The 112,906-nt window shown below is 68.9% G+C and carries 116 protein-coding genes and 4 tRNA genes (2 of these 120 only partly in view); 43 read left to right on the forward strand and 77 right to left on the reverse strand.

Annotation, left to right across the window (positions count from 1 at the left end; translation table 11 throughout):
* Positions 1-20, forward strand: the final stretch of a protein-coding gene (locus PV646_RS08285) for a M64 family metallopeptidase (protein ID WP_500340847.1). 967 nt of this gene lie to the left of the window's left edge; 20 of the gene's 987 nt are visible here — the last part of the coding sequence; its start codon lies off the left edge, out of view; its stop codon occupies positions 18-20.
* A gap of 327 nt (positions 21-347) precedes the next feature.
* On the opposite strand, the gene PV646_RS08290 is transcribed toward PV646_RS08285, so the two are convergent.
* From PV646_RS08290 to PV646_RS08370, 17 genes are all read right to left on the reverse strand, one after another.
* Positions 348-905: a TlpA family protein disulfide reductase gene (locus PV646_RS08290; RefSeq protein WP_500340848.1), complete on the reverse strand. Its 558-nt coding sequence runs from the start codon at positions 903-905 to the stop codon at positions 348-350.
* A complete protein-coding gene (locus PV646_RS08295; RefSeq protein WP_500340849.1) occupies positions 902-1,531 on the reverse strand; it encodes a histidine phosphatase family protein in 630 nt (209 codons plus the stop codon). The genes PV646_RS08290 and PV646_RS08295 overlap by 4 nt, the downstream gene beginning before the upstream one ends.
* Positions 1,528-2,823, reverse strand: coding sequence for a glutamate-1-semialdehyde 2,1-aminomutase (hemL, locus tag PV646_RS08300; protein ID WP_500340850.1), 1,296 nt, complete (start codon positions 2,821-2,823; stop codon positions 1,528-1,530). Before hemL ends, PV646_RS08295 begins: the two co-directional genes overlap by 4 nt.
* 11 nt (positions 2,824-2,834) lie before the next feature.
* Entirely contained in the window at positions 2,835-3,191 is a 357-nt protein-coding gene (locus PV646_RS08305; RefSeq protein ID WP_500340851.1) for a hypothetical protein, read from the reverse strand.
* A gap of 5 nt (positions 3,192-3,196) precedes the next feature.
* Positions 3,197-3,616 (reverse strand): transport-regulating membrane protein Mce1N, encoded by a 420-nt coding sequence (gene mce1N, locus PV646_RS08310; RefSeq protein WP_500340852.1) that lies wholly within the window; start codon positions 3,614-3,616, stop codon positions 3,197-3,199.
* Positions 3,616-4,332, reverse strand: a complete 717-nt coding sequence (locus PV646_RS08315; protein WP_500340853.1) for a hypothetical protein — start codon at positions 4,330-4,332, stop codon at positions 3,616-3,618. Before PV646_RS08315 ends, mce1N begins: the two co-directional genes overlap by 1 nt.
* Positions 4,329-4,733, reverse strand: a complete 405-nt coding sequence (locus PV646_RS08320) for a hypothetical protein (RefSeq protein WP_500340854.1) — start codon at positions 4,731-4,733, stop codon at positions 4,329-4,331. Before PV646_RS08320 ends, PV646_RS08315 begins: the two co-directional genes overlap by 4 nt.
* A complete protein-coding gene (locus PV646_RS08325; RefSeq protein WP_500340855.1) occupies positions 4,730-5,173 on the reverse strand; it encodes a hypothetical protein in 444 nt (147 codons plus the stop codon). Before PV646_RS08325 ends, PV646_RS08320 begins: the two co-directional genes overlap by 4 nt.
* A 10-nt stretch (positions 5,174-5,183) precedes the next feature.
* A complete protein-coding gene (locus tag PV646_RS08330) occupies positions 5,184-5,690 on the reverse strand; it encodes a hypothetical protein (RefSeq protein ID WP_500340856.1) in 507 nt (168 codons plus the stop codon).
* A complete protein-coding gene (gene hemB / locus PV646_RS08335; RefSeq protein WP_500342330.1) occupies positions 5,675-6,604 on the reverse strand; it encodes a porphobilinogen synthase in 930 nt (309 codons plus the stop codon). The genes PV646_RS08330 and hemB overlap by 16 nt, the downstream gene beginning before the upstream one ends.
* A 118-nt stretch (positions 6,605-6,722) precedes the next feature.
* Positions 6,723-8,255, reverse strand: a complete 1,533-nt coding sequence (locus PV646_RS08340; protein WP_500340857.1) for a bifunctional uroporphyrinogen-III C-methyltransferase/uroporphyrinogen-III synthase — start codon at positions 8,253-8,255, stop codon at positions 6,723-6,725.
* Between the two features lie 18 nt (positions 8,256-8,273).
* Positions 8,274-9,209 (reverse strand): hydroxymethylbilane synthase, encoded by a 936-nt coding sequence (gene hemC / locus PV646_RS08345; protein WP_500340858.1) that lies wholly within the window; start codon positions 9,207-9,209, stop codon positions 8,274-8,276.
* Positions 9,206-10,519, reverse strand: a complete 1,314-nt coding sequence (locus tag PV646_RS08350; RefSeq protein ID WP_500340859.1) for a glutamyl-tRNA reductase — start codon at positions 10,517-10,519, stop codon at positions 9,206-9,208. The genes hemC and PV646_RS08350 overlap by 4 nt, the downstream gene beginning before the upstream one ends.
* A gap of 37 nt (positions 10,520-10,556) precedes the next feature.
* Positions 10,557-11,252: a redox-sensing transcriptional repressor Rex gene (locus PV646_RS08355; RefSeq protein WP_500342332.1), complete on the reverse strand. Its 696-nt coding sequence runs from the start codon at positions 11,250-11,252 to the stop codon at positions 10,557-10,559.
* Positions 11,253-11,494: 242 nt separating this feature from the next.
* A complete protein-coding gene (locus PV646_RS08360; protein ID WP_500340860.1) occupies positions 11,495-12,964 on the reverse strand; it encodes a molybdopterin-dependent oxidoreductase in 1,470 nt (489 codons plus the stop codon).
* A 61-nt stretch (positions 12,965-13,025) separates the two neighbouring features.
* Positions 13,026-13,265 carry a glutaredoxin family protein gene (locus tag PV646_RS08365; protein ID WP_500340861.1) on the reverse strand — a complete coding sequence of 80 codons (240 nt, stop codon included), beginning with the start codon at positions 13,263-13,265 and terminating at the stop codon, positions 13,026-13,028.
* A gap of 4 nt (positions 13,266-13,269) precedes the next feature.
* On the reverse strand, positions 13,270-14,745 hold the full coding sequence (locus PV646_RS08370; RefSeq protein ID WP_500340862.1) for an AMP-binding protein: 1,476 nt from the start codon (positions 14,743-14,745) through the stop codon (positions 13,270-13,272).
* 210 nt (positions 14,746-14,955) lie between these two features.
* Here PV646_RS08370 and PV646_RS08375 point away from each other — a divergent pair, with 210 nt between their 5' ends.
* Together PV646_RS08375 and PV646_RS08380 are read left to right on the forward strand one after the other, a co-directional pair.
* Positions 14,956-15,531, forward strand: a complete 576-nt coding sequence (locus tag PV646_RS08375; RefSeq protein WP_500340863.1) for a sigma-70 family RNA polymerase sigma factor — start codon at positions 14,956-14,958, stop codon at positions 15,529-15,531.
* 312 nt (positions 15,532-15,843) lie between these two features.
* A complete protein-coding gene (locus PV646_RS08380; protein WP_500340864.1) occupies positions 15,844-16,662 on the forward strand; it encodes a DUF5667 domain-containing protein in 819 nt (272 codons plus the stop codon).
* Here the strand turns inward: PV646_RS08380 and PV646_RS08385 are convergent.
* Positions 16,649-17,221 (reverse strand): GNAT family N-acetyltransferase, encoded by a 573-nt coding sequence (locus PV646_RS08385; protein ID WP_500340865.1) that lies wholly within the window; start codon positions 17,219-17,221, stop codon positions 16,649-16,651. The genes PV646_RS08380 and PV646_RS08385 overlap by 14 nt on opposite strands.
* Entirely contained in the window at positions 17,218-18,303 is a 1,086-nt protein-coding gene (locus PV646_RS08390; protein ID WP_500342335.1) for a ThiF family adenylyltransferase, read from the reverse strand. Before PV646_RS08390 ends, PV646_RS08385 begins: the two co-directional genes overlap by 4 nt.
* A 161-nt stretch (positions 18,304-18,464) precedes the next feature.
* Between PV646_RS08390 and PV646_RS08395 the strand changes: the two genes are divergently transcribed.
* Complete coding sequence (locus PV646_RS08395) at positions 18,465-19,361, forward strand: HAD family hydrolase (RefSeq protein WP_500340866.1); 897 nt, start codon at positions 18,465-18,467, stop codon at positions 19,359-19,361.
* Positions 19,362-19,725: 364 nt separating this feature from the next.
* Here the strand turns inward: PV646_RS08395 and PV646_RS08400 are convergent, their stop codons facing one another.
* Positions 19,726-20,382, reverse strand: coding sequence for an ArsR/SmtB family transcription factor (locus PV646_RS08400; protein WP_500340867.1), 657 nt, complete (start codon positions 20,380-20,382; stop codon positions 19,726-19,728).
* Between the two features lie 65 nt (positions 20,383-20,447).
* Here PV646_RS08400 and PV646_RS08405 point away from each other — a divergent pair, with 65 nt between their 5' ends.
* Complete coding sequence (locus tag PV646_RS08405) at positions 20,448-21,722, forward strand: isocitrate lyase/PEP mutase family protein (RefSeq protein ID WP_500340868.1); 1,275 nt, start codon at positions 20,448-20,450, stop codon at positions 21,720-21,722.
* Here PV646_RS08405 and PV646_RS08410 read toward each other — a convergent pair.
* From PV646_RS08410 to PV646_RS08475, 14 genes are all read right to left on the reverse strand, one after another.
* Positions 21,691-22,641, reverse strand: a complete 951-nt coding sequence (locus PV646_RS08410) for a lysophospholipid acyltransferase family protein (protein ID WP_500342337.1) — start codon at positions 22,639-22,641, stop codon at positions 21,691-21,693. The two genes, PV646_RS08405 and PV646_RS08410, sit on opposite strands and share 32 nt — an antisense overlap.
* A 25-nt stretch (positions 22,642-22,666) precedes the next feature.
* Positions 22,667-23,704, reverse strand: a complete 1,038-nt coding sequence (locus PV646_RS08415) for an NAD-dependent epimerase/dehydratase family protein (protein ID WP_500340869.1) — start codon at positions 23,702-23,704, stop codon at positions 22,667-22,669.
* 275 nt (positions 23,705-23,979) lie between these two features.
* Complete coding sequence (locus PV646_RS08420; protein WP_015105422.1) at positions 23,980-24,081, reverse strand: 30S ribosomal protein bS22; 102 nt, start codon at positions 24,079-24,081, stop codon at positions 23,980-23,982.
* A 120-nt stretch (positions 24,082-24,201) separates the two neighbouring features.
* Positions 24,202-24,414 (reverse strand): helix-turn-helix domain-containing protein, encoded by a 213-nt coding sequence (locus PV646_RS08425; protein ID WP_030477960.1) that lies wholly within the window; start codon positions 24,412-24,414, stop codon positions 24,202-24,204.
* Positions 24,415-24,551: 137 nt separating this feature from the next.
* Complete coding sequence (gene proC / locus PV646_RS08430) at positions 24,552-25,361, reverse strand: pyrroline-5-carboxylate reductase (RefSeq protein ID WP_500340870.1); 810 nt, start codon at positions 25,359-25,361, stop codon at positions 24,552-24,554.
* 10 nt (positions 25,362-25,371) lie between these two features.
* Positions 25,372-26,154, reverse strand: a complete 783-nt coding sequence (locus tag PV646_RS08435) for a thioesterase family protein (RefSeq protein ID WP_500340871.1) — start codon at positions 26,152-26,154, stop codon at positions 25,372-25,374.
* Positions 26,151-27,023, reverse strand: coding sequence for a proline dehydrogenase family protein (locus PV646_RS08440; RefSeq protein ID WP_500342338.1), 873 nt, complete (start codon positions 27,021-27,023; stop codon positions 26,151-26,153). Before PV646_RS08440 ends, PV646_RS08435 begins: the two co-directional genes overlap by 4 nt.
* Positions 27,024-27,100: 77 nt before the next feature.
* A complete protein-coding gene (locus PV646_RS08445; protein ID WP_500340872.1) occupies positions 27,101-27,946 on the reverse strand; it encodes a sugar phosphate isomerase/epimerase family protein in 846 nt (281 codons plus the stop codon).
* Complete coding sequence (locus PV646_RS08450; protein ID WP_500340873.1) at positions 27,943-29,235, reverse strand: Rv0497 family membrane protein; 1,293 nt, start codon at positions 29,233-29,235, stop codon at positions 27,943-27,945. Before PV646_RS08450 ends, PV646_RS08445 begins: the two co-directional genes overlap by 4 nt.
* Positions 29,235-30,215 carry a Ppx/GppA family phosphatase gene (locus PV646_RS08455; protein WP_500340874.1) on the reverse strand — a complete coding sequence of 327 codons (981 nt, stop codon included), beginning with the start codon at positions 30,213-30,215 and terminating at the stop codon, positions 29,235-29,237. Before PV646_RS08455 ends, PV646_RS08450 begins: the two co-directional genes overlap by 1 nt.
* 27 nt (positions 30,216-30,242) lie before the next feature.
* The gene (locus tag PV646_RS08460) at positions 30,243-30,923 is read right to left on the reverse strand and encodes a response regulator (protein ID WP_030477953.1); all 681 of its coding nucleotides are present in this window, start codon (positions 30,921-30,923) and stop codon (positions 30,243-30,245) included.
* Positions 30,920-32,092: a sensor histidine kinase gene (locus PV646_RS08465; protein WP_500340875.1), complete on the reverse strand. Its 1,173-nt coding sequence runs from the start codon at positions 32,090-32,092 to the stop codon at positions 30,920-30,922. Before PV646_RS08465 ends, PV646_RS08460 begins: the two co-directional genes overlap by 4 nt.
* 178 nt (positions 32,093-32,270) lie before the next feature.
* Positions 32,271-33,017, reverse strand: coding sequence for a phosphoglyceromutase (locus tag PV646_RS08470; protein WP_500340876.1), 747 nt, complete (start codon positions 33,015-33,017; stop codon positions 32,271-32,273).
* A 5-nt stretch (positions 33,018-33,022) separates the two neighbouring features.
* Positions 33,023-33,466 (reverse strand): VOC family protein, encoded by a 444-nt coding sequence (locus PV646_RS08475; protein ID WP_500340877.1) that lies wholly within the window; start codon positions 33,464-33,466, stop codon positions 33,023-33,025.
* 58 nt (positions 33,467-33,524) lie between these two features.
* Here PV646_RS08475 and PV646_RS08480 point away from each other — a divergent pair, with 58 nt between their 5' ends.
* The gene (locus PV646_RS08480) at positions 33,525-34,157 is read left to right on the forward strand and encodes a TetR/AcrR family transcriptional regulator (RefSeq protein WP_500340878.1); all 633 of its coding nucleotides are present in this window, start codon (positions 33,525-33,527) and stop codon (positions 34,155-34,157) included.
* A gap of 183 nt (positions 34,158-34,340) precedes the next feature.
* On the opposite strand, the gene PV646_RS08485 is transcribed toward PV646_RS08480, so the two are convergent.
* From PV646_RS08485 to PV646_RS08510, 6 genes are all read right to left on the reverse strand, one after another.
* Entirely contained in the window at positions 34,341-35,906 is a 1,566-nt protein-coding gene (locus PV646_RS08485) for an AMP-binding protein (RefSeq protein ID WP_500340879.1), read from the reverse strand.
* A 410-nt stretch (positions 35,907-36,316) separates the two neighbouring features.
* Positions 36,317-37,141 (reverse strand): DUF4349 domain-containing protein, encoded by an 825-nt coding sequence (locus tag PV646_RS08490; RefSeq protein WP_500340880.1) that lies wholly within the window; start codon positions 37,139-37,141, stop codon positions 36,317-36,319.
* Positions 37,142-37,234: 93 nt separating this feature from the next.
* The gene (locus PV646_RS08495; protein WP_500340881.1) at positions 37,235-37,714 is read right to left on the reverse strand and encodes a type III secretion system chaperone family protein; all 480 of its coding nucleotides are present in this window, start codon (positions 37,712-37,714) and stop codon (positions 37,235-37,237) included.
* A 5-nt stretch (positions 37,715-37,719) separates the two neighbouring features.
* Positions 37,720-38,967, reverse strand: coding sequence for a D-inositol-3-phosphate glycosyltransferase (gene mshA / locus PV646_RS08500; protein ID WP_500340882.1), 1,248 nt, complete (start codon positions 38,965-38,967; stop codon positions 37,720-37,722).
* Positions 38,964-39,728: an alpha/beta fold hydrolase gene (locus PV646_RS08505; RefSeq protein WP_500340883.1), complete on the reverse strand. Its 765-nt coding sequence runs from the start codon at positions 39,726-39,728 to the stop codon at positions 38,964-38,966. Before PV646_RS08505 ends, mshA begins: the two co-directional genes overlap by 4 nt.
* 43 nt (positions 39,729-39,771) lie before the next feature.
* Positions 39,772-40,911, reverse strand: a complete 1,140-nt coding sequence (locus PV646_RS08510) for a L,D-transpeptidase (RefSeq protein ID WP_500340884.1) — start codon at positions 40,909-40,911, stop codon at positions 39,772-39,774.
* A gap of 93 nt (positions 40,912-41,004) precedes the next feature.
* On the opposite strand from PV646_RS08510, the gene PV646_RS08515 reads away from it, so the two are divergent.
* Entirely contained in the window at positions 41,005-41,736 is a 732-nt protein-coding gene (locus tag PV646_RS08515) for an SDR family NAD(P)-dependent oxidoreductase (protein ID WP_500340885.1), read from the forward strand.
* Here the strand turns inward: PV646_RS08515 and PV646_RS08520 are convergent.
* The gene (locus PV646_RS08520) at positions 41,690-42,703 is read right to left on the reverse strand and encodes a chymotrypsin family serine protease (protein ID WP_500340886.1); all 1,014 of its coding nucleotides are present in this window, start codon (positions 42,701-42,703) and stop codon (positions 41,690-41,692) included. The two genes, PV646_RS08515 and PV646_RS08520, sit on opposite strands and share 47 nt — an antisense overlap.
* Positions 42,704-42,783: 80 nt before the next feature.
* Positions 42,784-43,857, reverse strand: a complete 1,074-nt coding sequence (locus PV646_RS08525; protein WP_500340887.1) for a UDP-N-acetylmuramate dehydrogenase — start codon at positions 43,855-43,857, stop codon at positions 42,784-42,786.
* A gap of 25 nt (positions 43,858-43,882) precedes the next feature.
* Here PV646_RS08525 and PV646_RS08530 point away from each other — a divergent pair, with 25 nt between their 5' ends.
* The 4 genes from PV646_RS08530 to purU are packed head-to-tail and all read left to right on the forward strand — an operon-like array spanning position 43,883 to position 46,781.
* A complete protein-coding gene (locus PV646_RS08530) occupies positions 43,883-44,371 on the forward strand; it encodes a DUF2505 domain-containing protein (protein ID WP_500340888.1) in 489 nt (162 codons plus the stop codon).
* Entirely contained in the window at positions 44,350-45,156 is an 807-nt protein-coding gene (locus PV646_RS08535) for a class I SAM-dependent methyltransferase (protein WP_500340889.1), read from the forward strand. The genes PV646_RS08530 and PV646_RS08535 overlap by 22 nt, the downstream gene beginning before the upstream one ends.
* A 10-nt stretch (positions 45,157-45,166) precedes the next feature.
* On the forward strand, positions 45,167-45,892 hold the full coding sequence (locus tag PV646_RS08540; protein ID WP_500340890.1) for a maleylpyruvate isomerase N-terminal domain-containing protein: 726 nt from the start codon (positions 45,167-45,169) through the stop codon (positions 45,890-45,892).
* Positions 45,893-45,929: 37 nt separating this feature from the next.
* On the forward strand, positions 45,930-46,781 hold the full coding sequence (purU, locus tag PV646_RS08545; protein WP_500340891.1) for a formyltetrahydrofolate deformylase: 852 nt from the start codon (positions 45,930-45,932) through the stop codon (positions 46,779-46,781).
* Positions 46,782-46,832: 51 nt separating this feature from the next.
* Here purU and PV646_RS08550 read toward each other — a convergent pair whose 3' ends face one another.
* Positions 46,833-47,807 (reverse strand): aminotransferase class III-fold pyridoxal phosphate-dependent enzyme, encoded by a 975-nt coding sequence (locus PV646_RS08550; protein ID WP_500340892.1) that lies wholly within the window; start codon positions 47,805-47,807, stop codon positions 46,833-46,835.
* A 127-nt stretch (positions 47,808-47,934) separates the two neighbouring features.
* On the opposite strand from PV646_RS08550, the gene PV646_RS08555 reads away from it, so the two are divergent.
* Positions 47,935-49,002, forward strand: coding sequence for an LOG family protein (locus PV646_RS08555; RefSeq protein ID WP_500340893.1), 1,068 nt, complete (start codon positions 47,935-47,937; stop codon positions 49,000-49,002).
* On the opposite strand, the gene PV646_RS08560 is transcribed toward PV646_RS08555, so the two are convergent.
* A complete protein-coding gene (locus PV646_RS08560) occupies positions 49,003-49,467 on the reverse strand; it encodes a hypothetical protein (protein ID WP_500340894.1) in 465 nt (154 codons plus the stop codon).
* 59 nt (positions 49,468-49,526) lie between these two features.
* Entirely contained in the window at positions 49,527-50,801 is a 1,275-nt protein-coding gene (locus tag PV646_RS08565) for a hypothetical protein (protein WP_500340895.1), read from the reverse strand.
* Between the two features lie 113 nt (positions 50,802-50,914).
* Between PV646_RS08565 and PV646_RS08570 the strand changes: the two genes are divergently transcribed.
* Positions 50,915-54,325 (forward strand): nSTAND1 domain-containing NTPase, encoded by a 3,411-nt coding sequence (locus tag PV646_RS08570; RefSeq protein WP_500340896.1) that lies wholly within the window; start codon positions 50,915-50,917, stop codon positions 54,323-54,325.
* On the opposite strand, the gene PV646_RS08575 is transcribed toward PV646_RS08570, so the two are convergent.
* Positions 54,322-54,870, reverse strand: a complete 549-nt coding sequence (locus PV646_RS08575) for a YbaK/EbsC family protein (RefSeq protein ID WP_500340897.1) — start codon at positions 54,868-54,870, stop codon at positions 54,322-54,324. The genes PV646_RS08570 and PV646_RS08575 overlap by 4 nt on opposite strands.
* A 148-nt stretch (positions 54,871-55,018) precedes the next feature.
* Between PV646_RS08575 and PV646_RS08580 the strand changes: the two genes are divergently transcribed.
* Positions 55,019-55,777, forward strand: coding sequence for a MerR family transcriptional regulator (locus tag PV646_RS08580; RefSeq protein ID WP_500340898.1), 759 nt, complete (start codon positions 55,019-55,021; stop codon positions 55,775-55,777).
* 31 nt (positions 55,778-55,808) lie between these two features.
* On the opposite strand, the gene PV646_RS08585 is transcribed toward PV646_RS08580, so the two are convergent.
* The 5 genes from PV646_RS08585 to PV646_RS08605 all read right to left on the reverse strand — a co-directional run bounded on the left by PV646_RS08585 (position 55,809) and on the right by PV646_RS08605 (position 58,445).
* Positions 55,809-56,357 (reverse strand): type 1 glutamine amidotransferase domain-containing protein, encoded by a 549-nt coding sequence (locus tag PV646_RS08585; protein WP_500340899.1) that lies wholly within the window; start codon positions 56,355-56,357, stop codon positions 55,809-55,811.
* 9 nt (positions 56,358-56,366) lie between these two features.
* On the reverse strand, positions 56,367-57,023 hold the full coding sequence (locus tag PV646_RS08590) for an alpha/beta fold hydrolase (protein ID WP_500340900.1): 657 nt from the start codon (positions 57,021-57,023) through the stop codon (positions 56,367-56,369).
* Entirely contained in the window at positions 57,020-57,337 is a 318-nt protein-coding gene (locus tag PV646_RS08595) for a DUF2516 family protein (protein ID WP_500340901.1), read from the reverse strand. The genes PV646_RS08590 and PV646_RS08595 overlap by 4 nt, the downstream gene beginning before the upstream one ends.
* A 77-nt stretch (positions 57,338-57,414) precedes the next feature.
* Positions 57,415-58,074: a RelA/SpoT AH/RIS domain-containing protein gene (locus PV646_RS08600; RefSeq protein WP_500340902.1), complete on the reverse strand. Its 660-nt coding sequence runs from the start codon at positions 58,072-58,074 to the stop codon at positions 57,415-57,417.
* 5 nt (positions 58,075-58,079) lie between these two features.
* On the reverse strand, positions 58,080-58,445 hold the full coding sequence (locus PV646_RS08605) for a helix-turn-helix domain-containing protein (protein ID WP_500342340.1): 366 nt from the start codon (positions 58,443-58,445) through the stop codon (positions 58,080-58,082).
* Between the two features lie 129 nt (positions 58,446-58,574).
* On the opposite strand from PV646_RS08605, the gene PV646_RS08610 reads away from it, so the two are divergent.
* The gene (locus PV646_RS08610) at positions 58,575-59,642 is read left to right on the forward strand and encodes a methyltransferase domain-containing protein (RefSeq protein ID WP_500340903.1); all 1,068 of its coding nucleotides are present in this window, start codon (positions 58,575-58,577) and stop codon (positions 59,640-59,642) included.
* A gap of 72 nt (positions 59,643-59,714) precedes the next feature.
* Complete coding sequence (locus PV646_RS08615; protein ID WP_500340904.1) at positions 59,715-61,733, forward strand: NACHT domain-containing protein; 2,019 nt, start codon at positions 59,715-59,717, stop codon at positions 61,731-61,733.
* On the opposite strand, the gene PV646_RS08620 is transcribed toward PV646_RS08615, so the two are convergent.
* From PV646_RS08620 to PV646_RS08630, 3 genes are read right to left on the reverse strand one after another with little or no spacing between them, the layout of a single operon-like run.
* A complete protein-coding gene (locus tag PV646_RS08620; protein ID WP_500340905.1) occupies positions 61,669-63,903 on the reverse strand; it encodes an FtsX-like permease family protein in 2,235 nt (744 codons plus the stop codon). The two genes, PV646_RS08615 and PV646_RS08620, sit on opposite strands and share 65 nt — an antisense overlap.
* Entirely contained in the window at positions 63,900-64,574 is a 675-nt protein-coding gene (locus PV646_RS08625) for an ABC transporter ATP-binding protein (protein ID WP_500340906.1), read from the reverse strand. Before PV646_RS08625 ends, PV646_RS08620 begins: the two co-directional genes overlap by 4 nt.
* On the reverse strand, positions 64,571-65,095 hold the full coding sequence (locus PV646_RS08630) for a PadR family transcriptional regulator (RefSeq protein ID WP_500340907.1): 525 nt from the start codon (positions 65,093-65,095) through the stop codon (positions 64,571-64,573). Before PV646_RS08630 ends, PV646_RS08625 begins: the two co-directional genes overlap by 4 nt.
* Before the next feature lie 86 nt (positions 65,096-65,181).
* Here PV646_RS08630 and PV646_RS08635 point away from each other — a divergent pair, with 86 nt between their 5' ends.
* A complete protein-coding gene (locus tag PV646_RS08635; RefSeq protein ID WP_500340908.1) occupies positions 65,182-65,667 on the forward strand; it encodes a CGNR zinc finger domain-containing protein in 486 nt (161 codons plus the stop codon).
* Here PV646_RS08635 and PV646_RS08640 read toward each other — a convergent pair.
* Positions 65,640-66,887, reverse strand: a complete 1,248-nt coding sequence (locus tag PV646_RS08640; RefSeq protein ID WP_500340909.1) for a DUF445 domain-containing protein — start codon at positions 66,885-66,887, stop codon at positions 65,640-65,642. The two genes, PV646_RS08635 and PV646_RS08640, sit on opposite strands and share 28 nt — an antisense overlap.
* Positions 66,888-67,008: 121 nt before the next feature.
* Entirely contained in the window at positions 67,009-68,151 is a 1,143-nt protein-coding gene (locus tag PV646_RS08645; protein ID WP_500340910.1) for an RNA-guided endonuclease InsQ/TnpB family protein, read from the reverse strand.
* Positions 68,152-68,271: 120 nt separating this feature from the next.
* On the opposite strand from PV646_RS08645, the gene PV646_RS08650 reads away from it, so the two are divergent.
* The 4 genes from PV646_RS08650 to PV646_RS08665 all read left to right on the forward strand — a co-directional run bounded on the left by PV646_RS08650 (position 68,272) and on the right by PV646_RS08665 (position 72,406).
* Positions 68,272-69,435: a pyridoxal phosphate-dependent aminotransferase gene (locus PV646_RS08650; RefSeq protein ID WP_500340911.1), complete on the forward strand. Its 1,164-nt coding sequence runs from the start codon at positions 68,272-68,274 to the stop codon at positions 69,433-69,435.
* A 96-nt stretch (positions 69,436-69,531) separates the two neighbouring features.
* Positions 69,532-70,062 (forward strand): RNA polymerase sigma factor, encoded by a 531-nt coding sequence (locus PV646_RS08655; RefSeq protein ID WP_500340912.1) that lies wholly within the window; start codon positions 69,532-69,534, stop codon positions 70,060-70,062.
* Positions 70,059-70,418: a hypothetical protein gene (locus PV646_RS08660; protein ID WP_500340913.1), complete on the forward strand. Its 360-nt coding sequence runs from the start codon at positions 70,059-70,061 to the stop codon at positions 70,416-70,418. Before PV646_RS08655 ends, PV646_RS08660 begins: the two co-directional genes overlap by 4 nt.
* Complete coding sequence (locus tag PV646_RS08665; RefSeq protein WP_500340914.1) at positions 70,415-72,406, forward strand: CHAT domain-containing protein; 1,992 nt, start codon at positions 70,415-70,417, stop codon at positions 72,404-72,406. Before PV646_RS08660 ends, PV646_RS08665 begins: the two co-directional genes overlap by 4 nt.
* Here the strand turns inward: PV646_RS08665 and PV646_RS08670 are convergent.
* A complete protein-coding gene (locus PV646_RS08670; protein ID WP_500340915.1) occupies positions 72,376-73,242 on the reverse strand; it encodes a S8 family serine peptidase in 867 nt (288 codons plus the stop codon). The genes PV646_RS08665 and PV646_RS08670 overlap by 31 nt on opposite strands.
* Positions 73,243-73,468: 226 nt before the next feature.
* Between PV646_RS08670 and PV646_RS08675 the strand changes: the two genes are divergently transcribed.
* Positions 73,469-74,251 carry a hypothetical protein gene (locus PV646_RS08675; RefSeq protein ID WP_500340916.1) on the forward strand — a complete coding sequence of 261 codons (783 nt, stop codon included), beginning with the start codon at positions 73,469-73,471 and terminating at the stop codon, positions 74,249-74,251.
* A gap of 296 nt (positions 74,252-74,547) precedes the next feature.
* On the opposite strand, the gene yczR is transcribed toward PV646_RS08675, so the two are convergent.
* Entirely contained in the window at positions 74,548-75,963 is a 1,416-nt protein-coding gene (gene yczR, locus PV646_RS08680; protein ID WP_500340917.1) for a MocR-like transcription factor YczR, read from the reverse strand.
* An 82-nt stretch (positions 75,964-76,045) separates the two neighbouring features.
* On the opposite strand from yczR, the gene yczE reads away from it, so the two are divergent.
* Positions 76,046-76,699: a membrane protein YczE gene (gene yczE / locus PV646_RS08685; protein WP_500340918.1), complete on the forward strand. Its 654-nt coding sequence runs from the start codon at positions 76,046-76,048 to the stop codon at positions 76,697-76,699.
* On the opposite strand, the gene PV646_RS08690 is transcribed toward yczE, so the two are convergent.
* Positions 76,650-77,177 carry a Clp protease N-terminal domain-containing protein gene (locus tag PV646_RS08690; protein WP_500340919.1) on the reverse strand — a complete coding sequence of 176 codons (528 nt, stop codon included), beginning with the start codon at positions 77,175-77,177 and terminating at the stop codon, positions 76,650-76,652. The genes yczE and PV646_RS08690 overlap by 50 nt on opposite strands.
* Positions 77,174-77,383: a helix-turn-helix domain-containing protein gene (locus PV646_RS08695; protein WP_030473166.1), complete on the reverse strand. Its 210-nt coding sequence runs from the start codon at positions 77,381-77,383 to the stop codon at positions 77,174-77,176. Before PV646_RS08695 ends, PV646_RS08690 begins: the two co-directional genes overlap by 4 nt.
* Before the next feature lie 61 nt (positions 77,384-77,444).
* Here PV646_RS08695 and PV646_RS08700 point away from each other — a divergent pair, with 61 nt between their 5' ends.
* Positions 77,445-78,155, forward strand: a complete 711-nt coding sequence (locus tag PV646_RS08700; protein WP_500340920.1) for a hypothetical protein — start codon at positions 77,445-77,447, stop codon at positions 78,153-78,155.
* A 48-nt stretch (positions 78,156-78,203) separates the two neighbouring features.
* On the opposite strand, the gene PV646_RS08705 is transcribed toward PV646_RS08700, so the two are convergent.
* From PV646_RS08705 to PV646_RS08725, 5 genes are all read right to left on the reverse strand, one after another.
* Positions 78,204-78,277 (reverse strand) — tRNA-Phe (locus tag PV646_RS08705).
* A 13-nt stretch (positions 78,278-78,290) separates the two neighbouring features.
* Positions 78,291-78,364 (reverse strand) — tRNA-Asp (locus tag PV646_RS08710).
* Between the two features lie 52 nt (positions 78,365-78,416).
* Positions 78,417-78,489 (reverse strand) — tRNA-Glu (locus PV646_RS08715).
* 149 nt (positions 78,490-78,638) lie between these two features.
* On the reverse strand, positions 78,639-79,268 hold the full coding sequence (locus tag PV646_RS08720; RefSeq protein ID WP_500340921.1) for a ScbR family autoregulator-binding transcription factor: 630 nt from the start codon (positions 79,266-79,268) through the stop codon (positions 78,639-78,641).
* Positions 79,269-79,394: 126 nt separating this feature from the next.
* Positions 79,395-79,640 (reverse strand): hypothetical protein, encoded by a 246-nt coding sequence (locus PV646_RS08725; protein WP_500340922.1) that lies wholly within the window; start codon positions 79,638-79,640, stop codon positions 79,395-79,397.
* Positions 79,641-79,794: 154 nt separating this feature from the next.
* Here PV646_RS08725 and PV646_RS08730 point away from each other — a divergent pair, with 154 nt between their 5' ends.
* The 4 genes from PV646_RS08730 (at position 79,795) to PV646_RS08745 (ending at position 83,046) form a co-directional block, all read left to right on the forward strand.
* Positions 79,795-80,055, forward strand: coding sequence for a hypothetical protein (locus tag PV646_RS08730; RefSeq protein ID WP_500340923.1), 261 nt, complete (start codon positions 79,795-79,797; stop codon positions 80,053-80,055).
* Positions 80,056-80,110: 55 nt separating this feature from the next.
* On the forward strand, positions 80,111-80,317 hold the full coding sequence (locus PV646_RS08735; RefSeq protein WP_030477906.1) for a heavy-metal-associated domain-containing protein: 207 nt from the start codon (positions 80,111-80,113) through the stop codon (positions 80,315-80,317).
* Positions 80,314-82,497, forward strand: coding sequence for a heavy metal translocating P-type ATPase (locus tag PV646_RS08740; RefSeq protein WP_500340924.1), 2,184 nt, complete (start codon positions 80,314-80,316; stop codon positions 82,495-82,497). Before PV646_RS08735 ends, PV646_RS08740 begins: the two co-directional genes overlap by 4 nt.
* 243 nt (positions 82,498-82,740) lie before the next feature.
* Positions 82,741-83,046, forward strand: a complete 306-nt coding sequence (locus PV646_RS08745) for a hypothetical protein (protein ID WP_189159081.1) — start codon at positions 82,741-82,743, stop codon at positions 83,044-83,046.
* A gap of 86 nt (positions 83,047-83,132) precedes the next feature.
* Here the strand turns inward: PV646_RS08745 and PV646_RS08750 are convergent, their stop codons facing one another.
* Positions 83,133-83,336: a cold-shock protein gene (locus PV646_RS08750; RefSeq protein ID WP_030477903.1), complete on the reverse strand. Its 204-nt coding sequence runs from the start codon at positions 83,334-83,336 to the stop codon at positions 83,133-83,135.
* Between the two features lie 239 nt (positions 83,337-83,575).
* Here PV646_RS08750 and PV646_RS08755 point away from each other — a divergent pair, with 239 nt between their 5' ends.
* On the forward strand, positions 83,576-84,814 hold the full coding sequence (locus PV646_RS08755; RefSeq protein ID WP_500340925.1) for a L,D-transpeptidase: 1,239 nt from the start codon (positions 83,576-83,578) through the stop codon (positions 84,812-84,814).
* On the opposite strand, the gene PV646_RS08760 is transcribed toward PV646_RS08755, so the two are convergent.
* Together PV646_RS08760 and PV646_RS08765 are read right to left on the reverse strand one after the other, a co-directional pair.
* Positions 84,811-85,629 (reverse strand): glutamate ABC transporter substrate-binding protein, encoded by an 819-nt coding sequence (locus PV646_RS08760; protein WP_500340926.1) that lies wholly within the window; start codon positions 85,627-85,629, stop codon positions 84,811-84,813. The genes PV646_RS08755 and PV646_RS08760 overlap by 4 nt on opposite strands.
* Positions 85,630-85,708: 79 nt before the next feature.
* Positions 85,709-86,521, reverse strand: a complete 813-nt coding sequence (locus PV646_RS08765; protein ID WP_500340927.1) for an oxygenase MpaB family protein — start codon at positions 86,519-86,521, stop codon at positions 85,709-85,711.
* On the opposite strand from PV646_RS08765, the gene PV646_RS08770 reads away from it, so the two are divergent.
* Both PV646_RS08770 and PV646_RS08775 read left to right on the forward strand, forming a co-directional pair.
* Positions 86,520-86,966, forward strand: a complete 447-nt coding sequence (locus tag PV646_RS08770) for a PPOX class F420-dependent oxidoreductase (protein WP_500340928.1) — start codon at positions 86,520-86,522, stop codon at positions 86,964-86,966. The genes PV646_RS08765 and PV646_RS08770 overlap by 2 nt on opposite strands.
* Before the next feature lie 80 nt (positions 86,967-87,046).
* Complete coding sequence (locus PV646_RS08775) at positions 87,047-87,544, forward strand: hypothetical protein (RefSeq protein WP_500340929.1); 498 nt, start codon at positions 87,047-87,049, stop codon at positions 87,542-87,544.
* Here PV646_RS08775 and PV646_RS08780 read toward each other — a convergent pair.
* From PV646_RS08780 to PV646_RS08790, 3 genes are read right to left on the reverse strand one after another with little or no spacing between them, the layout of a single operon-like run.
* The gene (locus PV646_RS08780) at positions 87,541-91,974 is read right to left on the reverse strand and encodes a DNA repair ATPase (RefSeq protein WP_500340930.1); all 4,434 of its coding nucleotides are present in this window, start codon (positions 91,972-91,974) and stop codon (positions 87,541-87,543) included. The genes PV646_RS08775 and PV646_RS08780 overlap by 4 nt on opposite strands.
* Positions 91,971-93,896: a flotillin family protein gene (locus tag PV646_RS08785; protein WP_500340931.1), complete on the reverse strand. Its 1,926-nt coding sequence runs from the start codon at positions 93,894-93,896 to the stop codon at positions 91,971-91,973. Before PV646_RS08785 ends, PV646_RS08780 begins: the two co-directional genes overlap by 4 nt.
* A gap of 2 nt (positions 93,897-93,898) precedes the next feature.
* On the reverse strand, positions 93,899-94,426 hold the full coding sequence (locus tag PV646_RS08790; RefSeq protein WP_500340932.1) for a hypothetical protein: 528 nt from the start codon (positions 94,424-94,426) through the stop codon (positions 93,899-93,901).
* 77 nt (positions 94,427-94,503) lie between these two features.
* Here PV646_RS08790 and PV646_RS08795 point away from each other — a divergent pair, with 77 nt between their 5' ends.
* Together PV646_RS08795 and PV646_RS08800 are read left to right on the forward strand one after the other, a co-directional pair.
* A complete protein-coding gene (locus PV646_RS08795) occupies positions 94,504-95,316 on the forward strand; it encodes an LLM class F420-dependent oxidoreductase (RefSeq protein WP_500340933.1) in 813 nt (270 codons plus the stop codon).
* Positions 95,317-95,327: 11 nt separating this feature from the next.
* Complete coding sequence (locus tag PV646_RS08800) at positions 95,328-96,236, forward strand: CobW family GTP-binding protein (protein WP_500340934.1); 909 nt, start codon at positions 95,328-95,330, stop codon at positions 96,234-96,236.
* A gap of 13 nt (positions 96,237-96,249) precedes the next feature.
* Here the strand turns inward: PV646_RS08800 and PV646_RS08805 are convergent, their stop codons facing one another.
* The 3 genes from PV646_RS08805 to PV646_RS08815 all read right to left on the reverse strand — a co-directional run bounded on the left by PV646_RS08805 (position 96,250) and on the right by PV646_RS08815 (position 99,491).
* Positions 96,250-97,272 (reverse strand): serine hydrolase domain-containing protein, encoded by a 1,023-nt coding sequence (locus tag PV646_RS08805; RefSeq protein WP_500340935.1) that lies wholly within the window; start codon positions 97,270-97,272, stop codon positions 96,250-96,252.
* Positions 97,269-98,387 (reverse strand): serine hydrolase domain-containing protein, encoded by a 1,119-nt coding sequence (locus PV646_RS08810; protein ID WP_500340936.1) that lies wholly within the window; start codon positions 98,385-98,387, stop codon positions 97,269-97,271. The genes PV646_RS08805 and PV646_RS08810 overlap by 4 nt, the downstream gene beginning before the upstream one ends.
* A gap of 99 nt (positions 98,388-98,486) precedes the next feature.
* The gene (locus PV646_RS08815) at positions 98,487-99,491 is read right to left on the reverse strand and encodes an aldo/keto reductase (RefSeq protein WP_500340937.1); all 1,005 of its coding nucleotides are present in this window, start codon (positions 99,489-99,491) and stop codon (positions 98,487-98,489) included.
* Between the two features lie 277 nt (positions 99,492-99,768).
* Between PV646_RS08815 and PV646_RS08820 the strand changes: the two genes are divergently transcribed.
* Positions 99,769-99,844: transfer RNA gene (locus PV646_RS08820), tRNA-Lys, on the forward strand.
* 336 nt (positions 99,845-100,180) lie between these two features.
* Positions 100,181-101,395: a saccharopine dehydrogenase family protein gene (locus PV646_RS08825; protein ID WP_500340938.1), complete on the forward strand. Its 1,215-nt coding sequence runs from the start codon at positions 100,181-100,183 to the stop codon at positions 101,393-101,395.
* 82 nt (positions 101,396-101,477) lie between these two features.
* Here PV646_RS08825 and PV646_RS08830 read toward each other — a convergent pair whose 3' ends face one another.
* Positions 101,478-102,869 carry an MDR family MFS transporter gene (locus PV646_RS08830; protein ID WP_500340939.1) on the reverse strand — a complete coding sequence of 464 codons (1,392 nt, stop codon included), beginning with the start codon at positions 102,867-102,869 and terminating at the stop codon, positions 101,478-101,480.
* A gap of 245 nt (positions 102,870-103,114) precedes the next feature.
* On the opposite strand from PV646_RS08830, the gene PV646_RS08835 reads away from it, so the two are divergent.
* Both PV646_RS08835 and PV646_RS08840 read left to right on the forward strand, forming a co-directional pair.
* A complete protein-coding gene (locus tag PV646_RS08835; RefSeq protein ID WP_500340940.1) occupies positions 103,115-104,167 on the forward strand; it encodes a serine hydrolase domain-containing protein in 1,053 nt (350 codons plus the stop codon).
* A gap of 73 nt (positions 104,168-104,240) precedes the next feature.
* Complete coding sequence (locus PV646_RS08840) at positions 104,241-104,936, forward strand: hypothetical protein (RefSeq protein ID WP_500340941.1); 696 nt, start codon at positions 104,241-104,243, stop codon at positions 104,934-104,936.
* Here the strand turns inward: PV646_RS08840 and PV646_RS08845 are convergent.
* Positions 104,895-105,377: a DUF6328 family protein gene (locus PV646_RS08845; RefSeq protein ID WP_500340942.1), complete on the reverse strand. Its 483-nt coding sequence runs from the start codon at positions 105,375-105,377 to the stop codon at positions 104,895-104,897. The genes PV646_RS08840 and PV646_RS08845 overlap by 42 nt on opposite strands.
* A 60-nt stretch (positions 105,378-105,437) precedes the next feature.
* The gene (locus PV646_RS08850) at positions 105,438-106,118 is read right to left on the reverse strand and encodes a DUF4241 domain-containing protein (protein ID WP_500340943.1); all 681 of its coding nucleotides are present in this window, start codon (positions 106,116-106,118) and stop codon (positions 105,438-105,440) included.
* A 123-nt stretch (positions 106,119-106,241) separates the two neighbouring features.
* Here PV646_RS08850 and PV646_RS08855 point away from each other — a divergent pair, with 123 nt between their 5' ends.
* The 6 genes from PV646_RS08855 to phoU all read left to right on the forward strand — a co-directional run.
* Positions 106,242-106,733 (forward strand): macro domain-containing protein, encoded by a 492-nt coding sequence (locus tag PV646_RS08855; RefSeq protein WP_500340944.1) that lies wholly within the window; start codon positions 106,242-106,244, stop codon positions 106,731-106,733.
* 77 nt (positions 106,734-106,810) lie between these two features.
* Positions 106,811-107,935, forward strand: a complete 1,125-nt coding sequence (dusB, locus tag PV646_RS08860; RefSeq protein WP_500340945.1) for a tRNA dihydrouridine synthase DusB — start codon at positions 106,811-106,813, stop codon at positions 107,933-107,935.
* Entirely contained in the window at positions 107,928-108,380 is a 453-nt protein-coding gene (locus PV646_RS08865) for a hypothetical protein (protein ID WP_500340946.1), read from the forward strand. Before dusB ends, PV646_RS08865 begins: the two co-directional genes overlap by 8 nt.
* 141 nt (positions 108,381-108,521) lie before the next feature.
* A complete protein-coding gene (locus PV646_RS08870) occupies positions 108,522-109,370 on the forward strand; it encodes a GGDEF domain-containing protein (protein ID WP_500340947.1) in 849 nt (282 codons plus the stop codon).
* Positions 109,371-109,668: 298 nt separating this feature from the next.
* On the forward strand, positions 109,669-112,767 hold the full coding sequence (locus PV646_RS08875) for an LCP family protein (RefSeq protein WP_500340948.1): 3,099 nt from the start codon (positions 109,669-109,671) through the stop codon (positions 112,765-112,767).
* A gap of 72 nt (positions 112,768-112,839) precedes the next feature.
* Positions 112,840-112,906: the 5' end (the start) of a phosphate signaling complex protein PhoU gene (gene phoU, locus PV646_RS08880; protein ID WP_500340949.1), read on the forward strand. The gene runs 599 nt beyond the window's last position; only the first 67 of its 666 coding nucleotides appear in the window; the start codon lies at positions 112,840-112,842; the stop codon falls past the right edge of the window.

Raw genomic sequence — 112,906 nt, forward strand, 5'->3', positions numbered from 1 at the left:
TAGCCCCGCCAGCCGGATAGCCGCAACGCCGAAGGCGAGCCGTTCGTCTTTCGTCTTTAGCAAGCGGTCCAGGCGGTGGGGTCCCATCACGAGTCGCGCCATAGCTCTTGCTGCATGCCTGGAGGGGTGTCAAACCGCCACGCTTTTCGGCGGTTTGACACCCCTCCAGGCATGTGGCCCGCTCTTGGTGTGACTCGTGATGGGACCCCACCGCCAACGCAACCCTCAAAGCAACCGGCAGCCGCCCAACGCAACAGGCGTGCCATCTACCTACGGGTGGCGCGGGCCCCCTGATCAGATTGCCGGGGGTCTGGGGGCAGCGCCCCCAGGGGAAGCACGCAACGCAACTATTCCTTACTCAACTCATCCAAAACAGCCTGCAAATCCTCAGCCAACACCGGCACAAGAAACACCGCAGCAACCTTATGCTCCTTATCCACAACAAACGTGGAAGGAACAGTATTTGCAGGCAACCCCTTGAATACATTGATAAAACTACGAGAAGAAGCATCATAAATAGAAGGATAGGTAAGCGACCGATCCTTCATAAAATCCCGAGGATGATCCTTCGAAGTCTCTTTGACATCAACCCCAAGCACCTGAGTCCCAGAATCAAACACCTTCTGCATCTCAGGCGCCTCGGTACGGCAGGGCCCACACCAGGCCCCCCAAATGTTGACGACAACAGGCTTACCAGAATAATCGGACAGCCGAACAGTAGCGCCATCCTCGAGCAGAGACTCCCCCTCGAGCCCCTTCAACAACTTCCGCTCCCCAGGCGCATACCGAAGCTCAACCTGCCCCCCAGGAGCAACGAGATAAAAATCCCCAGCCCCAACAGAAGCAGCATCCTTCCCAGTAGTACACCCAGCCAACAACAACACCAACAAGAACAACCGCTTCATGCCCCAGTCACCCGAGGATCAGTAGCCCCAACAGGCTCGGAGTAGGCAATCCGAACAAGCTGCTCCCCCTCAAAAATCAACGAGGTGAGAGAGGCCAAAGAACACTCCCGACGCCGAGGGTCATGCCACATCCGCTTACCCTCGAGAAACCGCCGCACAGTCCAAATAGGCAACTGATGCGAAACGCACACAGCCTCATGCCCCTCAGCAGCAGCCCGAGCCTTCTGCACCGCACCGAACATCCGGTGAGCGATCTCGAGGTAGGGCTCCCCCCAAGACGGCCGAAAAGGGTTCACGAGCTTCGGCCAGTGTTGAGGAGACCGCAGAGCCCCGTCCCCGACCGCAACCTTCAACCCCTCGAACTGGTTGCCGGCCTCGATCAACCGCTCGTCGGTGTCCAACTCCAGCCGATGCGAGTCGGCGATGGGCGAAGCAGTCTGCTGAGCCCGATCCAACGGAGAAGCGACAACATGCACGATGTCGTGGTCGGCGAGGTGCTCGGCCACGGTCAGCGCCTGCTTCTGCCCCCGCTCCGACAGCTTGAAACCGGGCAGACGCCCGTACAGGATCCCGGTCGGGTTGTGCACCTCACCGTGACGGAGCAGATGAACGACGGTGCGGCTCACTTGCGGGCCTCCTTGGCAGCACGAGCCGCATGCGGCAACGCGTCGGCGATCACGGCGAACTCCTCTTCACCCATGGCGGCGTTCACGAACCAGGCTTCGAACGCCGAAGGCGGCGCGTACACGCCCCTCTCCAGCAGCGCGTGGAAGAACGGCGGGAAGCGCCAGGTCTCACAGGCCTGCGCACCCGCGTAGTCCTTCACCTCAGAAGAACCGAAGAACACGCTCACCAGGTTCCCAGCGAACTGCACGCGGTGCTCGACACCGGCCTCGGTCAGCGCGGCCGTGAACAGCGCCCCGAGACGAGTCGCGTTGCGGTCCAGCGCCCGGTAGACGTCCTCGTCCGCGGCACGCAATGACGCCAGGCCGGCGGCCACCGCGACGGGGTTACCCGACAGCGTCCCGGCCTGGTAGACGGGACCGGACGGCGCAAGACGGGCCATCACGTCCGCACGGCCACCGAACGCGGCCGCCGGCAGGCCACCGGACATGACCTTGCCGAACGTGTAGAGGTCGCCGCGCACGCGCTCCAGGCCGAACCAGCCGCCGCGCGAGACGCGGAAGCCCGTCATGACCTCGTCCATGATCAGCAACGCGCCGTCGGCGTCGCAGATCTCACGCAGCGCCTCGTTGAAGCCGGCCGACGGCGCGATGGCGCCCATGTTGCCCGCCGCGGCCTCGGTGATGATGCAGGCGATCGTGCCGGGGTTCTCCGCGAACGCCGCGCGCACCGCCTCGACGTCGTTGTACGGCAGGACGATCGTGTCCTCGGCCTGCGCGCCGGTGACACCGGGCGACGAGGGCAGCCCCAGGGTCGCGACGCCGGAGCCCGCCTGGGCGAGCAACGCGTCGACGTGACCGTGGTAGCAGCCGGCGAACTTGATGACCTTGCGACGCTCGGTGAAGCCGCGGGCGAGACGGATCGCGCTCATCGTGGCCTCGGTGCCCGAGTTGACCAGGCGGACCTGGCGAACCGGCTCGACGCGGTCGATGATCTCGGCCGCGAGGTCGATCTCCCCCTCGGTCGGCGTCCCGAACGACAGACCGTTGACGGCCGCCTTCTGCACCGCCTCGACCACGGCGGGGTGGGCGTGCCCGAGGATCATCGGGCCCCACGACGCCACCAGGTCGACGTACCGGTTGCCGTCCGCGTCCCACAGGTGCGGACCCTCGCCACGCACCATGAAACGCGGGGTGCCGCCGACGGAGTGGAACGCCCGCACCGGAGAGTTGACCCCGCCGGGGGTCAGCGTCGACGCGCGCTCGAACAGGGCCTGGGATCGACTCGCAGTCACGTACCCCAGTCTCACATGTCGGAGTCGGCGGCTTCCTGCGGCCGGGCGCGCACGGCCAGCATGATCTGCCTCACCGCGTCGAGAGCGAGGACCACGGCGAGCGTGGCGGCGCCGGCGGCGGTGCCCAGCCAGTTGCCGTGCAGACGGGTGGAGATCAGCGGCTCGCGGCCCTCGAACGGGTACTCGAGGCGCACGACGCCGCGGTTCCAGCACCACACGGCGGCGATCACCAGCAGGACGATCGCGACGACCTCACCCGCGGCGATGAGCCACCGCTTGGGCTGGTGCAGGCCCGGACCGGCCGGTGGGGCCTGCTCAGGCTCCTCCACCACGGTGTCCGACTCCGGCTCAGTCACGGCCTCTGTCACGCCGCTCACCTTCTCACGACCCGTCGCAACGCCGCGAGGAAGGCTTCCGGATCGCGTGCCCACGCCAGCACCACCGTGCCGTCGACGAGCCGCAGTGGCACCGCCGTCGTCCCCTTGGGCACCGACCAGCCGCCACCGAGCACCTTCGCCCCGGTCGGGGCGCCGACGTCCTGACAGGCCTCGATCATCGCGACCGGCATCTTCTCGCGCCCGAACTGGGCTTCCTCGGCCGTGAGCTCGATGCTGCCGGTCTTGATCCGCAGGTTCACCCACACGACCGCGCAGAGCGTCAGCAGGAGTCCCACGATCGCCCACAGCGCCACGGAGGCGGGCCCGGTGACGAGTTCGACCAGGTACCCGGCCACCGCGAACGCCGGGCCCCACAGCAACGGCCACCAGCTGCTGCCGGACTCGCGGTAGAGCACTAGCGAACGAACCTGTTCGAGGCGGGCAGGAACTGCAGCACGACGGCCGCGACGGTCAGCCCGATCACGACGATGCCGATGGCCACGCTCGGCTGCCAGACCTGCGCGCCGATCGAGATGAAGATGATCGCGAGCATGGTCAGCAACCCGAGCACGGCGAGGATCGTGAGCAGGATGCGCGCCCAGTTCTGGCCGTTGCGCAGCACGACCGCGAACGCGACGTACGGCGCGGCGGCGACCAGCATCACGAACCCGAAGATCACCGCCATGGCCCGCACGCCGAGATCGGCGGCCTGCCGGTCCTCCTCGGTGACGATGCTGTCCTGGGTGACGAAGAAGTCCGCGTTGGCGAGCAACATCACCGGCAGCACGGCGACCGACAGCACGGCGGCCGCGATCCAGATCCACATCGCGGCGGTGATCGTGGCCGGCCGCGGCGGTGCCAGCTCGTGCGGCAGCACCGGCGACAGCGGCGTCATGTAACCGGCGTTCGCGACCTGGTTGACCTGGTACTGCCCACCGGGCGCCGGATAGGGGGCCGCCGGGTTCTGCCACTGCGCGTGGTCCAGCGGCGGTGCCATCTCCGGCGCGGGCGGCATCGGCAGCCCCATGTTGTTCACGGCGGTCACCTCGTACGTCCCGGCCGTCGAGCCGTACTGGTCCTGCCGTCCGTCCTGGTTCGGCTGCCAGGGGTTCGGGTCCTGCGGGTTGCTCACTGCTCACGCACCTCCGCCAGCCACTGTGCCGTACGCGCCTGCCACGTGAAGACGATTGCGAGGCAGATGAGCAGCAACGTGACCAAACTCGACGCGCTGACGCCCACGAACAGGATCCAGATCATGTGCACGACCGCGATGAACGACAACGCGATCCGCGCCCAGTTCCGGCGCTTCAGAAACAGCCGCGTCAGCCACGCGTAGGCCACCACGAAGATCACCGCGACCGCCGACAGCGTGCCCAGGAAGCTCGTGACCTGCCCGGACGTCCACCCGGTCAGCCGCTGGACCTCACCGCGCTGGAACCACAGCCCGGCGGTGGTGAAGAGGACGAAGACCGCGATCGCGAGCCACAGGCCTACCGCGATGCGCACGGTCCGGGGAGTGTCGTCGGTCTTCACGCTGGCTGCTCGCTCTCGGTCAGGTACTCGGTCGACTGCCGGAGGTAGAAGAACGCGAGACCGACCGTCGCCACCAGTGCGCCGGCGACACCCAGCGGGCTGAACGTGAGCTGGTAGAACAGCCCGAGCAACACGGTGATCATGAGCGAGGTGCGGCTCTTCTTCGCCCCGGCCCGCGCCTTGCGGGCGAACCAGACGGCGAGGCCGCCGATCAGCAGCGAACCGGCCAGCGCCGAGATCCACGTGAGGTCGACGTCCCTGGTGATCGTGTCCACCGTCCTCGCCGGATCGGTGTTCGCCTGGACGTTGGCGTCGATCACGGCCTGCCTGATCACGAGCACGAACAGCGCGGCCAGGACGGTGAGCACCGAGCCGGCGACGACGAGCCAGTAGCCCGCGGTGATCTTGCCGGGAGGGCCCGATTCCTTCGGAGACGTCACGATCGCGAACTTAGGACGGCAGGGTCGCGGTGTCCACCGCGCCCCTCTTCCTGAAGTGCGCGGACACCCGGTACATCAACACGATCGCGGACGCGTCCAGCACGGTGGTGACCGCGGTGACGGCCAGGTCGACCGGACGCATTTCGACTCCGAGCTGTGCCGCGATCCCACTGGCCCAGGCGACCAACCGGAACAGTCCGAACGCGACAGAGGCGCCGCCCAGCACGGTCAGCACGATCCGGGCCCAGTTGCGGCCACGCGCCATCGCGTTCGCGAACCGGGTGTACGCGACGACCAGCAGCAGGGCGATCAGCAGTCCGAAGAGGACACCGCCGTCAACAGACGCGTCGATCTGGTCCTGCCCCATCGAAGGGTTCTGCCGCCGCACCTCGGTGACGAGCATCTCGCGGTCGAGGAGCTGTTCGAGGAACCGCAGCATGCCGACGCACGCACTGGTGATCCACAACCAGCGCGCGACGTCGATCAGCTTCGGGACGGGAGTTACCGGTCCAGCCACCGGGCGGCTTCCACTGCCCAGTACGTGAGCACGATGTCCGCGCCGGCACGACGGATGGACGTGAGCGACTCGAGGATCGAGCGCTCGCGGTCGATCCAGCCGTTGCGGGCGGCGGCCTCGATCATCGCGTACTCGCCGGAGATCTGGTACGCCGCAACGGGAACGTCCGAGATCTCGGCGACCGCGCGCAGCACGTCCAGGTACAGCAGGGCGGGCTTGACCATGACCATGTCCGCGCCCTCGGCGAGGTCCAGCTGCACCTCGTGCAACGCCTCGCGGGCGTTCGCCGGGTCCTGCTGGTAGGTCTTGCGGTCGCCCGCGAGCTGCGACTCGACGGCGTCGCGGAACGGGCCGTAGAACGCCGAGGCGTACTTGGCCGCGTACGCGAGGATGCCGGTGTCCTGCAGGCCCGCGGTGTCCAGGGCGTTGCGGATGAAGGCGATCTGGCCGTCCATCATGCCGCTCGGGCCGACGACGTGGGCACCGGCGCGCGCCTGCGCGACGGCCATCTCGCCGTAGACCTCGAGGGTCGCGTCGTTGTCCACGCTGCCGTCTGCGGCGAGCACACCGCAGTGGCCGTGGTCGGTGAACTCGTCGAGGCAGCAGTCCGACATGAGGACGGTGCTGTCACCCAACTCGGCGCGCAGGTCGCCCAGCGCGGCGTTGAGGATGCCGTCCGGGTCGGTGCCGCCGGAGCCGACGGCGTCGCGCACGGACGGGACGCCGAACAGCATGATGCCGCCGACCCCCGCCTGCACGGCCTCGACCGCGGCCTTGCGCAGCGAGTCACGGGTGTGCTGGAAGACACCCGGCATGCTGCTGATCTCGGCGGCCTCGGAGGCGCCTTCCTTGACGAACATCGGCAGCACGAGCTGACGGGGGCGCACCTCGGTCTCGGACACGAGGCGGCGCATGGCGGGCGTCGTGCGCAGACGCCTCGGCCGGTGAAGTGGGTACACGGCGGACTCCCTGGCTGAAGAGAGTCGAAGGGGCCACTCAAAGGATCTTGAGTGGCCCCGACGGCTTCCTGACTTAGCTGCGGCGCAGACGCTTGGTCTTGCGCGGAGGAGGCAGCGCTCCCTCGGCGCGCAACCGGGCGGCGTGGGCGGCCAGCGCGTCGACCAGCGCGGGCACGTTCGCCTCCTCGGGCTGCACGTCGACCCGGAGGCCGAACTCCCGCGCCGTCTCGGCGGTCTGCGGGCCGATGCACGCGACGAGCGTGCGGGCGTGCGGCTTGCCCGCGATGCCGACCAGGTTCCGCACGGTCGACGACGAGGTGAAGCACACCGCGTCGAAGCCACCGGACTTGATCATCTCGCGGGTGTCGGCGGGCGGCGGCGCGGCACGCACGGTGCGGTACGCCGTCACGTCGTCGATCTCCCAGCCACGTTCACGCAGGCCGGCGGCCAGCGTCTCGGTGGCGATGTCGGCCCGCGGCAGCAGCACGCGGTCGACCGGGTCGAGGATGTCGTCGTAGGGCGGGAAGTCGTTGAGGAGACCCTCGGACGACTGGTCACCCGACGGCACGAGCTCCGGGATGATGCCGAACGAGCGCACCTTCGCGGCCGTGGCCTCGCCGACGCAGGCGATCTTCACGCCGGAGAACGCACGGGCGTCCAGGCCGAACTCGCGGAACTTCTCCCACACCGCGCGGACGGCGTTGGTCGAGGTGAAGACGACCCACTGGTAGCGGCCGTCGACGAGACCCTTGACCGAGCGCTCCATCTGCGCGGGGCTGCGGGGCGGCTCGACCGAGATCGTCGGCACCTCGACGGCGATCGCACCGTGCGAGTGCAGGCGCTCGGACATCGCGCCGGCCTGCTCCTTGGTCCGCGGGACCAGCACTCGCCAGCCGTACAGCGCCCGCGACTCCCACCAGGAGAGCCTCGAACGTGCGGCGGCGGCGGCACCGACGGTGACGACCAGCGGGCCGCCCATCTCACCGGCGTCGGCCGCGACGGCGGCCAGCGTGGTGTCGATGGTGCGCTGCTGGAAGCCGGTTCCCTCGGCGGTCACGGCGACCGGGGTCTGCGGCGCGAGGCCGTTCTCGACCAGGTTCGACGCGGCCTCGGCCAGGTGCGAACCGGTCGCGTGCAGCACCAGCGTGCCGGGCGCGGCGGCGAGGCCGGCCCAGTCCGTCACGGCGCGCACGTCGACCTCGGTGTGCACGCCACCGAGAGCGACGCCCGCGTACGCCGGCACCGCGGTGCCCGAGGGCACACCGGGGACGACGTCGAACGGGATCGTCGACTTCGCGACGGCCTGCGCTTCCTTCACGACCGAGTCGAGGGTCAGCGGGTCACCCGCGACGAGGCGAACGACGGTCGAGCCGTTCTTCGCCTCCGCCACCAGGTCCTTGGCCACGTCGGCGGCCTCGCCGACAGCGGGGCGGACCTCGACTCCCTCGGGCACGGTCGCGAGAACGTCCGCGGGGACGTCCGGGTCGGTGACCACGAGTTCAGCCCTGGTGAGCAAGTCGTGGGCCCGGACCGTGAGCAACCCGGTGTCGCCGGGGCCGGAGCCCACGAAAGCGACGCGTCCGGGGGTCTTGCGTGCGCGGGTCATCAGGGCACTCCCCATCGATTACGCCTCTGGACCGCTGAGAACGGCGGCCCCGAGGTCGAGCAACTCGGCGGCCAGCGCACGGCCGAGTCCCTCAGCTTCGGTCAAGTCACCGGTGGCGGACGCACGGAGGAGATCGTTCTCCGGCGTCGCTGCGACCCCGCGCAGGGAAAGTCGGTACACGACCTTCCCGTCGTCATCGAGGTCTTCCACCACATCGGCCAGCGCGCCGACCGGCGCGCTGCAGCCCGCTTCGAGCGCGGCCAGCATGGCGCGCTCAGCGGTCACAGCGGCCCGGCTGGCCGAATCGTCCAAAGTGGACTGGATCAGGTGCTCGGCGTCGACGTCGTCGACCCGGCACTCGACTGCCAACGCACCCTGTGCGGGTGCGGGAAGCATCTGGATGGGCTCCAGGTTCTCGGTGATCTCGCTCGTGCGGCCGAGACGCGAGATGCCGGCGCGAGCCAGCACCACCGCGTCGAGTTCGCCGTTGCGGACCTTGCCGATGCGCGTGTCCACGTTGCCGCGCAACGGAACGATGTTCAGCCCGAGGCCGAGGGCCTCCAGCTGGGCCGCTCGCCGCGGCGAACCGGTGCCCACAGTGGATCCCACCGGCAGCTCACCGAGCGTGAGACCGTCGCGCGCCACCAGGGCGTCGCGCGGGTCTTCGCGCCGGGGCACGGCCGCGAGCGTCAGACGGGGGTCCGGCGCGGTCGGGAGGTCCTTGTAGGAGTGGACGGCGATGTCGATCTCGTCGTTCGCGAGCGCGTCACGAAGAGCCGACGTGAAGACGCCGATGCCGATCTGCGCGATGGGCGCGTCGGAGAGGTCGCCCGGCGTCTTGATGACGACGATCTCGACCTGGGCTCCGGCAGCCCTCAGCGACTCGGCCACGGTCCCCGTCTGCGCGAGCGCCAGTGCGCTGCCTCGGGTACCGATCCGTAGGGTGCGGGTCACCGCGTTTCACCATCCACAGAAGACTTGGTCTGACTGACAACCCCAGGCGACTGGGGGTCGAGCCCGAACAGTTCGCGGAGAGCCTCCGCGTAGCCGGTACCACCAGGGGCGGAGGCGAGCTCCTTCACCCTGACGGTCGGCGTGTGCAGGAGCTTGTCTACAACGCGGCGCACCGTCTTGGCCAATTCACCGCGTGTCGCGGGGTCCAGTTCGGGAAGTCGCGAATCAAGACGGAGCAGTTCGGCGTCGACCACCTCGGCGGCCCGCTTGCGCAGGGCCGTGACGGTCGGCGTGACCTCGGCGGACCGCTGGCCCGCGAGGTAGGCCCTCACCTCGTCGGCGACGAGCTGGACGGCCAGGCGCGTGTCCTGGCCGGCGGGCGCGTCGGAGAGGCGGCGCTGCAGCGTTTCCAGGTCCACCACACGAACGTTCGGCAGCTCGGCCGCGGCCGGGTCGACGTCCTTCGGCAGGCCCAGGTCGCACACGACCAACGGCCGCGAGCGCTTGCTGATCATGTCCGCGCGGACGACCGTGTCGACCGACCCGGTGCACGCGAAGACGATGTCCGCGAGGTCGATCTCGACGGCCAGCGCGGTGAGGTCGACGGCCGTCGCGGGGACGCCCTCGGCCTTCAGCGACGTGGCGAGACGCACACCGTTGGCCTGCGTCCGGTTCGCGATGACGACCTCGCCGATGCCCGCCCGGCGCAGGTGAGCAGCGGCCAGGCCGCCCATGGCACCGGCACCGACGAGCAGCGCGCGCTTGCCGACGAGCGTGCCCAACTGGGCCTCCGCGTCGCCGAGGGCCTCGGACACGACCGACGCACCGGCGTGGTCGATGCCCGTCTCGGCGTGCACGCGCTTGCCGACGCGCAGGGCGTTCTGGGTGAGCTCGTGGGCGGTCTTGCCGACGGTGCCCGCCTCGTCCGCCGCCGCGTACGCACCGCGCAGCTGGCCGAGGATCTGGGACTCGCCGACGACCATCGAGTCGAGGCCGGCCGCGACGGAGAACAGGTGCTCGACGGCAGCGGCGGCGTAGTGCACGTAGAAGTGCTCGTAGAGCGACTGGGGCTCGATCTGCGCGTGCTGCGCGAGAACCTCGACGACCTCGGACATACCGCCGTGGAACGACTCGACGACGGCGTAGACCTCGACCCTGTTGCAGGTCGACAGGACCATCGCCTCGGAGACGCTGGGGGCGGCGAGCAACTGGCCGAGGACCTTGGACATGTCCGGCTCGGCCACGGTGACGCGTTCCAGGACCGGGACTGGGGCGGTGCGGTGCGACAGACCGACTACGAGCACGCTCATGCACTCACCACGTCTGCCGGAGCCGCCTGGCTCACGCTCACGGGCGAATCACCATCCCGTCCACACCGAGTCCGTTGTTGTCGACCGAGCCGATCCCTGCCGAGACGCTGGCAGCCTCGTCCGCACGTCGAGCGACGTGGAACGACAGGATCTGCATCTCGACCGCCAAGTCAACCTTGCGCACCTCGACGTTGTCTGGAACCTGAAGGACAACTGGTGCAAAGTTCAGAATGCACTGCACGCCCGCAGATACCAAACGGTCGCAAACCGACTGAGCGGCCGGTGGCGGCGTCGCGATGACACCGATCGACACCTCGCGCTCGCGGCAGATCGCGGTGATCTCGTCGATGTGGTTGACGGGGATGCCCCCAACAGGGATTCCGACGAGATCGGCGTCCACGTCGAAGAGGGCGGTGACCGGGAAACCGCGGCCGGGGAACCCGCCGTAGTTAGCGAGAGCGTGACCAAGGTTACCGATGCCGACGACGGCCACCGAGTGGTTCCTGGTGAGGCCGAGGATGCGCTCGATGTGGCTGACGAGGACCTCGACGTCGTAGCCGACGCCCCTCGTGCCGTAGCTGCCGATGTAGCTCAGGTCCTTGCGGAGCTTCGCCGCGTTGACGCCGGCGGCCTGGCTCAGCTCCTCGCTGGAGACGGCCGTCACGCCGCTCTCGGACATGCCCGACAGCACGCGGAGGTACACGGCGAGCCGGGCCACGGCGGCCTCGGGGATCGCGCGGGCGCGCTCCTTGTCGGCAGCCTCTGCAGGGGTGGTGGTCGTCTCACCTTCGCCCCGCTGTGATGCCACGCTCTCCGACCTCCGGGTGTGCTTCACCGCAGGGACCCGCGGCGTTGGTGATGACCACACCGTACCGCTTGTGAACGCACGCACAAAGTCGGTGATCGGGTGTCACAGCGCTGATGACAGGGCGTGACCAGCGCTTCCTCGGTTCATGATCACCAAGGGGTGAGCGCCTACTCCACGGTGAAGGTGACGGAGTGCCATCCCGTCGCACCGTCGGGAACCGGGTCGAGGCGTGCCTGGTCCTGGGTGAACCCGGATTTGTCGGTGGCCCGGCACTCGACCGTGTGACTGCCCCGGGACAGCTCCAGCTCGATCTTCCACATGCGCCACGTGGTGTCGCTGACGTCGGCCGCGAGCTCGGTCTCCCGCCACGGCCCGCCGTCGATGCGGACCTCGACCTTCGCCACGCCCTTCGGCTGCGCCCAGGCCGTGCCCGCGATGACGGCCTTGCCCTGGACCTTGCCCATCCGCTGGGGCCGGTCGATCCGCGAGGAGGTCTTGATCGGCGCCCTCGTCGCCCAGCCGCGCGGGATCCAGTAGCCCTGGTCCTTGGCGAACGTCGTCACGTTGAGGTCGGTGACCCACTTGGTCGCGGAGACGTAGCCGTAGAGGCCGGGGACCACGAGGCGTGCCGGGAAACCGTGCTCGGCGGGCAGCGGTTCGCCGTTCATGCCGATCGCGATCAGGCCGCGTTCGAGCACGTAGTCGAGCGGGCTGCCGGCCGTGAACCCGTCGTCGCTGGTGCTGAACAGCTGGTCCGCGCCGGCCTTCACGCCGGCTTCCCTGAGCACGTCGCCGATCCTGACACCGACGAAGTCGGCCGTGGAGATGTACGGCCCGCCCACCTCGTTGGAGACGCAGGTCAGCGTGACGGTCTCCTCGACCAGGTCCCTGCTGCGGATCTCCTCGAACGTGAGCACCGTGGGCCGCTCGACCATGCCGTGCACCCGCAGCGCCCACTCCTCGGCGCGGATCCGCGGCACGCTCAGCGCCGTGTCGATCCGGTAGAAGTCCTTGCCGCTGGTGATGAAGCTCGGGGTGCCGTCCTTGACGAAGTCGGCGTTGAACGGGATCTCCGGTGCCTTGGTCTTCGGCGTGAGGTCACCGACGGCCTGCCTGCTGCCCTCGACGTCCGTCCGCGCGCCGAACAGCTGCCCCGCGACCCCGGCGAAGACCGACAGTCCGGCGGTGATCAGGAAGCCCCGCCGGCTCTCGCTCTCCTCGGCCTCTTTGTGCAGGTAGCGGAACACGTAAACGCCTGCGGCGGTGCTGGCCACGGGCGCGAGGACGGCGAGCTGGCCGACGTCCGGCCTGGTCACGACGGCCGCGACGCCCACGAAGCCGAGCAGCACGGCCACGAGCGTTCCCGGCGCGGGACTGTTCCGGCTGGCCAGCCCGGCTCCGACGCCGATGGCCGCGAGCACGATCCCCATGCCGATCAGCAGCACGAGCTTGTCGTAGGTGCCGAACGTGGTGACCGCGAAGTCCTTGAGCCACGACGGCGTGAGGTCGATGGCGGCATTGCCCACGGCGAGGTACGGGGAGGCGCTCAGGCCCACGAAGGCCGCCACCAGGTGCCCGGCTGCTAGGGCGGCGACGAGCGCGAGCAGTCCGGCGAGGGCGGCCTTGGCGGGCTTCATGCTTCCCATTCGACACCCGCCGGGCCTTGGTTCGCTCAGGTCGTAAGCCTCCCGTAACGCCTCACCCTCGCAGGGCCGCCCGCAGGCGGTCCTCCTCCACCTTCCAGTACCCGTGCTCGGCCCCGTCGACCAGGAACACCGGCACCCGGTCCCCGTACTCGGCCCGCAGCTCCGGGTCCGAGTCCACGTCCTCGACGGACCAGGTCGCGCCGAGGTCCGCGCAGATCCGTTCGATCTCCACCGCCGCCTCCTCGCAGGAGTGGCAGGAGACCCGGCTCATCAACGTCACGTGGTGGGACATGGGTTCATGCTCCCAAAGGCCTGCGGAGCACCGCGCGCGCCAGCTTGCCGGTCGGCGAGTGCGGCAGGGCCGGGGCGAAGTCCACCACCGTCGGCACCTTGAACTTGGCCAGGCGGGCGGCGCAGTGGGCCACGACCTGGTCGCTCGTCAGCTCCTGGCCGTCGCGCAGGACCACGACGACCTTCACCGACTCGCCGGTCCTCTCGTCCGGTACGCCGACGGCCGCGGCCTCCACGACCTCGGACATCTCGCCGACGACCTGCTCGACCTCGTGCGGGTAGACGTTGAAGCCGTTGACGATGATCAGGTCGCCGGCGCGGTCGACCAGGTGCAGGTCGCCGTCGGCGTCGATGAAGCCGACGTCGCCCGTGCGGAACCAGCCGGACGAATCCGGGCCGTGCGCGCCGTCGGGCCAGTAGCCGCTGAAGATGTTGTCGCCCTTCGCGGACACCAGGCCGGTGCCGGGCTCGTCCTCGTCGATGTCGAGCACCGAGCCGTCCGTGTCGACCAGGCGGATCTCGACGCCGGGCAGCGCCTGGCCCACGGAACCGGGCTTCGGCGTGCCCCCGACCAGCGTGGACGTGAGCACCGGGCCCGTCTCGGTCAGGCCGTAGCCCTCGAAGATCGGGATGCCGATCGCGCCGCGCATCTCCGCGATGACCGCGGCGGGCAGCGGGGCCGCGCCGGAGGTGAACAGCCGGACCGTCGCGAGCTTCTCGCGCAGCAGCTCGACGGGGTGGGCGAGCAGCGCCCGGTACATGGGCGGCACGCCGACCATGGTGGTGACGCGGTGCTCCTCGATGACGTCCAGCACGGTGGACGGGTCGAAGCGCTCCAGCAGGATCGCCGTGGCGCCCGCGCCCGCCGTCTGCAGCAGGCCGGGGCCGAGGCCGTAGACGTGGAACAACGGCAGCGCGAGCAGCACCCGGTCGCCCGCCGTGACGGGAGCGGGGCGCAGCGAGGCGCACTGCGAGACGTTCGCGAGCAGCGCCCGGTGGGACAGCATCGCGCCGCGCGGCACACCGGACGTGCCCGAGGTGTAGCCGAGAACCGCCAGGTCCTCGCCTCCCCGGACGGCCTCGAAGGGCTCGGCCGTCGCGGTGACGTCCGGAACCTCGACCGCCTGGGCGTCGGAACCCTCGCCGTCACCCACGAGCAACGCGGCCCCGGAGTCGGCCAGGATCCGCTGGAGCTCGCGCGGCGGGTTGCCGGGGCCGGTGGGGACCACGACGCCGCCCGCACGGAGAATTCCGAACACGGCGACCACGAACTCGGGGCTCGTGGGCAGCCGTACCGCCACTCGGTCGCCCGGTTCGAGTCCGGAATCGGCCAAACGGCGGGCGAAAGCATCGGTCGCGCGGTCGATGGTTTCCCACGTGAGGCTCTTACCGCTCGCTACGTCGACCAAGGCGACGTGGCTGGGTCCCCGCTGTGCCGAAGCACGGACCAGATCTGACACATTGCGAGCGGAAGTCAACATGGCCTCCTCATGAACAACTGGGCACTGCGAGCAGTCTTCCACGCGTGACGAGCGTCATGAAGTCGCGGTTGGCACGTCTTCACATCAGAACCCGTCCGCTACCTACTACGGAGTAACCACACGTATGCTGCCGCCACGGCGACTCTGTGGAGGTGCCGCGAGCCGATGACCGCGCGGGCACGACCGAACACGATCAGGACCACCCGGACCATGACGGGGGGTCAGCACGACAACGCCGCAGACGAGCCGTGGCAGCTCGTCAAGGCCGCCCAAGAGGGTGACACCGAGGCGTTCGGAGTGCTCTACGACAAGTACGTCGACATGGTCTTCCGCTATGTCCTCTTCCGGGTGGGCGGCGATCGCGCGTTCGCCGAGGACGTGACCAGCGAGACGTTCCTGCGCGCGCTGCGCAGCATCGGTTCGGTCAGCTACCAGGGCCGCGACGTGGGCGCGTGGTTCGTCACGATCGCCCGCAACATCGTGTACGACCACGTGAAGTCGAGCCGCTACCGGCTCGAGGTCACGACGGCCGAACTGCAGGACAACCGCGAGGAGACGAGCGGACCCGAGCAGGAGGTCATGACCGAGGCGACCAACGCGGAGCTGCTCCGGTGCGTCTCACAGTTGGGTGACGATCAGCGCGACTGCATCGTGCTGAGGTTCATCGAAGGCAAGTCGGTGTCCGAGGTCGCGCAGATCATGGACCGCAACGAAGGCGCCGTGAAGGCACTCCAACACCGAGCCGTGAGGCGGCTCGCACAGATCCTCCCGTCCTGGTTGCGGTGATAGCGATCGCAGGGGCGTAACCCAAAGCAGATCAACTTCGTTACTCGGGCTGAGATGGACGGCAAGGGAAGAACACCGCGGTGGCGGCAGACGGAGCACGAGCGATTCGCCCGTGCCGTTGAAGGCGGCCCACAGCCGGTAGGAAACGACGACCTCGCTGAGGACCTCGCGATCGTCGAACTCCTCCGGCGGATGGACGTCGGCCCGGACGCGGAGACGCGCGAACGGATGAAACAGCGCGTGCTCACGGCGCCCCCACCCGAAAAACCAATGGTGCTCCCGTCGGTAAGACGGGTGGGAGCGCGCGCACGAGTGGCAGTCGCAGCGGCCGCGGTCCTCTGCTTGCTGTTGTCCCTCGCCGGTATGAGCGTGCTGCTCAGCCGTGACGCGCTCCCGGGAGACCCGCTCTACGGCATCAAGCGCACGACCGAAAGCGCCTCGCTCGGCCTGACGTTCGACGACGAGGACCGAGCCCTCAAGCACCTCGAGTTCGCCGCGTCCAGGGTCACCGAGATGGAGACCCTGGCCGACCGCGAATCGGACTCGGCAGCCCAGCTCACGGCGCTGACCGACCTGGACGCCGACGCGGTCGAGGGCGCCCGCCAGCTCACCGAGTACGCCACGTCGTCCGACCGGACGGCGCTGCCAGCGCTCAACGAGTGGGCGCTGGCCCAGTACGTGAAGCTCGGCACCCTGCGCACCCGCCTGCCCGACGACGCACGAGCCCACGCCGACACCACGATGTGGCTGCTCGCGAGCATCGCCCAGCGGGCCCACGACCTGGCAGCCCGGGTGAGCTGCGACGCCGTGACCAGCGGTTCCTCCGATCCGCTCGGCCCACTGCCCGCCAGGGACGAGTGCGCCGCGGTCGTCACCGACCCGAGCACGTCACCGGGCAGCAGGCCGTCCTCGGCGCAGCCGAGCGTCTCGAACCCGCCCGCGCCGTCCGGTTCGGTGAACCCGTCCGTGCAGCCCACCCAGTCGGTGGCACCGGGCACGTCGACCGCGCCGTCGGCGAAGCCGGGAACCTCGACTCCGCCCACGTCCGGCAAGCCCGGGATCACGATTCCGCTGCCCCTGCCGCTGCCGAGCATCTCGCTGCCGCTGCTGCCCGGGATCAGCTTCGGCTGAGCACGGCTCCGCGCATGATCGCGAGCTCCACCGGTGACGCCTGCTCGCGCCACCGGTGCTCGACGGCCGCGTAGGTCGTGACGTCGTGCCAACGGCCCTGCGTGTGGAACAACTCGCGCAGGGTCGCCTCCGGTTCGAGGCCGGCGCCGGTCATGACCCCGCTCATCAACCCGTGGTCGGACCGGTGCCCGGCCCACACGCGGTGGATACCGAGCTGCCCGAACGCGTGCGCGAAGAGCAGCCGCCCCGCCTCCGAACCGCACCCCTTCAGCGGCGAACCGGGCAGGATCACCAGACCCGTGCACATGGCGTTGCTGCCGTACTCCTCCAGCAACAGCCCGATCATCCCGGCCATCGTGTCGTCGTCGTGCGAGGTGATGGCGAAGACGAGTTTGCGCGGGGTGGGCGTGTAGAACGCGGCGGTGGCCTTCTCCGGCGTCATCCGCTCGACGCCGAGGTACCGCGTGAGCACCGGACTGCCGTAGATGCGCTGGTAGACGGGCAGGTCACCGTCCTCGAGAGGACGCAACCGGACGTTCTCGCCGATGAGCACCGTCATGGCGCACCGCCGACGAGACGCTCGATGTCGACGTAGTAGCGCCCGGACGGCTGATGCTTGCCGAGGAGGATGCGGCGCGCGGCGTCGGTGACGATCGCACCGCCGAGCATGGTGCCGGACGCGAGCTGCGGCCAGCTGCTCAGCGTGCGGCCGATCTCGGTCATGGCCTGCGTCAGCGCCGGGCTGATCCGCGTCCCGTCGACCATCCGCACCATCAACCCCACCATCTCGGCGCGGTCGAGCCCCGCGACGTCGGCGGCCGTGACGTCACCGACCCGCCCGTGCAGCAACGGCCGGTCCGGTTCGAGGTCGAACCGCTCGACGTCGAGCAGCCCCCGGTCGTTGGTGTCCATCAACACGGGAATGCCCAGCTCACGCGCCCGCTCCCGCACAGCGACCTTGACCCACGCCGTGTCGCACTCCTCCACGACCAGGTCGGCGCCGTCGAGGAAGCCCGCGAGGTTCTCGCCGGTCAGCCCGTCCCGCCAGATCTCGACGTCCAGGTACGGATCGAGCTCGAACAGCTGCCGCGCGCACAACACGGTCTTCTCGACCCCGAGCTCGTGCACGCCGGTGCGCAGCCGGTTGAGGTTCGACAGCCCGAGCCGGTCGAAGTCGGCAAGCCGGAAACTGCCCCCGACCCCCTCCATAGCGGCCGTGAGCGCGGCACTGTTGCCCACCGACAACCCGACCACCGCAACCCGCTTGCCGAGCAGAACCTGCTGCTCCTCACGCGTGATCTTGTTCCGGTTGCGGTCGGTCCGAACGAGCCGGAACTCGTCGCGGGGCAGCACGTGCACCAGCCGCCCACTCCAGGGATAGAACGCCCACGTTCCGTAATCAACCAGATCCCGCTCGCCGAGCACCTCGGCCTTGGCCGCAGCCCACTCGCCAGGGGTCCTGACCCGTCCGGGTTCCCGCGCGGAGATCAGCTCTTCGATCTGGGCATCAATGCAGTCATGAACGGCGGTGACCCGCCCGTTCGCCAGCAACCCGGCGAGCTGGTCCCCTCCGAGGAGTTCAGGCCGCCAGGACTCGCCGTCGAACAGCTCAGCAGGTGCGGATAACGCAGAAACGATCATGTTCACGCGCGGAGTAGATCATCATCGATGCTCCGAACGGAGTACATCAGTCCGTGTCGACCTGACCACACCGAGTGAATGTCTTTGCGGCGCCAAATGGGCACCGCGCGTTCTCGACCAGGTCTGAGCGGGTTTGGCAGGCTGATCGCTACGCTTGGGACATGGCAGGCAAGCGTGATGTGGAGAGCGACCGGCTGGCCGTACTAGCCGGCGAGGCATCGGCAGAGGCGGCGATCCAGGCTGCCGCCATGGCGCCAGAGCTCGAACAGTCGCTGAACGTCCCGCCGGACCTGACCGCAGCGGCCTTCTTCGACGTGGACAACACGATGATGATGGGCGCGTCGATCTTCCACTTCGCCCGAGGCCTGGCCGCGCGCAAGTACTTCTCCACGTCAGACCTCGCAGGCTTCGTCTGGCAGCAACTGAAGTTCCGGGTAGGCGGCCGCGAGGACCCGGAGTCCGTCAAGGCCTCCCGCGAACAGGCCCTGTCGTTCGTCTCGGGCCGCACCGTCGCAGAACTCGTCTCGCTGGGCGAGGAGATCTACGACGAACTGATGGCCGACCGCATCTGGAAGGGCACCCAGGCCCTGGCCCAAATGCACCTGGACGCAGGCCAGCGCGTCTGGCTGGTCACCGCCACCCCGGTAGAACTGGCCCAGATCATCGCCCGCCGCCTGGGCCTGACCGGCGCACTGGGCACAGTCTCGGAATCGGAGAACGGCATCTACACCGGCCGCCTGGTAGGCGACCTCCTGCACGGCAAGGCCAAGGCCCAAGCAGTCCGCTCACTGGCCGCCAAGGAAGGCCTAGACCTCCGCCGCTGCACCGCGTACTCGGACTCGTCGAACGACGTCCCAATGCTCTCCGTAGTGGGCACCGCAGTAGCGGTAAACCCAGACTCACAACTCCGCGAGGTCTCCCGCCGCAAGGGCTGGGAAATCCGCGACTTCCGCACGGGCCGCAAGGCAGCAAAGATCGGCGTCCCGTCAGTACTGGGCGCAGGCGCCCTAGTCGGAGCCGTGGCAGCCACAATGGCCTACCGACGCCGAGTGAAGTAGCAGGCGACCAAGGTCTTTCGTCTTTGTCTTTCGCAGGCGCTCCAGGCGGTGGGGTCCCATCACGAGTCGCGCCATAGCTCTTGCTGCATCAGAGAAGGGGTGTCAAACCGCCACGCTTTTCGGCGGTTTGACACCCCTTCTCTGATGTGGCCCGCTCTTGGTGTGACTCGTGATGGGACCCCACCGCCAACGCAACCAAACTAAGCAACCTGCGGCCGCCCAACGCAACAGGCGTGCCATCTACCCGCTCGTGGCGTGGGCCCCCTGATCAGATTGCCGGGGTCTGGGGCAGAGCCCCAGGGGAAGCACGCAAGGCGACAGCCGCCCGCAAGGTGACCACCCGCAGAGCCAGCGGATCGCAAGGTCAGTCAGCAAGCAACCCAAGCCCTCGCCACCCCCGCTCCCCCTCAGCAGTGAGCAAAACCGCCCGAGACGTACCAATCCGCCGAACCCACCCCCGAGCAAAGAACTCCCCACACAAAAACGCCCCACCACCCCCACCCAAATGCGGCACCCGCTCAGTCCAATCCAGACAGGCCCGGCTGACCACCCGCTTACCCGCCACAAACCCGAGTTCCTTCAGCCAGACCATCCCCGGTTCAGTGATAGCGAGTTCTCCGCTGACCACCCCCAGTTCCAGCAGCCCGGACTTCAACGCAACACCAAGCCGCCCAGCAAGATGGTCGTAACAGGTACGACCACGAGCCATGGCCTCGGAGACGGCAGCCGAGCGCAGCGATCTGGGCCCAGGCTCAGGCCCGGCAAACGCAGCCATCGCCTCCAACAACTCGGCAACCTGCGGCCCAGCCAAAGCGACATACCGATGCCGCCCCTGCCGATGCTCGACCAACACCCCACCCTCGACGAGCCGCGTCAGATGCTCACTGGCAGTAGACGCAGCCACCCCGGCATGCGAAGCCAGTTCCCGCGCCGTCCAAGCCCGCCCGTCGAGCAGGGCACCACAGATAGCGGCACGGGTGGAGTCGGCAAGCAGTCCGGCGACCTGGGCGAGTGCTTCCACTCGACCATTCTGCGACCACAACACTTCGGCCGGCACCGAACCGTCCGGCCCCTACCGTCATCGCCATGAGCGAAGAGCTGCTGAACCTCCCGGTCCCCGCAGTCCCGCCAGGAGAAAGCGGCATGGCCTGGCTCAGGTCGTCCGTGGCCAGGTTCAGCACCGGCCCGGCCCACACCCGCAGACGCGCTCTGACGACCCGCCTCCTGGCAGGAGTGCAGGCCACCACCCTGGACGACCTGGCGACAGCCCTCGGCCTGCCGGGCTCGCTCGACGACATCGCCACGATCGCCCAGAGCTACCACCCCCACCAACCAACGACGGCAGCATCCGACGCAGCGGTAGAACGCCTGACAGCCACACACGACGAGGAGACGGCAGCACGGATCGGCCTACTGGTCCAGGCCTGGGCGGCCACGAACGCCCTCGCAGAACACCTGCGCACCGGCAACCAGGCGCCGCCGGTCCCGATCACCCGCAGACAAAGTTCGCAGGGCATCGTCGAGGTCAGCCTCGAAAACCACCCCTTCGGCCACGGCCCCCACGCCTGCCCAGGCCGAGCCCTAGCCACGCAGATCGCGAAGAACATGGCGTTCAAGGCCATGCACCACCAGGACGACCCGCTGCTCCTCCCCAACGCCTGGGACTACTCGTCAGCCGCAGCCCTGCACCAGGCGGGGTTCACCGCGATCGGCACGACGAGCCTCGGCGTGGCCGCCGCCCACGGCATCCCGGACGGCATGGGCCTGGCCGGTGACCAGGCCGTCGTTCTGGCGAGGCTGCTGAGCACCCTGCCGTGCCCGGTCACCGCGGACCTGGAGTCGGGCTTCGGCAAGCCACCGCACGAGGTGGCCGAGTTGGTCGCCGGTCTCGGCGTCGCGGGTGTGAACCTGGAGGACGGCCGCCCGCACGGCCTGGCGACCCCGGCGGAGCAGGCCGAACTCATCACCGCCGTCAAGGAACGTGCCCCCGGCGTCTTCCTCAACGCCCGGATCGACACCCACTGGCTGGGCATGGCACACGAGGAAACCGAGTCCAGAGCCCGCCGCTACGTCGACGCCGGCGCGGACGGGATCTTCGTCGCGGGCCTGACCGACCCGCACGAGATCGAGAAACTCGCGAACCTCGCTCCGCTGAACGTCCTGGCCCAGCACCGCACCCCGAGAGAACTCGGTGACCTGGGCGTGCGCAGGATCAGCACCGGATCACTGCTGTTCAGGGCAGCCCTGCACCACACCGTCGCGACGGCGCGAGCGGTGCGCGACGGTGGCACGGCACCGGCGTTCGGCTACGACGAGGTGCAGGCGATGATCAGCCGAGGAACACGTTCCGACGCTGGGTGAGCAGCCGGTACAGCGTCTGCTGGATCGTCTCGCGCACCTGGTCGGTCAGGTTGAACACGAGCATCGGGTCCTCGGCCGCGTTCTCGCCGAACACGTCGGTGCGGATCGGCTCACCGAACTCGATGTACCACTTCGAGGGCAGCGGGATGGCGCCCAGCGGCCCGAACAGCGGGAAGAACGGCGTCACCGGGAAGTACGGGAAACCCAGCAACCGGGCGAGCGTCTTGATGTCGCCGATCATCGGGTAGATCTCCTCGGCCCCGACGATCGACACGGGGATGATCGGCACGCCGGTCTTCAGCGCCGCCGACACGAAGCCGCCACGGCCGAAGCGCTGCAGCTTGTAGCGGTCCTTGAACGGCTTGCCGATGCCCTTGAAGCCCTCTGGCCACACGCCGACGAGCTCGCCGGACGACAGCAGCCGCTCGGCGTCCGCGTTGCAGGCGAGCGTCTGACCGCCCTTGCGCGCGAGCGCACCCAGCACCGGCGTGCGGAACACCAGGTCGGCCCCGAGCCCGCGCAACGGCCGGTGCGCGGGGTGTTCGGACGCGATGCCGTACGCCGTCATCAGGGCGTCGAGCGGCACCGTGCCGGAGTGGTTCGCCACGATCAGCGCGCCACCGGCCATCGGGATGTTGTTCAGGCCGATGGTCTCGACCCGGAACCACTTCTCGTACAACGGCTTCAGCGGCGGCATCAGCACGTTCTCGGTGAGGTCGCGGTCGAAGCCGAACTCGTCGATCTGGTAGTCGCCCGCGATCCGCCGGCGCGCGAACGACAGGAGGTCGGTCAGCCTGCGTTCCCAGTCCGGTGTCGCGGACTGCTGCTGCTCCGGTTCGGGAACGACCTCGACGTGGCGCGATCTGCGCGCGGCGTCGCGTTCCGGGTCGTGCAGCGGGATAACGCGTGCTCCTGCCACTGCGTTCATCTCCTCATTACAAAGATCAGCGGAATCGAGCGGCCGCGTCGAGGATGGTCCGCTCTGCGGCATCGACCGTCTCCGGATCGATGAGCGGCTTCAGACCTCGGCCGTTCACGTAGTCGTCGAACGCCTGCTGGGTGGTCCACCGCGGCGTGAACCCGAACTCCTTGCGCAGCAGGGTGGTGTCGACCACGCGCCCCCAGTTGAGGAACCTCATCTGGTCGGGCGAGAAGTCGACGAGCCGGGCGCTCCGGAAGAAGCCTCCGACGGTGGGCACGGCGGCACTGGGCACCGGCAGGTTCAGCCTGCCTGCCCGCCGGATCGCCTGCGACAGCAGCAGCACGCCGTCGCCGCCCACGTTGTAGACACCAGGCAGGTCGTGCAGCGTCGCGCGTTCCAGGACCGCCAGGGCGTCCTCGGAGTGCAGCAGCTGCACACGAGCGTCGTAGCCCAGGACGGTGGGCACGACCGGTAGGGCGAAATAGCGCGTCAGCACCGTGTCGATGCGCGGGCCGATGAAGTTCGTGAAGCGCAGCGTCGTGACGTCGACGTCCGGCCGGCGGCGGCTGAACCCGCGCACGTACCCCTCGACCTCGACCGCGTCCTTGGCGTAGCCGGACGACGGCAGGTCCTTGGGGCCCATGTCCTCGGTGAACACCGCCGGGTCGCGGCTGCTGGACCCGTAGACGGCGCTGGTGGACTTCACGACGAGCTTCCGCACGTTGGGCGACTTCTGGCACGCGGCCAGCAGCTGCATGGTGCCGATGACGTTCATCTCCTTCATCACCGTGCGGCCGGTGGGCCCGGCCGGGCTCGCGGTGACGGAGGCGTGGACGACCGTGTCCACGTTCGCGGTGGAGATGACCTTGCTGATCAGCGGGTTGCGGATGTCGGCCCGCACGAACTCCGCCCGGCCCATGCGGCGCAGCAGGTCGCGTGGCGGCGGTTCGGTGTCCACACCGAGCACGCGCTCGATGTCCGGGTTCGCGGCGAAGCGCGCGGCGAGGTGGCCGCCGAGGAAGCGGCTGACTCCGGTGACGAGGACGACCTTGGGCGTCATGCGACTCCAAGCACGAAGGGCGTGGCGATTGGTCGATGCTACAGACCGATTCGAGAACCGCACGGGGCCGGAACGCCGTCTTGACGCAGGTCACGCAGGCTTTACGGGCTAATCACCCGAACGGCGGCGACCGATCCCGTGTTTCCCGTCGTTCGTCTCAGTGGGTGATACCCGTACCTGCGCAAGCACCCTTGCGGGTACCACCTGAGGGGTCCGGAAACGCAACCGCCGCCGGTCTCCTCACGGAGGCCGGCGGCGGCAGAGCGCATGCGGGCTTACTTGCCGCGCTTCCTGCGCTGGACCCTGGTCTTGCGCAGCAGCTTGCGGTGCTTCTTCTTCGACATGCGCTTGCGGCGCTTCTTGATGACCGAGCCCATGCGGGTTCCTTAGCTCTAGACGTTGCTTTGACTGGCGCGCCCCAGCCTTGGCCGTGTCAAGCACGGCGCGCCGGTAAGCACGATCGGCCTACCAGTCTACCCGGCGGGGTTCGCCAGCCTTCAGCCAGCGTCGAAGTACGCGTTCTCCAGGTAGGCGTGCACCGCTTTTTCGGGCACCCGGAACGACTTGCCGACCCGCACAGCGGGCAGCTCACCGGAGTGCACCAGGCGGTACACGGTCATCTTGGAGACCCGCATCATCGAGGCCACTTCAGCCACCGTCAGGAACTGCACCTGAGCGAGGCCTGTTCGTTCGTTCTCCTTCGCAGGCATACATCACCGCATCCTTCGACACGTGTCGTGCCGTCGGTCTTCCCCACCGACGGTTCGACACGCACGTGCTGCCCTGAGAGTAGCGGGACTGGTGTGACTCCTGCGACGTCCAAAGTGGGGATGCCCCCTCACTTGACTCAGTCCTCGTGCTGACGGCCCAGTTCGACGGAGCGGTCGCGGGCGCTCTCGATGGCCGCGAGCAGGGCCGCACGGACGCCGTGCTTCTCCAGCTCGCGGATCGCCATGATCGTCGTGCCGGCGGGCGAGGTGACCGCCTCACGCAGGATCACGGGGTGGCTCGAGCCCTCGTTGAGCATCGTCGCGGCGCCGACCGCGGACTGGATGATGAGCTGCGAGGCGAGGTCGCGCGGGATGCCGAGCAGGATGCCCGCGTCGATCATCGCCTCGACCAGGAAGAAGAAGTACGCGGGCCCGGAACCCGACAGCGCCGTCACCGCGTCCTGCTGCGACTCCGGCACCACCGCGACCTTGCCGACGGTCGACAGCAGCTCCTCGACGACCTCGAGGTGCTCCGGCGTGGCGTTGGAGCCCCCTGAGACGGCGCTCATGGCCTCACCGACGACCATCGGGGTGTTCGGCATGACCCGCACGACCGGGGTGCCCGCGGGCAGCCTGCGCTCGTACAGGGCCGTCGGCAGGCCGGCGCACAACGAGACGATCAGCGTGCCGTCCCGCAGCACCGGCGCGAGCTCGGTGAGCAACGGCTCGATGTCCTGCGGCTTGACCGCCACGACCAGCACGTCGGCCTTCGCCGCCGCGCCCGCGACCGTGACGGCCTCGAACCCGTACTGCTCGGTCAGTGCCTTGGCGCGGGAATCGTGCTTCTCCGTGAACATCAGATCCGCAGCCGGACGACCGCCCTGCAGCAGCCCGGACAGCAGTGCCTCACCGATCTTGCCCGCGCCGAGCACCGCGATCTTCGTCATCGGTCAAGTCTCACACAGCGGGTGTCAACGCCAGCTGTCGTGCCTGGCACACCAGTCGCCCGGCCGAGTCGATCACCGTGGCGTCCTCGTCGAACCACTGGCCGTGCACCGCCTGGCAGGTGACGTGGATGCGCAGCCAGCCGGGCGCCGGCCGGGCCCGCAGCAACGCCGTCAGCTGCACCGTCGGCGACCAGCCGAACCGGCCGAGGTTGAACGTCACGGGCATCGACAGGTCCCCCGCGAGCAGCGCGAAGTACGGGTCGGGCTGTTCGTCGGTGGGCCGCGCCCAGAGCTTGAGCGTCAGCGGCCCGTCCGTGCGCCGGTCGAGGAACGTCGCCGACTCGCGGTCCACCCGCAGGTCGCACAGGGCGCCCACCCGGTAGATCCCGCCGGTCGGGAACGTCGCCATCTCCACCGACCCCGGCGGAGGCGCAGCTGGCATCGACGGCAGGTTCACGTAGTCGGCCCGGTGCTCGGGGATCCGCCCCGTGGTCACCGACGCCTCGACGCACACCTGGCCGCGCTGCTCCAGCGTCACCGCGACGACCGTGGCCGTCCGCCCCGCCTTGCGCACGTCGGTGCGGACCAGCACGGGCCCCACCTCCGGCGCACGCAGGAACTGCGCGGACACGGCCAACGGATCACCGTCGGCGATCTGAGCGGCCGCACGGGTCATCACCGCGAGAAGAAAACCACCGTGGGGCTTGGGCCCGACGGTCCACTCGGCGGGCAGGGACGCGGTGAAGGTTCCGTCACCGAGCGACCGCACCGCACTGGACTTCGAGAAGGTCATGAGCGGCTGGCCAGCGACCGCAGGAAAAAGGTCACGTTGGCAGGCCGTTCTGCAAGTCGCCGCATGAGATATCCGTACCACTGCTCGCCGTAGGGGACATAAACGCGAGTGCCGAGACGCCGCTGCTCCTCGGGCCGGATGCCGTACAGCATCTGGTACTCGAAGTCAGTTTTGTCATACCAGCGGGCTCGTTCGCCAATGATTTCGATCAGCCGGGGGTCGTGCGTGGCGAACATGGGGTAGCCCTCTCCAGCGAGGAGAACGTTCAGGCACCGCACGTAGTTCACATCAACCTCGGATGGATCCTGAATCGCAACCTCGGGAGGCTCCGCGTAAGCCCCCTTGACCAGCCGAACCCTGCTCCCGGGCCCCGCGAGCCGCTTGCAGTCGTCCAGCGTCCGGTGCAGGTACGTCTGCAGCACTGCCCCGACCCAGGGCCAGCTCCGCCGCAGCTCGTCCAGGACCCGCAACGTGGAATCCGTGGTGGTGTGGTCCTCCATGTCGAGCGTGACCGTCGTCCCGCACTGCTCGGCGGCGGCACAGATCCGGGAGGCATTCGTCAGGGCGAGCGACTCGTCGAGCGACTGTCCGACCGCCGACAACTTGACGCTCACCTCTGCGTTCTCGGCCAGCCCCGCGGCGTGCAGCGCGTCGAGCAACTCCAGGTACGCCTGAACGGTCTTCTCGGCCTGGGCCTTGTCCGTCGTGTCCTCGCCGAGGTAGTCCAGCGTCACCGGCAGACCGAGGCCTCGCACGACCTCGACCGCGTCGGCCGTCGTCTCACCCGCGACGAACCGCTTGACGACATCACGGCTGATGGGCGCGTTGGCGACCAGATGGCGGACCGTCTCGTTGCGAGACGCGGCCATGATCAACGCTCGCAGCGGGTTCACACCCCGAACCCTAACCCGGAGGCGTCACGACGGTGCCGAACGACCCTGGCCTGTCAGCGAGAAAGCCCAGGCCGGGCCTTCCCCGCCTCACCCTCGGAAGCCCAGTCCAGGTGCAGCCGGGCGAACAACAGGGACTCGGCCAGCATCTCCCGCCGAGCCGCCGGAGACCCGGCCCGCCGGGTGTTGACCTCCAGCACGACCTGCCCGTCGAACCCGCCCCGGGCCAGCATCTCGCACAACTCCGCACAGGGCTGAGTCCCCCGGCCGGGCACCATGTGCTCGTCCTTCGGCGCCCCGGACCCGTCGGCGAGGTGGATGTGCCGCAGCCCGTCCCCCATCCGCTTGGCCAGCTCCAGGGCGTCCATGTGCGCCGCGGCCGAGTGCGACAGGTCGAGCGTGTAGTTGGCGTGCCCGACGTCAGTCGGGTCGACGGAAGGCTTGAACGCGTTCATCTCGACCGAGCGACCACGTCCGAGTGGCCGCTTGACCGGGAACATGTTCTCGACCGCGATGGCGATCCCGCTCGAGTCCTCCAGCGACGACACCAGCTCGGCGAACCCGTCCGCGTACTTGCGCTGCCACCGGAACGGCGGGTGCAGCACGACGGTCGACGCCCCCAGGTCCCCGGCGGCCTCCACCGCGCGCCGCAGCCGCTCGGACGGGTCCGGCGACCACACGCGCTGCGAGATCAGCAGGCAGGGCGCGTGCACGGCCAGCACCGGCACGCCCCACCGCGACGACAGCCGGTCGACGGCGCGGATGTCCTGCGACACCGGGTCGGCCCAGACCATCAGCTCGACGCCGTCGTAGCCCAGTTCGGACGCGATCTCGAACGCCGCTCCGGCGGGCTGCGGGTAGACCGACGCCGTGGAAAGCCCGACCGGGATGCGGGAGGTCAACTCTTCACCAGCAGCATCGCCGCTGGTGAGACGGTCACGATGAGGCCCACGAGCACGGCCAGGACGGTGGTCTGCAGATCGTCCGCGCGGCGGATCTTTCGCACCAGCAACACCAGACCCACGGTAACCGCCAGGGCCACCACGAGTGCGGCGGCGGGTACCGAGCGCCACAGGTAGTTGAACGCGAGCCACAGGCCCGCGCCGCCGAGCACGCCCACGGCGAGCTGGCCGATCATGATCAGCCATTCCTTGCCAGCGGAGCGGGGTTCGGCGTCCGCTTCCTCCTCGACCTCGGCGGCGTCGTCGAGACCCGCGGGACCGTCGTCCTCGTCTTCTTCCTCGTCGTCGTCCGCGAGGTAGTCGTCCTCGGCGCGGTAGGCGGCGTACTCCTGCGAGTCGTCGTCCACGTACGGGCCGGGGTGCGCTGCGGTCGACTCCATCGGCGGCATCGACAGATCGGTCTTGGCCTGCGGGTCGTCGTCGCCGAACCAGGCGTCGGGCACGTTGCCCGGCAGCGGCTCGGGCAGCCTCGGCGGCGCGGGCGGCACGATCAGCACGGACTCGGTCTCGAGCGCGGCGATCTTGTCGACCGGCGCCTTCGCCGGGATGCGCGGCAGTTGCTCGGTCATCGCCTCGCGCGGCGGGCCCGGGACCGGCATCTGCACCGACGGGGGCACCGGCTTCGGCGGCCGGGTGATGTTCGTGCGCGACGGCGTGGCGGCCTGCGGGTCGAGCCTCGCCTCCAGGCGGCCGGGCACGTCGGGGCGCGGCATGCCGGAGTTCGACGGCTGGTCGCGGACCTGCGGCACCTGCCGGGTCTGCTCGGCGGCCGCGGGAGGCGGCGGCACGGGCGCGACCGGCTTGGCGGCGGGTGGCGGTGCGGGCTTCGGCGGCGCGGGTCTGCGGACCTGCGGCGGACCGGCCGGCGGCACCGGCAGCTGCTGCGACGGCTGCGGCTTCGGGGGCTGCTGCTTCGGGGGCGCCACCTGCGGCTTCGGCTGGTACGCCGTGCGCTCGGCGGCAGGCGGCGGTGCGGCCTGCGGTTCGGGGGCGGCGCGACGACCCGGCTGCGGTGCGTCGTCGTCGCGGATCGCCATCAGGCGGCCGCTGTCGGACAGCACCCGCTCGATGATCGTCTGGGGCGCGGTCTCCGGCTGCTGGACCTCGTCCTCTTCGTCGGCAGCCCGGCGGCGTCGCCGACGTGGCGCACTCTCTGCGCTGCCGCCGTACTGGGCGAGCAGCTCAGCGACAGTGCGCTGCGTCTGGTCCGATCCGCTCTCTCGACTCATCAACTCCACCGTGCCCCGGTCTGGCCAGTCCGTCCAGTATCGCTCTGGTCCGTCCCGTCAGTGTGGTCCAGCCGTCGGAGGATGACACCCTCCCGGAGCGCCCAGGGGCAAATCTCCAGCTGGGTGAGTGACAGGGCTCGCATTGTGGCCTCCGCGACCAGTGCGCCCGCGACGAGCTGGTGGGCGCGAGAAGTGCTCACGCCTTCCAGTTCGGCGAGGTCACTGGCCGACATCCGGGAAATGAACGCGATCAGCTGCCGCAGGCCCGCGTCGGTGAGCACGCGTCGTGCCCTGGGCCCGGCAGACGATGGCGCGGCCCCGGTGAGCCGCGCCAGCGTTCGGAAAGTTTTTGAGGTCGCAACCACTCGATCGGGTTCACCCGCGCGTTTCAGCTTCCGCGCCACGGGCGCGAGCTGCTCGGCGAGCCAGTCGGTGGTCTCGCGGACCTCCGAACGCCGGGGCGGGTCCTTGTGGAACCGGGTCCTGGTGAGCCTTCCCGCGCCGAGCGGCACGGAGAAGGCCAGGTCCGGGTTCTCGTCCCGGCCGATGGCGAGCTCCAGTGAGCCGCCGCCGATGTCGAGGCTGAGCAACTTGCCCGCGGACCAGCCGTACCAGCGACGGACCGCGAGGAAGGTGAACTTCGCCTCGTCCTCACCGGACAGGACCTTCAGCTCGACCCCGGTCTCGGTGCGCACCCGGTCGAGCACCTCCGCCGAGTTGCCCGCCTCGCGCACCGCCGAGGTCGCGAACGCCATCAGGTCTTCGCAGCCCGACTTCTTGGCCGACGCCTTGGCGGCGGCGACGGCACGAACGAGCTGGTCAGCACCCGTTTTGCGGAGCTGACCCTTGTCGTCGAGCTGCTCGGCGAGACGAAGGATCGTCTTCTCGGACGTCATCGGGATGGGGTGGGCACCACGATGCGCGTCCACCACAAGTAGGTGGACGGTGTTGGAACCCACGTCGAGAACGCCCAGGCGCACGCCGGAAACGGTACCTGGTCGTGTCCGTCAGGACTCGAACTTGTAACCCAGACCCCTCACGGTCACCAGGTGCCGCGGGGCGGACGGGTCGGGTTCGATCTTCGAACGCAACCGCTTGACGTGCACGTCCAGCGTCTTCGTGTCGCCCACGTAGTCCGCTCCCCACACGCGGTCGATCAGCTGGCCCCTGGTGAGGACGCGGCCGACGTTGCGCAGCAGGTACTCGAGCAGGTCGAACTCCTTGAGCGGCAGGCTGATGTCCTGGCCCGCGACGGTCACGACGTGGCGTTCCACGTCCATCCGCACCGGCCCGGCCTCGAGGATCTGCGGGAGCAGGTCCTCGGACTCGCCGCCGCGGCGCAGCACCGCGCGGATGCGGGCGATGAGCTCGCGCGCCGAGTACGGCTTTGTGACGTAGTCGTCAGCGCCGAGCTCGAGACCCACGACCTTGTCGATCTCGCTGTCGCGGGCCGTCACCATGATCACGGGGACGGCCGAGCGCTGGCGAAGCTGCTTGCACACGTCCGTGCCGCTCATGCCCGGCAGCATCAGGTCGAGCAGCACGATGTCGGCACCGTTGCGGTCGAACTCCTCGAGCGCCTCCTGGCCGGTGGCCGCGAGCGCCGCGGTGAACCCTTCCTTGCGCAGCAGGAAGGCGAGCGGATCGGCGAAGGACTCCTCGTCCTCCACGATGAGCACTCTGGTCACAGCTCTCCTCCTGGCTCACCCGTGCCGACCGGCACGAGAGTCGGATTCGGTTCGGTCGCCGCGGCCGGAAGCCGCAGCGTGAAGGTGGAACCCGTTCCTGGCAGGCTCCAGAGCTTCACCTCACCGCCGTGGTTGGCGGCGACGTGCTTGACGATCGCGAGCCCGAGGCCGGTGCCCCCGGTGGCGCGCGATCGGGCCTTGTCGACGCGGTAGAACCGCTCGAAGACGCGGATCTGCTGGTCCTCGGCGATGCCGATGCCGCGGTCGGTCACGGCGATCTCGACGTGCCCGTCGACCAGCCTCCGGCTCACGCTGACCGGACTGCCGGGAGGCGAGTACGCGACAGCGTTGTCCAGGAGGTTCGTCAGGGCCGTGACCAGCAACGACCGGTCGCCCGGCACGACGAACCCGCTCGGCTCGTCGACGTTGATCGAGATGTTGACCGACTCGGCGGCGAGTTTGGACCGCGAGAGCGCCTCGTTGATCACGACGTCGATCTCGGTGTCGGCCAGCTCCGGCAGCTTCTCGGCGCCCTGCAGGCGGGACAACGCGATCAGCTCGGTGACGAGCGCGCCGAGGCGGGTGGCCTCCTGCATGATCTTCGCGCTGAACCGGCGGACCTCGTCCTGGTCGTCGCTCGCGTCCAGCACGGCCTCCGCGAGCAGCGCCAACGCGCCGACGGGGGTCTTCAGCTCGTGGCTGACGTTCGCCACGAAGTCGCGCCGCGTCTTCTCCAGCCGCACGGACTCGGACTCGTCCGTGGCGTCGACCACGATGAAGTCCTCGACGAGCTGCCGGACCTCGGCGTGCACGGCCTCCGGCTGCCGGCCGCCGCGCTGCGAGTCCAGCGGCGAGAGGTCGACGTAGACGACCTCGTTGCTGCTGCGGACCCCCTCGGCGGCCTTGCGGGCACGGTCGTCGACGCGGTTGTTGCGGACGATTCCGAGCTCTTCGGCGCGGGGGTTGTGGAGCACCACGTCACCGAAGTGGTTCAGCACCACGATGCCGTCGTGGGAGTCGTGGACGATCTGCTGGATCAGGTCACCGACCGTGAGCCCTTCCGGCTTCCGGGGGTGCCTGGGGGCGGTGAACCGGCCGACGAAGAAAGCGGCCATCGCGCCGATGAGCACGAGGCCGATCGACACAGCGAGGTAACCCGTTGTGGTCACGAGGCGAATGGTAAGCAGCTCAGAGGTGTCTTGGCCTAGTGCGGAAGCGTGAACCGTGATACCCGCGACACCTCAGTGGACGGTTGTTTTCACCCTGGTCAGGCCCTGTTCACCCAACCGTGTCCTTACACGCGAAAAGGCGCACCCGAACGCCGGGTGCGCCTTTCTCGGAACGGGGTCAGCGACCCTGGTTCGCGACCGCCGCGATGGCGTTCTTCGCCGCGTCGGGGTCGAGGTACTCGCCGCCCGGCTTGAGCGGCTTCAGGTCCTCGTCGAGCTCGTAGCGCAGCGGGATGCCGGTCGGGATGTTGAGCCCCGCGATGGCCTCGTCCGAGATGCCGTCGAGGTGCTTCACGAGGGCGCGCAGCGAGTTGCCGTGCGCGGCCACGAGGACCGTCTTGCCGGTGCGCAGGTCCGGGACGATCGAGGACTCCCAGTACGGGATCATCCGCTTCACGACGTCGAGCAGGCACTCGGTCAGCGGCAGGTCGGGGCCGAGGTCCGCGTAGCGCGGGTCGGTGTCCTGGCTGAACTCGCTGCCGGGCGCGATGGGCGGCGGCGGGGTGTCGAAGGACCGGCGCCAGAGCATGAACTGCTCCTCGCCGAACTCCTCGAGCGTCTGCTTCTTGTTCTTGCCCTGCAACGCGCCGTAGTGGCGCTCGTTGAGGCGCCAGTCGCGCTTGACCGGGATCCAGTGCCGGTCGGCGGCGTCGAGCGCCAGGTTGGCGGTCATGATCGCCCGGCGCATGAGGCTGGTGTGCAGGATCTCCGGCAGGACACCGGCTTCCTTGAGGAGCACACCGCCGCGGCGGGCCTCCTTCTCACCCTTCTCCGACAGGGGAACGTCCACCCAGCCGGTGAACAGGTTCTCCGCGTTCCACGTGCTCTCGCCGTGGCGGAGCAGGACCAAGGTTCCGACAGACATGGCAGCTAGCCTGCCATGCCGACCCGCCTGCCGTACCCCGGCCGGTCACCGTGATCCACGCCATGGGATTCGTCGGTGTAGACGTGGATCTCCAGCCCGTCGGGGTCGTTGAAGACCAGCAGCCACCCGATGCTCGCCTCGATCTCCGGCGAGTGCGCGATGCCGAGTTCGTCGAGATGCGTGATCCAGTCGGCGAGGTCCTCGCGGGTCTCCACGGCCCAGTTGACCGGGTCGAAGCCGGCGATCGCCCGAGCCGTCTCCGGGTTCTCGCGCAGGCTCAGCCCCGCGGCACCCCCGCTCACCCAGCCCGAGACCCCGCGCACGACACCGTCGGCGTCCGCGAACTCCCACTCGGGTGCGAACCCGAAGACCTCGCCGTACCAGGCGGTGCTGCGCCGCAGATCGGTCACCGGGATCTTCACGCCTCTGATGCCCCTGAGCTTCGCCATCCCGGTTGCTCCTTTTCACTGCATACACGGTGCAACGAATGTGGTTAGACTGCGCTCGATGAAGGGCGAAGTCAAGCGTTCGTACAGCTCACCGCTGCGGGAGCAGGCGGCCCTGCAAACGCGCCTGCTGGTGCGTTCCGCCGGCCACCGGCTGTTCACGCGGGACGGGTTCGTGGCGACGTCGATGCGCCGGATCGCGGCCGAGGCCGGGGTGTCCGAACGGACCGTGTACACGCACTACCGCAACAAGGTCGAGCTGTTCCAGGACGCGCTGAACGTGGCGATCGCGGGCGACGAGGAGCCCGTGGCGATGCGGGACCGGCCGGAGTTCACGGAGGTGCTCGCGGTGCCGTCCGCCGGTGAGCTGATCGCGGAACTGGTGCGGCGCAACGGGATCACACTGGAACGGGCCGGCGCGCTGATCATGGCCGGCATCGAGTCCGCCGGGGCCGATGCCGACATGCGACGGATCTCGGACGAGGGCGAGCAGGCGATGCGGGCGAACTGCCTGGCGCTGGCGGAGGCGTTGGTCGCCACCGGGGAGGTGCGGGCGGAGTTCGACGTGGCGGCGGTGGCGGACGTGCTGGTGACAATGTGCTCGCCGCACGTCCATCGGGTGCTGGGCTGGCCTGCCGGCCGCTACGAGGCTTGGCTGACGGCCACGTTGCAGGCGACACTGTTGGACAACTGACCTGGGAGGTGCGCGGCATGAGCGAGTGCGGTGCGCGCGTCCTCGTTGTCGCGCGAGCTCCGCAACTACTTGATTTCCTGCTGCTTGCAGACCTATTTCAAAAAGTTCGCTGCAATTCCGCCTGAGGCGGGTACTTGACGAATACGACGCGGCGACCCACCAAGAGCCGCCGCGTCGCTGAGATCAGGCCTGTTCGCGTGCCCTGAGGTCCTTGCGCAGGATCTTGCCCGCCGCCGACTTCGGGACCGCCTCGATGAACTCCACCACGCGCACCTTCTTGTGCGGCGCCACGTGCGAGGCCACGAACGCCATCACGGCATCACCGTCCACAGAGGACCCCGGCTGGCGCACCACGAACGCCTTCGGGACCTCCTCGCCGTCCGCGTCGCGCACGCCGATGACCGCCGCGTCGGCGATCTCCTCGTGCGTGAGCAGCACGGCCTCGAGCTCGGCCGGCGGGACCTGGTAGCCCTTGTACTTGATCAGTTCCTTGACCCGGTCGACGATCGAGACGATGCCGTCGGCGTCGATCACGGCCACGTCGCCGGTGTGCAGCCAGCCGTCGGCGTCGAGGGTGACGGCGGTGGCCTCGGCGTTGTTCAGGTAGCCCTTCATGATGTTCGGGCCCCTGCACAGCAGTTCGCCGCGCTCGTCCACGCCGACGTCCTCACCCGTGGCCGGGTCGACCAGGCGGCACTCGAGGTTCGGGATGATCACGCCGACGGTGCCGACCGAGATGTCGTCGCGGCCGTCCGGGATGGCGTGACTGACGGGCGACATCTCCGTCATGCCGTAGCCCTGGACGACGCGGCAGCCGATGCGCTTGCGCACCGCGTCGGCGAGCTCCACGTCCAGCGGCGCGGCACCGGAGAACAGCGTGTGCAACGCCGACAGGTCGTAGTTGTCGATGATCGGGTGCTTCGCCAGGGCCACGGCCACCGGCGGTGCGATGTAGACGCGGTCGGTCTTGTGCTCGGCGATCACGCGGAGGAACTCCGGCAGTTCGAACTTCGGCAGCGTCACGACGACACCGCCGATGTACAGGCCGTTGTTCATCAGGACCTGCATGCCGTAGATGTGGAAGAACGGCAGCACCGCAAGAATTCGCGTGTTCTCGCCGACGTCCGAAAGAATCGGTCCGCACTGCACGAGGTTCGCGACAAGGTTGCGGTGCGTCAGCATCACACCCTTGGGCAGCGCGGTCGTGCCGGACGAGTACGGCAGCACCGCGATGTCGTTGGCGGGGTCGATCGTCACCTCCGGCACCGGGTGCGTGTTCGCCAGCAGCTCCGGCAACGACGGGTAGCCTTCGGCGCCGTCGAGCACGACGACGTCGGTCACGCCGGCCTTCGCGGCACCGGGAGCGGCGTTCGGGAGCAGCACCGAGACGGTGAACAGCATCTTGGCGCCCGCGTCGTGCAACTGGTGCGCGACCTCGTCGGGCGTGTAGAGCGCGTTGATCGTGGTCGCCGTGGCGCCCGCGCGCAGGATGCCGTGGAACACGACGGCGTAGTAGGGCGTGTTCGGGCTCAGGATGCCGACGACATCACCTTTGCCAATACCGCGTGCTGCCAGCGCGGCGGCCATTCGGTCGATCGCCCCGGCCAACTGGCCGTAGGTGAGCGTCGCACCGGACATGCCGTCGATCAGCGCAACCCGGTCCGCCCGGTCGGCGATGTCGCCGAACAACAGCTGGTGCAGCGACACATCGGGGATCTCGACATCGGGGTACGGACTGCGAAAGACCATGCGGCGACCTCATTCATTCGCTGTACAGCGCTGTACACCCAGCCTGTGGGCTCATCGTGATCCAGCCCACTGGGCAGGTCAAGGACGACTCAATCGCTACAGATGCGTTACTTTGCGCCGCTAAATACACTCGAATGGAGTAATACAAGCACTTGTGATCGCAAGGATGTATCTGAGAAGTTGATACCGCCTCCGCGAGTCGGCTCCCACGCTTACTCGACGAGCGCGAGGCACCTTGCGCGATTCGTCATCCCCCGTCGAATCGCGTGGCCCGCTTGGGATCCGGAGGCACCCCCCGTCCACGGATCCACTGCAGCGGGGACCTTTGACGCGGGACGGCTCGATGCGACTCCCCCTCTCTCCCGAGCCGTTCCGCGCATCATCAAAGGCACACTCTCAGTAGAACTTGATCACCCTGCTTCGTTCATTCGGGTGACGCGCCTGCGCCGACGCAGCAGGTAGATCACCACCGCCGCGGGCACTCCGAGCGCCACCAGGAACGGCAGCAGGGCGCCGAAGGCGATCAGGATGCCGTTCAGCACCGCGAGCAACGCGCTCCAGCCGCCCGAGAGGGCGCTCAGGAACCCGGCCTCCTCCGGCTTCGGCGGCGCGATCGGCACGGTCGCGACCTGCACGGTCAGCGTCGCCATCGCGACCTTGCCCTTGAGCGACTCGCCGCGCCGCTGCTGCGACTCGAGCTCGGCCTGCCGCTTGGTCAGCTCGGCCTCGATCTGCGCGATCTCGGCCGTCGTCCCGGCCCGCTCGAACAGCACGCGGAGACGCTCGACGCTGGCCTTCTGGGTCGCGATCCGCGCCTCGACGTCGACCAGCTGGTCGGTGACGTCCTCGCTGCGCACCTCGCTGCGGGTGACCTCCCCGACGTTCGCGAGGTCCTTCACGACCCGGTCCAGCTCGGACGACGGCACCCGCACGGTCACGGACCCGGACTTCGCGGTCGAGTTCTCCTGCCCCGCGAACCCGCCGACCGCCGTCGCGCGGTCCTTGACCTGCCCGATCGCCCTCAGCACGTCGTCGCTGCGCAGGTCGACGGTCGCCGTGCGCACCAACTGCCGTTCCTGCTGCTGCACCGGCTGCACGGCCTGCCCGGCGGAGTTCTCCTGCTTCTCCTGCTGCGGCGCCTTCTGCTGCGCCGCCTGCGGAGGCGCGGCGTCGTGCGCCGCGGACCCGCTGCTGTTCGAGCTGCTGCCGCACCCGGCCGTCACAACGGCCAGCATCGCGATTCCCACCCACACCCCTGGTCTGCGCATGCTCATCGGACGGGCCGGGCCCGACCAGGGGTTGCCGCCTAGGCCGAAACGAGTCGCCGGCTAGTCCGAAACGAGATGTTGGAACGCCGCGAGGTTCGCGAGCGACTCCCCGCGCGACACCCGCCACGCCCACTCGCGCCGGATCGCGTCGGCGAACCCGATCTCGAGCAACGGGTTGAAGTCGCCGTCCGCCGCCTCCAGCACCTGCCCGAGCACGCGGTCCAGCTCGTCCGGCGTCACGGCGTGCTTGCCGACCCTGCCGACCAGGTAGATGTCACCCTCGGCGTCGATCGTGTAGTGCACGCCGTAGAGCCGTGCGTTGCGCCGCAGCAGGAACCGGTACACGTCCTCGAACGACTGGTCCGGCCGCCGGCACACGAAGGCCTCGACGACCAGCGCGTGCGCGGTCTCGACGAGCCACACGTTGGTCTGCAGCTTCTTGGTGCCCGGCAGCGTCACGAAGAACTTGCCCGGCTCGCGCCGGTCGTACTTCAGCTCGCGCTCGTCGAGAAAAGCCTTGATCACTGCGTCAACTGACATGTCGCTCAAGCGAAAACCTCCCGGCGGAACACTTCTCCCGCCTCTTGATACCCCGCCAGCAGGGCGTCAGTCGTGCGGTCCCACGAGAAGCGTCGCGCATGCCCCACGGCGTTGCTCGCCAGGTGCTCCCGCTGCGGCAGGGCCACCCCGCTGATCGCCGACGCCCACTCACCGGGCTCGTGTCCGTGCACGAGCACCCCGGACACCCCGTCGTTGACCGCCACGGGCAACCCGCCGACGGCCGCCGCGATCACGGGCGTCCCGCAGGCCTGGGCCTCCAGCGCCACCAGCCCGAACGACTCGTTGTAACTCGGCACCGCGACCAGGTCCGCGGCCCGGAAGACCTCGGCCAGCCTCGGGCCCGGCTGCGGCGGCAGGAAGCGCACCACGTCCGTGATCTGCAGCTCCGCGGCCAGCTCTTCCAGGGCCTTCGGGCGTTCCGTGCCGCTGCCCGACGGCCCGCCGACGATCAGCACGACCAGCTTCGACCGCAGTCCGGGGTCCCGCACGAGCATCTCGGCAGCGGCACGAAGCAGCACGTCAGGGGCCTTCAAGGGCTGGATCCGGCCGACGAACGCCAGCACGATCGCGTCCTGCGGGATGCCGAACGCCTGCCGGGACGCGCGCTGGTCACCCGGCGTGAAGCGGTCGAGGTCGACACCGGGCGGCACGACGGCGACCTTGGACGGCTCCGCGTCGTAGAGCTTGATCAGTTCACCGGCCTCGATGTCGGTGTTCGCCACCAGCCGGTCCGACTCGGCGACGACCTGCTCCTCGCCGATCACCCGCATCCTGGGCTCCGGCGCGTCCCCCTCGGCCAGCGCCAGGTTCTTCACCTTCGCGAGCGTGTGCGCCGTGTAGACGAGCGGCACGCCCCACCGTTCGCGAGCGAGCCAGCCGACCTGCCCGGACAACCAGTAATGCGAGTGGATCGCGTCGTAGTAGCCGGGCTCGTGGCGTGCCTCGGCGCGTAAGACGCCCGCCGTGAACGCGCAGAGCTGACCGGGCAGCTCCTCCTTGCCCAGGCCCTCGAACGGACCGGCGGCGACGTGCCGGACCCGCACGCCGGGCGCCAGTTCGGCCACCGGTGGCAGCTCCGACGACGTGGCGCGCGTGAAGATCTCCACCTCGACGCCGCGCTGGGCCATCCGTGTGGCCGTCTGCACGATGTAGACGTTCATCCCGCCCGCATCACCCGTGCCCGGCTGTTCGAGCGGCGAGGTGTGCACCGAGAGCACCGCTACGCGCTTCATCGGGCGACTCGCAGGAGATCGGCGGTGAACCGCTCGGGCCGCTCCAGGAAGGGCGCGTGCGCGGTGTCGGGGTAGAGGCTCAACTCGGCTCCGGGGATCAGGGCGGCGGAGTACTCGGCGGCGGCAGGGGCGACCACCTCGTCTTGAGTTCCGTGCACGACCAGGGTCGGCACGTCTACGGCCTTCAGCACGTCAGCGCTGCCCACGTCCCTGCGGAACAGCTCACCCCGCACTTTATGGCTCACGGAGGTCGCCGCGGCAGTGAGCTTCGCGACCGTCCCAGCAGGTAGTACGGGTGCCATGGCGCGGCAGAACTCGCTCATCACGGTGTCGTCGGTGATCGCGCCGGGCAGTGCGGCGCGCATCACGGGGCCCGTGGAGCCTCCGGGGCGACCGCGGCCGATCTCGGTGATCGCGCTCACGAACACCAGCGCGTTGATCAGCGCGGTGCCGTGGAAGCGGAGGTAGTCGGTGATGACGAGGCCGCCGTAGGACCACCCGACGACGGTCGCGGGCCCTGTGTGGTCGAGCACGGCCTTCAGGTCGGCGGCCCACCCGGCGGAGTCGCGGTAGTCGCCGAAGTCCTCGGATTCGCCGTGTCCGCGCAGGTCGACGGCGTAAGTGTGAAAATCGGGGAGGTCCCAGACCTCACCCGTCTGCGCCCAGCCGTGGATCAGCACCACCGGTGGCGCGCCGTCCGGACCTGATTCACGAACGGCCAGTCGTCCCCCGCCTGCCGCCGTCACGTGTGTCAGATGCACACAGGTACGAACGACCAGGTCGGGGGACGCATTCCCGCCGGCCCTACTTGATGGCCGACTTCTCCTTCCACTGGGCCCAGGAGAGCTGCCAGTCGTACCAGTCGAACTGGGCGGGCAGCGTCGTGATCGAGCCGGTGACCTCGACCGGGTCGCCGACCAGGGCCGAGTCGTAGTACGCCTTCGCGTCGGCTTCCAGCAGGTTCGCGCAGCCGTGCGAGGTGTTGTTCGTACCGATGTTGCCGGCGTTGTCGTTGTTCTCGTGGATGAACTCGCCGTGGTTCGAGAACCGGACGGCCCACTTCTTCACGACGTTGGTGTAGCCGTAGCGCGGGTTGTCGAACGAGAACGTGTCGTTCTTCGACATGACCACGAACGTGCCGTTCGGCGTCGTGAGCTCGGGGTCGGCGTCCTTGCCGAACGACGCCGGGTAGTCCGCGACCTGCGCGCCGTCCCGGAACACCTTGAGCCGGTGCGTCGGGTTGTCGATCTTCACGACCTGGTTGCGGCCGATGGTGAAGTCGCTGGTCACGTCCGCCTTGCCGAACGCACCGCCGCCGTAGTTGACGCCGTAGAGCTTGGCCTCGACCTTGATCGTGGTGTTCGCGGGCCAGTACTTCTCCGGCCGGTAGTGCACTTCCTGCGAGCTGAGCCAGGCCCACGAGCCCTGCACGTTCGCCGAGTTGGTGACCTTGAGGGCCTTCTCGACGGTCGCCTTGTCCTGGACCGGCGCCTCGAACTTGACCATGATCGGCGCCGCGACGCCGACGGTCTGGTTGTCCGACGGCCAGAGGGTCGCGCGGGTCTGCGAGCCCGGCGCGACGGTGGTGAACGAGCCCTTGAGCTCGACGGGCTTGCCATCGGTGCCGACGGCCTTCCCGGTGTAGCTGTACGTCTTGCCGTAGCCGAGCGGCTCGGCCGTCGTCCAGCCCGACTTGTCCTCGGTGAGGGTGCCCTTGACGTCGGCGCCCTCGGGTGACTTCAGTGCGACGGACTCGATCTTGCCGTCCACCACGGTGACCTGGACCGGGGTCGTGACCTGCACGTCCTTGGTTCCGTCGACCGGGGACACGGTCACCTTCGCGGACGGCAGTGAGCTGTCCGCCTTCGGTGACCCCGCCTCGACACTCGAGCAGCCGGTCAGCAGCGTCAGTCCAGCGACCAGCGCGACAAGTGTTCTCTTCACGGTTTCGACCTCCCACCTTGGTGGACGTCCAGAACCCCAGGAGGGTGCGAGTGACGTCGGTCACACCCAGGGCGGCGGCCTACGATCGAAGTCGTGAATCGACCTGTCGCAGTTGTGACCGGAGCCAGCGCGGGCATCGGCGAGGCCACCGCCCGGCGGCTCGCCGCCGAGGGTTTCCACGTCGTGCTCGGCGCACGTCGCCTGGACCTCCTCCACGTTATCGCGAAGGAGATCGACGGGACGGCCATCGAGCTGGACGTCACCGACGAAGCCTCCGTCGCCGCCTTCGCGGACCGGGTACCCGAGGCGAACGTGCTCGTGAACAACGCGGGCGGCGCTCGCGGGCTCTCGACCGTGGCCGAGGGGTCCGCGGACGAGTGGCGCTGGATGTGGGAGGCGAACGTGCTCGGCACCCTGCTGGTGACCAAGGCGTTCGTCCCGAAGCTGATCGCGTCCGGGGACGGGCACATCGTGTCCGTGACGTCCATCGCGGCGTACGAGGCCTACGACAACGGCTCGGGCTACACGAGCGCCAAGCACGCCCAGTCGGCGTTGCACCGGACGCTGAGGGGCGAGCTGCTGGGCCAGCCGGTGCGGATCACCGAGATCCAGCCGGGCATGGTCGAGACGGACTTCTCGGCGAACCGGTTCGGCGGCGACACCGAGCGCGCGGCCAAGGTCTACCAGGGCATCACGCCGCTGGTCGCGGACGACGTGGCGGACGTGATCGCGTTCGCCGTCACCCGGCCGTCGCACGTGAACCTCGACACGATCGTGCTCAAGCCGCGGGCCCAGGCCTCCGCGACTCGGGCACACCGGGAATGAGCAGTTCCACGTCGAGCTGACGCAGGACGGGCTGGATCGGGTTCGCGAACCCGGTCGAGCCCGATCCGGCGACGTACAGCCCCACGACGAGGTTGTCGGCGTCGACCAGCACGGCCCCGCTGTCGCCGTGGTCACCGAAGCGCTCCGACGAGTGGACGCGGATCTGGTCGCGCAGCGTCCGGACACCGATGCCGTCGCCGAAGTCGAGCCTGATCGTCGCGTCCGCCGACTCGATCACGCCGTAGGTGAGTCCGGTGGTGCGGCCGCGTTTGCGCACGGTCGAGCCGATCGTCGCGGGCGCGCTGCCCGTGATCGCGCCGACGTCGACCACCTCCGCGCGGAACGGCCGGGCGCCCATCCTCAGCGCCGCCGCGCACACCGCACCCGCGAGCGCCGCCCGGTCCAGCACGCCGATCACATCGGCGCCGGGCACCCCACCGTCCACTCTGGACGGATGCACGAACTCGTCGCCCACCGCCCACGAGTCGTCGACGCAGCCGACGTGGAACGTGGTGAGCCCCAGCACCTTCCGCTGCTCGTCGCGCGTGACCACGAACGCGCCGAGCGTGCCGGCGATCACGAACTCGCCGGCTCGCTCGACCTCCGGCGGCACCACCCGGAACGACCGGGCGGGCCCGATGCCGATGCCGCCGCGCAGGATCGAATGCCGTTCCACCGCAACGGGTTGCTCGTCGCTGACACGCGTCATCCCGGCGCGGTGCAGCACGATCGACTCGGCCACGACGTCGGTCGGCACGCCGCGGACCTCGACCGGGATCTGGTCCGGCCGGTCGGGTCCCTTGGCGCACACGTAGACCACGATCGCGGCCTTGCCCGTCGGGCGCCCACCGGTGACCTTCTCGCCGATGTCGACGCCGATCACGCCCGGCCGCGACAGGAACTCGTCTTCGACCATCCGCTTGACCGGGCGGATGACCGCCCGCACGTTCTCGTCGAGGTAGCTCATAGCGACCTCCCGCTCCGCCCCTGCTTGTTCAATGAAACACGCCAAGTAGCGGTTCGTCACACGGAGTCACCCGAACAGAGCTAGAGCTGAACGCCTACGAACACCGGCTCCGGGTGCAGCTCCACGCCGAACGCCGCCCGCACGCCGTCGCGCACCTCGCGCGCGAGGTCCAGCAGGTCCTCGGTCGACGCGCCGCCGCGGTTCGTCAGGGCCAGCGTGTGCTTGCCGGACAACGACACCCGGCCGCCCGGCCCCTGGTGCCCCTTGCGGAAGCCCGCCCGTTCGATCAGCCACGCGGCCGAGAGCTTCTTCTGGCCGGGGCCCGCGGGGTAGCTCGGCACGTCGACGTCCGAGCCGAGGCGTTCGGCGATGCGGATCAGCACACCGTTGAACGTCGAGTCGTCGATGATCGGGTTGGTGAAGAACGAGCCGGCGCTCCACGTGTCGTGGTCGGCGGCGTCGAGCACCATGCCCTTGCCGCGGCGCAGTTCGAGGACGGCCTTGCGAGCCTCGTCGGCCGGCACGCGATCCCCTTGCGCCACACCGAGAACGCGCGCGAGCTCGCCGTAGCGGATCGGTGCGGACATGCCCCCGGAGGTCAGCGTGAACCTGGTGCGCAGCACGACCGCGTTGTCCGTGCCCTTGAGCGTGCTGGTGCGGTAACCCAGGCCCAGCTTGGCGGCGGGCACCTGGTGCACCTTGCCGCTGCGGCGGTCCAGCAGGTCGACCGACTGCAACGCCTGGGAGATCTCGACGCCGTACGCGCCGACGTTCTGCACGGGCGTGGCGCCGTTGAGGCCGGGGATGCCCGAGAGGCACTCCAGGCCGCCGAGGCCCTGCGCGACCGCCTCGGCGACGACCGCGTCCCACTCCTCGCCCGCCTCGACGGTGAACTGGACGATGCCGCCGCCCAGCGGGTCGAGCCGGAAGCCCTTGGTGGCCACGTGCACGACGGTGCCGTCGAAGCCGTCGTCGGAGATCACGAGGTTGGACCCGCCGCCGAGCACGAGGACCTTCTCGTCGGCTGCGGCGTCGGCTGTTCGCACGGCTTCGACCAGCTCAGCGGCGGTCGTGGCGTGGACGAACCGCGCGGCCGGGCCACCGAGTCGGAGCGTGGTGCGCTCGGCCAGAGGTACGGACTGCGTGGTGGTCACAGACGTCAACGGTAGCCTCCGCGACATGGCACGCCGCATCGAGCACCACACCACGTCACCCCATTCGGCGGAGAAGGTCTTCGGCGCGATGGTCGACGAGACCTATCTGCGGGACAGGCTGGCCGAGATCGGCGGCAAGGACGCCGCGCTCGTGTCGTTCGACCAGACCGACGAGCGGACGTCGTACCAGCTCAAGCAGGGTGTCCCTGCCGAGCACCTGCCGTCGGCGGTCAAGGCGGCGCTCGGCGGCGACCTGGTGATCCAGCGCACGGAGACGTGGGCCGCGGGCGCCGGCACGGTCGAGGTGCTGATCAACGGTGTGCCCGGCCGCCTGGAGGGTTCCTTCACCGTCCTGGACAACGGCTCCGGCTCGAAGACCACCCTCGCGGGGGAGGTCAAGGTCGGCATCCCGTTCCTGGGCGGCAAGCTCGAGAAGCTGATCGCCGAGCAGGTCGTCGTGCTGCTCGACAAGGAGAGCGAGTTCACGTCCGGATGGCTCGCAAACCGCGGCTAGCGGCCGGCCGGGCCCGTGCGCTCGGCCTGCCGACGCGCGGCACGACCAACCCGAACCGCCTGCGCCGGGTCGACCGGTGGATGACCGGCACGCTGTCCGGCCTCCTGCTGGACGCGACCGATCCGCTCGTGGTCGACCTCGGGTACGGGGCCACGCCGATCACCACCGTCGAGATGGCCGCACGCCTGCGGACCGTCCGTCCCGACGTGCGCGTGCTCGGGCTGGAGATCGACCAGGACCGGGTGGACGCGGGCAAGGCCGTGGCGGACCCGCCGTTGCTCGACTTCCGGCGCGGCGGTTTCGAACTGGCCGGTGCGCGGCCGGTGTTGTTGCGCGCCTTCAACGTGCTGCGCCAGTACACCGAGGAGCAGTCGTTCGAGGCGTGGGACACGATGCTGTCCCGGATGGCGCCCGGCGGCCTGGTCGTCGAGGGCACCTGCGACGAGATCGGCCGCCGCTGCACGTGGGTGACGTTGAACTCGGACGGCCCGCAGACCTTCACTCTGGCCGTGAAGCCGTCCGCCATCGAGGTGCCCTCTGATGTCGCCGAACGGCTGCCCAAGGCATTGATCCACAAGAACGTGCCGGGCGAGCGCGTGCACGCGTTGCTGGCCGAGCTGGACGCCTGCTGGGCGACCGCGGCCCCGTTCGCCCCGTTCGGGCCGCGAGCGCGCTGGGTGGAGTCGGCGCGGCTGCTGGTGGAACGCGGCTGGCCCGTGCTGGACGACCGGAAGCGGTGGCGGCTCGGCGAAATCACGCTCGAATGGGCGGCCGTGGCGCCCTAGGGTGGGTCTCGTGGACTACGTCGCGCAGATCGAGAACCAGGCTTCGCTGTTGCGTTCGGCCGTCGTGAAGGCCGGTCCGGACGTCCCCGTCCCTTCGTGTCCTGAGTGGACGGTGCTCGCCCTCGTGCGGCACATGGCGGAGGTGCACACCTGGGCGGGACAGGCCGTCGTGACGGCACCCGAGGACGGGCGGCCGAAGTGGCCGCACGCGCCGGAGGGCTTCGACGAGACGCTCTCCTGGTGGGAGACAGGGCTTTCCACGCTGCTGGACCGCCTGCGCGAGGTGCCCGCCGACCGTCCCGCGTGGACGTTCCACGGTCCGCAGGTCGCCGGCTTCTGGTCGCGCAGGCAGGCGCACGAGACGTCGATCCACCGCCTGGACGCCGAACTGGCCGTCGGCCACGACCTGCCCTCGCTGACGTTCGACCCGGAGTTCGCCGCGGACGGCATCGACGAGTACCTCACCGTCCTGGTGGCGCGCCGGATCGAGCTGGGCTTCCCGGTCACCGCCACCGGCCGGCTCCTGGTCCACGCCGCCGACGCGGGCCGCACCTGGGAGATCAGGTTGACGGAGGGCGAGCCCCTGGTCGTCACCGCCCCGCAGGACTCGGCCTTCGCCGAGGACGCGACCCTCGTGGGCACCGCCGACTCGATCTACCGCGCCGTCTACGCCCGCCCCGGCCACGCGATCGTGACGGGAGACGAGTCGCTGTTGGCGGGTCTGCCCAGGCCGTGAATACTTCTGCGGCGTGTCATCGCCTGAACGTCGCTATGTGATCACCTTCGGCTGCCCGGACCGCACCGGCATCATCGCGAGGATCTCGTCGTTCCTCGCGGACAACGGCGGCTGGATCGTCGAGGCCGCCTACCACACCGATCCGGAGACGGGCTGGTTCTTCACGCGCCAGGAGGTCCGCGCGGACTCCCTGCCGTTCGGCGTGGACGAGCTGCGCGAGCGCTTCGCCGGCGTCGCCGCCTCGCTGGGCGCGCAGTCGACGTGGACGGTGACCGACACGGGCTCCCGCAAGCGCGTGGTCATCCTCGTCTCGAAGGAGGGCCACTGCCTCTACGACCTGCTGGCCCGCGTCGCCACCGGCGAGCTGGACGTCGAGGTGTCCGCGGTCATCGGCAACCACCCGGAACTGGGCGACATCACGCGCGCGCACGGCATCTCGTTCCACCACGTGCCGTTCCCGGCCAACGACCCCGAGGGCAAGCAGGCGGCGTTCGCGCAGCTGCGCCAACTGGTCGAGAAGCACGACCCGCACGCCGTGGTGCTGGCCCGCTTCATGCAGATCCTGCCGCCGGAGCTGTGCGCGGCCTGGACCGGTCGCACGATCAACATCCACCACAGCTTCCTGCCGTCGTTCATCGGCGCGCGCCCGTACCACCAGGCGCACCGCCGCGGCGTGAAGCTGGTCGGCGCGACCTGCCACTACGTGACGGCCGACCTGGACGCGGGGCCGATCATCGAGCAGGACGTGATGCGCGTGCACCACGGCGACTCGGTGGCGGACATGGTGCGCAAGGGGCGTGACATCGAGAAGGTGGTGCTGGCGCGCGGGTTGCGGTGGCACCTGGAGGACCGCGTGCTGGTGCACGGCAACCAGACGGTGATCTTCTAGATCGAGACCGTGCCTTCCGCCACGAGACGGCGGAAGGCACGTCCGCGTTCGTCAGATCTTGTTCGCCGCCATCCCCACCGCCTCCACGAGCCACCCCGCGTCCGCCGCCGACATCACCGCGGGCGGCGTGAAACCGACCTTCCGGCCGCGGAAGTCGGCCAGCACCCGCCGTCGCAACAGCTCACCGGTGAACACGTCGGCGGCCTTCTGGTCCGGCAGTTCGACGCCGAGCAGGAGCCCCCGCCCGGTCGCGTGCGCCTTGCCCGACACGACGGCACGCAGGCCGTACAGCAGCTCGTCGCCCAGCAGTTTGGCGCGTTCGACCAGGCCCTCGGAGGCGGTGACGCGCAGGGTGGCGTTCACGGCGGCGGACGCCAGCGGTGACACGGCTTCCGAGCCGCGCCACAACGGCACCTCGACGTCGGCCGTGGCCACCACGGCGGCGATCGGGAGCACGCCGCCGGACAGCCCCTCGCCCACCAGCATGATGTCCGGCGTCACGCCGTCGAGGTCGACGCCCCACCACACGCCGAGACGCCCCAGCCCGGACCGCGTCTCGTCCACGATGAGCAGGGCGCCGGACTCGCGGCACACCTCCGCCACGGCGCTCAGGTAGCCCGTGGGCGGGAGCGCGGCGCCACGGACCGGTTCGAGGAGTACGCACGCCGGTGGTCCGGAGGCCAGGGTGGAGCGCAACGCGTCGATGCCGCCGTACGGGACGTCGCCGGTGGTCAACACACGTGGACGGCCGTTCGCCTGTGCGAGGGCCACGGCGAACTGAGCGGCCTCGGAGGCCGAGGCGAAGGTGTGGATGTGGTCGAGGCCGTTCGGGGTGACCAGGTCGAGCATCAGGCGGTCCAGCAGCGACGGCCGGCGCACCTGGCCGACGACGGCCTGCACGACGGCCGGGTGGGCGTGGCCGAGCAGAGGGACTCCGTACCCACCGCAGTCCAGGTATTCGACGCGGTGGGGGTCTACCACTCGTGCGCCTCTGGCAGCGCATCCGGTCATCAGTTCGGTGGCCATGGCGGGGAACCTTTCCTGGGCAGCGCGGCCCGAGGCCGCTCGTCGGGAGGGCGAGCGGACCTGTGTTCCCACCTACTCATTCGGATTCCGGGGCACGGTGGTTCGCCCGGGGCATAGGCTTTTTCCCGTGCGGATCGAAATCACCGACCTCGACCAGCTGCGGGCAGCTCCTGACCTGCGCAAAGCCGTCATCATCGGGCTGGACCTCACTCGCGAGGACGTGCGGGTGCCGCTGGACGGCGCGCTGCTGCTCGGCTGCGCCCTCAGCGAGACCATGCAGCGCCGGGCAGAGGCCGCGGGAGCGTTGATCTTCCCGGTCATCCCGGACCTGCCCTACGACGTGTACCGGTCGGCGCTCTACACACCCGCGGAGCTGTTCAAGGGCTTCGACCCGGCCGATCCGAAGTCGTACGCCGACACCCCGGACGCGGAGATCTACCGGCACAGCAGGCAGCAGGGCCACCACCCGGACCCGTTGCACGCGCTGACCGAACGCCTGCACGACCACTCGATCACCGAGGCCCTCGACGACACGCTGACGGGCTCACCGGTCGCGGTCATGGGCGGCCACGCGCTCGCCCGCGGTTCCGACGGCTACCGCAACGCCGTCGCGCTCGGTGCCGCGCTGGGCAACGCGGGCTTCACCGTGCTGACCGGCGGCGGGCCGGGCGCGATGGAGGCCGTCCCGCTGGGCGTCCGGCTCGGCGAGGTGAACACGGACGTCCTCGGCGCCATCGCGCAGGCGCCGTCCTTCGGCCACGACGACGAGTCGATCGGCCGGTGGCTGGCGGCGTTCCCGGAGATCCCGAGCTTCGAGACCCCGCGCACGATCGGCATCCCGACCTGGTTCTACGGCCACGAGCCGCCCAACCCGGCCTGCGAACTGCACGCGAAGTACTTCGCGAACTCGGTGCGCGAGGAGGGCCTGCTGACCGTCGCGACCGGCGGCATCGTCTACACGCCGGGCAAGGCGGGCACGGTCCAGGAGGTCTTCCAGGACTTCACGCAGAACTACTACGGCAGCGTCGGCCCGGCCGCGCCCATGATCTTCCTGGGCAGGGCGTTCTGGACGGACGAGATCCCGGCCGCGCCGCTGGTGATGAAACTCGCGGCGGGCCGGGAGGCCGAGCAGTGGATCCTCGTCACCGACGACGTGGACGAGGCGATCGCACTACTGCAGAAGTACCAGTCCTAGCTACTGGTAGCGGTAGCCCGTGCCGATGAGCTCGACGTCGCCACCGGCGCTGCGGTCCCAGGTGCAGGGCCAGCCGTTCAGCACGCTGTCCTCGTAGTAGTCCTTGTTGCACTGGCCCCAGTTGCCCTTGCCGAGGCTGGAGATGCAGGCACCGTTGCGGTACAGCGAGCCGTTGCGGAGGTTCTCCCAGTACACACCGGCGGACGCACCGTCGGAGTCCTGGTCCTGCACCCACCAGTGGTCGCCGCCCTTCTCGTAACAGATCTCGACGGCCGTGTAGGAGTGGCACGTCAGCTGCGAGCGGGGCGGCAGCGTGCCGGCGACGGCCAGCTGGATGCCGTCCGCCGCCGCGGCGACGTCTGACACCGCCTGCACCGGTGGGGCCTCCGCCGAGGCGGACGCGGGCATCATCGAGCCCATGACGGCCAGGAAGGCCATAGAGAAAGCAAGCACGAGCCTGCGCATAGAGGTTTCCTCCAGTTTGTAAGGGTTCCCGCCTCGGAGGAGGCGGAAGTCGAGTGGGCTCAGCCGATCTCGCCGAGCGGAACGGCGAAGATCGCTCGCCGGTCGATGAACGTGCTGCGGTCCTCGGTCCAGGCGTGCTCGGAGACCGTCCAGAGCTTTCCGGCGGTGATCCCCGGGCCGTGCTCGTGGTAGAGGTCCTCGCCGCCGATGGCCCAGCTGTTGGTGCTCGTGGCTCCGCCGAGGGAACCGAAGTGCATCCAGCTGTGGTTGCGGTTCGAGCTGCGGCCCAGGTAGTAGGTGTTCTTCCAGGTCTGGACGCCCTGGAGGTTGCTGCGCGGCACGGTGACCACGTCCTGCGGCACGGCCTTGCCGTTGCTCAGCGTGAGCTGCCGGGACGAGGCGTCGACGCGGTAGCGGACCACCCGGCCACCGTCGACGGCGGCGTCGGTGCTGCGGTCGTTGCGGTACTCGCCGACGACGAGCGTGTCCGGCGTGGAACTGCGGTCCAGCGACAACGACGAGAAGCACAGCTGGGTGGCGCTGGGCAGCTCGCACTCCGTCTGCACCGGCTGCCGGTACCAGCCGACCTGCGGCAGCACGTACTTGTAGTTGTAGGCGTAGTAGTTGCTGCCGCTCTTGCCGATGCTGTCCTGCGCGTCGGACACCTCGAGGAGGCGTTCGACGTCGAACACGCGCAGGCCGCCGGAGGTGTCGGCCACGTAGAGGTAGTGGCCGAGCCACGCAAGGCCGCCGGCGTGGATCGGCACCGCCTTGTAGTTCGCGTTCGCGGTCGGCTCGACCAGCAGCACGTGCCGGTACTTGCGGTTCTTCATGTCGACGAACGAGATCCGCACGCCCTTGTCCGGCCCGGAAGCCTTGTAGTGCCAGCTGACGAGCAGGATGCGGTTCTCGCCCCACAGGCCGTCGTCATCCGCGTCCGACGAACCGGTGACGCCCTGCGGGATCCAGTAGTCGACCTTGCTGTCACCGGGGTCCCAGCAGAACTTCTCGCTGCTGTGCAGGATCTGCCCGGACGTCAGCGGGTAGTCCGTTCGGTCGTAGTTCTCCGGGAGCGCCTGCTGCTGCGCGCTGTTGCAGGACGCGATGTCCCGGTTGGCGTCCCGCAGCAGTGCGGCGACCGACGTCGTGGTGCCGACCGCGCTCTGCAACTGCGCGGCGGAGGACTCCAGACTCCAATCGGGCGTCAATGCGAAAGCACCCGTTGGGCGGCTGTGGATTAGATCGTCCGCCGCCTCTTGTGCCTGCACGGGCAACGTCGCGCTCAACGCACCCGTCAACGCCACTAGAAGTGCTGTGCGCCAGCGTCTGGTCATCATCGCTCCTGCTCAGGCCGAAGTCGTTGCGGCACCAGGTTTAGAGCGGGTTGAGTTGATCAGGCAGGGGCGCAGGCGCTGTTCAATCAACTCAGATCAACTGGGGAGTCCGAGTGGGTAGACGAGAGCGGCCGATCGATCCCGAGGAAGGCGCGGTCCAGCGGTTCGCCTGGGAGTTGCGGCAGCTGCGGGAGAAGGCGGGCTCACCGAACTACCGGACGCTCGCCCAACGCGCGCACTACTCCGCCACCGCGCTGTCGCAGGCGGCCGCGGGCGAGCAGTTGCCGTCGCTGGCGGTGGCGCTCGCGTACGTCCAGGCGTGCGAAGGCGATGTGGACCATTGGGAGCAACGCTGGCGCGAGGCGGCCAAGGGGGACGACGACTCACCGCCGTACCTCGGGCTGACGGCGTTCGGCATCGGTGACGCGGACCGGTACTTCGGGCGGAACGAGCTCGCCGCCGACATCACCGCCCGCATCCGGCGGCAGCGCGTCGTCGGCGTGTTCGGGCCGTCCGGGTCGGGCAAGTCGTCGTTGCTGCACGCCGGGGTGCTGCCCGCGCTGACGGACTGGACGGTCGTCACCGCGACACCGACGACCTGGCGCGGCGGCCAGGCCGATCTCGTGGTGATCGACCAGTTCGAGGAGCTGTTCACCCACTTCGACAGCGCGGTCGACCGGGAGGCGTTCGTCGCGTCGCTGCTGGACGGCGACCGGCGGGTGCTGCTGGCCGTGCGAGCGGACTTCCTCGGCCACTGCGCGACGGTGCCCGAACTGGTGGAGGCGTTGCGCGACGCCCAGGTGCTGGTCGGGCCGATGACCGACGAGGAACTGCGGGCCGCCGTCGAACTGCCGGCCGAGCGTGCCGGGCTGAAGGTGCATCCGGACGTGCTCGCGGCGGCGATGGCCGACGTGCGCGGGCAGTCGGGCGCGCTGCCGTTGCTGTCGCACGCGCTGCTGGAGACCTGGCGAAGACGCGACCGCGGCCGGTTGACCCTCGAGGGCTACCGGGCCAGCGGTGGCGTCACGGGAGCTGTCGCCGCCACGGCCGAGAGCACCTATGCCGAGCTGTCCGTCCGTGGACGGGCCGTCGCGCGCGCTGTGCTGCTACGGCTCGTGCAGACGCACGACGACGTGAACGACCTGCGCCGCCGAGCACCGCTCGACGAGGTGATGGCTGCGGGCAGGCCGTCTGACACCGCACACGTCGTCAACGTCCTCGCGAACGCACGGCTGATCGTCGTCGCTGATGGCGTTGTGGAGCTCGCGCATGAAGCTCTCGTGCGCGCGTGGCCCCGGTTCCGGCAGTGGATCGACGACGACCGGGAGTCGTTGCGGCTGCATCGCGACTTCACCACCGCCGCGACGGCCTGGCAGTCGGCCGGCCGCGATCCCGGTGAGCTCTACCGGGGTGCCCGGCTCGCCGCGATGCGGGACCTGGCCGGCCGGATCGAGTGGCCGGTGTCGTCCAACGAGCTGGAGCGGGAGTTCCTGCAGGCTGCGGTGGACGAGGAGAACGCGTCACGGCAGGCGGCGAACCGGCAGTCCCGTCGCCTGCGCACGCTGGTGAAGTCCCTGGCCGCGTTGACGGTGGCGTGCCTGGTGGTGACGTCCGTGGCCGTCGTGCAGGGCAACGCCGCGCTGAGGGAGCAGCGGGTCGCCGAGTCACGTCAGATCGCCGTGCAGGCACAGGACCTCAGCGCGTCCTGGCCGGATGCGGCCGCACAGCTCGCGGTGGACGCCTATCGCAGTTCAGCGACCGCCGAAGCACGCGGAGCGTTGCTCAGCACCGCGGCCTACAAGCCCGCACGCACGGTGTTGAAAGATCATCGCGGAACGGTCCGTGCGGTCGCGTTCAGCGCCGACAGCTCGTTGCTGGCCACCGCAGGTGATGACCACTCAGTGCTGCTGCGATCGCCTTCAGCCGTTGCGGCACCGACGGTTCTGACGCAGCACAACGGCACTGTGCGCGCGCTCGCGTTCATGCCCGGCGGCACGACACTCATGTCCGCAGGCGATGACCGGCGAATCATCTTGTGGGACACGAGAACACACCTGCCGTTGCGGACCATCTCTCTCGACGCCGAAGTACGAGCCCTCGTGCTTGCGGCAGACGGCACAACGGCCGCAGTGGCGACGGCAGACGGCCTGATCTCGTTGTGGCGCACGGAGGACTGGACGCTAACGGGCACGGTCCTGCACGAACTGGGTGACGTACACGCGTTGGCGTTGAACGGATCCGTGCTCGCCGCAGGTGGCGAGAAGGGCACATTGGTGGTGGAGAACGGCGTCCCGCACACGTTCACCGACCACGTGTCAGCAGTCCGCACAGTCGCGTTGAGCCCTGACGGCCGTGTGCTCGCTTCTGGCGGTGACGACCATCAGGTGGTGCTGCGCGTGCTCGCGACCGGCAAGACGTCCGGGTTGCGCAGGCACGTCGGCGGTGTGCACTCGGTGCAGTTCGACGCGACCGGCACCAAGGTCGTCTCGACCAGCGACGACGGCAGCATCCGCTGGTGGACGGTGCCCGACGGCGGCTGGCTGACCGGGTTGATCACCCGCACGCACCCGTTCTACGTGGCGGCCCTCAGCCCGGACGGCCACTGGTTCGCGGCGGGCGGTGACGAGAGCGTGAGCCTCTGGAGCCTGCCGCTGCCGCCCCTGACCGGCCACACCAGTCCCCCGGACGGCATCGCGCTCTCCCCGGACGGCGCGGTGCTCGCCACCGGCGGCCGTGACCGGATGGTCCTGCTGTGGAACCGCGAGGGCAGGCAGATCGGCCGCATCGACGTCCCCGCGCACGTCACGGCGCTGGCGTTCCGCAACGCCGGCGAGATCGTGGTCGCCGACGTGCGCGGCGTGCTGTCGTCGTGGCGGACCGACGGCCAACTCCTGCACACGTGGCAGGACCATCGCGGCGCGATCAGGAGCCTCGTCGTCGCGGGCGACCGGGCGGTGACCGGCGGCGCCGACGCGGCCGTCGTGGTGCAGGACCTGAACGCCACCGAACCGGGCCGCGCCCTGCCCACCGCCCACTCGGGCCCGGTGAACACCGTGGCGCTGCTGGGCGACCTGATCGTCTCGGGCGGAGCCGACGGCCGGGTGCTGCGGTGGGCCGGTGACCAGGTCGAGGTCGTCCGCGAGACCGGCCCCGCGGTGAAGTCGATCACCGCCGTGCCGAACACGGACCTGCTGGCGGTGGGCGACGCGGGCGGCGAAGTGGCCCTGTGGGACCGCAACGGCAAGGCGCGCACACTCGTCACCGGCCGAGGCGCCATCGGTGCGGTCACCGCCAGCCGCGACGGCACCACCGTGGCCGCCGCCGCGAACGACAGCCTGATCACGCTGTGGCAGGTCGCCGACGGCACGCAGGTGGCAACGCTGACCGGGCACACCGGCCCGGTCAACGCCGTGCTGTTCGACGCCGACGGCGACCTCACGTCGTCCGGCCCGGACCCGCGGGTGATCAGGTGGGACCTCGACCCGGACCAGGTGATCGCCCGCCTGTGCGCCTCGGGTTGCTAACGAGCCAGGTCAGGCAGCACTTCGGCCCCGGTGAGCTTCATCAGCACGTCACCGGGGATGAGGATCTTGCTGCCCCGGATGCCGCTGCCCACGATCAACTCGGGGGCGGCGGCCACCTCGGGCGAGACGAGGATCGGCCAGTCCGCGGGCACCCCGACGGGCGTGATGCCGCCGTACTCCATGCCGGTCAACGCCACGGCCTCCTCCATCGGCGCGAACGACGCCTTGCGCGCGTCGAGCCGCTTGCGGATGACACCGTTCACGTCCGCGCGCATGGTCGCGAGCACCATGCAGGCCGCATAACGGACCACGTCACCCCGCTTGCCCGCGACGACCACGCAGTTCGCGGAGGCTTCGAGCGGCGACCCGTAGTGCGCGCAGAACTCGGCGGTGTCGGCGAGCGTCGGATCGATCTCGGCGACGGCGACGCGATCCGCGCCGTCCAGGGTCTTGAGCGCGGCCGCGACCGGCTCGGGCACGAGGTCGAGGCGGGAAAGCACAGGTACGGGTTCGAGAGACCCGGCGATGGTCCACACGGTATCCATTGTCGCTGCTCCGCAGACTCCGGCGAATTCGCCTGGCAGCTGGTCGTCCGGCCCCCGCGAATTCGCTGCCCATCCTGTCAAAAGCTGTTTGACTTTGACGCTGCGTCAACCTCTACCTTCGATTTCAGAGCGCGAGGGGAGAACCGAAATGGCCTGGTCGATCGCCCAGGTGGCCCGGATGTCGAAGGTGACGTCCAGGACGCTGCGGCACTACGACTCGATCGGCCTGCTGCCGCCGGCCTGGATCGGCGACAACGGTTACCGCTACTACGAGAAGGAACAGGTGCACCGCCTGCAGCAGATCCTGCTGCTGCGCGACATGGGCCTGGGTCTCGACGTGGTGGCGGAGATGTTGAGCGGCACGAACCAGCTGACCGTCCTGCGCAACCACCACCAGTGGTTGCGCGACGAGCAACAGCGGCTGGACCGCATCGCCAACACCGTCGCGCGAACGATCGCAGAACTGGAAGGAGGGGACGAGATGAAGATGGAAGAGCTGTTCGACGGCTTCGACGCGAAGAAGCAGGAGCGGCACGAGGCCGAGCTCGTCGAGCGCTACGGCGAGGGTGCACGGGAGCACATCGCGGAGAGCCGCAAGAAGATGAAGGGCTGGACGCGCGCCGACGCGGACCAGTTCATGGCCGAGTGGCGGGACGTCGCGGAGAAGCTCGGTGCCCTGTACACGGAGGGTGCGGCGATCGACGCTCCGCAGACGCAGGAGCAGATCGACCGCCACTACCGCTGGATCTGCCTGAGCTGGACGCCCAACCGGGAGTCCTACAAGGGCCTCGGCGACCTGTACGTCGACTCGGACGAGTTCCGGGTCAACTTCGAGGTCGACGGTGGCGGCAACATGGCCGAGTGGACGCGTGACGCCATGGCGCACTACGCCGACACGCGCCTCTAGGAAGATCACCGGGAGCTGCAGATCCCGGTGATCACCCCAGGTCGAAGGCCTTCAGAGCCGCCCGGTTGAACGCGGCCAGGTCGTCGGGGTTGCGGGACGTCACGAGCGTCCACCCGTTCATGTCGCACACCCGGACCTCTTCGTCGGCCCAGTCACCACCCGCGTTGCGGATGTCGGTCTGCAGGCTCGGGAACGAGGTCAGCATCTTGCCGCGCACCACGTTCGCCTCGACGAGCAGCCACGGTCCGTGGCAGATCGAGGCGATCGGCTTGCCGGCCGCGACCAGGGCGTGCACGAGTTCGACGGCGTCGTCCTCCATGCGCAGGAAGTCCGCGTTGGCGACACCACCGGGAATGACCGCGCCGACGTAGTCGTCGGCACTGGCATCGGCGAACGTCGTGTCGACCGGGAACGCGTCGGCGGGCGTGAGGTGGTGGAAGCCACGCACCTCACCGAGCTTCGGCGCGAGCAGGCGCGGTACTCCGCCGGCCTTCTCGACGTGCGCCCACGGATCCGTGAGCTCGATCTGCTCGATGCCTTCCGACGCGACGAGGAACGCGATCTTCTTCTGTTCAGCCATGCACTTCGGCTACCCGGCGAAGAAGGAGACCAACCGGTGCCGGATCTCGGTGCGATGGGTGACCATCGGCGCGGCCGAGTCGATCAGCCACAGCTCCCCGTCGGGGAACGCCGCCGCCGTGGCCTTCGCCACGTCCTCGGGGTGCAGAGGGTCGCCGACAGCCCCGATTACCAGCACCGGAGCAGTGACCGCAGCCAGCAAGGAGGCATCCGCGACCGCGACCTGACCCGGCAACTGTGTGGCGGCGGCTTCGAGCCTGGTCAGCGCGGCGCGACGCTCTGCCACGTAGGCCGGCGGGCCCGTGGTCAGGTCCGCGAGCTGCTGCAACGTGAACGACGGCCGGGGCTGGTCCAGCACGGCGGGCAGCAGCAGGGCCACCCGCGCGAAACGATCGGGTTCGACCGACAACAGCCGCACCAGCGCACCGGCGCCCAGCGACACGCCGATGGCGTGGTCAGCGGGAACGGTGCCCAGGTCGGCCGCGATCCGGCCGTAGTCCCAGTAGCCCTCGGGCGCGTCCGGGGCGTCGCCGTGCGACGGCAACGTCACCACGACGCGGGTGCCGGGCAGCCCGGAGGCGGGGATTCGAGCCTCACCGGGCGTGGCGCCGAGCCCGTGGGCGACCAGGGTCACCGGTGAGCCGGAGCCGTACGGGTGGGTGATCACCAACGCGGGCCGCGCTGGACCTCGATCAGCTTGGGGCGCACGTCCACCATGTAGACGAGCACCGCGATGAGGCCGGCCAGCCAGAAGATCGACCCGACACCACCGGGTCCGAACAGCAGCAACGCCGCCGTCCCACCGCCGGTGATGCCCAGCCAGGCGGGCTTGGTCATGCGCTCGGCCGCCGTGTAGGCGTCCACCCGCTGGGTCAGCGCGTGGAAGAAGGCGAACAGCCCCACCACGGTGAACACCACGTCAAGCGCGAAGTACACGACGGTGTCGAGGTACCAGATGCTGAAGATCGGGATGTCGAACACCTCCCCAGACTACGTGCACGTACGCCGGGAGGGGAGCAGCCCTCGCGGACTGCTCCCCTCCCGGTGGTCTCAGAGACTCACTTGGCGGTGTTCGGCGTGGTCTTCTTCGCCGTCGTGGTCGTGGTGCGGGTCGTCGTCGCGGGCTTGCGCGGCGCCGTGCGGTTCGCGGTCTTGCGGGCGGTGCTGCGGACCTCGTGCGCGGCCTCGCCACCGACCTCGACGATCTCCTCCGCCAGCTTCTCGGCGGCGTCCTCGACCTCGTGGGCGACCTTCTCGCCGACCGAGCGGGTGCGGCGGGTGACCTTGCCGAGGACGTCGTCCGCGATCACGCGGGCGTCGGCGGCAGCGGACTCGGCGCGCTTCTGCGCGGCCTCGACGGCCTGCTCGACCTGCTCCACGGCCTGCTTGACCTGCGGCTGGGCCTTGATCTGCTCCAGCGTCTGCTCGCCCTGGTCGGCGAGGTAGGTGTACAGGTTCACCGCGGAGGCGGTGTAGGCGTCGACCAGCTTCTTGAGCTCGGCCGGCTGCAGCTTCTCGCGCAGGTCCTTGAGCTCGTTCGGGATGTCGACGGCCTGGGTGCGGGCCTCGTCGGCACGCTCCTTGGCCTTGCCGAGGGCCTCGACCACGGCCTTGGCGGCGAGGTCACCGGCACCGAGCGCGGCGAGCAGCGCCTGGCGTGCGGCGTGGGCGCCCTGCTCGGCGGCCTTGCGAACGTCGTCCTGGGTGAGCTTCGGCATGGAGATCAGTCCTCCTTGTTCTTGGCGGTGTTCTCCCGCCGGAAAGATTCGTAGACGTCGAGCAGCACCTGCTTCTGCCGCTCGTTCAGATCGGTCGCGGCGACGATGGCGTCCGCCAACGCACCGCCTTCGCGCTGCTGGAGGATCCCGGCCTCGACGTAGAGCACTTCGGCCGAGATGCGCAGCCCCTTGGCGATCTGTTGAAGGATCTCCGCGCTGGGCTTGCGCAGTCCTCGCTCGATCTGGCTGAGGTATGGGTTGGAGACACCCGCCTGCTTCGCCAACTCCCGCAAGGAGATCTTGGCGGTGTTGCGCTGCTCGCGGATGTACTCACCGATGTTGCGGCCGAGGTCCGCGACTGCTTTGTCGATGGACTTGTCCACTGTTCCCGCTCCCGTTCCTCGTGCCACCAACTACGTTAGCGACGAGTGCTAGCAGTTGCAAGCACCCTGCTAGCAATCGCTGCGTGTGCTCCGCCACAGGGATACCGTGGGGGTGACATGGACGACGCGGTGGCCTTGCGGGCCGAGCTGGCGGACCACCTGCTCGGCGCTGGCGTGCTGCGCGATTCCCAGTGGCACAAGGCTTTCACCACCGTCCCGCGGCACGAGTTCCTGCCGCGCTTCTACCGTCAGCTGCACAGCGGCGACTGGGAGCGGATCACCGAGGGCGACCCCGGCTGGCTCGGCCTGGTCTACGCCGACCGGGTGTGGGTTACCCAGTTCGACGGCGACGACACGGTGACCGGTGGCACACCGACCTGCTCGTCGAGCATGCCCACGATCATGGCGATCATGTTGGAGGCACTGGACGTCCACAACGGACAGTCGGTCCTCGAGGTGGGCACCGGCACCGGTTACAACGCGGCTTTGCTTTGCCACGTGGTGGGTGCGGACAACGTGACGACGATCGACGTCGACCCGAACATCTCCGGACGGGCACGCGAACGCATGCACCGCAACGGTTTCTTCCCGACCTGCGTGACGGGCGACGGCGCGCTGGGCCACCCGGAGCGCGCACCGTACGACCGCTTGCTGGCCACCTGCTCCGTCGCGACCATCCCACCCGCCTGGCTGGAGCAGACGAAGCCCGGCGGTCTGGTGGTCACGACGCTGCACCGCCCCATCGGCGCCGGACTGGTGCTGATCGTCTCCCGCGGCGACGGCACCGGCGAGGGCCGCGTGCTCCCCGAGGACGGGCGCTTCATGCCGTTGCGCGCGCACGCCCGCCCACCGGCGGTGAAAGGGACAGGCACGTTCGACCGTCGCACCACGACGGTTCCGTTCACGACGGTGCTCGACCCGGCCAGTCCCTTCGAGTTCTTCGCGGGCATCTCACTGCCGGAGGTCGTCGCGGGGCCCAACTGGTTGGCCCATTCGGACGGATCCTGGGTGCACCACCGCGGCTCGCACGTCCACCAGGGCGGCCCGCGCCGGCTGTGGGACATCGCCGAGGACGCCCTGGTCGCATGGCACGACCTGGGCAAACCCCGCCGCAACCAGTTCGGCGTCACGATCGGACCCGGCGGTCAGCACCTCACCCTGGGGGAGCTGAGCTGGCATCTGTGATCAACAAACGAACGTCACGACACGGGTCACTGAATCGACCCCGGGCGGATGCGGTGCGTCATGATTCGACGCATGTCGAGATTCCGTCAGCAGGCGTTGCTGACCGGCTGCGTGCTGACCGCGTTGCTGACCGCGGCCGGGCTGTTCGTGACCGACCACGGCATCAACCCGCACCTGTGGCTGATCGTGCTCGCGGTGGCGTTCCTGGGCTTCCTGGCGCTGCTCGACCCGTGGGTCCGGCGCAGGCACAACGCCGCGCTGAGCACTGACGAGCACCTCGACGCGGCGTGCCGGGCGCTCGCCGTCGGCCTGCAGGCGCAGTGGAACGAGGAGGTCCGTTCGCGCGGCCTCACCGACCCGGACGTGCTCGACCTGCACTGGATCGCGCCCGAGCTGGACGTGAGCGACGAGCCGGACGCCCCGCCCGGACGCAGCGACGCGGTCGTGGGCGCGTTCGAACGGCAGATCAACCGGCGGATGGTGATCATCGGCGAGGCCGGCACCGGCAAGTCGACGGTCGCGATGCTGCTGACGTGCGGCCTGCTCGACCGCTACGACGGCGGCATGGTGCCCGTCCTGCTGCCCCTGTCGACGTGGAACCCGGCGGTCGAGGACATCCGCACGTGGCTCACGCGCAGGCTGTACGAGGACCATCCGGCGTTGCGCAACACCGAGCTGTACGGCAGCTACGCCGGTGATCTGCTGATCGAGCAGCACCTGGTGCTGCCCGTGCTCGACGGCCTCGACGACATCCCCGCCCACCAGCGCGCGGACGCTCTCTCCAGGATCGCCAAGGCCTTCCCCGCGAAGCGGCCGATGGTGCTGACATGCCGCACGGACGAGTTCGCTTCGGCCGTCCGCCTCGCCGGTCCGCTCCCCGGCGCGGACGTCGTCGAACTGGCCCCGCTCGACCTGGACGAGGTCGCGGCCTACCTGCGGGCGAGCGCCGACAGCTGGGGTGCGGCGCGCTGGGAGCCGGTGTTCATCCAGCTGCGCGAGGAACCGGACGGCAGGCTCGCGGACGCGTTGTCCACGCCGCTCACGATGTGGCTCGCCAGCATGGTCTACGCGGACAGCGAGGCCGAACCGACCGAACTGCTCGACCGCGGCCGTTTCCCGGACGCGCGGTCGATCTCCGACCACCTCTGCGACGAACTGGTGTCGCGGGCGTTCGGCAACAGGGCGTTCGCGCACCACGCCAAGGCCACGCAGGTCTGGCCCCGCGACCGCGCCCGCAAGTGGCTCGAGTTCCTGGCGCACGAGATGCGGGACCGGGGCATCCGCGAACTGGCCTGGTGGGAGCTGCGCCGGTCGGTCGGCAACACGTGGCTCGCGTTGCTCGGCGCGCTGGTGCTGGGTGCGATCGGCGGGTTCGGCGTCGGCTGGCTGATGGCGTACTCGATCACGCCGTCACTCGCCCCGATCACCGGCCTGGTCGCGGGCATCGGCGTCGGCGCGGCGGCACTGACCGCCTCGCACGAGCGCAAAGCCAAGCCACGCCTGGGAATCGCGCGCAGTCTGCTGCTCGTACCTGGTGTGCTCGGGCTCGCCGCCGGGCTGGTCTTCGGTGCCCTGTACGGACTTTCCGCCGGACTCGTGGTCGGCCTCGGCATGGCCGTGGCGATCGCGCTGCGGTTCGCGTTGTCGAGCGCCGCCGAGCTCTCGCAAGCCTCCAGTCCTCTGTGGACGATGGCGCGCGACCGGATCGCCGTGTGGACCGGATCTCTCGTGCTGGCCGTGGTCTTCGGTTCTGCGGCAGCACTGGTGTTCGGTCCCGGCCAGACCGGCATGGTCGGGCTGGGACTCGCGTCCGGGCTGATGCTCGGGTTCGCGCTCGCCGTCCTGCACCTGCGCTGGTGGTGGTTCACCGTCGCGCGGATCTGGCTGGCACTGCGCGGAAAACTCCCCTGGGAGCTGATGGTCTTCCTGGAGGACTCGCGCAAGCTCGGCGTGCTCTGCCGGGCGGGAGCCTGCTACCAGTTCCGTCACGGACTGGTGCAGGACCGCCTGGCAGAGCACGAGGTGATCACTCGGTCCGCAGGCCAAGTGCTCCGGTCGCCCTTCTCAGCGAAGGCAACGTCAGAGCAGTGACCGCGAGCACCAGCGCCACCGAGGCGCCGGTGAGCGTGGCGATGCCCGCCCAGTCGTAGGCGACCTCGGCGTCGAACACCCGCGTGACCATCACGCCGAGCAGCACACCGGTGCTCACCGCGATCGCCGTCGACAACACCAGCGGCACGCCGTTCTGCCACACCAACGACCGCGCGAGTACGCCGCGCGGCACTCCGCTGGCCGCCATGACGGCGAGCGAACGCCGTCGTTCCCGCACCTGTTCCAACGCCATGACCAGCAACGACGCGCCCGCGAGCAGCAGGGTGAGCACCGAGCCCGCGATCAGTGCCCGCCGGACCGCGTCGAAGATCAGCTCGACCTCGGCCGTGTCGTCCTGGCCGTAGAAGTAGGCGTGCACCCGCCAGCTGTACGGGGCGATGGCGTTGCGCATGTGCTCGGCGGCGTCCGGCACCGCGAGGTCCAGCTCGGCCTGGAACTGGGGTGTGCCCGCGGAAAGGTCGAGGCCCTCGGCCGCAGCCGGGGTGAGGAAGAGGCCGGCCGAGATGCCGGGCACCTCCTCGAGCCGGGGCACGGTCCACGCGCTCTTGCCCTCGACCATGACCACCTGGCCGGACTCCGCGTCGGCCGAGCCCCGCAAGAACCGCACGAGGTACGCCTTGCCGTCCGTGCAGTCCGTGACCTCCGCCTGCGCCTTCAGCGCCGTGCACGTGCCGACGGAGACGTTCGTCGTGCGCCCGTCCGGCAGCTTCGCGAAGGTGCGGTCGAGCACGTGCACGGCCCGCACACCCTTGCTGGCCGCCACCGCGTCCCTCATCGCGGCGGTGTCGAATTCCTCCTTGGGCGTCAACGCGACGAAGTTGTGGACCACGTCCCGTTTCTCCTCGGCGACCACGTCCTTCTCCACACTCGCGATGATGACCTGCAGCGTCACCGTGCCCGCGAGCACCACGCCCACCCCGCCGACGACCCGCGCCGCCGTGCCCGCGTCGAGCTGAAGCCTGCGCAGCGCGAGTTGCAACGCGGGTGTCCCACCGCGCATCCAGTTCACGACCCGCTCCACGAGCCACGGCAGCATCACCGGAATGCTCAGCATCAGCAGCACCACACCGGCGATCACGTAGAACTGGAACTGCGAGTCCTTGTCGCCGATGGCGCCGAACTGGCTGACCAGCAAAGCGATTCCGGCGACCGTCGGCACGAGGCGCCACCACAGCCTGCGCCGCACCGGCTTCTGGTGCCGGACCACGCCGAGCGGTTCGATGATCGTGCGGCGCATGGCGAACAGCGACGTGAGGACCGCGAGCACCGGCACGGCCACCAGCACCAGCGCCGCGAGTTCCGGCGTGGGCAGGAGGTCGGCGGGGAAGATCGCGACCTCGGCGACGGAGATGTCGTCGGCCAGCGGCCGGGCCGCGAAGAAGAACCCGATGCCGAACACGAGCCCGGCGAGCGCGCCGACCAGCGTCTCACCGGACGCGATCAGCCGCACCCGGCTCGCGGCCGCACCGACCAGCCGCAACGCCGCGAGCCTGCGGTCGCGCTGGGCCGCCGCGAGCCGGGTCGCCACGCCGACGAACACCAGCACGGGGAACAACAGGACGACGATGCCGACCAGGCTGAGCATCCACAGCACCGGGTCGAGGCCCTGGCGTTGGTAGGACTGCCCGAACGCGTAGACCCTGTTGCCCTCCTGCTCGGTGATCGTGGCGTCGCCCGCGTAGAAAAGGAGGTCGTGCGGGCCGACCAGGCCAGCCTGGCTGATCGTGCCGATGACCTTCTGCGGGAACCGCGGCCCGAGCAGTCCGCCGTCCGGTGAGGTGAGCAACTCCGCGAGAGCCGGTGACACGACGATCTCGCCGTCCCGCGGCAGCCGCTCGAGCCCCGGCGGCACCGGGGCGTTCTCCGCACGCACGTTGACGTAGTTGCCGGGGATGTCCAGCGAACGGAAGTGGACGTACATCTTCTCCAGCAGCAACGGCGCCGGTCCGGTGCCCTGCTCGACCTCGTTGAGGGAGTCCGCCCGGTCGTCGCGCACCTTCAGCGCGTTCGGGATCGCGGCGGCGAGCAGCAGCACGGCCACGCACAGCCCGATGCCGACGCCCTGCAGCACGAGCCGGCCCCACGACTTCCGGCTGCCCCCGACAGCCAGCCGGACGCCGAGGGCCAGATCGCCGATCACCTGTTTCATCGAGCGAACTCCGCGTCCCTGGCCTTGCCGTCCCGCACCACGACCTCGCGGTCGGAGTAGGCGGCGACACGGGCCTCGTGCGTGACCAGTACGACAGCGGCACCGGTCTCCCGTGCGGCAGTCGTGAGCAGGTGCATCACCCTCTCGCCGTTGAGCGAGTCGAGCGCGCCCGTCGGTTCGTCAGCGAAGATCACCTTCGGATCGGTGACCAGCGCACGGGCGATCGCCACGCGTTGCCCCTGGCCGCCGGACGTCTCGCCGGGCCGCTGGTCCGCGACGCCGTCGACCTCCAGCTTGGCCATCCAGTCCTTCGCGAGGCGCTCGGCGTCCCTGCGCTTCCTCCCGCTCAGCCGCAACGGCAGCGCCACGTTCTCCAGGCAGGTCAGTTCCGGCACGAGCTGGCCGAACTGGAAGACGAACCCGAAGTCGGTGCGCCGCAGCTCACTGCGCTCGCGGTCGGACATCGAGGTGAGCTCGCGGTCGCCGTAGCGGACCACACCGGAGTCCGGCGGCAGGATGCCCGCGATGCAGTGCAGCAGCGTGGACTTGCCGGAACCGGAAGGACCCATCACCGCGACGATCTCGCCGGCGCGGATGGTGAGACCGGCCCCTTCGAGCGCGTGCGTCTTCCCGAACGACTTGTGCAGGTCCTGCGCGACCAACAGGCTCATTTCCCGACCTCCACGGCCAGCTTGTCGAGGCGGGCCGCGGTCAGTTCGAGCCACCGCAGGTCGGCTTCGAGGTGAAACAGGGCGAAGTCGCAGATCAGCTGGTCGGCGAGGTCGCCGTCCGCCTTGCGCCTGGTGAGCTCGCGCATGGTCCCCAGGTGCGCCGAGCGCTGGACGTCGAGCACGTCGGTCGCGCTGCGGCCGGACAGCAGGGCCAGCACAACCTTCGAGTAGAGGGTGTTCTGGAGGTACGGCTCCGGCTTCTCCGGTGTGCCGAGCCAGCGCTCCACGTCGGTGACCCCGGCGTCCGTGATCGCGTACCGCTTGCGCTCCGGGCCGTCACCCGCCTCGACGCCCGCCTCGCTCACGAGGCCGTTCTTCAGCAGTCTCGACAGGGTCGAGTACACCTGTCCGTACGCCAGTGGCCGGTCCTGACCGAAACGCTCGTCATAAGCGCGCTTCAGGTCGTAACCGTGCCTTGGACCGCCTTCCAGCAGGCCCAACAGTGCGTGTCCGATCGCCATGCGGAGCACTATACACACGGTGTATACACCCGATGTAGTCATCGGATGCACTGACGGGCGACCGCCGTGGCGCCTACAGTGGTGGGGTGACTGGTCTGACTGTCGGCTGGGATCACGACGTCGAGCTGCTGCTCGACTTCCTGAACACTCGACACGTACTGGACAGTGAAGCCTCCTGGCGCGCATGGGTGACCGAGCGCGGCCTCGGGCGGAGCAGTGAAATCGCGCAGGCGCGCGCCGCTCGTGCGGCGCTGAGGTCGTCCATCGAGGGGTCCTCAGGGCCTCAGACGGCAGCGGGCGTCGTCCACATCGAGCTCACCGACGGCGTCCCGGTGCTGTCGAGCTCGGACGCGCTCGGCGCGGTGCTCGCCGCCTCGGCCCGCCTCGCGGTGCTCGGCTCGTGGGAACGCTTCAAGATCTGTCCAGCCGATGATTGCCAACGTGCGTTCTTCGACCGTTCGCGCAACCGCTCGCGCACCTGGTGCTCGATGCAGGTCTGCGGGAACCGCGAGAAGGCCCGCACCTTCCGAAAACGAACCAGAGCTCAGAACAGCACGTTGGCCACGGTGTAGATCACCAGGCCGGCGAGCGCACCGACCACCGTTCCGTTGATCCGGATGAACTGCAGGTCCCTGCCGACCTGCAGTTCGATCTTGCGCGAGGTCTCCTCGGCGTCCCAGCGCTCGACCGTGTCCGTGATCAGCGTGGTGATCTCCGCGCGGTAGTTGCCGACGACGTACCCGGCGGCCTGCTCCAGCCAGCCGTCGACCTTGGCGCGCAGCTCCGGGTCGTCGGTGAGGTTCGTGCCGAGCGTGATCAGCCCCTGCGTGACGCGCTTGCGCAGCTCGCTGGACGGGTCCTCGGCGGCGTCGATCAGCATCTTCTTGGCCGTGCCCCAGGCGCTGCTGATCACCTTCTGCACGTCCGGGTGGTTGATCACCTGCTGCTTGACCTGCTCGGCCTTCTGCATCGTGACCGGATCGCTCTGCATGTCGGTCGCGAACTCGATCATGAACTGGTCGACGGCCAGCCGCATCGGGTGGTTGACGTCGGTCTTGACGGCCCACGCGAAGTTGACGAGCTCTGCGTAGACCTTGTCGCCGAGCAGCGCGTCCACGAACTTGGGCGACCACGTCGGCGCGCGGTCCGTGACGATCAGGCTGACCTTGTCGGAGTTGTCGCGCACCCACTCGTAGGCGCGGTCGCACATGAGGTCGACGAGCTTGTGGTGCGCGCCGTCCGTGAGCACCTGCTGGAGCAGCTTGCCGAGCGGCGGCCCCCACGGCCTCGCGGTCACCCGCTTGACGATCGCCTGCTCGAGAACGGCCTGGACCTCTTCGTCCTTGAGGACCGTGATCGCGCCCTTGATGACGTTCGAGAGCTCGTTGGTGATCCGTTCGGCGTTCTCGGGCTGCTTGATCCACGCGCCGGCCCGTTCCGCGATGCCCGCCCGGCGCAGCTTGTCCTGCACGATCTCGGGGCTCAGGAAGTTGACGCCCACGAAGTCGCCGAGCGTCTGGCCGAACATGTTCTTGCGCTCGGGGATGATCGCGGTGTGCGGGATCGGCAACCCCAGTGGCCTGCGAAAAAGCGCGGTGACGGCGAACCAGTCGGCGAGCGCGCCGACCATGCCGGCCTCCGCGGCGGCCCGCACGTAGCCGACCCAGGCACCCTCGAAGGCGTGGGTGCCGAAGAAGATCACCGTCGCGCCTATCAGGAAGCTCGTCGCGACGAGCTTCATCTTGCGCAGGTCCGTGCGCTTCTGCTGGTCAGCGGCGGTCAGTTGCTCCACAACGCCATTGTCCGTCAACTTCCGGATCCAGGTGCTGAGCTTGCCGCTTCAGCTCCACTTCCGGATCGCGTTTCCGCCCACCACTGGCTGCCGTGGACGGGGCCGCATCAACCGTTCGCGCTCAGGCGGCCGGTTCGGGCACGTCGACAGGTACCCACGCCGAGCGTGCGCGGTTGCGCACGTTGATCCCGGCGACGTGATCGGCTGGCCCAGCGAGGCCGCACTGACGACAGCGAAAGCAGTCGCGACTCAACCTGTTGTCGCGAGCTGTGAAACCACATCCCGGGCACATCTGGGAGGTGAAACGGGCGTCCACGGTGATCACCTGGACTCCAGCCCGCTTCGCCTTGTACTCGATGAACGTGCCGAGTTGCCTGAACGGCCAGGAAGAGTGGGTGGCTCGCTGGTCGCGGCGAGGCCGTACCCGATCACGAATTCCGCTCAGGTCCTCCAGAGCGATTCCGCGCCCGGTGCGTTGCGCGACAGCCACCAACTTCTTGGCGATTTCATGATTGACCTGAGTCGCATGACGGTGTTCCCGGCGGGCCCGCCGGCGCAGACGACGGACGGCTGCTCTGGTGCGCCTCGCCTGCAACTCAATGCGCTTTCGCGCGTGCCACCGCCTGTACCTCATCAATCTGCGGCCCTGAAAGTTCTCACCATCCGACGTGGTGGCCAAGTTGATGATCCCGCGGTCCACTCCGAGCCAATCGCCCGGCGCGGAGGCCTCGGGTTCCGGCACCTCACAGGTGGCGATCAGCAACCACTTGCCAGATCTCAGCACCAGGTCGGACTCCCCCTGCCGATGCGAACGAAGCAACGCGAGTTGCTCGGGGTGCCCGAGGAAGGAAAGCCCCTTCACTCGGCCCACCACAGTCCAGATCGACACAGTCATGGCGTCAAAGCGCCACGAAAGAATGCGGTCGTCGAACGGCTGCGCCGCGCACTCGCGAAACCTGATCGCTTTTCCTTCGGCCTTCACCCTGCGCGCACCGGCCAGGCTCCCGGTTCGGATCCTCGCCTTCACGCTGGCGTAGGCGTCAACAACCTTCTTCACCGTCCGCACGGCGGCTTGAGCTCCGAGCCCAGCTTCCCGCATGTCTCGGTAGACCAGCTTTTGCAGATCATTTCGAGAACTCACGCCACACTCGAATGCGATCTGCGATGCACGGTCCGCGGCGGCGTTGCACACATGCAGGGTCGCGGCCAGCGCCGCAGCCTGCGCCGCGCTGGGCAACAGGCGAACCTGCACCACGACCTTCATTCAGCAAGTATGGAACATACGTTCGATGAAACGCTCGCCGGGCCAGTCGACACGTTGATTTCTCACACTCAGAGGGGCTGCACTTCCCTCGGCACGCGATACAGGTGAAGATCCTGCCTTGTGCGGGTACCAGCGCTAGTTCCTCGGTTGCAGCCGTTCACGTCGACCATCTTCGCGGAGATGACGGCGCTGGCCGTGCGGCACGACGCCGTCAACCTCGGTCAGGGTTTCCCCGACACCGACGGTCCGCCGTCGATGCTCGCGGCGGCCCAGTCGGCGATCGGGTCGGGTGTGAACCAGTACCCGCCGGGTCCCGGCATGCCGGTGCTGCGCCGCGCCGTCGCCGCCCACCGCTCGCGGTACGGGCTCTCCTACGACCCCGACACCGAGGTCCTGGTGACGGTCGGTGCCACCGAGGCGATCGCGGCCTCGTTGCTGGCGCTGGTCGAGGCCGGTGACGAGGTGATCCTGATCGAGCCGTACTACGACTCGTACGCCGCCTCCGTCGCCATGGCGGGTGCGACGCGGGTGACCGTCGGTCTGCGCGAGGACGCGTCCGGCCGGCTGGCGCTGGACGTGGACGCCCTGCGCGCCGCGGTGACGCCTCGGACGCGGGCGATCCTGGTCAACTCGCCGCACAACCCGACCGGCACGGTGTTCCGCTTGGAGGAGCTCCAAGCGATCGCGGCCCTGTGCGTCGAGAACGACCTGCTGGCGATCACCGACGAGGTCTACGAGCATCTGGTGTTCGACGGGCTCGTCCACATCCCGCTGGCCTCGCTGCCCGGGATGGCGTCGCGGACGTTGTCGATCTCCGGCGCGGGCAAGACGTTCAACTGCACGGGCTGGAAGATCGGCTGGGTCTGCGGTCCCTCCGAACTGGTCGGCGCGGTCCGTGCGGCCAAGCAGTTCATGACCTTCGTCGGCGGTGCCCCGTTCCAGCCCGCCGTCGCCCACGCCCTGACCGCCGAACTGGACTGGGTCACGTCGCTGCGCGATTCGCTGGCGTCGAAGCGCGCGCGTCTGGCCGAGGGTCTTCGGGCAGCCGGTTTCGAGGTGCGGTCGTCCGAGGGCACGTACTTCATCTGCGCCGATGTCAGGCCTTTGGGTTACGACGACGGCCTGGCGTTGTGCCGCGACCTGCCGGCCAGGATCGGTGTCGCGGCCGTGCCCGTCCAGGTGTTCACCGACCGTCCCGAGCAGTGGAAGCACCTGATCCGCTTCGCGTTCTGCAAGCAGGACGCCGTGATCGACGAAGCCGTGGAACGCCTCCACAAGCTGTAGTTGTCCACAGGTGTGGATGAGTTTCTCCACACCTGTGGACAACCCACTTTCGGGTGAGGTGTGGAGCCTCCGCGCCGGAGTTCGACTCCAAATGGCATGGACTCGAACACAGAGGTTCTCGTGGCGTGGCGTTCCGGCCTCTCGGGCTGGGACGCCCTCGTCGACCGCTACTCGCGCCTGGTCTGGTCGGTGCCCAGATCGTTCCGCCTGAGCCAGGCCGACTCCGCCGACGTCTACCAGTGCACCTGGCTCTGCCTGGCAGAACACCTGACACGCCTCCGCGAACCCGAACGTCTCGGGGCGTGGCTGGTCCGTACCGCCACGCGCCAGTCGCTGACGGTCCTGCGCACCCGTGGCCGTGAGGTCTCGTACGACCTGTGGGAACCGGAATCCGCCCTGCCGACCCCCGACGAGGTCGCGATCACCCACGATCGGCAGCGCCGCCTGTGGTCCGCGCTGATGACCTTGAGCGAACGCTGCCAGCAACTGCTGCGGATCGCTGCCCACAGCCCCGAACTGAGTTATGCACAGGTTGCCGCCGCCCTGGGGATGAAGCTGGGGAGCGTTGGCTCCACCCGCAGCCGTTGCCTCGCTGACCTGCGACGGAAGGTGGAGGGCCTGCGATGAGGGACTCGCTGCTCGACGAGATCGCCGACCTGTTCCGCTCGGACACCCCACCACCTGCCCTGACCCCGAGCCCGACTGGCCTCGAACCCATGGAGGCCGTCCAAGAACCGGTCCGCGGCCCCTCCCACCAGCTGGTGTTCCACCTCGGCACCGGCCGCCTGCACCTGCGGGTCGACTCCGGCCGGCTGACCGGCGTGCTGGACGACAGCGGCCTCGCCGTCGAGGTCCACTCGCCGTCCTGCGTCCAGGCGCTGCAGCCGGACGCCGAGGGGTGGTTCCGCACGACCGTCAGGCCGGGCCCGGTGTGCGTGACGGTGCCCGCGCTCGGCATGACGACGGGCTGGTTCGTCGCATGAGCGCCAGCGCCGATCCTCAGGCCACCATCGCCACGACCGAGGTCCGCGGCACCCGAGACCAGCGCGCCGACGCCCTGCACGACCTGAGCGTGGCCCACGTCGAACTCGGCCACCTCGACGTCGCCGCCCGGTTCGCCCGGCGCGGACTGCGGCTCACCGGGGAGGCCCGGTTCCACCTCACGCTCGCGTGGATCGACCTGGATCGCGGGCGCCGCACGCAAAGCCTGCAGCACCTCGACCTCGCCACACCTCACCTGCGCGGCGGGGAACTGGCGCGGGCGCGGTGCCTGCGCGGGCTGCACCTCTGCTCGGCGGAGCCCCGGCTGGCGATCGCCGAACTCACGGCGGTCATCAGGGAGTTGCGCCGGTACGGCGACGAGCGGTGGCTGGCCAACGCGCTCGTCGGACGCGGGATAGCGCGCTGCTCCGCGTTGAAGCTCGCTCAGGCGGAAGCCGACTTCACTGCGGCCCAGACGCTGTTGCGGGCGTTGGGCGAACCAGGGCGGGCGGCGATGTGCCTGCACAACAGGGGTTTCGTGGCGATGCTCGCCGGCAACCTGCCACTCGCCCTGCGCAGGTACGAGGAGGCCGCGAAGACCGGCCTCGACTCGACGAGCCGGCCAGAGGCACTCGTCGACAGGGCCGAGGCACTGCTCGCCGCCGGGCTCACGGCGGAGGCGCGACGGGTGCTGGCGCCCGCGATGGTTTTGCTGGGTCGTTGCAACAGGCACGTGCCGGAGCTGGCCGTGCTGAGTGCGCGGTGTGCGTTGCGGGACGGGGATCCCGGGCCCGCGAGGAGACTGGGTGGCTCGGACGTCGAGTTCATGCTGGCCGCCGGGAAGCTCGACGCCGTTGCGGCGCACAGGTTTCGCGGGCCGGTGCAGACGCGGGCACTCGGATGGCTCGCGCAGGCCCGGCGGTCGGATCGCCGAGGTGCGCTGGCCGCGTGCCGGGCCGGGCTCAGGCTGCTGGACGAACACCACGGCGACTGGCCCCGGCGCGAGCTGACCGGGCACGCGCTCGGGATCGCCAGGACCGCTCGCGAGGTGCTGCACTGGTCCGAGCACCATCGGGCCTCGGTTCCGTTGCCTCCCAACGAACCTGGCCTCACCCAGGCCCTGAGCGAGCTGCGGCGGGCGAAGGCGTTCGGACTGCCGCTGGAGGCCAGGGAACGGGACGTCCGGAGGCTGACCCTGGCGTCCGCCGCTCGCACGAGAGCGACCACGACGACACCGGACCTGCCGCTGGTCAGCTTCATCGTCCACGAAGGACAGACGAAGGCGGTCACGGTGATCAACGGCCGCGCCCGGCTGCGCGTGGTTCCCGACCCCGCCGAACTCGTCCGCACGGCCACACTCGCGCTGCAGGCGGGCCGTCCCGTCACCTCCGACCTGCTGCCGGACGCGGAGGAGGTCGTCGTCATCCCGGACGGTGTGCTCGACCAGATGCCGTGGGCCGCGCTCGGTCGCCGGGTCCACGTCATCCCGTCGCTACGGCATTGGAGGCCCTCCCATCACCCCGGCCACCGAGTGTGGGTCACCGGCCCCGGACTGCCCACCGACGAAGTGCCCGCGCTCCAGCGGGAACACGGCGGCATGATCGTCAAGTCCACTGTGGAGTCGACCCTCAGGGCACTGGAGGGCGCCGGGGTCGTGCACATCGCGGCGCACGGGCACGTCAACCCGGACAACCCTCTGTTCTCCCACGTCGACCTGGCGGACGGCCCGCTCTACGGCTACGACATCGCCAGGATCGAGAACCCGCCCGACGTCGTCGTCCTGTCGGCCTGCGAATCGGGCCTCGCCCGCGCGTTCCTGGACGCCGGCACCAGAGCCGTCATCGCCACCACCCTCCGCGTGCCGGATGCGCTGGTCAGCGAGGCGATGACCGAAGTCCACCGCAGGATCGCCCACCCGGCGGAGGCGGCGAGAGCGGTCGCCCACCTGGGCTTCAGCTGCTACGGCACCGGCACGAGGGTCGCGGCGTGAAGAGCGGCGGCGAAGGACGTGCCGGTGCACAGCTGCTGCGCGGTCCCGACCGTGGCCGGCACGTCGACGCCGGGCGCGACCACGTCGACCCAAGGTCCGTGGCCCGAGAACGGAGCCGCCGTACCCACCGCCGTCACCGCGGGCAGCGCGGCGGGCCACCACGGGCGTGCGGAACCGCCGTTGCCCGCCGCGGCCACCACGTTGCGACCGCACGAGGCCAGCACCGGCGGGCACTCGTCGTCGAACGAGTAGGTGCCGGACGCCACCAGCACCATCGGCAGGTCACGGGTGGCGCGCAGAGCGGCGGCCAGGGTCAGGTCGTCGCCGAAACCCGAAGCGCCCAGGACGGGGAACGGACGCACAGAGGCGCCGTGGTGGCGGAGGACACCGGCGACCAACGAGCCGTGCGGGGCGTCGAGAGGGGTGTCGAGCAACGCCACCGTGCCCTCGCCCAGCAACTCCGGGATGCGCTCGCCGATCACCGGGCGGGAGGTGCCGATCATGATGGGGCAGGCGAAGTGGACGTGGTTCGGCGTCGCGCCCACGTCCACGGCGATGTCGACGACGCGCGTTCGTTCGGAGGCCTTCAGGTGCATGCGGATGACACCCGCAACGATCTCCTCGTGCGAGTAGACGCCTCGCAAACGCTTGCGCACAGTGGGTGCGTCCGCTGGCAGCACCACCAGTTCCCCCGAACGGAGCAAGCACTCGTTTGACCCCGCCTGATCATGCACGACCACGGGGCCCAGCTCGCGGGAGACGTGATCGACCAGCTCAGAGAGGCTGTTGACCTGCTTCGGCGCGTCCACATCGGACACCATCCCCCGCCGCGACACGGTCCACAGGGGACTGAGGCGCAAAGTCACTCGATCCGATGACGACACTGACGGTGTTCATGCCTGATCAGGGCAACACGGACAGCCGCACGAGACCGCCCTTCCGGGTGTTTCGCGCCGAGTTGGTTCGCAAAGTCACTCACCGGTGCTAGACATAGCTCTACGTCGACCTCCGACGGCGCTGTGCGTTGAGGGTGACCCGAAACGGTGGACGGGTGGTGATCCTGTGGCAGGTGGTGGAGTTGGCGCACTGCTGCTGCGGACCGCTGCGCTCGGCGGGCTCACCGCCGCCGCCTGGCTGCTGAGCGGCACGACCGCTTCCGCCAGTCCCGAGGAACCGCCGGCCGTCGAGATCACCGCCGAGCCACAGGCCGAGGCCCCGAAGCTGTTCGAGGACCCCGCCGGGTGGGCCGAGGCCTTCACGGCGTCGATCGTCGAGAAGCACCAGCCGGCCGAGCTCATCCGGCCGCCGGTCGTGACGGAGCCCGAAGAAGAGCCCGAGGAGCCCGACGAGGGCCCGATCCTCGACTTCACCGGTGGCTCGAACAGCAACACGCGTTCCGGCACCGTCACGAACCAGGCGCCGCCCGAGGTCGTCCAGGCCAAGGCCAAGGTACGGGCGGCCAAGATCGCGGCGAAGATCGCCGCCGAACTCCCGCCGCCTCCTCCGCCACCCGCACCCGTGCTGGTGGCCAAGAAGGCCGTGCAGCTCCTGCCCGATCTTCCGGTGCCCGCTCCCGTGAAGACCGAACCCGCGCCGGCGAGCGACTACAACTGGTCCACCCCCGGCCCGGACGCGCCGCTGCCCGCACCGCAGCAGGCCCCCGTGGTCGCGACGGCCTCCGTGTCGTCCGGCCACACCGACAACTCCGGCGGCACGCGCGGCGTGCTCGCTGTTCTGACGTCGCACAACTCGCTCTTCCCGCCCACCACGTGGTCGGTCGAGGAGCGTCGCGACGGCACTGCTCCCGGCAGCATTCCGGGCCTGCCCGCCACGTCACCCGACTGAGTCCGACAGGACCAGTCTGCCCTCTGCGCGATTTGTGACCGTCTAGTTCCGTCGCGCCAGTAACTCATCCTCTTATTTCCCGTTGTACGCAAGGAACCCCAGTCTTCCTGACCTGCCAACCGCGCCCTGGCAGGTCGGGTCTGGTCCGAGTGCCGCGCTGCCCCCGCAGTCTCGGACCACACGGGAAACCTGCGGACGGGGGACGCCAATCCCTGGGTCGTCCCCCGCCGCAGGCCTCTCGTTGGCAAGTTCGTCGGCCCGGTCTCCACCGCTGTGGGAGACCGGGCCGACGTGTTTCACGCGACCGGCACGGACAGGTCGGCGTCCGCCGCAAACCCTGTTCCTGCAACGGATGCAGCCACCACACCCAAACGGGCGATAGCTTCGCGCAGCACTTCGGGTGACTGCGTGTACGGCACTCGGAGCATCTGCTCGCACCCGCCGTGCACCGCGAAGCGGGGACCTGGGACGAGCCGCAGACCGTGGTTCTGCGCCACCACCGCGATGCGCGTGCTCACCGGCCCGTCGAGCGCACACCAGATCCCGAGCCCGCCGGCCGGCACGTCGAACTTCCACTGTGGACAATGTTCCCGCAACTCCGCGACCGCCACGTCCCGTTGCGCCAGGGCCTCCTCACGCCGTTGCCGCAGAACGCTTTCCGGCGACTCCAGCAACGCGGCCAGCACGAGTTGCTCGAACACCGGCGTGCCCAGGTCGATCGCCGCCCGCGTCGACAGCAGCCGGTGCACGATGTCCGCGGACGCCCTGATCCACCCGATCCGGAGTCCACCCCAGTGCGACTTGCTCGCGGATCCCAGCGTCACCACGGAATCCCCGCCGAACGCGGCCATCGGCAACGGTTCCGGCGAACCGTCCAGCGCGAGCTCCACCAAAGTCTCGTCGACGACCAACGGAGTGCGCGCTTTCCGCAGCACGGCGGAGAGCGACTCCCGCGCCTCGGACGACATCCGCAGCCCGGTCGGGTTCTGGAAGTCCGGGATCAGGTAGGCCAGCCGGGGTCCCGCCTGCCGCAGCGCGGCCTCGAACCCGTCGAGGTCCCAGCCGTCCGCCAGCATCGGCACGGGCACCGGGATGCCGAACGACGCCCGCACCGCCTCCAGCGCGTTGGGGTAGCTCGGCTGTTCCACCAGCACCCGGTCGCCGGGCCCGACGAAGAGCCGCAGCACCAACGCCCACGCGTGCTGCGCCCCGGACGTCACCACGATCTGGTCGGGTGAGGTCGGCAGTCCCCGAGCCGCGTACCGGTCGGCGATCCGCTGCCGCAGCACCGGGAGCCCCCGTTCGTCGTACCCGTGCGACGCGAGGTGTTCCGGCATCTGGCCCATCGCCACCTCCATGGCGAGCCGCACGGACGGCAAGGCGGGCGGGGCGGCGCGGGACAGGTCGATCAACGTGTCGTCGCCCCCGGTGATCCCGCCCCCGCCACCGACGGGTCCGTTGATCCACGACCCGGCACCGCGGCGCGACTCCACGACCCCGTCGGCCCGCAGCTGGTCGAGTGCCGCGGTGATGGTGGTGCGGCTCACGGGCAGCGCCTCGGTGAGCTCCCGTTCCGACGGCAGCCGGGTCCCGACGGGCAGCCGTCCGTCCGCGACCAGCAGTTTCATGGCCGCGACGAGATCAACGGCGCACTGCCGGGGCCCGCCACGACGCCACTCGCCGAGCAGCCTCGCGAGCCGGACACCGGACATACGTCCACCTGGTGGGAGCATGAGGCCAATTATGCCAAATTGGCTATGGATTACCAGGCCAATCAAGGCGCAACATGGCCACATGGCCTCCATGACCGCACTCCACCAGGTCTCCGTCCGGATCTCACCCGCCCGTCGCCTCCCGCAGCTCGCCGCAGGGCTGTGGCTCTACGGCGCGAGCATGGCGATGCAGATCCGCGCGACTCTCGGCCTGAACCCGTGGGACGTGCTGCACGAGGGCCTCACGAAACTCACCGGCCTGAGCTTCGGCCTGATCACCGCCATCACCGGCGTGCTGGTGCTGCTGCTGTGGATCCCACTGAGGCAGAAACCCGGCATCGGCACGATCGCGAACGTCGTGGTCATCGCCGTCAGCGTCGACGTGACGCTCTCACTCCTGCCCGCGCCGGAGGGACTGCTGCCCAGGATCGTGTTCCTGACGCTGGGCATCGTGCTCAACGCGGTGGCGTTCGCCGCGTACGTCGGCTCCCGCCTCGGACCGGGCCCGCGCGACGGCCTGGTCACCGGATTCTGCCGCCGCACGGGGATCTCCCTGCGGCTCACGCGGACCGTGCTCGAACTGCTCGTGCTCGGCACCGGCTGGCTGCTCGGCGGCACGGTCGGCATCGGCACGGTCCTCTACGCGCTCGGCATCGGACCGCTCGCGCAGCTGTTCCTGCCCGCGCTCACCTGGCGCGAGCGCTCGCGGCCCGCTTGCGAATCTCCGCGTACGTGACCTCTCGCTCCGTCAGCACCTCGGCCACGATTCCCTTGCCCTGCAACAGAGCCAGCAGGATGTGTTCCACACCGAGGTAGTTGTGGCCGAGGTCGCGCGACTCGCGCAGCGAGTTCTCCAGCGCCTTCTTGAAGTCCGGCTCCAGCGGCATCCCGAACCACCGCCGGCGCGGCCCCGGTCGCAGCACCCCGGTACCGAGCGACTGCTCCGCCGACTCGATCACCGCGTCGACGTCGATCCCCAAGCCCCGCAACGCTTCCGCGTCGGCCTTGGTCAGGCCGCCCTTGCGCCGGTAGTCCCGGAACGCCGCTTCCAGCTCGTCGCGCGGCAGGTCGAACCCGGCCAGCACCGGCGCGCCGAGCACCGCCAGCAGCAGGTGCTCCACACCGACTTCGGCGGCATGAAGCTCTTCCGCCTCCCGCACCGCGGCCTTGACCGCCTCACGGGCTTCCTTCGTGAACCGCTCCGCGATCATCATCGCCCCCCGTGCTTCTTGTGGACCGCCTGGCGGGACACCCCGAGTTCCGCCGCGATGTCCTGCCACGACCAACCCTGGGCCCGCGCACTGCGGACCTGGGCCGCCTCCAGATGTTCAAGCAGTCGCCGCAACGCGCTGACGGCCCGCAACCCGACCTTCGGGTCACGATCCCCAGCCGCTGTGGCGAGATCCGTCGCTTCCGTCATGATGTCAACGTACGTTGACAATTCCCATCCGTCAACCAATGTTGACACGTACGGTGGCAGCGTGAAGATCGAGACCGCTGAGCAGGGGGCTCCGGGCCGGGTCACCGAGGATCGGATCAGGGTCCTGCCGAACGCCGTCGTGGTGCTCGACGGCGTGACGTCGCGAACCAGGCCCCCGGACCGCAACGGTGGTTGGTACGCCTCGAAACTCGCCGACGCGCTCGCCGAGCTGATCAACGACACCGACCCGTTGACGGACGTCCTCACCCGAGCCATCACGAACCTCGTCGAGGAGCACGACCTGGTCCCCGGCGACTCGCCCGCCGCGACGGCGTCGATCGTGCGCTGGAACGAGGAGACCGTCGACGCGCTCGTCCTGTGCGACACCCCGGTGGTCGCGTTCGGACAGTCCACCCGAGTCCTAGAGGACACCCGGCTCGAAGACCTCCGGCCCGACCCGGACATTCTCAGGTGGAAGAACAAGCCCGGCGGCTATTGGGTCGCGGAAGCCGATGCCGCGGCCGGACTCGAGGCCCTGACGACGACCTGGCGTCGCGAAGAGACCGAGAGTGTGATCGCTCTCACGGACGGCGTCTCCTGCGGAGTCTCCGACTACGAACTCTTCGCGTGGGAAGACCTGAGGCAATTGCCTTTGGGCGAAGTGCTCGACCGAATCCGCGAAGCAGAACGCGGTGATTCGGAGCACACGCGTTGGCCGCGGTACAAAACACACGACGATCAGGCGATCGCACGAATCAGCTTCAGCACATGACGAAAAAAGCCCCGCAGAAACTCTGCGGGGCTTCTTTCGAAGGAGGTATGGCCAGGGGCGGGGTCGAACCGCCGACCTACCGCTTTTCAGGCGGTCGCTCGTACCAACTGAGCTACCTGGCCATGAGAGAAAAAGCGACCCAGACGGGACTCGAACCCGCGACCTTCGCCGTGACAGGGCGACGCGCTAACCAACTGCGCCACTGGGCCTTGCTCTTGCTTGTCGTACTGTACTGCATGCAACGTACTGCATGTTACTGCGTGCCCCCAACGGGATTCGAACCCGTGCGACCGCCTTGAAAGGGCGGGATCCTAGGCCGCTAGATGATGGGGACTAGCTGGTCTCTGGAAGCATCGTAAGCATATGCCATGGGTCCGCGCACCTCCAAAACGGGGGTCCCACTTATGCGCTGACCTGCCCAAACCCCCTCCAGGCCCGGATCGGCCAGATCAACAAACGCCTGTTCAGGGCTGTTCGGGCCCGTCACGCGGGTTCAGACGCAGTTTGTGATCCAGACAACTCCCACCGGGGAGACGTCACGCAGGGCAGCACGTGGCCCAGAACTTCGCGGATCCGCGAGGGGAAGTCCGCGCACTCCGTCGTCGCGGAGGAGATCAACCGCGAACCGAGAGCCGCGCTGCACAACGTCCGCGCGACGGCCTCCGGGTCCACGCCGGGCAGCAGATCCCCGCGTTCAGCCGCCTCGATCACGTACGTGGCGACGAGCTTCTCCCACATGACGTGCGTGCTCGGGACGCCCGGATACCCGACCTCACGATCGGCGTTGAGCCGCACACCGGCGCGCAGCACCACGTCGGCGGCCATCCGGTCGGCCGACTCGGCGAACATGCCGTGCAGGGCGCTGAGCGGGTCGACGCCGCGCAGCCGCCACGACTCCCTCATCCGCGCCCAGAACTCGCTCTGCCGCTCGATGAGGGCGTCCGCGACCGCTTCCTTGGAGGCGAAGTGGAAGTAGAACGCGCCCTTGGTCAGTCCGGCGCGCGCGAGCACGGCGGTCAGCGACGTCCGCTCGTAGCCGAGCCGGTCGAACTCCTGCGCCGCGGCGTGGAGCATCGCCTCGCGTGTCGCGTGCGCCCGGTCCTGCTGGGGCATGGGTGAAGGTTAGCCGTTGCCGCTAAAGAGACCCGTGGGTATGTTTCGAGATGCGGCCCTGTTCTGCAGACGCGCTCCGGGGGGTGCGCGCCTGGAGTCAGGGCCGCCTTCGCGTACGCAAGACCTTCACCGTTGCGCCGGTGGCATCCCGCCGTCCTCGCCGGGTGACAGCCCCAGCATGTCCAGCAGCATCCGGCAGTCCTCGGTGCCCAGGGCGCCTCGCGCGACCGCGAGCCTGGCCCGGTGGACCTGTTGGTCGGAGAGCCGCGAGGGCTCCCCGCTGCGCTGGGCCGGCACGTTCGGCCCGCCCTGTCGCGACACGCCGTCGTCCTGTGTGAACAGGAACTTCCGAACTTCCAGTGACCCGCTCATGAGCACCCTCCCCGACTTGAGGTTGGCGCGAGGCTAAGCGACCTGGGACAACGGCCGCAGCCCCCCGCAGAGTGATTCCATCGACACCCAGCGTTACTTTCCGTACAGGTGCGGGGTGTGTCCGGTGGGGAACTGGCCAGTGGATGATGAGCAGATGACTGACCCCACGCCGGAGCCTTCCCCCGATGCAGAGGGCCAAAACGCGTCCGAGATACCGACTTCCGCCGAGCAGGAGGCGATCTTCCAGGCGCTCAGCGGCATCAACCTGAACACGATCGACGCCGACATCGAGTCGGCGTTCGGTTCGCGGATGGCCGAGCTCGACAAGATGCTCGAGGGCCTCGACGAGCTGGTCAACAAGATCGAGGGCGACCTCCAGAACCTGGACCAGCCCAAACCCGAGAGTCCTCAGTAGATCCCTTACCCCAGGGGGGTATAGACTCGGAGCTCCGAAGAGAGAAAGGGCTCCGATGTCCGTCAGCGCCACCTACACCGTCACCGGCATGACCTGCGGCCACTGCGTCAGCTCCGTCACCGAGGAGCTCACCGAGGTGTCCGGTGTCACCGGTGTCGACGTCGTCCTGGAGACCGGCGCGGTCACCGTGACGAGCGACCGCGAACTCGACCGCGCCGAGGTCGTCGCCGCCGTGACCGAGGCCGGGTACCAGGTCGCATGACCACCACCGAGCCTCGTCACGTCGAGCTCAGCATCAGCGGCATGACGTGCGCTTCCTGTGCGAACCGCATCGAACGCAAGCTGAACAGGCTCGACGGCGTCTCCGCCACCGTGAACTACGCGACCGAGAAGGCCAGCGTTCAGTTCCCGGACAACCTGCACGTGGACGACCTGGTGTCGACCGTGCGCGCGGCGGGGTACGACGCCGAGGAGCCCCAGCCCGAGGCTCCCGAGCACGACGAGGCCGGTGAGCTGCGGCTGAGGGTCACCCTCGCCGCGATGCTCGGCGTGCCGGTGATCGCGTTCTCGATGGTCCCGGCGTGGCAGTTCCCCACCTGGCAGTGGGTGTCGCTGGCGCTGGCCAGCGTGGTCGTGTGGGTGTGCGGCTGGCCGTTCCACCGAGCGGCCGTCGTCAACGCGCGGCACGGCGCCAGCACGATGGACACCCTCGTGTCGATGGGCGTCACGGTCTCGTACCTCTGGTCGCTCTACGCGCTGGTGTTCGGCGAGGCCGGCATGATCGGCATGCGGCACGAGTTCAGCCTGCTGCCGCGCCCCACCACCTCCGGTGACATCTACCTGGAGGTCGCGGTCGGCGTGACCGTGTTCCTGCTGCTCGGACGCTGGCTGGAGGCCCGTTCGAAGCGCAGCGCGGGTGCGGCCCTGCGGTCGCTGCTCGCGCTCGGTGCCAAGGACGTGGCGGTGCTGCGCGACGGTGCGGAGACCCGCGTCCCGATCGGTCAGCTCCGGGTCGGCGAACGGTTCGTGGTCCGTCCGGGTGAGCGCATCGCCACTGATGGCGTAGTGACCGACGGCAGTTCGGCTGTGGACCGCTCGATGGTGACCGGAGAATCGGTGCCGGTCGAGGTCGGCGAGGGCGATGCGGTCGTCGGCGGCACCGTCAACGCGGGCGGCAGGCTGATCGTCGAGGCCTCGTCCGTCGGCGCCGACACCCAGCTCGCGCGGATGGCGCGGCTGGTCGAGCAGGCCCAGGCCGGCAAGGCCGAGGTGCAGCGGCTCGCGGACCGGGTGTCGTCGATGTTCGTCCCGGTCGTCGTGCTGATCGCGCTGGCGTCGTTCGGCGCGTGGCTGCTGGCCGGACGTCCGCTGGAGTTCGCCGTGACGACCGCGGTGGCCGTGCTCGTGATCGCGTGCCCGTGCGCGCTGGGCCTCGCGACGCCGACGGCGTTGCTCGTGGGCACCGGCCGCGGCGCCCAGCTCGGCATCCTGGTGAAGGGTCCCGAGGTGCTCGAGTCGACCCGCCGGGTCGACACCGTCGTGCTGGACAAGACCGGCACCGTGACGACCGGGCGGCTCACGCTGGTCGACGTGATCCCCGCCGACGGCGAGTCGCGGGCCGAGGTGCTGCGGTTCGCCGCGGCCGTGGAGAACGCGTCCGAACACCCGATCGGCGCCGCGATCGTCCGCTCCGTCGACGACGTGCCGGCCGTGTCGGACTTCGTTTCCACGGACGGCGTGGGTGTCAGCGGAACGGTCGAGGGCCGGCGCGTCGTCGTCGGCCGGGTGCGCAACGTTTCGCTGCCACCGCAGTTGACCGAGGCCGCAGTTGCCCACACAACTCGGACAGTCGTCGCGGTTTCCTTTGATGACAAGGTTGTCGGCCTCGTCGTCGTGTCGGACGTCGTGAAACCCACGTCCGCACAAGCGATTCGGGAACTGAAGCAGCTCGGATTGCGCCCAGTGCTGCTGACCGGCGACAACGCCTCCGTGGCGGCAGAGGTCGCGGCCGAGGTGGGCATCGACGAGGTCATCGCCGACGTCCTGCCGTCCGGCAAAGTCGAAGCGGTCCGGAATCTCCAGGCACAGGGCCGAGTCGTGGCCATGGTCGGCGACGGCGTGAACGACGCGCCGGCCCTCGCGGCCGCGGATCTGGGGCTGGCCATGGGAACCGGCACCGACGTCGCGATCGAGGCGAGCGACCTGACCCTGGTGCGCGGCGACCTGCGTGTCGCGGCGGACGCGATTCGGTTGTCCCGCAAGACTTTGAGCACCATCAAGGGGAACCTGTTCTGGGCGTTCGCCTACAACGTCGCTGGACTCCCGCTCGCGGCGCTGGGACTGCTGAACCCCATGATCGCGGGGGCCGCGATGGCCTTCAGCAGCGTGTTCGTTGTTACCAACAGCTTGCGACTACGGGGTTTCCGGTCATCGGCAGCTTGAGAATCTCGGTGCGAACTCTCCCCAACGAGCGCGTGCGCATGCAACAATCCAAAAGCTGACACACCCCCGGTCAGCGCCTGTGGAGATCCCCTCCGGCCCCCGCGTTCCTCCCCCTGGCGCGGGGGCCTCTCCGTGTCCCGAGGCGCCCGCTCGGAGATCCACTCTGAGTAGAGCCATTTACACCTTGGGGTGACCCGGCTCACAGGGGTTTGGCTTCCGTGACCGAGCCGTTATCGTGTGCCGGTGCCTATCGGATCCCTCGGACGCTCCAAGTCCGGCCGTCACCGTCCTGCGGACGAACCGCAGGAGCCGGGGACGTCGCCCGACGAGGAGCTGACCTCTTACCTGGCCGCCCTGGCCCCGGACGCGGACAACGAGACCACCGCGTCGGGCTTCGGCAACGCGCAGGTGTATCAGCTGCGGCTGCAGCTGATGGCCAACGAGCAGCTCAAGGAACTCGCTGCCGAGCGCCAGACCTCCCCTCAGGCTCTCGCCACGGAGTGGGTCATGCAGCGCCTCGAGTGGGAAGCGCGCCAGCGCGGCCACTAAACCCAGAGCAAACGAAGAAGGACCCTCGACCGAGCCCGGTCGAGGGTCCTTCTCACGTACGACTCCATTGCGGCGTATTACAAACTTCAGACCGCGCGGACGTTCTGAGCCTGCGGGCCCTTGGTGCCCTGGCCGACCTCGAACTCCACTCGCTGGTTCTCCTCCAGGGTGCGGAAACCCTGACCCTGGATCTCCGAGTAGTGGACGAAGACGTCAGCGCCGCCGTTGTCCTGGGCGATGAAACCAAAGCCCTTCTCGGAGTTGAACCACTTGACAGTGCCCTGTGCCATGTACCTGCCTCCATCGCAGGAAAGCTTGGGGCTGCACCGTGCAACCCCGGCCGTCCCGGGGGCGTTCGGCAAACTCGCGGAGAGCGCACCGCACGCCCGCGTGTCGTTCCGCGAGCGTGTGAAGCACGAACACAGAAACCACGGCCTGCGCGGGTCAGCCTAACGTGTGATTGGTCATAGCACTACAGGTCATTACCGGCCAGTTGCATGCCTCAATAGGAGGAAAGCCGCTGGTCCGGGTGGGTGATCGCGATTTCCCGAGCAACGTGTTCCGCCGCCGCGCGTCCTCTTCAGCATTGGACGAGGGGATCTTGGGGGAGTACGTGTTCCGGCCACTGATTTTGGCTCTGCTGCTGGGATTGACCGCCTGCGGTGCCGCACCCGATGGTGCGTCCGGCACTGGTTCGCCGACCTCTGCTCCGACCGGGCAGGCGAAGGCGAAGGGCGTACTGACGGTGACTCCGGCGACGGGTGAGGGGATCAGCCCGGCCGGACCATTCGAGGTCGGAATGACGGGTGGCGCTCTGACCGCCGTCGCGCTAACGGGTGCCGACGGGCGGGTGGTGAAGGGGGAGCTCACCGCCGGCCGATGGGTCGCGACCGAGGACCTGGGCTACGACAAGGCCTACACGTGGTCCGGTTCGGGCAAGGGTGAGGACGGCGTGGAGGTTCCCGTCTCGGGGGCGTTCCGCACCATCAAGCCGCAGCGGCTCACCAGCGCGAAGCTCAACGTCGGCGACGACCAGACCTACGGCGTCGCGATGCCGTTGAAGGTGACGTTCAGCGCGCCGGTGCAGGACAAGGCTTCGGTGCAGAAGTCGATGACCGTCAAGACTTCCGTGCCGACCGAGGGCGCGTGGGCGTGGCTGTCGGACACCGAGGCGCACTGGCGGCCGAAGGAGTACTGGCGGCCGAACACCGAGGTCTTCCTCGACGTCGCCGTCTACGGTGTGCCGTTCGGCGGGGGTGCCTACGGCAAGGCCGACATGCACGCGCAGTTCAAGATCGCGGACCGCGCGCTGGTGGTCAAGGCGAACACCCAGACCAAGCGGTTCGAGATCTACCGCGACAACGTGCTGCTGCACGACCTTCCGGCGTCCTACGGCAAGGAGTCCGACCCGGGCAGGGTGACCCGGTCCGGCATCCACGTGGTGCAGCAGAAGGAAGCCGCGCGGAGGATGAAGAGCACCACGTACAACTACGACGTCCCGGTCACCTGGGCGGTGCTGATCTCCCAGAACGGCGAGTTCGTGCACGAGAACGACAAGACGATCCCCCAGCAGGGCAACGTGAACGTGTCCCACGGGTGCGCGAACCTGTCCGGCCCCAACGCCAAGATCTTCTACGACCTGACGATGATCGGTGACCCGGTCGAGGTCGTGGGTTCCTCGGTGCAGCTCGGGCCGGCCGACCGCGACTACTGGGACTGGACGCTCGACTGGGCGGCCTGGACCGCCAAGTCCGCAGCTATTTCCTAGCTCTTCTCGGTGATGGTGGGTGGCTGCGGGATCTCGTACCCCGACGGACCGACGTTGCGTTCGAGGGCCCGCTTCCACTCACCGCTCGAAATCATCTTCTCGATGGCCTCGTTCACCGCGTCGCGCGACTCGCCGTCGCCCTTCGGCACGCCGATTCCGTAGCGCTCCTTGGAGAACGTCTTGCCGACGAGCTTGAGCAGCTCGGGGTTCTCCGCGGCGAACCCGGCGAGGATGACCTCGTCGGTCGAGACGGCGTCGACGTTGCCCGCCATGAGAGCGATCACGCAGTCGGAGTACTGGCCGTACTCGACGAGCTGCACCTGCTGCGAGAAGTCCGTCTTCACCTTCTGCGCGGAGGTCGATCCCTTGACCGAGCACAGCTTGCGGCCGTTCAGCGTCTCCGGGCCCTGGATGGAGTTCTCGGTGTAGCGCACCAGCATTCCCTGGCCCGTCTCGAAGTACGGGCCGGCGAAGGCGACCTTCTCCTTGCGGGCCTCGGTGATCGAGTACGAGGCGATGATCAGGTCGGCCTCGCCGTTCTCGAGCATCGACTCGCGGGCGGCACCGCGAGCCTCCTTGAACGTGATGCCGGTGTCCTTCACGCCGAGCTCGTTCGCCACGTACTTGGCGACGTCCACGTCGAAGCCGACGTACCGGCCGTCGAGGCGCCGTTCGCTCAGGCCCGGCTGGTCGTAGCGGATGCCGATGGTCAGCTTCCCGGAGTCGGCACGTCCGATGACTGTGCTGGTGTCACCGCTCCCACAGGCGGCGGCCAACACCGCAACGGCAGTCAGGAGCGCGGCACGACGGATCACGACAGGCCTTCCGGGGGTGGTCTGGATTCGTGCGCAATGCTACGGACCTGCGGCGATGATCGACTGTGATGTATGACAACTACGGAAGTCTCGCCTTGCTCGGTGTCACATGCTTCCCGTGACGTTCGATCGCACGCCGCGGATGGCCGGGAGGAGCCAGCCTCCTGATCTTGCCCGGCACCATAAGCGCAGCTCGGCGCATGATTCGCAGCCATCGATCAGCGTTTTTGTACGGCTCGCGACCATGTAGTTCGAGCGCCCAGTCGGGTAGCACCGAGTACGCCAGGTGGCCTACGAGAACCCGGTACACGGGCAGCCCGTGGCGGACCCACCCTTGCACGGGTGGTCCGTGCAAGAAGTCGTAGATCACATCGGAATCGGGCGTTCGGCGCAGAACGGGACGCATCCGGTCGAAGTATTCGGCCATTTCAAGCCTGGATCCCGGTACTTCATCCGGGTGCAATCCCACCAAAGCGGCGGCAGATCGCTGTTCGGCGTAGTAAAGGTCCTTCTGCCGCTCCGACAGTCCGTACCCCGCGCGGTCGAGCACCGTTTCGAAGCAGGAAACCTCCGAGCAATGCACCCACAACAGCAGCTCGGGTTCGTCGACGCGGAACGTCCTGCCGTCCACGACGCCGCGGAGGTTCCGGTGCGTGGCGCGCACCCGTGCCGCGGCGGTGGCGATCTCCTCGTCGGTGCCGTAGACGCCGAGGCCGACGAAGTCCGCCGTGCGCTTGAGTCTGCCGAGCGGATCGGCCTGGAAGTTCGAGTTCTGGACGACACCCGCGACCGCCTGGGGGTGCAGGGCCTGCAGGTAGAGGCTCGCGATCCCGGCGATCCACATCGTCGGGTCGTCGTGCATCTGCCAGCTCACGGAATTCGGATCGGGCATGCGGACATCGTCCCGCCTCGCCAGGATGAAGACCATGGACCTGGACCAGGCACGGGAAGTGCTCCGCAGTCAGCACCGCGCGGTGTTCTGCGCACTGAAGTCCGACGGCACGCCGGCCATGTCGCCGGTGCTCGTCGCACTCGACGACAACGGCGACGTGCTCGTCTCCACACGAGCCGCCGCGTACAAGACGAAGCAGGTGCAACGCGATCCGCACGTCTCGCTGTGCGTGCTGCCGGACAGCTTCTTCGGCCGCTGGATCCAGCTCAACGGAACCGCGACGGTCGTCCCGTTGCCCGAGGCCATGGACCTGCTGGTCCAGTACTACCGGACGATCTCCGGCGAGCACTCCGACTGGAACGACTACCGGGCGGCGATGCAACGCGAGCAACGCGTGGTCCTGCGGATTTCGCTCACCTCCGCCGGACCGGACAAGACGGGCTGAGCCTGTAACACCGTTAGCGGGCGCAACGATTCCACGGGGACGGCGGCTACCGGGCAGGCGGAACCTGGGGAGCGGAAGCGATGACAGGTGTCAGACGCCGCGGCTACTTCGCAGCCGCGGTGGCGGTGATGGGCGCGGCCCTGATCGCGGCTTTGTTCTCGGCACCCCCGGACAAGCCCGTCGACATCCGCCTGGTCGCTCCGCCGCCCCTGCCGCCCGAGGTCGTCACCGCGACCGCCACGACCACCGTCTCCGCCGTCGGGGTCCAGCGGCCACCGCCACCACCGCCTCCCCCTCCGCCGCCGCCCGCACGAGGGGATGCCGACCGGCCGCCACCGCCGCCTCCTCCGGGGCACAGACCGCCGCCGCCACCGGGAAAGCCCAGACCGAACCTGTACGACCTGCTGCGGTGTGATTCGAAGCTCCTCGGCGACGACCTCAAGCACTGCCTGCAGTGGCCGCTCGACGCCGACGAGTTCTGCGAGTTCCTGGAGGAGCACCAGCTCGAACCGACCGACGTGCGTGGTCCCGGCAACGGCCGGTTCGACCGGTTCGAGCTGAGCTGCGACGAGAGTTAACCCTTGAGCTGCCGCAGTGTCGCGAGGTTCGCTTCCGCCAGCGCGCCGAGCAGCTGCGCCTCACCGAGGTAGTGGTCGTCGATCAACGCCTCGACCTCGTCGTCGTTCATCGCCGGCACGATCCGCGCGGCCATCCTGTTCATGTTGCGATAGCTGCCCTGCAACAGGAACGGCTGCTCGGACGGGTCGGCCGCGGACGCGATGTAGGCCTGGTTGACCTTGAGCACGACCTGCTGGATCCGTCGCAGCTTCCGGACGACGGAGAGCATGCGTTCGAGCTCGACGGTCTCGTACTCGTGGCGGACGCTCTCGCCGTTCGCCAGGCGCACCAACGGTTCCACGTCGACACCACCCAGGGTCGGGTTCGAGCCGGACGCGTTCTCCAGGTAGCTCAACGCGAACAGCTCATCGCGACCGGACAGCACGTCACCGAGGTTCCACACGTCCGCGCGGTTCGCGAGCATGTCGGGGACGCGGAACGCACGACCCGTCTCGGTGTACGGGTTTCCGGCCATCGACACGGCGAAGCGCTTGCCCCGCAGGTCGAACGTCTGCGGCTCGCCGTCCCAGACACCCTCGACCCTGCGCTGGGCGTCGCACAGGGAGATGAACTTCTGCAGCAGCTCCGGCGAGGTGTGCTGGATGTCGTCCAGGTGCAGCAGGACGTTGCTGCCCAGGGCGAACGCGAAGTTGATCCGCTCGACCTCCTGGCGCGCGGTGGCGTTGGGTGCCTCCGCCGGGTCGAGCGAGGTGACGCCGGTGCCGAGCGCCGGGCCGTTGACCTTGACGAACACCATGCCCAGACGGTTCGCGACGTACTCCATGAGCGTCGTCTTGCCGTACCCGGGCGGGGAGATCAGCATCAGCAGGCCGGTGCCGTCGTTGAGCTGCTTGCTGAGGTTGTCGCCGATCAACGGCAGGTAGACCTCGTTCAGCAACCTGTTGCGCACGAACGTGTTCAGCACGGCGGGTTTGTAGTCGTCGAGCCTGAGCCTGCGGCGTTCCTCGGCGAGCAGTTCGTCGCGCTTGCGCTGGTAGGCGCGGAAGGCGGGGACCTGTTCGGAGCTGAAGGTCCTGAGCCTGGTGAGGGTTTCGTCCAGGCGCAGGTCCATCGACTGGTTGTGCACGCGCGGGTGCGTGCCGAGCAGGCCCGTGACGGTCTCGGTCAGCGACGCGCTGGAGTCGTAGCGCGGCAGGTCGGTGAGCAGGACGGCGACGACCTCGGGGAACTCCGGGCAGTCCTCGTCCTTCAGGAACGCGTGCAGCCAGGCCTCGATCAGGTCGCGGTCGTGGAGCTCCTCGGTGACCACCGCGCGGAACCTGTCGATCACCGCGCGGGCGGCCTTGCTGGTGACGAATCCCTTGGGCTCGCAGGCGAGTTCCTCGAACAGGTACTCGGCGGTGAGCTCCTCGAGTCCGAACTGCCCGCACAGCTCGGGAATCCCGTGCGTGCCACCGAAGATCGTGCGGGCCCTGGCCAGTGACTCGGCCTTGCGCGCCCACACCGCGCGCTGGTCCGCCGGCTGTTCCGACCAGAAGACCTGCGCTTCGGCCCGTGCCCGCGGCGGATACCTCAGCAGTCCGGCGCCGGCGTGAAGTCGTTGCAGGACAGCGAGGATCTTCTCGGCGTCGTGGTCGTGGACGCCCTTCTCGTAGCCTTCGTCGTAGCGTTCCGCGGCGGCGTTCGTGACGTCCGTGCGGCCTTCGGCGAGCAGGCAGCCGGCGAGGTGCTCGGACCGGTAGACGTCCTGGGTTTCACTCACCAGCAACTGGTCCCAGAAACCCTTGGTCCGCGCGAACTCGCCGTCGGTGACCGCGCTGCGGTAGTCGGTGCCGGTGACGGCGTAGAAGAGCTTGCCGTCGCGGGGCACGAGGGTGAGGTTCATCGGCTCGGTCGTCACCGGGAAACGATGGCGGCCGAGCACGATCGACGCGCCGTCGTACAGGTCGGTCCGGTCACGCAGTGCCCGGCCTCCCTCCTGCCGGGCATCGCGCAGACTCGCGTCGAGCTCGTCGGCCCGGACGTCGCCGAGTTCCCTGAGCTGGTCGGCGACCGTGCGGACCTTGGCGACCATCGGGTCGCCGGCGAAGTACGTGTTGATCTCGTCGGTCGAGGTCAGCTTCCCGATGCGACGGCGGATCGTGCCGAGCACCCGTTCCGCGGACTGCACGAGCCGGTCGGCTCTTCTCGCCCCTTCGTCGAGCAACGTCTGCTTGCGGGCGGAGAAGGCCTCGTAGACGTCCGTGCGCTTGGCACCGATCTGGGCGAGGAAGTCGTCGAACTCACCGAACCGCGACTCGAGGTTCTCCAGTTGCAGCAGGAGCCGGCCGAGCTGGTCGTCGCAGCGTTGCGGGGTGTCCGCGACCGACAGCGCGCCCGTGATGGACTGGCCGAGCAGCGCGAACTCCGCGGCGAACTCGGCGCGGCCCTCGGCGTTCGCGAGCTGGGTCCGCCGTCCGTCCACAGTGGCGCGTGCGCGGTTGACCGCGGCCAGCACCTCGCCGATGCTCGCCAGGATCTGCGTGCGGGTCGTGGTGTCGGCGGCGTCGAGCGTGCTGACGACCTCGGTCAGCACCTCCAGGCCGGTCTGCTGCTGTGCGAGCCGTTCACGCAACGGCTTCGCCTCGGCGGCGGTCCTGAGCTCCGCGGCCGCGATCTGCTCGATCTCCTCGTGGTACTGGGAGAACGCGCCTTCACCGCTGAGGAACGCGACGGCTCTGCGTGCGGACGCGCCGAGCTCCTCGACCAGTTCGGCTTCTCGCCGGTCGATCTCCTCGACGTCGACGTACTTGAGGTCCTTGAGGGTGATCAGACGGCCCTGGGCGGACCTGAGGTCGGCCAGCAGCCGCACCCACTCGTCGGCACTGCGCGGGGCGGCAGACCTGGCGAGCCTGATCAGGCTGGCCAGTTTCTCCCCGGCCTCGTGGAGCTGCCGGGCCGCGTGCTCGGTGAGCGTGCGAACGGCCTCGAACTCGTCCAGCACCTGCTCGGCCGTGGCGCGGACGGCCTGGACGTCCTGCTTGAGGCCCAGTTCGTCGAGCCAGTGCACGCTGTCGACCACCCTGGTGCACAGGGCGATCAGGCCCTCGAACACCGGCGCGCTCGGGGTCATCTCGGCGCTCATCCTGGTGATAGACAGGCAGTCCGAGATGCCGCGGACGAGTTCGGCGTTGCCGATGCGGGCGAGCGGGCCCGCCTGGTCGGGCAGCACCTCGTCGGCCATGAACGGCGTGCGCCAGACCTGCATCGGGTGCACGCGCACCGGTTCGGAACCGGTCTCGCGGAAGACCACCAGCGTGCCGTCGGCGAAGAGCGAGTAGCCGTGGCAGGTGATCGGGGTCGCGACTTCCTTGCGGATCACGTTGTAGGGCAACAGGAGGCTGCGGCCCTCGCGGCGGGCGTGGTAGACGAACAGCACGTCCTCGCCGTTCGCCGACCTGACGACCCGTTCGAACTCCAGCTCGTCGGTGTCGACGTCGAACGTCTTGTCCGCGCCCGTGACCAGGTAGAACCCGCCCGGGAAGATGATGCCCTGGTCCTCGGGGAGCCGCTGGCAGGCCTGGCCGATGCCGTCGAGCCTGGTGACCTCCTTGGTGCGGGTGTTGAACACCAGGTGCCGCCACGCCGTCTCCTTGTACGGCAGGATCTTGAGGAGGATCAGCGGGCCGACGCGGGCGTAGTGGATCTCGGCGTCCGCGAGGCTCTGCAACGGCTCGTCGACGGGCTCGGAGTAGACGCCCTCGCCGGACTCGGTGTTGTCCTCGATCTTGACGGTCAGCGTGCCGCCGACCGTCTCGACGAACACCTCGTTGTCGATGGCGATGTGCGGGTGCCGGCCGAGCACGTGCTGCTCGCGGGTCGTCTCGACCCACGTGAAGTCGTGCGCGGGCGGGAAGACGTGGTCGCGGTCGCCCAGGTCGTCGACGTAGGTGACCGAGCCGTCGACCTTGACGTCCCAGCGCAGGACCTTGATGTCCTCGATCCGCGTGCCGGTCTGGAACACCGCGAGCAGCCGTGACTCGACGATGCGCAGCTGGAGCAGTCGCGTCTCGCGGTAGTAGCGGTACAGCTCGGCGAAGTCGTTGCGGAACCTCGGGTCCTGGAGGAAGTCGGCCTCGACCGTGCCGAAGTCCCTGCCGTGTGCCGCGAAGACGTCGTTGACCGCGGTCTCGGGCTTGAGGCCCATGAAGACGTTGTAGCCGAACAGCATCACGTCGCCGAGTGCCACGATGTCCCGTGGTACGCAGTTGTTCTCGGTGCGGATGCGTTCGGTGGACACGAGTTCGAGGGCCGTGCTGCCGAACGTCTCGACGCGCTGGGCGTTCAGCGCTTCCGTGTTCCGGGCGAGCCCGGCGGCCTGTTCGGCCAGCCGGGTCCGCAGCACCTCGTAGGTTCCGGCGTCCAGACCAGAAGGGTTGGACACCGTCATGCGTTCTGGCCGTTGTTCTTGGCCATCTGGGTGAGCGCGATCGCCGCGGCGATGTTCTGCGCGTCACCGGTCGTGAACGAGCTGAGGATCTTGGTCAGGTCCTCGGGGAAGTTCGACGTCCCGTCCATCCACTTGGAACCCAGCGCCTGCACGACGTCGGAGTTGCCGACGAAGCTGTCGACCTGCTTGCCCGCCGTGATCGAGCTGGCGATCCTGTCGAAGAACATCGTGTCGCCACCGACGATGTCGATGTCGGCCTTCTCCAGGCCGGCCGCGAGGACCATGGCCTGGGCCTCGGCGATCTCACGCTGCACGTCGATGCCCCTGAGCCGGATCTCCTTCTCCGCTTCGAGGCGCAGTCGGTACTCCTCGTGCTCGCGGGTGGCCGTGTCGAGCGCGGCCATCGCCTCCGCCTTGTGCGACAGGCCTTCCGCCTCACCCTTGAGGCGTTCCTTGATGCCCTCGGCGTCGGCCAGTGCCTTCTCGCGGTCGACGACGGCCTCGGCGCGACCGAACGCCTCGGAGGCGGCGGCGTCGCGTTCCTTGACCAGGGCGTCCGCCAGCCCCTTCGCGGCGGCCTCGGCCTGCGCACCCTCCGCCAGACGGATCTTGGAGCGGGTGTCCAGTTCGGCGGCCTTGTTGCGCGCCTCGGCGAGCACGACCTCTTCCCTGGCCTTGTGCTGTGCCGACTGCTCGGCGGCTTCGGCGGCCTTGATGTCCTTGACCAGCGACTCCTGCGCCTCGGCCTCGGCGCGGATGATGATCTGCTGACGGTCGCGCTCGGCCTCCTCGACCGCACGCAGGCGCTTGATGTTCTCCTCCTGCTCGGCCACCGTCTTCTCGACGGCGACGCGCTCACGCACCAGGTCGGCGATCGCGCGGCGCTCGTGCTCGAGCTCCTTGTCCTTCTCGATCATGCGCAGCGAGGTCTCGCGTTCGCGGGCGATGACCTCCAGCATGCGGTCCTTCTCGATGCGCTCGGTCTCGACGGCGATCACGCGCTCGCGGTTCTTCTCGGCGACGGCGATCTCGCGGGCCTTGTTCTCGGTCTGGATGCCGAGCTGTTCCTCGGTGCGGATGAACGCGGTGTTGGCCTTGAGCCGTTCCTCGGCCTGGACCTTCTGGGTCTCCGCCTCCTGCTGCGCGCGGGCCGTCTCGATCGCGCGCTTCTGGTTGATCTCCGCGTCGGCCTGGCGCCGTTCGAGCTCGAGGATCGCCTCACGCGCGTTGACGTTCTGGCGCGTGATCTCCTTCTCCTCGTTGCGGGTGAACTCGTTGGTCTTGACGTGCTCGATCGCGGTCAGCTCGGTGATCTTGCGGATGCCCTGCGCGTCCAGGATGTTCGCCGGGTCGAGCTGCTTGAGCGGCGTCTGCTCCAGGTAGTCGATGGCCGCGTCCTCGAGGCTGTAGCCGTTGAGGTCGGTGCCGATGACCTGCACGATCCGGTCGCGGAACTCGTCGCGGTGGGTGTAGAGGTCGACGAAGTCGAGCTGCTTGCCGACGGTCTTGAGCGCCTCGGAGAACTTGGCGTTGAACAGCTCCTGCAGCGTCTGCTCGTGGCTCGCGCGCTCGGTGCCGATCGCCTGCGCGACCTTGATGACGTCCTCGACGGTCTTGTTGACCCGCACGAAGAACGTGATGCGGATGTCCGCGCGGATGTTGTCCTTGCAGATCAGGCCCTCGTTGCCGGCCCTGCGGATCTCGATGGTCTTCACCGAGATGTCCATCGTCTCGCACCGGTGCAGCACCGGGAGCACGACGGTGCCCGTGAAGGTCACGTCGACCTTGCGCATCTTCGAGACGATCAGCGCCTTGCCCTGTTCGCACTTCTTGAAAAGTCTGCTCAGCGTGATCAACGCCAAGATCAGCACGACCGCGCTCACGGCGATCAGAACGATCAGCCCCGTGGAGATCGCACCCATGTTCAGCCCCCTGTGGTGATGTCCACGACCCAGAAGAACTCGCCCTCTGCGTCGTAGTCGAAGATCAACGCGGTCTGTCCCGCTTTGAGTTCGGTGCTCTGCGCCGCTCGCACCTGAACGACCGCCGTACCGCCGTCGTCGGCGGTCACCTCGGCCTGCCCGTACTGCTCGGTGACCCTGGAGGTCCTGACGACCGCGGTGCGGCCGACGAAGTCGTTGCGGGACGCCGGTTTCTCCGGTTTCGTCCAGTTCCTGACCGGGATGAGAAGGATCTTCGTGACGAGCGCGCCCACGAGCAGCGAGCCCGCGAGGACCGCGTACCGGAGCTTGCCCTCGGGCGTGTACACGGTGCCGACGAGCGCCGCGAACCACGTGATCACGATGAACATCGAGATGGAAATCGGCATGACGGGGGCGTCGAAGTCCAGGCCCACCAACGCCACTGTGAGCCAGTAGGCGAGCACTATGAGCAACAGCAGGCTGAACAGCACCGTCGGAAACGCCAGCGCGGCAGCCAGGAACTCGGTCATCATCGCCCCCCTTCTCGACATTCTGATGCGCCGAAGGGCCGTTTCGTTGCGTTTTCGGGAATGATCGATGGAAATCGATGGTTGCCCCGACCATGGACATCGGGGTGCAGGGGCTCAACATCGGTGACACGGCAGGACCCGACGAGACGCGGAGGCTCGCCCAGCTGGCCGAGTCGCTCGGCTACCGGTCTTGGTGGGCGTCCGACCACGTGGTGCTGCCGTCACCGCGCGTCGACCCGTCACCGTCCGAACCGGACACCGTGATCGTGGATCCGCTGGCACACCTGAGTTATGTGGCGGCCGTCACGTCCACCCTGGAGCTCGCGACCGGGATCGTGATCCTGCCCCAGCGCAACCCGCTCGTGCTCGCGAAGCAGGTGGCGTCGCTGGACCTGCTCAGCGGCGGCCGGTTCACGCTCGGCGTCGGCGCGGGTTACCTCGAACCGGAGATGACCGCGGTCGGAGCGACGTTCGCCGATCGGGGCGCGCGGACCGACGAGTACCTCGACGCGATGGACCAGCTGTGGCACGCGGAGGCGCCGTCGTTCGCCGGGAAGTTCGTGTCGTTCGCCGGCATCGACGCCCATCCCCGTCCGTCCAACGTGCGCGTGGTCGTCGGGGGGCACAGCCCCTCGGCGTTCCGGCGGGCCGTGACGCGCGGGCAGGGTTGGTTCGGCATCGGCACGCCCGACGACATCCGCGGCCACCTGGCCCGGTTCCCGGAACGTCCCTCAGGCTTCCGGATCAGCGTGTCCGCGCAGGTCCCGCTCACCGCCGAGGTCGTGCGCGAGTACGAGGACCTGGGCGTGGACGAGCTGGTGATCTACCCGCCGATGTTCGACGGCACCGTCGACGAGGTGCTGCGGCGCAACGCGGAGTTCACCGGCTAGCCTCGGACGTCGTGATCCCCGTCGTCGTGCTCGCCGGCTTCCTCGGTTCCGGCAAGACCACCCTGCTCAACCACCTGCTGCGCACGTCCGGCGGCACGCGGATCGGCGTCGTGGTGAACGACTTCGGGCAGATCAACATCGACGCGTTCTCCGTCTCGGCCCAGGTCGACTCGATGGTGTCGCTGTCGAACGGCTGCCTGTGCTGCGCCGTCGACGGCACCGAGCTGGACGGGATGCTGACGCGGCTGGCCTCGGCGGACCTGGACGTCATCGTGATCGAGGCGTCCGGTCTGGCCGAGCCGGCGGCGATGGTGCGGATGGTGTTGCAGGCGCCGGGGGTGTCGTACGGCGGGCTGATCTACGTGGCCGACGCGGTGGAGCTCTCGGCTGTCCCGCACCTGGAACGCGACCTCGCGCTGGCGGATCTGGTCGTGCTGAACAAGGTCGACCGCGTCTCGTCGTTGCCTTCGCTGCCCTGCTCGGCTCCGGTGCTGCCGGTGTCCTACGGACAGATCGACCCGGCGTTGCTGTTCGAGGTGCGCCCGCCGGACCTGGGGCCGCGTCAGCTGTCGTTCGACGACCTGGACGACCACTCCACGCACGCGCACGCCTCGTACGACAGCGCGTCGTTCGAATGCGCGGAGCCGTTGCACCCCAAGCTGTTCATGGACTTTCTTTCGGCTCGACCCGAGGGATTGTTCCGCGCCAAGGGTTTCGTGCGGTTCCCCCTCGGCACGTTCATGCTGCACACCGTCGGCGCGTACGTCTCGTTCACCGAAGTCGACGACGCCCCGACTCAGCTGGTGCTGATCGGGGCGGGCATCGATCCGGAGGTGCTGACCGACTGGCTGCTGGCGTGCGTCGCGGACGGACCGGTCACCGAGCAGGACATGCTCTGGGTGCTCCGGTACGCCCGCTGACGCCTTTTGGTGACTACTTCTTGCAGAACGCGGTGTCCATCACGTCGAACATCTGCTGGAACTTCTTCATGGGGTCGTCCCCGAACGTGCCGGGCAGCGCGGTGAGTGTGATCGCCGCGTTCTTACCGCTGTCGGTGGCACCGCCGAGCGACGCCCAGCCGTGGATCGACCCGCCGTGCCCCCACCAGACTCCGCCGCAGCTGAGCTTGGTGGCCTCGAGGCCGAGTCCATAGGCGCTCTTCTCGTCGACGGTGACGGTCTTGCGCATCTCGTCGAGCTGAGGCTTGTTCAGGACCTTGCCCTGGAGCAGGGCGTTGTAGAACTTGGCGACGTCCTTGGGCGTGGAGACCATCGCACCGGACGCCCACGCGGCGGACGTCTCGATCTCCGTCGCGTTGACCACCTTCGACTTCGGGTCGAGCAGGTCGCTCAGCGCGTAGGCCTGGGCGTGGCGGCCGCGGATGCGTTGCTCGCCCTGGGCCGGCCAGTACGTGTCCTTCAACCCGGCCTTGGCGATCACCTTGTCGATGGCCTCGCCGACCGGTCGTCCGGAGGCCTTCTGGATCAGCAGCCCGGCGACGACGTAGTTCGTGTTGCTGTACTCGTACTTCTCGCCCGGCTCGAACCTCTTGGGCTGCTGGAGGGCCACGTCCAGGAGGTCGTGCGGCGCGAAGTACCGGTCGCGGATGTCGGCGATCTTCGGCACCCCGACCTGGATCACGTAGTCCGGCAACCCGCTGGTGTGCTGGAGAACCTGGCGCACCGTGATGCGGCTGTCCTTGACGTGCGGCACGTACTGGTTGACCGGCTTGTCGAGCTCGACCTTCTTCTCGGCGACCAGTTGCAACGTCGCCACCGCCACGAACGACTTGGTGATGCTGCCGATCCGCACCTGCCCGTTGACCGGCGCGTTCCCCCTGGCGTGGTTGTCACCCCGCACGTGCGCCTCGACGCCGGGCGTGCCGTCCTTGACGATCTGGTCGAGCTGCTGGGGGACAAGGAGAGTCAGCGCCGTGAGCGCGGCCGCGGCGATCACTTGGCACCACACAGAGCAGCGTCCACAGTGGCCAGCATCGCGTCGTGAGCCTTGCCGGCGTCCTCCGGCGTGTCCTGGAAAGTACCCGGCAACGCCGTCACAGCAACAGAGAACGCCCTGCCGTCCGGCGCGACACCGCCACGCGTCTCGTACCCGTGGATGTCACCACCGTGACCCCAAGCCCGCCCACCGCACGAAAGCGGCGTGCTCGCGATGCCGAGGCCGTACTCCACACCCGACCACATCTCGCCCTTGGTGTCGACGGTCTTCTGCATCTCCGCGAGCTGCGCCTTCGGCAACAGCTCACCCTTGAGCAGCGCGCGGTAGAAGGTGTTGAGGTCCTTGGTACTGGAGATGATCTGGCCGGCCGCCCAGCCCCAGCTGGGGTCGAGCTCGGTCACGTCCTCGATGCCGTTGCCCGTCTTCGAGTACCCCCGCGGGTGCTTGCCACGAATCGTCTGCTCACCGACACCGGGCCAGTAGGTGTCCTTGAGCTTGATCTTCTGGATGATGCGCTGGTCGACGTTCTCCGCGATCGGCCGCCCGGTGACCTTCTGCGCCAGCAGCCCGAGCAACACGTAGTTCGTGTTGCTGTACTTGAACTTCTCGCCGGGCTCGCCGGTCTTGGGGTGGGCGTTGCCGATGTCCAGCAGCTCACGCGGCTCCACGTAGCGGTGCCGCACCTCCTCGAACTTGTCGAGCCCCATGAACTCGGTGTAGTTCGCGAGCCCGCTGGTGTGGTTGAGCAGCTGCCGGACGGTGATCCGGTCGTCCTTCACAGCGCCGGGCAGGTAGTGGTTGATCGGCTTGTCGAGCTCGACCTTGCCCTCCGCCACGAGCTGCATGACCACAGTCGCCACGAACGCCTTGGTGTTGGAGCCCGCCCGAACCTGCCCGTTCCTCGGCACCGGCGTCCGCTTGCCCAACTCGGACGTACCCGACGTGTAGGCCGTCGTCTTACCGTTGGCCTCAGTCGTGGTCCCCAGCGCCGCCGGAAACTTGTGCTGCTTCGTCAACCCGTCGAGCTGCCTCTGAACGGTGGTGGGCGACGCGGCCATCGCCGTTCCACTGAACAACATGGCCGCCGCCAAGACTCCAACCAGCGTCTTCTTCATCCTGTGCCTCCCCTTGCCGTGGTGAGGACAGATTTCCAATCAAGTGGGGGTCAGCGCAGTCACGCACGCTTCCGTTCCCGAGGTGGAGCAGGCTCTACCTCAGTAGCGAACGTCGCTCTGCAAAAGCGGCGGATAGACACCCGAAGCCTCGCCGTCGACCGTCGTGCCGGCGAACTGCAACATCGCCCGCAACTCCCCGTGCAGGTTCGCCGGATAGTTGAGCTCGGGCCGCGACACCTCATCAAGCCTGGTGACCTGTTCCGCGGTCAACACCACCTCGTCGAGGTTGCTCTCGAGGTGCTCCAGCTTCCGCGCACCGATGATCGGCACCACAGTGCCGCCCCGCTGCCGAAGCCAGGCCAACGACACAGCCGCAGCAGCAACCCCAAGCTCGTCGGCGATTGCGGTCACCACATCGATGACCTCGAACTCCCCGTCGCTGGGCCCCCCGACGAACTTGACCCGCTCCGAGTCGCTGACCTGCACGTTCCTGCGGTATTTGCCGCTGAGGAACCCGTTCTTGAGCGGACTCCAAGGCACCAGCGCCAACCCCAGGTCCCTGCTCATGGGCCCGATCTCCCCCTCAACGGTCCTCGCCAGGAGCGAGTACTCGACCTGCAACGCGATCAACGGCGTCCACCCGCGAAGCAGCGCCATCGTCTGCGCCTGAGCCGTCACCCAAGCAGGCACGTTGGAGAACCCGATGTACCCGACCTTGCCCGATCCCACCAGATCGTCAAGAACCCGCATCGTCTCCTCGACAGGCGTGTTCCGATCCCAGTTGTGCATCCAGTAGAGGTCGAGGTAGTCGGTGCCGAGCCTCCGCAGGGTCTCGTCGAGCTGCCTCTTGACGGCGCCGCGTCCAGCTCCGCCACCGTTTGGGTCGCCAGGATGCATGTTGCAGAAGAACTTGGAGGCCAACACGACCCGGTCCCTGTTCTTCCGGGCCTTGAAGAAGTCGCCGAGAATCTTCTCCGAGTGCCCGTTGGTGTAGAAGTTGGCGGTGTCGATGAAGTTCCCACCACGATCGAGATAAGCCCGAAGGATCTTCTCGGACTCCTCGACACTGCTGCCGGCGGCCCCGGGGTCCTCGCCGAAGGTCATCGCGCCGAGGGCGAAAGGGCTGACGCGGAGGCCGGAGCGGCCCAGGGTGACGTAGTGGTCGAGTGGCATCTTCGTGACTCCTCGGGATCGTTGGCTGACACCTCCAATTCCAGCGCTCGCTCGCCTTGTCCTGGTACTCCGATCCGGCCTGCTTCTTGCCTGATCCTCTTGGGTGTTGTTCGGCGGGCTGGTTCTGACCGTGGTGGTCGTGCGTCAACCGTGAGGTTGGGAACCCGGAGGACATGCGGAGGGGGAGATCGGTAGGCTGTCCCGGCGAGGGCTGCTAGCTCAATTGGCAGAGCAGGAGACTTTTAATCTTCGGGTTCAGGGTTCGAGTCCCTGGCGGCCCACCAAACCCCCAGGTCACAGGCCTGGGGGTTTCACATCTCAAGATCGCTGGCACACCTTTGATGCGCCCTACTCCCTAATTCTCAACTTCCGGGGCCAAGCACCGACCAGACGTCCACGACCAGCGCTGCTGCGACGGGCCGTTGCTCGCGCTGGGCGAAGACGCGTTCCTCGCCACGATCGCCCTGGACTGGGCGCTGTGCCAGCAGTTCCGTGCGTCCCAGTCCGGTAGCGGTGAGCACGGGCGTCCGGGAGCCACAACCGCGTTCCACACCGCACCCAGGAGGTCCGTCGGCAACCGACCAGCGCAGCCGCCGGGTTCGGAGGGCATGCTGGCGGTCATGGATCGTGAGCATGACGTCGTCCTCTTCGGCGCCACCGGGTTCGTCGGGGCACTGACCGCCGAACACCTGGCCAGGTACGCCCCTGCGGGCGTGCGGATCGCGCTGGCTGGGCGGTCGGCGGACAAGCTGGCCGCCACCCGGGCCGGGCTGCCTCCGGCGGCGCGGGAGTGGCCGCTGATCGTCGCCGACTCGCGGGACCCGGCCGGGCTGGCTGCGCTGGCCTCGTCGACGCGGGTGCTGGCCACCACCGTCGGCCCGTACTTGCGCTACGGGTTGCCGGTCGTCGAGGCTTGCGCGCGTGCCGGTACGCACTACGCGGACCTGACCGGTGAGGTGCTGTTCGTCCGCGCCGCGATCGACGCCGTGCACGAACTGGCCCTGGAGTCCGGCGCTCGGATCGTGCACGCCTGCGGCTACGACTCGATCCCGTCCGACCTGGGCACGTTGATGCTGCACGAGCGGGCCGAGGCCGACGGCGCCGGTCAGCTCACCGATGTGCGGCTGGTGGCCACGGCCAGGGGCGGGTTCAGTGGCGGCACGATCGACTCGCTGCGGGCACAGATCGAGGCCTATGAGAGCAACCCAGGTCTTCGGCGCGTCGCCGCAGACCTGCACGCGCTCAGTCCCGACCGCGCCGCCGAGCCGACGCCGGCCCAGCCCCGTGACGCGGGGATGCCCTCCCGAGCCGCCGATGGCTCATGGCAGGCGCCGTTCGTCATGGCCCCGTTCAACACGCGCATCGTGCGACGCAGCAACGCCTTGCTCGACTGGGCCTACGGGCCGGCGCTGCGCTACGGCGAGGTCATGGGCGCAGGGTCGGGCGTCACCGGAGCGCTCATGGCGGCCGGCATCACCGGTGGGTTGGTCGGGCTGGTCGGCGCGATGTCGGTCAAGCCCGTTCGCGGCCTGCTCGACCGGGTGCTGCCCGCACCCGGCACCGGGCCCGGCGAACAGGCCCGCGCGAAGGGCTGGTTCCGCTCGGTGCTGCACGCCACCACCAGTTCGGGGCGCCGCTACCGGGCCACGGTCGCCGGGCCGGGCGATCCCGGCTACGCGGCCACGGCCGTCATGCTCGGGCAGAGCGCCCTCTGCCTGGCCCTGGACGACCTCCCGCAGCGGTCCGGCTCGCTCACACCGGCGACGGCCATGGGCCGTGCCCTGATCGACCGCCTCCGCATCGCCGGACACACCTACGACGTCACGGCCGCCTGACCCATTACTTCGCTCCGCAGGAGCAGAAGGGGCCGACGTTGAACGCCAACGCCGGCCCCTTCTGCTCTGCCATGAACAGACGTCAGTGCACCATCACGTCGCCGGACGACGTGGTCCGGTTCGGCAGCAGGACCGCGGCCACGATCGTTCCCACCGCCAGCACGGTGGCGATCACGAACGCCACCCTCATCCCGCTCAACTGCGCCGAAGCGGCGGCCACGCCGTCGGCCACCAGGGAGCTGGAGCGGGCCGACATCACGGTCACGACCAGAGCGGTGCCGAGGGCCGCCGCCACCTGCTGGAGGGTGCCGAGGATCGAGCTGCCGTGCGGGTACATGTTCGACGGCAGTGCGCCCATGCCCAGGGTGAAGATCGGCGTGAAGGTCGCTGCCAGGCTCACCATCAGCAGAGCGTGCAGGGCCAGGACCTGCCAGTACGGCATGGTCATCGAGACCTGGGTGAAGCCGGCCAGGGACAGGACGATGCCGATGGAACCGGGGACGACCAGTGGGCGGCTGCCCAGGCGGTCGTAGATTCGGCCCACGGTGGGGCCCAGCACGCCCATGGCGAGGCCGCCCGGCATGAGGAGCAGGCCCGTCTGCAACGGGGTGAGGCCCCGCAGGTTCTGCAGGTAGAGGGGCAGCAGGATCATCGAGCCCATCATGGCGAGGAACGCGATGCACATGAGGGCCAGCGCCAGCGCGAAGGTGCGGTGGGTGAGGGTTCGGAGGTCCATCAGCGGGGCGCCGGTTCGCTGCAGTTTGAGCTGGCGGAGCACGAAGAACGCGATGGTGGCCGCGCCTGCCACGACGATGCCGATGCTCGGGCCCAGGTTGGAGTGGCCCTCGCCGAAGAGGCTCAGGCCGTAGACCAGGCCGCCGAAGCCCAGGGTTGCCATGGCTGCCGATGCCCAGTCGAGGGTGCTGACCTGGGGTTCGCCGATGTTGTCGAGGTGGCGGAGGCCGAAGTACGTCACCGCGCCCGCGATCGGGAGGACTGCCACGAAGAGCAGGCGCCAGGAGCCGAGCTGGAGGATCAGGCCTGAGATGGCCGGACCGAGAGCCGGGGCCACCGAGATCGCCAGGGTCACGTTGCCCATCACTCGGCCGCGGTCCTGTTCCGGGACAACGGTCATGAGCGTGGTCATGAGAAGCGGCATCATCACTGCGGTGCCTGCGGCCTGCACGATGCGGCCCAGCAGGAGGATCGTGAACGTCGGCGCTACCGCGGAGAGTGCGGTGCCGGCCAGGAAGACGCCCATGGCGATCGTGTAGCCCTGGCGGGTGGTGACTCGCTGCAGGAACCAGCCGGTGACCGGGATCACCGCGGCCATGGTGAGCATGAACGCCGTCGAGACCCACTGGGCGGCCTGTTCGGTCACGTGCATCGACTCCATCAAGCGTGGAATCGCGTTGATCATCAGGGTCTCGTTGAGGATCACGACGAACGTCGCCAGCACCAGAAGGCGCACCACAAGCGGTGTTTTACCCCCTCGTGTGGTGGGTCGGTCTTGGATCGCAGCAGGCATGTCAGGCCCTCACTCGGTTGCTGGCATCAGGTTCTTCGTGACACCGGAGAAGACCTGCAGCGTCGAAGGAACTCATCGGTACGCCCGAGTCTCCCTCAAAGTCGCGGTGGTCTCATCCGGGTTTTCGGCTTCTACCTGTGCGTCGAACGGGCAGACCTGGAATCGACACGGTGCTCTCTAAGTTTTTCGGCATGGGGTTGATCACGAAGTACGACCTGCCGGGTGTCCAGGTGGCCTTGCTGGCAGGTGGGGAGGTCCAGGGCGAGGCAGCGGACGAGGTGTTCCGGGTCGGGTCGATCACCAAGCTCTGGACGGCGACGCTCGTGCAGCAGTTCGTGGACGAAGGTCAGTTGGACCTCGACCAGCCGGTTCGCCGGCATCTGCCTGGGTTCGACCCGGCTCTCACCGCTCGTCATCTCCTCACGCACATGGGCGGCATCGCGCTCGCGTCGGAGGACCAGGTCGTCCCGCCCGGAACGGTCTTCTCCTACTCCAACAGCGGGTTCGTCGTGCTGGCGCGGCTGGTGGAGGCGGTGAGCGGCCGGCCGTTCGACGACGTGCTGCGCGAACGGCTGGTCGAGCCGCTCGGGTTGCGGACCGTGGTCACCGGGGTCGGTCACGGCACGGCGCCCGGCGCGTCGGACATCGCGATGAACGCGCGGGAGCTGCTCGAGTTCGTGAAGCTGCACCTCGACGACCCGGCACTCGCGGTCCTGCGGGAGGTCCAGGTCGACGCCGTTCCCGACTTCGGCGGCGGGGTCGTCGGGTGGGGGCTCGGGTGGATGCTCTACCGGGACGACGTCGTCGGGCACACCGGGGTGGCGAGGGGGCACAGGGCTTATCTACGCGTGGTACCGGAATCCGGCACTGCGGTGGCCGTGCTGACCGACTGCGCGAACAGCGAACTGCTGGCGCACAAGGTCTTCACCGACCTGTTGACGGACGTCACGACGGAAGCACCGCCCACACCTGCGGAAAACTCCGGGCCGATCGACGCGGCTCGGATGTGCGGCACCTACCGCACTCAGTTTTACGACATCACCCTGGACGAAGAGACCCTGATCTATCAGCCGCGTACGGATCTCGGCCAGAAGAAGAGGGTCGAGGTCGTGCGGCACGGCGACAGCTCCGTCATCACCGTCGAACCCACGAGCGACGGACATCAGGTGTTCTCACTGGTCGGCGAGGACGAGGAAGGACGAGCTCGGTTCCTGCACAACGGGTCGGTGGCCTATCGGGTCTAGGACCACGGGCCGAGAGGGAAGTCGGACCGCAGGCCGATCACGTCCCGTCACAACGGTGACAGCGTCTACGACCATGAGGTTTCCGAACGGGTGGGTTGGTGGCGCGGCGCTGATCGCCGGGCCGGTGCTGTTGCTGGCGGGCACGCTGTTGCGGTCGCCGTTCCACTTCTTCTTCCCCGACCAACTGAGGGCGGCCGCCGAGCATCCCGGGGTGATGCAGGCGGCGTACACCGCATTTTTGGCTGGCAACGTCGTGATGTGGGCGGCGGTCGCGTACCTGGCGCAACGGATCGGCGTCCGAAGTCCCCGGTGGGCGGCCTGGGGCGGGGTGCTGGTGACGGTCGGGCTGTTCGCGCGGACCTTCCACGCCGGGGTCGACCAAGCGGCCTTCAGCGCCACCAGGCACCTGGGCGTCACGCAGGCCACCGAACTGGTCGCGCGCGGGTACGGCGACCTGCACCTGTTCAGCTTCCTGTCCTTCACGATCATGTTCGGCTGGTTCGTGCTGGCGATCGGGGCGTACCGCGGCGAGGTGCTCGGCAAGGTCCGGGCGGTGGCGCTGGCGACCATGGGACTGCTGCCGCTCGGCGTCCTGAAAGGCACCGAGGTGTTGTCGATCGTCGGCACGATCGGGCTGTGCGTTGCCTTGGTGCCGTTGGGAATTCGGACGTTGCGAGCACAGCCGCGACCCACGCGGAAGAACGTGCTGACGGCCGTGCCGATCGCGTTAGGACTCGGGGCGCTCGCGGTGCTGAGCACCATGGGATGAGGCGAACGGCAGCGCGAACCAGAGGCCGGTGAACACGGCGAACGCCAGCGCCCCTACCGCCACGGCAGGCCAGCCGCCGAGGACCACCTCGGCGAGGAGGAGAACGGTGCCGGTCATCGCCAGGGCCAGGAAGGCGAGGCCGGCCAGGGCGAACGTGTTGCCGTGCCGGACCACGTCCTCGCGGCGGCCCTGGCGGAACAGGACCCGGTGCCACGCGGCGGGCGCGGTGAGGAACGCGACCGCCACCGCCGCGCACAGCACCGTGACGAGGTGCGTGACGCGGATGTAGCCGCTGACCGAGGTGTACTTCTCGGTGAAGGCGATGGAGAGCAGGAAACCGAACAGGATCTGCACGCCGGCCTGGGCCACGCGCAGTTCCTGGAGCAGCTCGTTGATGTTGCGGGCGAGTCTGCGCTGATCGGACTCCTCAGCTTCACTCATCACCTGCGCTTACCCGCGTTCCGCCGGTTGAAACGCCGCAAGGGATCAGAGCGTCGCCTGTCAGACCTTGTTGATCACGAAGAAGTCGGTGACGAACGCGACGGGGTCACCCGCGGTGTTGCGGCCGACCCACGTCGGGTAGACGCCATCGCCCCAGCCCGTCGAGAACGCCACTACGTTCAGCCCCGACCGCGGCTCGGTCACGTTCGCCGGGCCACGGCCGCCGCCCACCGCGCCGAGCGCGTCGATCAGGTCGCAGTTGCCCAGTTCGTCGTCGCTGACCAGGCGGTCCAGCACCGAAGCGGCGGCGAGGTCGAAGAACGCGCCGGTGCTCGACTTCACGTCGTACCCGAACTCCGGCATCACCGGCAGCATCGGCACGTGCTCGCCCGGCATCACCGCGGGCCGCCACGAGTACGCGGGCTCGTCGCTGATCGTCACCCTGGCGGCCGCGACCCGATAGCCCTGCCGCTCGTCGGGGACACCGTCGCCGTCGATGTAGGAGACCAGCGAGACCGACACCGGGTACTTGCCCGGCTCGACGGCGTCGGTGAACGCCTCGGCGTCCTCCGGCCACACGACGAACGGGTCTGCCGCCACGAGTCTGCCCGTCGGCAGGGCCAGCTCACCCACCTCTTCGACGGTGATGACCTGCTGTTCGCCGCCACCTGTCGACGTGCCCACCGGCCCGTCGACGAAGAACCGCTCGAACCCGGACCTGATCAGTGCAACCGCCCCCATGAGCTAGGCCACCTCCGACTGCATGTTGGCAGAAGGCCCTGACACCCGATCGGGGTACCGGGGGTGTTCGCCGTGAGTGAAGACCCCAGTTGCCGCAACGAATCCGCTGCCACGCTGGTCAGCATGGGGACGATCGAAGTCGTGCTGGGCGACATCACTCGACAGGAAGTCGACATCATCGTCACGGCGGCGAACGAGTCCCTGCTCGGTGGCGGCGGGGTCGACGGGGCGATCCACCGCGCGGCGGGGCCGCGGCTCGCGGAGGCGGGCTCGAAGCTCGCGCCGTGTGCTCCGGGCAAGGCCGTCGCCACTCCCGCGTTCGACCTCGCGCCGGTCGAGCACGTGATCCACACGGTCGGGCCGGTCTGGGAGGGCGGCTCGCACGGTGAGGACGAGGTGCTGAGGAGCTGCTACGTCGAGTCGTTGCGGCTGGCGGGCGAACTCGGCGCGCTGAGCATCGCGTTCCCGGCCATCGCGACCGGGATCTACGGCTTCCCCGCCGGACGGGCCGCGCGGATCGCGGTCCAGGCGATCCGGTCGCTGCCGATCGTCGACGAGATCCGGCTGGTGGCGTTCGACCAGGAGACGTACGACCTCCTCGCCCGGAGCGTGTGACCGAGGTCTCGACAACGAGGCCATCGCGGTCACTCTCGGTGAAGATCACGGCAGGTCAGTGCCGTAACCTGAAGGGCGTGTCCGTTCCCTCCACGCTGAAGATCGGCCCGTTCGCCGTCGACCCGCCCGTTGTGCTGGCCCCCATGGCCGGCATCACCAACGTGGCGTTCCGGCAGCTGTGCCGTCAGTACGGGGCCGGGCTCTACGTCTGCGAGATGATCACCGCGCGTGCCCTGGTCGAGCGGGACGCGATGACCATGCACATGATCACGTTCGACGAGGGCGAGAGCCCCCGGTCGATGCAGCTCTACGGCGTGGACCCGAAGAACGTCGGCGAGGCCACGAAGATGATCGTGGACGAGAACCTCGCGGACCACATGGACATGAACTTCGGCTGCCCGGTGCCCAAGGTGACGCGCAAGGGTGGTGGCGCCGCGCTGCCGTACAAGCGCGAGCTGTTCCGGCAGATCGTGCGGGCCGCGGTCCGCAACGCCGGGGACATGCCGGTCACCGTCAAGTTCCGCATCGGCATCGACGACGACCACCTCACGTACCTCGACGCTGGCCGCATCGCCCAGGACGAGGGCGCACAGGCCGTGGCACTGCACGCGCGCACTGCGTCGCAGCGGTACTCCGGCAAGGCGGACTGGACGGCCATCGCGCGGCTCAAGGAGGCCGTCACCAGCATTCCGGTGCTGGGCAACGGTGACATCTTCAGCGCCCAGGACGCGCTCGACATGGTCGCCGAGACCGGCTGCGACGGCGTGGTCGTCGGGCGTGGGTGTCTCGGCCGACCGTGGCTCTTCCGCGACCTGCAGGCGGCGTTCCGCGGCGAGCCGATTCCTGAGGGACCGAGCCTCGGTGAGGTCGCCGAGGTCCTGCGCCGGCACGCCCAACTGCTCGCGGCGCACGACGGTGAGCACAAGGGTCTGCGTGACCTGCGCAAGCACATGGCCTGGTACTGGCACGGCTTCCCGGTCGGCGGGGACACGCGCAGGGCGTTCGCGATGGTGTCGAGCCTGCAGGAGCTGGACGACCTCATCGGCACGCTCGACGGGAGCGTGCCGTTCCCCGAGAACGCCGAGGGGCCGCGCGGCAGGCAGGGTTCGTCGGCGAAGGTCGTGCTGCCCGAGGGGTGGCTGGACGACCCCGAGGACGCCACCGTTCCGTCTGGCGCGGACGTGATGCACTCCGGTGGCTAGACGCATCGTGGTCCTCTTCGCCGCGCTCGCGCTTCTCGCGGGCTGTGGCGGGCCGGTCGCGGGCACGGCACGGCCGGTGCAGCTCAGCGACGGCGACCGCGTCAAGTTCAAGGACTACTACGCCCGCGTCAACAAGGCGGGGGACGAGAGCCCGGCGCAGCAGGCGAAGCTCCTCAGGGACACACAGCACCCGGACTTCCGGCAGAAGGCGTGCGACCTGCGCGGCGCGACCATCAGGGTCGACCCGACGTGGACGACGCTGCGCATGGACGCCGACTGGGCACCCCCTGGTGAGAAGGTCCATCCCCGCGGTGACGTCTACGTCGTCGCCGTCACGATCACGCTGCGCCAGCAGGACCAGACGATCGGCAGCCAGATCGGGTCGATGCACGTCGTGCTCCTGGACGACGAGGTGTACGGGTTCGCGCCCTGCCTCGGTGGCTGAACGGGTTGTTGATCTTCCAAGCTCACTGGATCGGAGCAGTTGACGGTCAACCGGACGGGGGAAATCCCGCCCGGACGCGTCCTTCTAGCTCAAGCGCCGCCTCTCCGGGGACGACACCTGGCAGGTAAGGAGGTGACCGCGATGACCGCGATGCGACCCGAGACCGCAGAGACCCAGCAGGCCGACGCCCCAGTCGACAAGCAGGGTCCCGGCCTGGTGGGGCTGCACGAGTCCATCGCGACGTTGCTCGCCTCCCGCGGCCAGTGGCGCCAGGCGTACCAGCACCTGCGTTCCGCGCTCGACCTCGTCCACGCGGACCAGGTCGAGGAGCCGCACGTTCCGGAACAGCTGCGCCGCGAGGTCGAACTGCTGCGCCGGGAGCACGCCGAGGCACGCGAGCAGAGCCTGCGCGACAGCCTCACCGACTCCTACAACCGCCGTTACCTCGACCAACGGCTGATGGACCTGCTGACCGAGCACGGAGCGTGCCGGCACGGGCTCGCCATCGCCCTGATCGACCTGGACTGGTTCAAGCAGGTCAACGACACCTTCGGCCACCTCCTGGGCGACCGGGTGCTGCAGCGCGTGGTCGAACTGCTGCAGCAGGACCTGCCGGAGGGTGCCTTCTGCGCCCGCTACGGCGGCGAGGAGTTCGTGCTCGTGCTGCCCCGTGTCGACGCCTCCAGCGCCGTGGAGGTCGCCGAGGCTGCCCGCGAACGTGTCGAGCGTCACCCCTGGGGGGACGTCGCGCCGGGGCTTCGTGTGACCGTGAGCGCGGGCCTCGCCTACGAGCCCGCCGCGGGCGAGGCGCCGGAACGTCCGGCGGTCAGCGCCGAGCAGCAGTTGCTGCGCGCCGACAGTCTCCTCTACACGGCCAAGCAGTCGGGACGCAACGCGGTGGCGTACCGTGCCGACGGACGGGTTCGCCTCGCAGGAGCTGCCTCGGGCAGGCGTGCGATCACCGAAACACGTGTTCTCGGTTACTACTGAGTGACCTGGCTCACCCGTTCAGGGCAAGCGTCCTACTCGTAATCGCGTACAGATCGCAGCTGTATCACCCGGAGTGGTCGTCAGATCTCGCCTACATCCGTAGTATCGCGGGCGCAACTGACACGCCGGTGATGCAACCCTTGTGTCCCGGTCGTCGTCACTTCGTAATGACGAACCGCTTTTGCTTCTGACCCAGAAGGGAGATTGGGTGCCCGACGACCCCCGACGTGGCGGCCCCTCTTCCCGTGGTGATCAGGATCCCCAGCACGACCAGCCGACCGGCCGTAGACGTCGCTCGATGGAAGGCTCTGGGGGCCTGAGCGTCTCGGAGCTCATCGAGCAGCACAGCAGGACGAACATCCCCCGGCCCGTCCCGCCAGGCTTGCCCGAGGAACCCACGACAGGCAGGCGTGCCCTGCCCGAACCACCGGCGGCCACCGGCAGGCGTGCACTGCCTGATCCCCCGGTCCACCAGCAGCAGCCTCCTCAGGCACCGCGGCAGCAGCCGCCCGCAGCTCACCGGCCTGGTGAGCAGACGGGCACGCGCCCGCGGCCGGAGCAGGCCGCCCCGCAGAACTTCACCGGCGACCCGGCCGGCAGGCGGCGCAGGAACGACGCGCCCGCCGAGCCGAACGGTGCCGGTCAGCGCCCGAGGCCCGCACCCGGTGAGAGCACCGGACCGCGGCCGAGGCCTGCCCAGCCCCCGGCTCAGAACCCCGAGCAGAGCGGCGCCTACCGGGTTCCCGGTGAGCAGACCGGTCAGCGCCCGAGGCCCGACGCGACGGGCATGCAGCGCCGTCCGGTCCCCGGTGAGCAGCCCGGACAGCCCAACGGCGCGGTCCGGCGCCCCGCTCCCCAGAACGGCACCCCGGGCGCCCCGCCGCGCAGGCCCGTCCCCGGCGACGTCCCGTCGTCGAACGGCGTCCCGCGCCCACCGGCTCCCGGTGAGGTCTCCCAGCCCGGCCCGAAGCGCCCGCCTGTTCCGGGTGACGTCGCCGCGAACGGCATGCCCAGGCCGCCGGCTCCCGGCGACCCGCGGCGGATGCCTCCGGGTGACGCGCCTTCGTCGAACGGCGTCCCGCGGCGTCCCGCGCCCGGTGGAGCGCCTGAGGCAGGCCTGCCGAACGGCACGGTCCGCCGACCGGCACCCGAGGCGAACGGGGCACCGCCGCGCAGGCTCATGCCGGGCGACGCACCGTCGTCGAGCGGAATCCCGCGCCCGCCGGTCCCCGGCGAGCCCAACGGCCTCCAGCGTCCCCCCGCGCCAGGAGGGACGCCGGAAGGCCCCGCAGCCGGTGCACCTCGTCGCCTCCTGCCAGGCGACGCACCGTCTTCCGCCGGCATTCCGCGTCCTCCCGTCCCCGGCGAGGGGCCGGAAACCGGCCGCCGCCCCATGCCCCCGAACGGGGACGTGACGGGCCGGCAGCCGATGCCGTCGCGCGCGGAGTCGAGCGGTCCCCGGCCGATGCCCCCCAGGGCGGAGTCGAGTGGTCCGCGTCCGATCCCCGGCGGTCTCGCGAACAGGCTCAACGAGCCCGTGGACGAGCCCAAGGCCGACGCGCCGGGCCCGGAAGCCACCCAGATCGCTCCGGCGGCGGGTGTGGCCAAGGTCGAGAAGCGCGAAGAGATGGACCCGCTGAGCCTCACCACCGAGATGGAGGCGATCGGCGACGACGTGAAGAAGCGTCGCGAGGTCGACCACACTCTCGCGCGGTTCTCCGCGGTGCACGACGAACTGCTCGAGCAGGAGCGCCAGCGCAAGGAACGGCGCGCGAAGCTCATGCCGTGGGTCAAGGAAGGCGACGACGACGATCTCGTCGACGAAGCGACCCAGTACGCCGAACCCGTCGCTGTCAGCGAGGAGGACGGCGAACAGCGTCCCGTCGGCCGCACGCCGCAGCAACGCAAGTTGATGCGCACCGCGCGGATCGGCGCGATCGCCGCCGCGGCCGTCGTGTTCACGTCGACGGGCATCGGCTGGGGCGCCATGAAGTGGGCCGACTCCAAGATCCAGAGGATCGACGCGCTCGGGGGCAACTCCCAGGCCGTGCAGCAGGCCGAGAAGCAGCTCGGTGACGAGAACTTCCTGCTGGTCGGCTCGGACACCAGGGCAGGGGCGAAGGCCGGCGACAACGTCGGCACCCAGGCGCAGGAGGGTGGCGCGCGGTCGGACGTGATCATGCTCGCGCACATCCCCAAGGACCGTAAGCGCATGGTGATCGTGTCGCTGCCGCGTGACGTGCGCGTCGACCGTCCGGCCTGCCGCACCTACAACCCGGACAACGCGCAGTACGCGGGTCCGCTGGCGCCGGCGCAGGGGGTCATGGCGAACTCCGTCTACAACGACGGCGGGCCCGAGTGCGTGGCCAACATGATGACCCAGATGACCGGTCTGAAGATCAACCACTTCGTCAGCATCGACTTCAACGGCTTCCGCGAGATGTCGACGGCGATCGGCGGCGTGGAGATCTGCACGCCGACGAAGATCGTCGACGACGAGCTCGGTGTCGTGATCGACAAGGCCGGCAAGCACGTGCTCAAGGGTGACCAGGCGCTGTCGTACGTCCGCGCCCGCAAGGTCCAGGCCCAGGGCGACAGCGGCACCGACTTCGACCGCATCAAGCGGCAGCAGGGTTTCCTGTCCGCGATGCTGCGCCAGGCGCTGTCCAACGAGGTGCTGCTGAGCCCGACCAAGCTCAACAACTTCATCAACGCGCTCACGAAGTCCACGGTCGGCGACAACATCGACGTCGCCTCACTGCTGGAGCTCGCGAACTCGTTGCAGAGCCTCGAAGCGGGCCGCGTCTCGTTCGTGACGATGCCGCACTGGACCGACGAGGGCCCGACGAAGTCGAACAACGACAACATCGAGCGTCTCAAGGACGACGACATCAAGGCGCTGTTCCAGACGATCATCGACGGAACGCCGCTGCCGCAGGAGAAGACGGCCGACCCGAAACCCGGTGACGCCAACGCTCCCGCTCAGCAGCCCGGCACGCTGGTCGATCCCAAGGAAGTCAGCATCCAGGTGCTCAACGGCGACTCGACGAACGACGGCGCCGTCGGCAGGACTGCGAACCAGTTGCAGCAGCAGGGCTTCAACGTCGTCAAGCGGGGCAACGCCCCGGAGCAGGCGCCGAAGACGATCATCAAGTTCGCCAAGGGCAACGAGAACAAGGCCGCGACGCTCAGGGCCGCGGTGCCCGGTGCGGAACTGGTCGAGTCGGCCGACATGGGCGGCGCGGTCCAGTTGGTGATCGGCAAGGGCTTCGACGAGAAGGTCCAGGCGCCGAAGGCGGGTGGCCAGCAGGGCACCGCGCAGGGACAACCGCAAGGTCAGCCCGGCAACGATCTGTCCATTGTGAACGCGGCACAGGACCCCTGCGCGGCGAAGTGATTCGCCTGGGGTTCACCTCGGGTTCATCCTGGCATGTCGCTGCCGCGATGGTCGGGACGTAGGCTGAGCGCCATGCGCGAGGCCTACCACGACTCTCTAGAAGAGCTCGCCGAACGACTGGCCGACATGACCGGCATGG

The organism is Streptomyces sp. ID05-26A, assembly GCF_033794685.1.
GTDB lineage: Bacteria > Actinomycetota > Actinomycetes > Mycobacteriales > Pseudonocardiaceae > Lentzea.

Bases quoted from the DNA above. Each gene is read 5' to 3' on its own strand.
- PV646_RS08550 (WP_500340892.1), bottom strand. From the start codon at position 47,807: ATGGCCACCGAACTGATGACCGGATGCGCTGCCAGAGGCGCACGAGTG.
- PV646_RS08535 (WP_500340889.1), top strand. From the start codon at position 44,350: ATGGCTCGCAAACCGCGGCTAGCGGCCGGCCGGGCCCGTGCGCTCGGC.
- PV646_RS08560 (WP_500340894.1), bottom strand. From the start codon at position 49,467: ATGCGCAGGCTCGTGCTTGCTTTCTCTATGGCCTTCCTGGCCGTCATG.
- PV646_RS08625 (WP_500340906.1), bottom strand. From the start codon at position 64,574: ATGAGCCTGTTGGTCGCGCAGGACCTGCACAAGTCGTTCGGGAAGACG.
- PV646_RS08855 (WP_500340944.1), top strand. From the start codon at position 106,242: ATGGGGACGATCGAAGTCGTGCTGGGCGACATCACTCGACAGGAAGTC.
- PV646_RS08470 (WP_500340876.1), bottom strand. From the start codon at position 33,017: ATGTCTGTCGGAACCTTGGTCCTGCTCCGCCACGGCGAGAGCACGTGG.
- PV646_RS08790 (WP_500340932.1), bottom strand. From the start codon at position 94,426: ATGACCGAGTTCCTGGCTGCCGCGCTGGCGTTTCCGACGGTGCTGTTC.
- PV646_RS08600 (WP_500340902.1), bottom strand. From the start codon at position 58,074: ATGCCGAAGCTCACCCAGGACGACGTTCGCAAGGCCGCCGAGCAGGGC.
- PV646_RS08655 (WP_500340912.1), top strand. From the start codon at position 69,532: ATGGACTCGAACACAGAGGTTCTCGTGGCGTGGCGTTCCGGCCTCTCG.
- PV646_RS08840 (WP_500340941.1), top strand. From the start codon at position 104,241: ATGAGGTTTCCGAACGGGTGGGTTGGTGGCGCGGCGCTGATCGCCGGG.
- PV646_RS08490 (WP_500340880.1), bottom strand. From the start codon at position 37,141: ATGCTGGCCGTTGTGACGGCCGGGTGCGGCAGCAGCTCGAACAGCAGC.
- PV646_RS08450 (WP_500340873.1), bottom strand. From the start codon at position 29,235: ATGAGTCGAGAGAGCGGATCGGACCAGACGCAGCGCACTGTCGCTGAG.
- PV646_RS08580 (WP_500340898.1), top strand. From the start codon at position 55,019: ATGGCCTGGTCGATCGCCCAGGTGGCCCGGATGTCGAAGGTGACGTCC.
- PV646_RS08425 (WP_030477960.1), bottom strand. From the start codon at position 24,414: ATGCCTGCGAAGGAGAACGAACGAACAGGCCTCGCTCAGGTGCAGTTC.
- PV646_RS08815 (WP_500340937.1), bottom strand. From the start codon at position 99,491: ATGACCTTCGGCGAGGACCCCGGGGCCGCCGGCAGCAGTGTCGAGGAG.
- PV646_RS08695 (WP_030473166.1), bottom strand. From the start codon at position 77,383: ATGACGGAAGCGACGGATCTCGCCACAGCGGCTGGGGATCGTGACCCG.
- PV646_RS08765 (WP_500340927.1), bottom strand. From the start codon at position 86,521: ATGCCCGATCCGAATTCCGTGAGCTGGCAGATGCACGACGACCCGACG.
- PV646_RS08385 (WP_500340865.1), bottom strand. From the start codon at position 17,221: ATGACGGTGCTCATCGGCGAGAACGTCCGGTTGCGTCCTCTCGAGGAC.
- PV646_RS08575 (WP_500340897.1), bottom strand. From the start codon at position 54,870: ATGGATACCGTGTGGACCATCGCCGGGTCTCTCGAACCCGTACCTGTG.
- PV646_RS08480 (WP_500340878.1), top strand. From the start codon at position 33,525: ATGAAGGGCGAAGTCAAGCGTTCGTACAGCTCACCGCTGCGGGAGCAG.
- PV646_RS08630 (WP_500340907.1), bottom strand. From the start codon at position 65,095: ATGGCGATCGGACACGCACTGTTGGGCCTGCTGGAAGGCGGTCCAAGG.
- PV646_RS08290 (WP_500340848.1), bottom strand. From the start codon at position 905: ATGAAGCGGTTGTTCTTGTTGGTGTTGTTGTTGGCTGGGTGTACTACT.
- PV646_RS08370 (WP_500340862.1), bottom strand. From the start codon at position 14,745: ATGTTGACTTCCGCTCGCAATGTGTCAGATCTGGTCCGTGCTTCGGCA.
- PV646_RS08435 (WP_500340871.1), bottom strand. From the start codon at position 26,154: ATGACCTTCTCGAAGTCCAGTGCGGTGCGGTCGCTCGGTGACGGAACC.
- PV646_RS08440 (WP_500342338.1), bottom strand. From the start codon at position 27,023: ATGGCCGCGTCTCGCAACGAGACGGTCCGCCATCTGGTCGCCAACGCG.
- PV646_RS08365 (WP_500340861.1), bottom strand. From the start codon at position 13,265: ATGTCCCACCACGTGACGTTGATGAGCCGGGTCTCCTGCCACTCCTGC.
- PV646_RS08750 (WP_030477903.1), bottom strand. From the start codon at position 83,336: ATGGCACAGGGCACTGTCAAGTGGTTCAACTCCGAGAAGGGCTTTGGT.
- PV646_RS08610 (WP_500340903.1), top strand. From the start codon at position 58,575: ATGGACGACGCGGTGGCCTTGCGGGCCGAGCTGGCGGACCACCTGCTC.
- PV646_RS08485 (WP_500340879.1), bottom strand. From the start codon at position 35,906: ATGGTCTTTCGCAGTCCGTACCCCGATGTCGAGATCCCCGATGTGTCG.
- PV646_RS08835 (WP_500340940.1), top strand. From the start codon at position 103,115: ATGGGGTTGATCACGAAGTACGACCTGCCGGGTGTCCAGGTGGCCTTG.
- PV646_RS08585 (WP_500340899.1), bottom strand. From the start codon at position 56,357: ATGGCTGAACAGAAGAAGATCGCGTTCCTCGTCGCGTCGGAAGGCATC.
- PV646_RS08850 (WP_500340943.1), bottom strand. From the start codon at position 106,118: ATGGGGGCGGTTGCACTGATCAGGTCCGGGTTCGAGCGGTTCTTCGTC.
- PV646_RS08340 (WP_500340857.1), bottom strand. From the start codon at position 8,255: ATGACCCGCGCACGCAAGACCCCCGGACGCGTCGCTTTCGTGGGCTCC.
- PV646_RS08730 (WP_500340923.1), top strand. From the start codon at position 79,795: ATGACTGACCCCACGCCGGAGCCTTCCCCCGATGCAGAGGGCCAAAAC.
- PV646_RS08395 (WP_500340866.1), top strand. From the start codon at position 18,465: ATGGCAGGCAAGCGTGATGTGGAGAGCGACCGGCTGGCCGTACTAGCC.
- PV646_RS08420 (WP_015105422.1), bottom strand. From the start codon at position 24,081: ATGGGCTCGGTCATCAAGAAGCGCCGCAAGCGCATGTCGAAGAAGAAG.
- PV646_RS08645 (WP_500340910.1), bottom strand. From the start codon at position 68,151: ATGAAGGTCGTGGTGCAGGTTCGCCTGTTGCCCAGCGCGGCGCAGGCT.
- PV646_RS08845 (WP_500340942.1), bottom strand. From the start codon at position 105,377: ATGAGTGAAGCTGAGGAGTCCGATCAGCGCAGACTCGCCCGCAACATC.
- PV646_RS08870 (WP_500340947.1), top strand. From the start codon at position 108,522: ATGACCGCGATGCGACCCGAGACCGCAGAGACCCAGCAGGCCGACGCC.
- PV646_RS08390 (WP_500342335.1), bottom strand. From the start codon at position 18,303: ATGATCGTTTCTGCGTTATCCGCACCTGCTGAGCTGTTCGACGGCGAG.
- PV646_RS08875 (WP_500340948.1), top strand. From the start codon at position 109,669: ATGGAAGGCTCTGGGGGCCTGAGCGTCTCGGAGCTCATCGAGCAGCAC.
- PV646_RS08735 (WP_030477906.1), top strand. From the start codon at position 80,111: ATGTCCGTCAGCGCCACCTACACCGTCACCGGCATGACCTGCGGCCAC.
- PV646_RS08825 (WP_500340938.1), top strand. From the start codon at position 100,181: ATGGATCGTGAGCATGACGTCGTCCTCTTCGGCGCCACCGGGTTCGTC.
- PV646_RS08780 (WP_500340930.1), bottom strand. From the start codon at position 91,974: ATGACGGTGTCCAACCCTTCTGGTCTGGACGCCGGAACCTACGAGGTG.
- mshA (WP_500340882.1), bottom strand. From the start codon at position 38,967: ATGAAGCGCGTAGCGGTGCTCTCGGTGCACACCTCGCCGCTCGAACAG.
- PV646_RS08405 (WP_500340868.1), top strand. From the start codon at position 20,448: ATGAGCGAAGAGCTGCTGAACCTCCCGGTCCCCGCAGTCCCGCCAGGA.
- PV646_RS08665 (WP_500340914.1), top strand. From the start codon at position 70,415: ATGAGCGCCAGCGCCGATCCTCAGGCCACCATCGCCACGACCGAGGTC.
- PV646_RS08770 (WP_500340928.1), top strand. From the start codon at position 86,520: ATGCGGACATCGTCCCGCCTCGCCAGGATGAAGACCATGGACCTGGAC.
- PV646_RS08725 (WP_500340922.1), bottom strand. From the start codon at position 79,640: ATGAGCGGGTCACTGGAAGTTCGGAAGTTCCTGTTCACACAGGACGAC.
- PV646_RS08810 (WP_500340936.1), bottom strand. From the start codon at position 98,387: ATGAAGAAGACGCTGGTTGGAGTCTTGGCGGCGGCCATGTTGTTCAGT.
- proC (WP_500340870.1), bottom strand. From the start codon at position 25,361: ATGACGAAGATCGCGGTGCTCGGCGCGGGCAAGATCGGTGAGGCACTG.
- PV646_RS08785 (WP_500340931.1), bottom strand. From the start codon at position 93,896: ATGGGTGCGATCTCCACGGGGCTGATCGTTCTGATCGCCGTGAGCGCG.
- PV646_RS08795 (WP_500340933.1), top strand. From the start codon at position 94,504: ATGGTTGCCCCGACCATGGACATCGGGGTGCAGGGGCTCAACATCGGT.
- PV646_RS08415 (WP_500340869.1), bottom strand. From the start codon at position 23,704: ATGACGCCCAAGGTCGTCCTCGTCACCGGAGTCAGCCGCTTCCTCGGC.
- PV646_RS08690 (WP_500340919.1), bottom strand. From the start codon at position 77,177: ATGATGATCGCGGAGCGGTTCACGAAGGAAGCCCGTGAGGCGGTCAAG.
- PV646_RS08615 (WP_500340904.1), top strand. From the start codon at position 59,715: ATGTCGAGATTCCGTCAGCAGGCGTTGCTGACCGGCTGCGTGCTGACC.
- PV646_RS08530 (WP_500340888.1), top strand. From the start codon at position 43,883: ATGGCACGCCGCATCGAGCACCACACCACGTCACCCCATTCGGCGGAG.
- hemB (WP_500342330.1), bottom strand. From the start codon at position 6,604: ATGCGCCGCCTCGTGTCCGAGACCGAGGTGCGCCCCCGTCAGCTCGTG.
- PV646_RS08475 (WP_500340877.1), bottom strand. From the start codon at position 33,466: ATGGCGAAGCTCAGGGGCATCAGAGGCGTGAAGATCCCGGTGACCGAT.
- PV646_RS08520 (WP_500340886.1), bottom strand. From the start codon at position 42,703: ATGAGCTACCTCGACGAGAACGTGCGGGCGGTCATCCGCCCGGTCAAG.
- yczR (WP_500340917.1), bottom strand. From the start codon at position 75,963: ATGTCCGGTGTCCGGCTCGCGAGGCTGCTCGGCGAGTGGCGTCGTGGC.
- PV646_RS08775 (WP_500340929.1), top strand. From the start codon at position 87,047: ATGACAGGTGTCAGACGCCGCGGCTACTTCGCAGCCGCGGTGGCGGTG.
- PV646_RS08565 (WP_500340895.1), bottom strand. From the start codon at position 50,801: ATGACCAGACGCTGGCGCACAGCACTTCTAGTGGCGTTGACGGGTGCG.
- PV646_RS08495 (WP_500340881.1), bottom strand. From the start codon at position 37,714: ATGTCAGTTGACGCAGTGATCAAGGCTTTTCTCGACGAGCGCGAGCTG.
- PV646_RS08720 (WP_500340921.1), bottom strand. From the start codon at position 79,268: ATGCCCCAGCAGGACCGGGCGCACGCGACACGCGAGGCGATGCTCCAC.
- PV646_RS08740 (WP_500340924.1), top strand. From the start codon at position 80,314: ATGACCACCACCGAGCCTCGTCACGTCGAGCTCAGCATCAGCGGCATG.
- yczE (WP_500340918.1), top strand. From the start codon at position 76,046: ATGGCCTCCATGACCGCACTCCACCAGGTCTCCGTCCGGATCTCACCC.
- PV646_RS08660 (WP_500340913.1), top strand. From the start codon at position 70,059: ATGAGGGACTCGCTGCTCGACGAGATCGCCGACCTGTTCCGCTCGGAC.
- PV646_RS08620 (WP_500340905.1), bottom strand. From the start codon at position 63,903: ATGAAACAGGTGATCGGCGATCTGGCCCTCGGCGTCCGGCTGGCTGTC.
- PV646_RS08360 (WP_500340860.1), bottom strand. From the start codon at position 12,964: ATGAAGCCCGCCAAGGCCGCCCTCGCCGGACTGCTCGCGCTCGTCGCC.
- PV646_RS08350 (WP_500340859.1), bottom strand. From the start codon at position 10,519: ATGAGCGTGCTCGTAGTCGGTCTGTCGCACCGCACCGCCCCAGTCCCG.
- PV646_RS08375 (WP_500340863.1), top strand. From the start codon at position 14,956: ATGACGGGGGGTCAGCACGACAACGCCGCAGACGAGCCGTGGCAGCTC.